Annotated in this window: 99 protein-coding genes, 2 pseudogenes, 1 riboswitch and 1 other annotated feature (1 of these 103 running past the window's edge); of the genes and pseudogenes, 12 read left to right on the top strand and 89 right to left on the bottom strand. The window is 55.5% G+C overall.

The window, feature by feature from the left end:
* Positions 1-216: 216 nt before the first annotated feature.
* The 30 genes from OS242_RS11050 to OS242_RS10910 all read right to left on the bottom strand — a co-directional run bounded on the left by OS242_RS11050 (position 217) and on the right by OS242_RS10910 (position 23,450).
* Positions 217-546, bottom strand: a complete 330-nt coding sequence (locus OS242_RS11050; protein ID WP_267151743.1) for a hypothetical protein — start codon at positions 544-546, stop codon at positions 217-219.
* A 228-nt stretch (positions 547-774) separates the two neighbouring features.
* A complete protein-coding gene (locus tag OS242_RS11045) occupies positions 775-1,131 on the bottom strand; it encodes a DUF7674 family protein (RefSeq protein WP_267151742.1) in 357 nt (118 codons plus the stop codon).
* A 397-nt stretch (positions 1,132-1,528) separates the two neighbouring features.
* Positions 1,529-1,906, bottom strand: coding sequence for a hypothetical protein (locus tag OS242_RS11040; RefSeq protein WP_267151741.1), 378 nt, complete (start codon positions 1,904-1,906; stop codon positions 1,529-1,531).
* Positions 1,907-2,019: 113 nt separating this feature from the next.
* The gene (locus tag OS242_RS21400) at positions 2,020-2,397 is read right to left on the bottom strand and encodes a YxiJ family protein (RefSeq protein ID WP_407702113.1); all 378 of its coding nucleotides are present in this window, start codon (positions 2,395-2,397) and stop codon (positions 2,020-2,022) included.
* A 168-nt stretch (positions 2,398-2,565) separates the two neighbouring features.
* Complete coding sequence (locus OS242_RS11035) at positions 2,566-2,823, bottom strand: hypothetical protein (RefSeq protein ID WP_267151740.1); 258 nt, start codon at positions 2,821-2,823, stop codon at positions 2,566-2,568.
* Between the two features lie 350 nt (positions 2,824-3,173).
* Positions 3,174-3,611 (bottom strand): hypothetical protein, encoded by a 438-nt coding sequence (locus OS242_RS11030; RefSeq protein ID WP_267151739.1) that lies wholly within the window; start codon positions 3,609-3,611, stop codon positions 3,174-3,176.
* Between the two features lie 15 nt (positions 3,612-3,626).
* On the bottom strand, positions 3,627-4,361 hold the full coding sequence (locus tag OS242_RS11025) for a hypothetical protein (protein ID WP_267151738.1): 735 nt from the start codon (positions 4,359-4,361) through the stop codon (positions 3,627-3,629).
* Between the two features lie 86 nt (positions 4,362-4,447).
* The gene (locus OS242_RS11020; RefSeq protein WP_267151737.1) at positions 4,448-4,711 is read right to left on the bottom strand and encodes an RHS repeat domain-containing protein; all 264 of its coding nucleotides are present in this window, start codon (positions 4,709-4,711) and stop codon (positions 4,448-4,450) included.
* A 414-nt stretch (positions 4,712-5,125) separates the two neighbouring features.
* Positions 5,126-5,509 carry a hypothetical protein gene (locus tag OS242_RS11015; protein ID WP_267151736.1) on the bottom strand — a complete coding sequence of 128 codons (384 nt, stop codon included), beginning with the start codon at positions 5,507-5,509 and terminating at the stop codon, positions 5,126-5,128.
* A 16-nt stretch (positions 5,510-5,525) separates the two neighbouring features.
* Positions 5,526-6,368, bottom strand: a complete 843-nt coding sequence (locus OS242_RS11010; protein WP_267151735.1) for an RHS repeat domain-containing protein — start codon at positions 6,366-6,368, stop codon at positions 5,526-5,528.
* 118 nt (positions 6,369-6,486) lie between these two features.
* A complete protein-coding gene (locus OS242_RS11005) occupies positions 6,487-6,750 on the bottom strand; it encodes a hypothetical protein (protein ID WP_267151734.1) in 264 nt (87 codons plus the stop codon).
* Positions 6,751-7,124: 374 nt separating this feature from the next.
* Positions 7,125-7,607 carry a hypothetical protein gene (locus tag OS242_RS11000; protein ID WP_267151733.1) on the bottom strand — a complete coding sequence of 161 codons (483 nt, stop codon included), beginning with the start codon at positions 7,605-7,607 and terminating at the stop codon, positions 7,125-7,127.
* A gap of 1,008 nt (positions 7,608-8,615) precedes the next feature.
* The gene (locus tag OS242_RS10995; RefSeq protein ID WP_267151732.1) at positions 8,616-9,401 is read right to left on the bottom strand and encodes a class I SAM-dependent methyltransferase; all 786 of its coding nucleotides are present in this window, start codon (positions 9,399-9,401) and stop codon (positions 8,616-8,618) included.
* Complete coding sequence (locus OS242_RS10990; protein ID WP_267151731.1) at positions 9,398-9,799, bottom strand: DUF3237 family protein; 402 nt, start codon at positions 9,797-9,799, stop codon at positions 9,398-9,400. The genes OS242_RS10995 and OS242_RS10990 overlap by 4 nt, the downstream gene beginning before the upstream one ends.
* A gap of 26 nt (positions 9,800-9,825) precedes the next feature.
* Complete coding sequence (locus OS242_RS10985) at positions 9,826-10,236, bottom strand: DUF3237 domain-containing protein (RefSeq protein WP_267151730.1); 411 nt, start codon at positions 10,234-10,236, stop codon at positions 9,826-9,828.
* Positions 10,237-10,758 carry a hypothetical protein gene (locus tag OS242_RS10980; protein WP_267151729.1) on the bottom strand — a complete coding sequence of 174 codons (522 nt, stop codon included), beginning with the start codon at positions 10,756-10,758 and terminating at the stop codon, positions 10,237-10,239.
* Positions 10,759-10,772: 14 nt separating this feature from the next.
* A complete protein-coding gene (locus OS242_RS10975; RefSeq protein ID WP_267151728.1) occupies positions 10,773-12,401 on the bottom strand; it encodes a phytoene desaturase family protein in 1,629 nt (542 codons plus the stop codon).
* Positions 12,402-12,416: 15 nt separating this feature from the next.
* Complete coding sequence (locus tag OS242_RS10970) at positions 12,417-13,238, bottom strand: SDR family NAD(P)-dependent oxidoreductase (protein WP_267151727.1); 822 nt, start codon at positions 13,236-13,238, stop codon at positions 12,417-12,419.
* Positions 13,239-13,252: 14 nt separating this feature from the next.
* Positions 13,253-14,482, bottom strand: coding sequence for an NAD(P)/FAD-dependent oxidoreductase (locus OS242_RS10965; protein WP_267151726.1), 1,230 nt, complete (start codon positions 14,480-14,482; stop codon positions 13,253-13,255).
* A gap of 15 nt (positions 14,483-14,497) precedes the next feature.
* Positions 14,498-14,947, bottom strand: a complete 450-nt coding sequence (fabZ, locus tag OS242_RS10960) for a 3-hydroxyacyl-ACP dehydratase FabZ (protein ID WP_267151725.1) — start codon at positions 14,945-14,947, stop codon at positions 14,498-14,500.
* 17 nt (positions 14,948-14,964) lie between these two features.
* Positions 14,965-16,203 (bottom strand): beta-ketoacyl-[acyl-carrier-protein] synthase family protein, encoded by a 1,239-nt coding sequence (locus tag OS242_RS10955; RefSeq protein WP_267151724.1) that lies wholly within the window; start codon positions 16,201-16,203, stop codon positions 14,965-14,967.
* A gap of 3 nt (positions 16,204-16,206) precedes the next feature.
* A complete protein-coding gene (locus OS242_RS10950) occupies positions 16,207-17,418 on the bottom strand; it encodes a beta-ketoacyl-[acyl-carrier-protein] synthase family protein (RefSeq protein WP_267151723.1) in 1,212 nt (403 codons plus the stop codon).
* A 54-nt stretch (positions 17,419-17,472) separates the two neighbouring features.
* The gene (locus OS242_RS10945; protein ID WP_267151722.1) at positions 17,473-17,721 is read right to left on the bottom strand and encodes an acyl carrier protein; all 249 of its coding nucleotides are present in this window, start codon (positions 17,719-17,721) and stop codon (positions 17,473-17,475) included.
* Positions 17,722-17,791: 70 nt separating this feature from the next.
* Positions 17,792-18,508 carry a 3-oxoacyl-ACP reductase FabG gene (gene fabG, locus OS242_RS10940; protein WP_267151721.1) on the bottom strand — a complete coding sequence of 239 codons (717 nt, stop codon included), beginning with the start codon at positions 18,506-18,508 and terminating at the stop codon, positions 17,792-17,794.
* Between the two features lie 242 nt (positions 18,509-18,750).
* Positions 18,751-18,993 (bottom strand): hypothetical protein, encoded by a 243-nt coding sequence (locus OS242_RS10935; protein ID WP_267151720.1) that lies wholly within the window; start codon positions 18,991-18,993, stop codon positions 18,751-18,753.
* The gene (locus tag OS242_RS10930; protein ID WP_267151719.1) at positions 18,990-19,499 is read right to left on the bottom strand and encodes a hypothetical protein; all 510 of its coding nucleotides are present in this window, start codon (positions 19,497-19,499) and stop codon (positions 18,990-18,992) included. Before OS242_RS10930 ends, OS242_RS10935 begins: the two co-directional genes overlap by 4 nt.
* Positions 19,500-19,599: 100 nt before the next feature.
* Positions 19,600-19,857, bottom strand: a complete 258-nt coding sequence (locus OS242_RS10925) for a hypothetical protein (protein WP_267151718.1) — start codon at positions 19,855-19,857, stop codon at positions 19,600-19,602.
* A gap of 154 nt (positions 19,858-20,011) precedes the next feature.
* On the bottom strand, positions 20,012-20,488 hold the full coding sequence (locus tag OS242_RS10920) for an alpha/beta-type small acid-soluble spore protein (protein WP_267151717.1): 477 nt from the start codon (positions 20,486-20,488) through the stop codon (positions 20,012-20,014).
* 42 nt (positions 20,489-20,530) lie between these two features.
* Entirely contained in the window at positions 20,531-22,855 is a 2,325-nt protein-coding gene (locus tag OS242_RS10915) for a DNA internalization-related competence protein ComEC/Rec2 (protein WP_267151716.1), read from the bottom strand.
* Positions 22,856-22,865: 10 nt separating this feature from the next.
* Positions 22,866-23,450, bottom strand: a complete 585-nt coding sequence (locus OS242_RS10910) for a helix-hairpin-helix domain-containing protein (protein ID WP_267151715.1) — start codon at positions 23,448-23,450, stop codon at positions 22,866-22,868.
* Between the two features lie 145 nt (positions 23,451-23,595).
* Between OS242_RS10910 and OS242_RS10905 the strand changes: the two genes are divergently transcribed.
* From OS242_RS10905 to OS242_RS10895, 3 genes are all read left to right on the top strand, one after another.
* Entirely contained in the window at positions 23,596-24,117 is a 522-nt protein-coding gene (locus OS242_RS10905; protein ID WP_267151714.1) for a YqeG family HAD IIIA-type phosphatase, read from the top strand.
* Between the two features lie 98 nt (positions 24,118-24,215).
* On the top strand, positions 24,216-24,665 hold the full coding sequence (mntR, locus tag OS242_RS10900; protein WP_267151713.1) for a transcriptional regulator MntR: 450 nt from the start codon (positions 24,216-24,218) through the stop codon (positions 24,663-24,665).
* Between the two features lie 92 nt (positions 24,666-24,757).
* Entirely contained in the window at positions 24,758-25,846 is a 1,089-nt protein-coding gene (locus tag OS242_RS10895) for a D-alanine--D-alanine ligase (RefSeq protein ID WP_267151712.1), read from the top strand.
* 52 nt (positions 25,847-25,898) lie between these two features.
* On the opposite strand, the gene OS242_RS10890 is transcribed toward OS242_RS10895, so the two are convergent.
* From OS242_RS10890 to OS242_RS10800, 18 genes are all read right to left on the bottom strand, one after another.
* Positions 25,899-26,363, bottom strand: coding sequence for a hypothetical protein (locus OS242_RS10890; RefSeq protein WP_267151711.1), 465 nt, complete (start codon positions 26,361-26,363; stop codon positions 25,899-25,901).
* Between the two features lie 123 nt (positions 26,364-26,486).
* Positions 26,487-27,545, bottom strand: coding sequence for a hypothetical protein (locus OS242_RS10885; RefSeq protein ID WP_267151710.1), 1,059 nt, complete (start codon positions 27,543-27,545; stop codon positions 26,487-26,489).
* Positions 27,546-27,641: 96 nt separating this feature from the next.
* Positions 27,642-30,104, bottom strand: a complete 2,463-nt coding sequence (leuS, locus tag OS242_RS10880; protein ID WP_267151709.1) for a leucine--tRNA ligase — start codon at positions 30,102-30,104, stop codon at positions 27,642-27,644.
* A gap of 54 nt (positions 30,105-30,158) precedes the next feature.
* Positions 30,159-30,431, bottom strand: a binding site (T-box leader).
* An 88-nt stretch (positions 30,432-30,519) separates the two neighbouring features.
* Positions 30,520-31,803: a glycosyl hydrolase family 18 protein gene (locus tag OS242_RS10875; protein WP_267151708.1), complete on the bottom strand. Its 1,284-nt coding sequence runs from the start codon at positions 31,801-31,803 to the stop codon at positions 30,520-30,522.
* A gap of 113 nt (positions 31,804-31,916) precedes the next feature.
* On the bottom strand, positions 31,917-32,684 hold the full coding sequence (locus OS242_RS10870; protein ID WP_267151707.1) for a class I SAM-dependent DNA methyltransferase: 768 nt from the start codon (positions 32,682-32,684) through the stop codon (positions 31,917-31,919).
* A gap of 22 nt (positions 32,685-32,706) precedes the next feature.
* Positions 32,707-33,054, bottom strand: coding sequence for a ribosome silencing factor (gene rsfS / locus OS242_RS10865; protein ID WP_267151706.1), 348 nt, complete (start codon positions 33,052-33,054; stop codon positions 32,707-32,709).
* Positions 33,055-33,128: 74 nt separating this feature from the next.
* Positions 33,129-33,704, bottom strand: coding sequence for a bis(5'-nucleosyl)-tetraphosphatase (symmetrical) YqeK (gene yqeK / locus OS242_RS10860; RefSeq protein WP_267151705.1), 576 nt, complete (start codon positions 33,702-33,704; stop codon positions 33,129-33,131).
* Positions 33,697-34,296: a nicotinate-nucleotide adenylyltransferase gene (gene nadD, locus OS242_RS10855; RefSeq protein ID WP_267151704.1), complete on the bottom strand. Its 600-nt coding sequence runs from the start codon at positions 34,294-34,296 to the stop codon at positions 33,697-33,699. The genes yqeK and nadD overlap by 8 nt, the downstream gene beginning before the upstream one ends.
* 4 nt (positions 34,297-34,300) lie before the next feature.
* The gene (yhbY, locus tag OS242_RS10850; protein ID WP_267151703.1) at positions 34,301-34,591 is read right to left on the bottom strand and encodes a ribosome assembly RNA-binding protein YhbY; all 291 of its coding nucleotides are present in this window, start codon (positions 34,589-34,591) and stop codon (positions 34,301-34,303) included.
* Positions 34,592-34,647: 56 nt separating this feature from the next.
* Positions 34,648-35,490 carry a shikimate dehydrogenase gene (locus OS242_RS10845; protein ID WP_267151702.1) on the bottom strand — a complete coding sequence of 281 codons (843 nt, stop codon included), beginning with the start codon at positions 35,488-35,490 and terminating at the stop codon, positions 34,648-34,650.
* Positions 35,491-35,570: 80 nt separating this feature from the next.
* The gene (locus OS242_RS10840; RefSeq protein WP_267151701.1) at positions 35,571-35,795 is read right to left on the bottom strand and encodes a hypothetical protein; all 225 of its coding nucleotides are present in this window, start codon (positions 35,793-35,795) and stop codon (positions 35,571-35,573) included.
* 117 nt (positions 35,796-35,912) lie between these two features.
* Entirely contained in the window at positions 35,913-37,031 is a 1,119-nt protein-coding gene (gene yqeH, locus OS242_RS10835; protein ID WP_267151700.1) for a ribosome biogenesis GTPase YqeH, read from the bottom strand.
* Between the two features lie 30 nt (positions 37,032-37,061).
* Positions 37,062-37,574, bottom strand: a complete 513-nt coding sequence (locus OS242_RS10830) for a YqeG family HAD IIIA-type phosphatase (RefSeq protein WP_267151699.1) — start codon at positions 37,572-37,574, stop codon at positions 37,062-37,064.
* A gap of 262 nt (positions 37,575-37,836) precedes the next feature.
* A complete protein-coding gene (locus OS242_RS10825) occupies positions 37,837-39,378 on the bottom strand; it encodes an HD-GYP domain-containing protein (RefSeq protein WP_267151698.1) in 1,542 nt (513 codons plus the stop codon).
* A gap of 155 nt (positions 39,379-39,533) precedes the next feature.
* Positions 39,534-39,728, bottom strand: coding sequence for a YbdD/YjiX family protein (locus tag OS242_RS10820; RefSeq protein WP_267151697.1), 195 nt, complete (start codon positions 39,726-39,728; stop codon positions 39,534-39,536).
* On the bottom strand, positions 39,725-41,806 hold the full coding sequence (locus OS242_RS10815) for a carbon starvation CstA family protein (protein ID WP_267151696.1): 2,082 nt from the start codon (positions 41,804-41,806) through the stop codon (positions 39,725-39,727). The genes OS242_RS10820 and OS242_RS10815 overlap by 4 nt, the downstream gene beginning before the upstream one ends.
* Positions 41,807-41,965: 159 nt before the next feature.
* Positions 41,966-42,646 carry a C40 family peptidase gene (locus OS242_RS21325; protein WP_323372934.1) on the bottom strand — a complete coding sequence of 227 codons (681 nt, stop codon included), beginning with the start codon at positions 42,644-42,646 and terminating at the stop codon, positions 41,966-41,968.
* Positions 42,647-42,648: 2 nt separating this feature from the next.
* Positions 42,649-42,786: riboswitch (cyclic di-AMP (ydaO/yuaA leader) on the bottom strand.
* Between the two features lie 154 nt (positions 42,787-42,940).
* Complete coding sequence (locus OS242_RS10800; protein ID WP_267151695.1) at positions 42,941-43,747, bottom strand: serine hydrolase; 807 nt, start codon at positions 43,745-43,747, stop codon at positions 42,941-42,943.
* 117 nt (positions 43,748-43,864) lie between these two features.
* On the opposite strand from OS242_RS10800, the gene OS242_RS10795 reads away from it, so the two are divergent.
* On the top strand, positions 43,865-44,026 hold the full coding sequence (locus tag OS242_RS10795) for a hypothetical protein (protein WP_267151694.1): 162 nt from the start codon (positions 43,865-43,867) through the stop codon (positions 44,024-44,026).
* A 33-nt stretch (positions 44,027-44,059) separates the two neighbouring features.
* On the opposite strand, the gene OS242_RS10790 is transcribed toward OS242_RS10795, so the two are convergent.
* The 5 genes from OS242_RS10790 to OS242_RS10770 all read right to left on the bottom strand — a co-directional run bounded on the left by OS242_RS10790 (position 44,060) and on the right by OS242_RS10770 (position 54,288).
* On the bottom strand, positions 44,060-46,903 hold the full coding sequence (locus OS242_RS10790) for an RCC1 domain-containing protein (protein ID WP_267151693.1): 2,844 nt from the start codon (positions 46,901-46,903) through the stop codon (positions 44,060-44,062).
* Positions 46,904-47,199: 296 nt separating this feature from the next.
* Positions 47,200-49,980 (bottom strand): RCC1 domain-containing protein, encoded by a 2,781-nt coding sequence (locus tag OS242_RS10785; protein WP_267151692.1) that lies wholly within the window; start codon positions 49,978-49,980, stop codon positions 47,200-47,202.
* Between the two features lie 175 nt (positions 49,981-50,155).
* Positions 50,156-50,533 carry a carboxymuconolactone decarboxylase family protein gene (locus OS242_RS10780; protein WP_267151691.1) on the bottom strand — a complete coding sequence of 126 codons (378 nt, stop codon included), beginning with the start codon at positions 50,531-50,533 and terminating at the stop codon, positions 50,156-50,158.
* 75 nt (positions 50,534-50,608) lie between these two features.
* The gene (locus OS242_RS10775; protein WP_267151690.1) at positions 50,609-53,476 is read right to left on the bottom strand and encodes an RCC1 domain-containing protein; all 2,868 of its coding nucleotides are present in this window, start codon (positions 53,474-53,476) and stop codon (positions 50,609-50,611) included.
* A 167-nt stretch (positions 53,477-53,643) separates the two neighbouring features.
* Positions 53,644-54,288 (bottom strand): YdbC family protein, encoded by a 645-nt coding sequence (locus OS242_RS10770; RefSeq protein ID WP_267151689.1) that lies wholly within the window; start codon positions 54,286-54,288, stop codon positions 53,644-53,646.
* A 187-nt stretch (positions 54,289-54,475) separates the two neighbouring features.
* On the opposite strand from OS242_RS10770, the gene OS242_RS10765 reads away from it, so the two are divergent.
* Positions 54,476-56,401, top strand: a complete 1,926-nt coding sequence (locus OS242_RS10765) for an LTA synthase family protein (protein WP_267151688.1) — start codon at positions 54,476-54,478, stop codon at positions 56,399-56,401.
* Positions 56,402-56,580: 179 nt separating this feature from the next.
* Here OS242_RS10765 and OS242_RS10760 read toward each other — a convergent pair whose 3' ends face one another.
* Entirely contained in the window at positions 56,581-57,657 is a 1,077-nt protein-coding gene (locus OS242_RS10760; RefSeq protein ID WP_267151687.1) for a DUF6687 family protein, read from the bottom strand.
* Positions 57,658-57,806: 149 nt separating this feature from the next.
* Here OS242_RS10760 and OS242_RS10755 point away from each other — a divergent pair, with 149 nt between their 5' ends.
* Positions 57,807-58,295 (top strand): NUDIX hydrolase, encoded by a 489-nt coding sequence (locus tag OS242_RS10755; RefSeq protein WP_267151686.1) that lies wholly within the window; start codon positions 57,807-57,809, stop codon positions 58,293-58,295.
* A 67-nt stretch (positions 58,296-58,362) separates the two neighbouring features.
* Positions 58,363-58,890: a DUF3231 family protein gene (locus OS242_RS10750; protein WP_267151685.1), complete on the top strand. Its 528-nt coding sequence runs from the start codon at positions 58,363-58,365 to the stop codon at positions 58,888-58,890.
* Positions 58,891-58,947: 57 nt separating this feature from the next.
* Here the strand turns inward: OS242_RS10750 and OS242_RS10745 are convergent, their stop codons facing one another.
* From OS242_RS10745 to OS242_RS10725, 5 genes and pseudogenes are all read right to left on the bottom strand, one after another.
* Positions 58,948-60,153: a threonine synthase gene (locus OS242_RS10745; RefSeq protein WP_267151684.1), complete on the bottom strand. Its 1,206-nt coding sequence runs from the start codon at positions 60,151-60,153 to the stop codon at positions 58,948-58,950.
* Between the two features lie 289 nt (positions 60,154-60,442).
* Entirely contained in the window at positions 60,443-61,102 is a 660-nt protein-coding gene (locus tag OS242_RS10740; protein WP_267151683.1) for a haloacid dehalogenase type II, read from the bottom strand.
* A 14-nt stretch (positions 61,103-61,116) separates the two neighbouring features.
* Entirely contained in the window at positions 61,117-61,557 is a 441-nt protein-coding gene (locus OS242_RS10735) for an NUDIX hydrolase (RefSeq protein WP_267151682.1), read from the bottom strand.
* A 105-nt stretch (positions 61,558-61,662) separates the two neighbouring features.
* The gene (locus tag OS242_RS10730) at positions 61,663-62,727 is read right to left on the bottom strand and encodes a phytoene desaturase family protein (RefSeq protein WP_267151681.1); all 1,065 of its coding nucleotides are present in this window, start codon (positions 62,725-62,727) and stop codon (positions 61,663-61,665) included.
* A gap of 121 nt (positions 62,728-62,848) precedes the next feature.
* Positions 62,849-63,235 (bottom strand): annotated as a pseudogene (locus OS242_RS10725) (FAD-dependent oxidoreductase); the annotation flags it as partial.
* 102 nt (positions 63,236-63,337) lie between these two features.
* Between OS242_RS10725 and OS242_RS10720 the strand changes: the two are divergent.
* The 3 genes from OS242_RS10720 to OS242_RS10710 are packed head-to-tail and all read left to right on the top strand — an operon-like array spanning position 63,338 to position 65,697.
* Positions 63,338-64,216 (top strand): phytoene/squalene synthase family protein, encoded by an 879-nt coding sequence (locus OS242_RS10720; protein ID WP_267151680.1) that lies wholly within the window; start codon positions 63,338-63,340, stop codon positions 64,214-64,216.
* Positions 64,217-64,220: 4 nt separating this feature from the next.
* Positions 64,221-64,994 carry a carotenoid biosynthesis protein gene (locus OS242_RS10715; RefSeq protein ID WP_267151679.1) on the top strand — a complete coding sequence of 258 codons (774 nt, stop codon included), beginning with the start codon at positions 64,221-64,223 and terminating at the stop codon, positions 64,992-64,994.
* Entirely contained in the window at positions 64,963-65,697 is a 735-nt protein-coding gene (locus tag OS242_RS10710; protein ID WP_267151678.1) for a lysophospholipid acyltransferase family protein, read from the top strand. Before OS242_RS10715 ends, OS242_RS10710 begins: the two co-directional genes overlap by 32 nt.
* Positions 65,698-65,766: 69 nt before the next feature.
* Here the strand turns inward: OS242_RS10710 and OS242_RS10705 are convergent.
* From OS242_RS10705 to OS242_RS10680, 6 genes and pseudogenes are all read right to left on the bottom strand, one after another.
* Positions 65,767-66,051 (bottom strand): annotated as a pseudogene (locus OS242_RS10705) (sigma-70 family RNA polymerase sigma factor); the annotation flags it as partial.
* 22 nt (positions 66,052-66,073) lie between these two features.
* Entirely contained in the window at positions 66,074-67,705 is a 1,632-nt protein-coding gene (locus tag OS242_RS10700; RefSeq protein ID WP_267151677.1) for a recombinase family protein, read from the bottom strand.
* Between the two features lie 158 nt (positions 67,706-67,863).
* The gene (locus OS242_RS10695; RefSeq protein ID WP_267151676.1) at positions 67,864-68,352 is read right to left on the bottom strand and encodes a hypothetical protein; all 489 of its coding nucleotides are present in this window, start codon (positions 68,350-68,352) and stop codon (positions 67,864-67,866) included.
* Entirely contained in the window at positions 68,349-68,909 is a 561-nt protein-coding gene (locus OS242_RS10690; RefSeq protein ID WP_267151675.1) for a hypothetical protein, read from the bottom strand. The genes OS242_RS10695 and OS242_RS10690 overlap by 4 nt, the downstream gene beginning before the upstream one ends.
* A gap of 50 nt (positions 68,910-68,959) precedes the next feature.
* Positions 68,960-69,604: a hypothetical protein gene (locus tag OS242_RS10685; protein ID WP_267151674.1), complete on the bottom strand. Its 645-nt coding sequence runs from the start codon at positions 69,602-69,604 to the stop codon at positions 68,960-68,962.
* A 24-nt stretch (positions 69,605-69,628) separates the two neighbouring features.
* Positions 69,629-69,955, bottom strand: a complete 327-nt coding sequence (locus tag OS242_RS10680) for a hypothetical protein (protein ID WP_267151673.1) — start codon at positions 69,953-69,955, stop codon at positions 69,629-69,631.
* Between the two features lie 169 nt (positions 69,956-70,124).
* On the opposite strand from OS242_RS10680, the gene OS242_RS10675 reads away from it, so the two are divergent.
* Positions 70,125-70,412 carry a YolD-like family protein gene (locus OS242_RS10675; protein ID WP_267151672.1) on the top strand — a complete coding sequence of 96 codons (288 nt, stop codon included), beginning with the start codon at positions 70,125-70,127 and terminating at the stop codon, positions 70,410-70,412.
* A 614-nt stretch (positions 70,413-71,026) separates the two neighbouring features.
* Here OS242_RS10675 and OS242_RS10670 read toward each other — a convergent pair.
* From OS242_RS10670 to OS242_RS10660, 3 genes are all read right to left on the bottom strand, one after another.
* Complete coding sequence (locus OS242_RS10670) at positions 71,027-73,096, bottom strand: hypothetical protein (protein WP_267151671.1); 2,070 nt, start codon at positions 73,094-73,096, stop codon at positions 71,027-71,029.
* A gap of 149 nt (positions 73,097-73,245) precedes the next feature.
* Positions 73,246-73,608, bottom strand: a complete 363-nt coding sequence (locus OS242_RS10665; protein WP_267151670.1) for a hypothetical protein — start codon at positions 73,606-73,608, stop codon at positions 73,246-73,248.
* A 254-nt stretch (positions 73,609-73,862) separates the two neighbouring features.
* Entirely contained in the window at positions 73,863-74,057 is a 195-nt protein-coding gene (locus tag OS242_RS10660) for a hypothetical protein (RefSeq protein ID WP_267151669.1), read from the bottom strand.
* Positions 74,058-74,229: 172 nt separating this feature from the next.
* Between OS242_RS10660 and OS242_RS10655 the strand changes: the two genes are divergently transcribed.
* Positions 74,230-74,457, top strand: a complete 228-nt coding sequence (locus OS242_RS10655; protein ID WP_267151668.1) for a helix-turn-helix domain-containing protein — start codon at positions 74,230-74,232, stop codon at positions 74,455-74,457.
* Positions 74,458-74,487: 30 nt separating this feature from the next.
* Here the strand turns inward: OS242_RS10655 and OS242_RS10650 are convergent, their stop codons facing one another.
* The 21 genes from OS242_RS10650 to OS242_RS10550 all read right to left on the bottom strand — a co-directional run.
* A complete protein-coding gene (locus OS242_RS10650) occupies positions 74,488-75,324 on the bottom strand; it encodes an SHOCT domain-containing protein (RefSeq protein WP_267151667.1) in 837 nt (278 codons plus the stop codon).
* 175 nt (positions 75,325-75,499) lie between these two features.
* Positions 75,500-76,381 carry an N-acetylmuramoyl-L-alanine amidase family protein gene (locus tag OS242_RS10645; RefSeq protein ID WP_267151666.1) on the bottom strand — a complete coding sequence of 294 codons (882 nt, stop codon included), beginning with the start codon at positions 76,379-76,381 and terminating at the stop codon, positions 75,500-75,502.
* Positions 76,381-76,575, bottom strand: a complete 195-nt coding sequence (locus tag OS242_RS10640; RefSeq protein ID WP_267151665.1) for a hypothetical protein — start codon at positions 76,573-76,575, stop codon at positions 76,381-76,383. The genes OS242_RS10645 and OS242_RS10640 overlap by 1 nt, the downstream gene beginning before the upstream one ends.
* Positions 76,576-76,630: 55 nt before the next feature.
* Complete coding sequence (locus OS242_RS10635) at positions 76,631-76,912, bottom strand: hypothetical protein (RefSeq protein WP_267151664.1); 282 nt, start codon at positions 76,910-76,912, stop codon at positions 76,631-76,633.
* Positions 76,913-76,940: 28 nt separating this feature from the next.
* Entirely contained in the window at positions 76,941-77,186 is a 246-nt protein-coding gene (locus OS242_RS10630; RefSeq protein WP_267151663.1) for a hypothetical protein, read from the bottom strand.
* A complete protein-coding gene (locus OS242_RS10625; protein ID WP_267151662.1) occupies positions 77,183-78,292 on the bottom strand; it encodes a hypothetical protein in 1,110 nt (369 codons plus the stop codon). The genes OS242_RS10630 and OS242_RS10625 overlap by 4 nt, the downstream gene beginning before the upstream one ends.
* Before the next feature lie 3 nt (positions 78,293-78,295).
* Positions 78,296-81,331, bottom strand: a complete 3,036-nt coding sequence (locus OS242_RS10620; RefSeq protein WP_267151661.1) for a fibronectin type III domain-containing protein — start codon at positions 81,329-81,331, stop codon at positions 78,296-78,298.
* Positions 81,332-81,343: 12 nt separating this feature from the next.
* Positions 81,344-81,649: a hypothetical protein gene (locus OS242_RS10615; protein WP_267151660.1), complete on the bottom strand. Its 306-nt coding sequence runs from the start codon at positions 81,647-81,649 to the stop codon at positions 81,344-81,346.
* Between the two features lie 49 nt (positions 81,650-81,698).
* The gene (locus OS242_RS10610; RefSeq protein ID WP_267151659.1) at positions 81,699-86,063 is read right to left on the bottom strand and encodes a phage tail tape measure protein; all 4,365 of its coding nucleotides are present in this window, start codon (positions 86,061-86,063) and stop codon (positions 81,699-81,701) included.
* A 15-nt stretch (positions 86,064-86,078) separates the two neighbouring features.
* On the bottom strand, positions 86,079-86,204 hold the full coding sequence (locus OS242_RS10605) for a hypothetical protein (protein ID WP_267151658.1): 126 nt from the start codon (positions 86,202-86,204) through the stop codon (positions 86,079-86,081).
* Between the two features lie 62 nt (positions 86,205-86,266).
* Positions 86,267-86,602, bottom strand: a complete 336-nt coding sequence (gpG, locus tag OS242_RS10600) for a phage tail assembly chaperone G (RefSeq protein WP_267151657.1) — start codon at positions 86,600-86,602, stop codon at positions 86,267-86,269.
* A 64-nt stretch (positions 86,603-86,666) separates the two neighbouring features.
* A complete protein-coding gene (locus OS242_RS10595) occupies positions 86,667-87,242 on the bottom strand; it encodes a major tail protein (RefSeq protein ID WP_267151656.1) in 576 nt (191 codons plus the stop codon).
* A gap of 1 nt (position 87,243) precedes the next feature.
* Positions 87,244-87,621, bottom strand: a complete 378-nt coding sequence (gene gp17 / locus OS242_RS10590) for a tail completion protein gp17 (RefSeq protein WP_267151655.1) — start codon at positions 87,619-87,621, stop codon at positions 87,244-87,246.
* Positions 87,618-88,013, bottom strand: a complete 396-nt coding sequence (locus OS242_RS10585) for an HK97-gp10 family putative phage morphogenesis protein (RefSeq protein WP_267151654.1) — start codon at positions 88,011-88,013, stop codon at positions 87,618-87,620. Before OS242_RS10585 ends, gp17 begins: the two co-directional genes overlap by 4 nt.
* The gene (locus tag OS242_RS10580; protein WP_267151653.1) at positions 88,003-88,659 is read right to left on the bottom strand and encodes a phage head closure protein; all 657 of its coding nucleotides are present in this window, start codon (positions 88,657-88,659) and stop codon (positions 88,003-88,005) included. Before OS242_RS10580 ends, OS242_RS10585 begins: the two co-directional genes overlap by 11 nt.
* A 12-nt stretch (positions 88,660-88,671) precedes the next feature.
* On the bottom strand, positions 88,672-88,941 hold the full coding sequence (locus OS242_RS10575; protein WP_267151652.1) for a hypothetical protein: 270 nt from the start codon (positions 88,939-88,941) through the stop codon (positions 88,672-88,674).
* Positions 88,938-89,207, bottom strand: coding sequence for a hypothetical protein (locus OS242_RS10570; protein WP_267151651.1), 270 nt, complete (start codon positions 89,205-89,207; stop codon positions 88,938-88,940). Before OS242_RS10570 ends, OS242_RS10575 begins: the two co-directional genes overlap by 4 nt.
* Before the next feature lie 42 nt (positions 89,208-89,249).
* The gene (locus tag OS242_RS10565) at positions 89,250-90,536 is read right to left on the bottom strand and encodes a phage major capsid protein (RefSeq protein ID WP_267151650.1); all 1,287 of its coding nucleotides are present in this window, start codon (positions 90,534-90,536) and stop codon (positions 89,250-89,252) included.
* Between the two features lie 11 nt (positions 90,537-90,547).
* Positions 90,548-91,198: an HK97 family phage prohead protease gene (locus OS242_RS10560; RefSeq protein WP_267151649.1), complete on the bottom strand. Its 651-nt coding sequence runs from the start codon at positions 91,196-91,198 to the stop codon at positions 90,548-90,550.
* A complete protein-coding gene (locus OS242_RS10555; RefSeq protein ID WP_267151648.1) occupies positions 91,191-92,444 on the bottom strand; it encodes a phage portal protein in 1,254 nt (417 codons plus the stop codon). Before OS242_RS10555 ends, OS242_RS10560 begins: the two co-directional genes overlap by 8 nt.
* Positions 92,445-92,453: 9 nt before the next feature.
* A protein-coding gene (locus OS242_RS10550) for a terminase large subunit (RefSeq protein WP_267151647.1) crosses the window boundary here: on the bottom strand, positions 92,454-92,897 show its end. Its footprint extends 1,281 nt past the window's final position; the window shows 444 of its 1,725 coding nt (coding positions 1,282-1,725); its start codon lies beyond the right edge, outside the window — the gene reads right to left on this strand; it ends in the stop codon at positions 92,454-92,456.

The raw sequence follows: 92,897 nt of genomic DNA, 5'->3' as shown, positions 1-92,897 counted from the left end.
GGGAGAGTTGACTTGATTCTCCCGTTTTTCCTTTTCTGAATTCGCTATGAACGCTCGGCCATATTATCCGTCAACCTTTGGACATTAGACGCAGTCAGTTTTCGGACAATATAGGGCGGTAATAACATTATGTGATCAATGACGTATTTGTAAGGGAGCGAGATAGTAAGAATGTTCATTCGATCTCCTTTCTGAGAGCCGATACCTATATAAACTCTATCTAAACAGTATCTGGCACAGAAACGCTTTTTGATCCTTCGTAGATGAGAGTAAATAATACCCAATGGAGTCAGAACCGTCCTCTCTCGTATAGATGGTTGAGGTATATTCCAGAAAACTCACGAGAGAGGAAAAGAGACTCTTTACTTCAGCAAATCCGAACTCCGCCAATTCGATCGTAATCTGGTAGAGTCCATCTCTGTATGTGACCGTAAAATCACACACATTCTCTTGTCTTTCGATGAAGTCTGTCGCTTCAGACCAAATACCAATTTCATATTCACAATCAAGTGTTTTGGCAAGTTGGAAGATCGTTTCTTTGTTCATAGGATGTTCCTCTCCGTTATTATTTTTTCATTGGGATATAGTACAGACAAGAGTTGCCCTTCCTGTTGCGAAAGTTCGCGATGTCTATCCATGCATGTTTGCAAGGTCAACAGGGTACCTGCCTCCTCTCGAGTGGAATGAAAAGAAAGACCTTGAGGGTGTACTATCCCCAAGGCCTTAGTGAACAGCGATTACTCGGTGCCTCGAAAATCTTTGATTTAGATAGTCTTAAAGATATCCGTATGCTCTTTCCATTTCTTCGCATAACTGCTTCGTCGTCTCGCTCATGAGCAGTTTGGCCTGGTCGATAATGTCTCTTTCTGTGATCAATGGTTCAAGAAGGGATACAACTAATACATTTTGAACATATTCATCGCCAACTGCCATTTCATTAAAGAAACGGAAGAGTTCTTTAGACTCTTCGATATTGTTTTTTAGGCTATCAACAGTATAGGGGGTAACAACGGAACCGAAAATGTAATGCGGCAATACCTCCTCCATCCATTCCAATTCTTCTTCGTAAAGGGGTTTTAGTTTCGGCAGGCATTTGAGGAGCTCAGGGATGAGATTTTCTTGTTCCATCATGAATCCGCCCTCCTTGAGAAATATCATACGGGAGCTATAAGGGCTAGCCCGCTTTGGCTTAACTCGTATCTCCATTCCGGATAACCTCGAGAATTTCCGCGATCGTCTATTCCATGGCCTACCTTCTACTAGGATTGAACAGCGACACCAAGAAGTGCTGGAGGTTATCTGGATTGATGAGTATACCGATTCTCGCTGCACCCCTTTAAGATTGAATGTGACGTATCAAACCTTCGAACCAGAGGTGTTCGTTTCCATATGTTTTTCGATCATCTTCACACATTGTCCGAAAGGCGACCAGATTTTCAGCCCATTCCGGGTAGTGCTTTTTGAATTCTCGAACAAAAACACGGCTCCCCCCGAGGATGGCATGATCTTCGTTTGAAATGAGCATTCCCTAAGTTCCGTTGAGAGAGTAAATGGCGTTATCTAACACGATGGTATGCTCCCGATATTCTTCATAGCTGGGAGGGCTGTCGAAGATCAGATGTTTTGAAACATAAAGATGCCGGTCCGTACTGGCAGGTATCAGGAAAGGGTCATTCGCTTCGACTTCGGAAATGGCGAATTTGAGATCATTTGTTGAAGCAATGGCGGCCATCAAAGCGTCGAACTGATCCTTTTCCAGATAAGTCCCGTAAGTCGGGTAGAGTAATACTTTCTCCTCTATATTTGATTGGAACATTTCTGAGAATGGATCAGTACTTTTGAATATTTTAGTATACGTTTCTTTCAGTGAATCAAGTTGATCTTGGGATCGTGACACGTCATGCATCAGGAATCCTCTTTTCAACGGATACTCTTCTCTTCTCGCCTCGACTCAGAAGAAGATGGAAAGAAAACCATAAAGAATGATATCTTCATGGTTTTTCTTTCTTGAAATACGCGTTATTCGCTGAATAGATAGTCTAGAAGTAGTTTCCTTAATCGTTCATGATTCTGATACTCAATGTGGAAGTTAGGATAGTTCTTCAAACTCGTTGCGATAATACTATACTGGGGAAATCGTTGAAAAAAGCCCTCACGCAATAAATCGATTTGCCTTTTCGGGATGTTTGCAGCCTCGTCTTTTATAACATAACCAGAAGTTATGATTATTAATGTGCAGTAATCGTTAAAATTAGAGTTTAATCCTTCGTCCTCAAGTGACGCGAATTCCCTATCGAAATCAGCTTTGATTTGATCCGTATCCTCATATGGGAAAGGGTGAACGAATTGGGAATGATACAGGTCTGATATCTTTACTAAAATCTCTTCTCGATTCACGAACCTTGCGCCTCCAATCTGACCCACCACCTAGCGAATATCTCCTCGAAAACGACCGAGTCATCGAGAGACACCCAAATGCTAAGAGGTGGGACAGTGATCACTTTACACAAATTGAACCAAGCCTGGCAAACAGTCTCAAGTCGACTGGGGAATCAAGACAATTGACTATTTCTTTTGGTTTAACTGTTCAGCAGGATTCCAATTTGCAGGCGGTTTCCTACCTTCTGAAAACCAAACACAACCATTTTTAATCCATTCATCTCTCCACTTATCATAAGATTCTTCATTCTTGCAAAAGCCATCATCATCATATCCGTAATGAAAACCACAACATGGACATATTTCGTCTGATGGCACACCTCTATGGTCATAAGGCACATCATACAGACCTTGATAATTACAAACTAGACAAATGTACTTCATGCAGTCCTCTTATCGTCGTTTTCCAGATTGTCTGTTCCAGTATGCATGTCCACTTTTCGGAGTATGTATGTCTTTGTAGGGATTCTTCCCATTCGGTGCCATCGGAGTGCGAGGTCATGTTGCCCCAAGCATCGTATTGATACCAAGCGACCACGTCACCGGCTGCATTCGTCAACTGGACGATGTCGTCGTGACCGTTGTACAGCGGGTAGTAGGTCACGCGGTTGCTGGTGCCTTCGTAGAAGAAGTGGGTCGTCTGATTATTGACCGTCTCCTGAACGCGTCAGAAGGCAAGGGAGGGAAGGAATATGAAAAAACCTCACCGGTGGTTGGTGAGGTTTTTTGAGGTACTATTTATCTATATCATCCACTAGTTGAGCCTCTAGGACAACATATGACTTGCTGACCGGATTCCCTCCATATTTTTCGAGAATTTTCTTAATCACATGAAACATAGCAAATTCTAGAGTTGACCCGCTTCCTTTATAATTGATTGCGCTGCTATCAGTAACAGTCACTTTGTAGCTCAACCCGCAATAACTGGTTTCGAACTTGCAATCATGATCCTCTACCCATGTGATCAGGTCAGGTAGACTAGGAATCCAAGTTCCTTCTTTATAAATTTTCTCGTCACATAAAATATTGCCAGAAGGTAAAATCCGGCCACCTACTACCCAGATTGAGTTCTGATACTCAAAAACATCCTGAGGATAAACCTCATCAGAGTATTCCGCTCTTTTGAATCCTAATTTAAATAACTGATCAGCCTCTGTCTTTGATAAAGACATTTTCTCACATCCGATCTATTTGATTTTAATAATTGTACCAGTAGAGCTTTTATGCTTGCCTTTGATGAAATTACCATATTTATCAGAGTCTGCGATCCAATGAAGCTCTTTTCCACCTTTCGCCGCTTTAAATACTTTAAAAGACGACTCACCATGCCCTGTTGTATCTCTCGCCCACCAGTATCCGGTTTTGGGATCACGATATGCTGATACAGGTTGTCCATGGAAATTATAATCCACTTTCTTATCTGCACCAGTCTTAATATCCCATTCTGTAGTTGTATTAGGCGTATTACAAGCATTGGCTCGCTTTGTCGGATCGGTAACAGTCGAAAGTTTGTTGCTGTCCCAGTTGTATTTCGTGATGAGTTTGTAGTTTTGCGGATCTTGCCAGTATTCGGTCAGGTTCTGTTGGTCATTGTATTGATACAACTCTTTCAAACCATCACCGTCGTAGCCGGCCGTCTGCATGCCTGAGGCATTGGCGGTGTACTGGTCTCCGGCAACAAATGCGCTGGCATCCGGGCTTTCTTCAAATTGGACGCTGTCGAACCAACTGGTGCCGGATGGGAGGGCTTGCGGTTGTCCGGCTGACAACGTGTGTTTGACAGGTATCCATCCGCCTGCTTCGCTGGCAGTGGGGCCGTACACAGGATCAGGGCCCAATTCACCGATGTACACGCCGTCTGCACGGTATACCAGTACAGAGACGACCGTCTTTTGTTGGCCAGATGTCTGAGTGGCTTTCATCAAAGCGCTGACCGTGTAGGTTTTCGTCGGGTCCACGGGGATCGGGTTGGATACATAGACTTTGTAATTGGATGTTCCAGGTGTTGTCAGGCTGATTTTTGCCGCTCTTTTGCGAAAGGAAGTCCCGGAATGCCGTCATTGAAAGTGAAATGGTCGGGTGCGGCGTCGCCGTCGGCATCGACTTCGAAGTTGCTGTTGATGACGGCGTTGATCAGGTTGATTGCGACAATGCGGTCCTCATCGCTGTAGGAGTAATAAGTTGCTTTTCCAGTCGGTGTGACGGCCGCGATCAGGTTGTGATTTTTGTCGTAGCGGTATTGCAAGGTCGCCCCTTCGTCGGGAGATCGCATGCGTCAGATTGCCGTCTGCGTCGTATTTGTACGTCCACACACGGCCGGCCACGTCTTGGGCGGAAGCGACCCGTCCGTTGGACAATTTAAACAAGATGTTGTTTCCCGCGTCGTCTTGGAGCAGGGTTTCGGTCGCGTAATCATAGACGTGTAACGCGTTGCCGTTCGCGTTTTCGATCTTTGTCTATCGGCCGTTGGAAAAGACATAGGACTGCTCCAAAGTGGTGACAACTGCGGTCGTACCGGAGACGGTCAGGTTCCAGTTGAGCCCTTCCAGCGGCTCAAGAGTATTACTAGACAAACATTTGTCGCCCAATATCTGCAAGAAGCGGTTGAGCAAATTTTTGGGTGGGAGGGGGAAAGAAAAAACCTTGAGGATTGACGCCCCCAAGGTCAAGAAAATATCGGTTATGATTATATTAATGAACCAAGCAGTCGCACAAGCCCCTCCAGTATTGTTTGGTCAGAAGTAAACTTGAACCGCATACTGTGTTCCTCATGACTTCCCCCGATTTGACCAGAGATAACTACATGTCCTAATTTAGCTGCTTCAAAAATGATATGAGCATCAGAATCATAATCATCCATTCTTGAATCTCCTGACAGCCTCACACTTATCTCTTTAATTGATCGAATAAAAACCCCAAGTTGTTCCTCTGAAATACAGAAATTCGACTTTCCCATGAATTCCCCAGACTTCACACCGATAGCCAAAGTTAGATACCCTTCAACTGTGTACAAATGTTCCATAGTCAGAAAGTGGTTCTCGGTGCTAAAAATTCTTTTCTTATCCTTCATCTTTCCAACATCCTTTTTACTTGTACTTAAAATCGTCAAACTGTCCTGTCGTTTTGTTATGCACAAAATGAATTTCAGTTCCGTTAACGTTTTTGCTCATTTTTACCCATCCGTCTTGTGCCAACCATCTTTTATCAGTCATTCTGACTTTTGTTAACTCTGTTGCTCCTTTAAGTGGATCCGACAGAACTTCTTTCATTGCCAATTGTTCATTGTAAGCCAATTCTCCATCAGGATTATACTCATCTTTGGCGAGGACCTTATCTCCGACCTTAATGTCTTCGATATTTTTCTCGCCTGCTACTGTCAGCACCTTCGTTCCCGCCGTGAAACAGTTGCAAGATCGTTCGGCCCGTTTGGCGTCTGCGCGGTCCATTCCGATTTGGATCGCATTCCCCGCAACCATGGCTGGTCCAAACTTCGATTCAGCCGCTATTGCAGCACCAAGTTCGGCAATCGGTCGCAATATAGCGTTTATGTTTTCTTCACACTGGCACATGGGGCGCAGACCTGACGGGTCGCTCAGGTGGATCGGATTGTCCAGAGCATAGCTGTATTCCGGAGTCTCGTAGACGGCGTCAGGGCTTAGGAATCGTCCAACCGATGGATCGTAATAGCGGGCATTCAGGTAATACAGACCGGTCGCATCGTCGTAGCGGTAGCCGGAATAACGATACGGATTCTTCGCCCAGTCGGTGTCATCGGAGTGCGAGGTCATGTTGCCCCAAGCATCGTATTGATACCAAGCGACCACGTCACCGGCTGCATTCGTCAATTGGACGATGTCGCCGTGACCGTTGTACAGCGGGTAGTAGGTCACGCCCTCGACGTTGATGCTGAGCAGACGGTTGTTGAGCACTTAGCCTACTGGTCGATGACACTCTTAAAAGAGTGAGGAGAAGAATGCGAAAAAAACTCACCGGGTGATCGATGAGGTTTGATTGAAATATGGCTCAAGAACTACCGATAAATACTGTCTAGATCGCAATCCAGCGAATATCGTCCTCATTATAATAGGAAATAGCAAAGGTCTTGGCTTCTTCAATAGAGTTGTGAACAGTATCACCTAGAACGTTAAAGGAATCATCGCAAGCGAACAGGTAGTATTGTTGTTTGTTATCGTAATTACAAATTACCAACCGCTTAATAATTACGATTTCTTGGTTATTATATTCTACATCCCCATAGTTTGAGAGCGCTGTGAATTCAATTACTTTTGCTCCATCAATTTCCCTAACCATGCTCCTACCTCCTTTTTGTTTTAAGAATATGAACCGATTCATCCGGCGACATAAAGTTCCCATTCGCATCCCATGATTCAAGATGGTAATGCTGATTCTTTAGATTCAGTCAGACGGTTCTATCTCATGCGTTATACTTCCATTGAGAGCCATGGTCGACTGAAATCAGCTGGCGTACTTTGTCTGTATTTCCAAAATATTAGAGACGCTGCCCATCCGGTGTTTAGACTGCTTCACCACTGTTGTGTGATTACTTGCGTGTAGCGGCTTCGTTTCATGTCGATTTCATGCTGATATGAATCGTACGGGTGGGGAGAAACGAAAGACCTTGAAGAATAAGTCCCTCAAGGCCTATTGCATGTCAGGAGTATCATTTATATTTCGATAATCACCAATCCATCCAAATAGGAGTCCAATTTTGATGTATCAAGCCACGGTGCTTCATTCTCTCTCACAACGTAGAAGCGTAATACGACCTCTTCATCGTCACATGAAAGTATTAGCATGAACTTCCTACGACCGATGTATTGCTTATGGAGAACAGCCGCCCAAACTTCAAGCATCTTTATTCCGACGCTTAAGAGTGCGTTAAAATTGCTGCACTCATCAAAGAAGTCATTTAAGTGAATGTGGTTATAATCGGCTTCAAATGCTGTTCGATCAGGTACAAACTGACTTGGTAAAAAATGAGTTGGTAATGCCTTATCTCTTTGTTGACTTAGGAGAACACAACCATCCCATTCAAAAAATTTCGGGAAGATGATACTCTCTACCCTTGTGAAATCGATAGCTAAATTTTTCATACTATCAATATCCATAGAATCAATATATTGTTTCATTATTGAATTAATTTTCATCTTTCACCTCATTTTTGGAGCATATGGACTTTCACCAAGATATTGTGTAAGTCCTACATTCAGTTTCTTCACGAAATTAGGGTCTTTAAGCATCTTATTCACTCTTTTCGGAGCGAGGTTGCCAGTGGGATCTACAAATGCCCCTTTTTGATAGTCAAACAAATACTTCTCGTTATTTGCATCTTGATAATGAATCTGTCCAGAAAGTTGGAAAAGATTCCTCCTCACTTTCCTGATTGGCCTCTGTATTTGGAGCAAAAAGAATGACATTGAGGACTGTTACCCCAAGGTCGATGTTAAGTCTATTCGAATTGCTTAAGGAAACTCGGTATCCAATCGATGGTAGAATTGTATTGGTTTTGATTTCTATGCCATTGCACCAAGAATCGTTCAAGACTTGAACTCCAATCAGGGCAATTTTCTTTGAATTCACGAATGAATATGTTGTTCCCACCTAGAATCGCATGCTCTTCGTGAGAAATCATGATGCCCCAATTTCCCTTTCTGGAATATATGGCGCTTTCCAAAGGCAGAGTTAAACTTTGATATTCGTCATAGCTAGTGTTTGTATCTACGATCCAATGCCCATGTTTATACATCCCATCATCGGATGGGTGTGTAAAGCAATCTCCCTCAATCTCTGATAAAACAAATTCAGTTTCGTTGATTGATTTTACAGAAGTCATAAGTGCTTGATATTGGTCTTCTGTTAAGTGGTAACCCTCCGTTAGAAATAGTAATATTTTTTCTAGATTGTTTCTGTAAATGCGTTTTCAAACGGGTCTTTACTCATGAAGGTCTTATTGAACGAAATTTCCAACTTGGGAAGTTCCGCAGTTTTAGCTTTTCTTATTTTCCTCACGCCACTTACCCCATTAATATCGATATTTTAATCATGGATGGCCCTCTCTGTATGAAGGATAGTGAGTTAAACGAACCACCCTATCTTATAAAATTCACAGGTCGGTGACAAAGCTCAAATATTGGAACAGACAAAAACCCTTTCATTTAAGAAAGGGCTTTGCGAACGTAAATATGTGTCCAATGTTTGGAGATCTCCGACGCCCACGCCGGACCTTCGCCCACACCGCGCAGTTCACGCAGCGGGAAGCCTTCGCGGACCCAGTCGAGGATCTCGCGGGAGCCGGACTCAAAGCCAGCGCTGCCGCCGGTAGCGACTTCTTTCTCGCTGTCGGAGATCGAAGCCAGCGCCGCATGGATCTCCTCCGGGGACAGGGCCGAAGCGAGCGCCTTTTGCATGATGTCGTTGGCGACCGGATTTTCGATGCCGTCGAGGAACGCCTGACGGTGCTCGACCGGCATCTGTCCGACGTCGGAGATGTACATCAGACCGCCCGGCTTGAGCACCCGGTACGCCTCCTGGATCGCCTTTGCCGGCTCCGGCACGAGGCGCAGCACGGCAAACGAGGTGATCATGTCAAACGAGTTGTCGGCAAACGGCAGCTCCATCGCATCGCCTTGCACGAAGGAGATGTCCTGCAGCCCCTGCTCCGCTGCAAATTCGGCCGACGCTTTGACCATCTCGTCGGAGATGTCAACGCCGGTGATCACCGCTTGCGGGCAAAATTGCTTCATGATAAAGGAAATCCAGCCAGGGCCGCTGCCGAGGTCCAGCACCGCGCCGCCGTTTTGAATCACGCCGGAGCGGAACAGAGCCACAGCCGCTTGCCAGTGGTAGGCTTTCCAGAATGCTTTGCGGGAAAAATCGGAGTAGTCGTCGACCACGCGCTTTTCCATCCAGTTCGGCATCGGCCGGGTCATGTTCAGCTTCATGCCTTTTTCACCCAAGCCGTGTACTCAAACGTCGCGCGGTTGATGCGCGCGCCCCAGACGAGGTCGGCTTCGTTCAGCCACGCCAGCCGCTCGGAAGCGGTGCGGGCCATGCCTTTACCCAGCGTATTGAGGAATCCTTCTTCCTCATGCGGCAGGGATTGACCGGTGCGCTCGAAGGAGATCAGCTCGCCTTCCGCCGTGGTCAGCAGCTCATGGATGTGGATGTTGTACACGTCACCCTCGGTGATCAGCGCGTAGTCGCAGCCGTCGAGCGTGCCGTTGATCTCGCCCGTCACATCACCGTTGAAGTGAAAGTTGCCGCGCTCTCCTTCCGGCACGCGACCGATGCGGTCCGCACGGGTAAAGCGACCCGTTACATGGAACAGCACGTTTTCCATGCTTTGTCCTCCTCTGCGTCCACTTCTTACGCTTCGTCCCCGCGATGGACTTGAGCTTTGAAGTGGATCGAATTTTGATCGAAGCGCGCCTGCCAGACCAGCGGGATCTCGTTCACCCACGCATACTTGGCGGACGCGGTCTGCGCCCGTCCTTCGCCTTGGATGATCGTGATGCCCTCCTCCTCGGAGGGGAGGGAGCGGCCGATCCGCTCCAGCGTGATCAGGTCGCCCTCCTCGGTGGTCAGCACTTCATGGATGTGGACGTTCACCACGCCGTCCACCGTCAAGGCGTAGTCGATGCCGCGCAGGGAGCCTTTCAGCTCCGGCCCGTCGATCTCCGCCATGTAGTGGAAGTTGGTGCGCTCCCCGCTCGGCACATGGCCGATCACTTCGCGCTTGACGAAGCGGCCATCGATTTGATAGAGCAGCTTGTCCATCTATTTCGCTTCCTCCTTGTTTGCGGCGCTCGGCAGGTTGACCTTCGCCCAGAAGGTGCACGCCTCTGCGCCGTCGCACATGCAGGAGTTTTTGCCCTGTTCAAATTTACGAATGCCAAGGCCTTTGAACCAGCCTTCGCGCAGTTCGAGGCAGGGGCAGTCGTATTTGTCGAGGGTGCCCGCTTTGTCGATCCATTGCAGGGCAAAGTTTTTCGTGGTGGTGACGTCAAACGTATCGTCGCCGGTGATCGAAGCCTCCAGCTCGACCCAGCCGTCTGCCCACATGTTTTTCGCAGCGGTCATGTACAGTTCGACCGCTTCTTCCAACGTGATCTCATCCGGGTCGATGCCGCGCTCGCGAACGAGCAACTGCATGGAGCGGCGAGCCATAAAGCGGGCCGCTTCCTTGTTGATCTCGTTCGCCGCATCAAATCCGAATCGCTTGGCGACGTTTTGGTACCATTGGCCGTCATGCAGCCACCACATCATATAGAGCTTTTCTTCTTCTTTGCTCGTCGGCACGGGGCCAGCACCTCCTAGTTGGAACCGACCATCTCAGCGGATGCTGCCGCTTTTTCCGGGTCGTAGCCGTGGATGACGCAGTCGGCCGCCATCTTGCCCGCGATGGTCGCGGTGAGCAGGCCGCCCGGATAGAGCGCCCAGTGGCCGCCGCAGTACAGGTTTTTGATCGGCGTGGTCACGCGCTGTTCGGTCAGTTTGACGAACGTGCGCTTCGGGTTCCACGTCCAAGCGCCGGTCGCACCCTCTTCGTTCATCGTGTAACGCTTGTGAGTGAGCGGCGTGGAAGAAAATTGGAACTTGATCTTGTCTTGCACGCCCGGCACGACTTTGGCAAAGTTTTCGATGATCTGCTGCTCGACCGCTTTTTTCGTGTCGCGGTAGTCGCCTGCGCGACGGCCGTCGGCAGTGATGTTCCAGCGGTTCATCCAGTCAAAGAACGAGAACGTCTGGAGTACGACCGAAGACTGGCCTTCCGGTGCCAGCGACGGGTCATGCAGGCACGGAGCGGAGATTTCGACCGGCAAGCCGCCGTGGAACGACAGGTCGAACGGTTCGGCGACCGGGTTGTCGGTCGGGAAGATCCAGGAGTGATGCGCGCCTTTGAGGTGCTCGTTGAGCTCTTCGACCGGCATGTCGAGGCCGAGGTAGACGGAGAAGAACGCTTCCGACAGCGTGGTTTTGCGCATCTGTTGGATCCACGGCTGGAGCAGTTCGTGGCCGCCGCACAGCTTTTCAAACGTCAGCTTCATGTCGGCGTTGGAGATGATGTTGGACGCGCGAACCACTTTGCCGTTTGCGAGGCGCACGCCGACTGCGGTGTCGCCGTCGATGAGGATCTCTTCGACGTCGGTCTTCATCGCGAGCGTGCCGCCGCGCTCGACGAACGCGTCTGCCAGCATGTCCATGAAGACTTGTTTGCCGCCTTCATTGTAGAAGTAGTCCTCGCGCCACATGTGCCAGAAGATCCCGGTGGAGAGGCAGGACTGGTTGCGATAACCGAAGTGCGTCAGGACGCGGGCGATGCGGGAGTCGCCGCCGAGGAACTCGCGGGCTTTGCGCCAGGAGTGGATCGAATCGTACTCCATCATCTCTTCGTAGTACGGTTTGGTCTTCCAATACGCGTGGTAGTCCGGCATCCACTCCATCGAGTTGCCCTTGATGATCGAGCCGAGGCCGTCGATGTTGACCATCTTGGAGACTTCGGTGACACGGCGGTAGTAGTCGAAGTACTTTTTGATGCCGTCTGCCGTCTCCGGGAACGCAGCGGAAAACTCGCGCTCCGCGTCGTCGAGGGTGTGGTAGGACAGGTCGAGGCCGTCCGGGGTCATGAAGCGGTGGTGGCACTGGTGGAACGTGACGCGGTCAGACAGGCCGAGTACTTCCAGCGCCGGTTCGATCGCGCCTTTGATCTCGTTGGACTGCGTGCCGTAGTCAAAATAGAAGCCGCGGTGCCAGCCGCCTTGCATATAGCCGCCGACGAGGTCGTGGCGTTCGATCAGCAGCGTCTTGACGCCTGCGTGTGCCAGGAAGTTGGCGCAGAACAGGCCGCCGATGCCGGCTCCGATTACGATTGCGTCATAGCTGGATGCCAGCGGTGCGGGGTTTTTCAGCGCTTGTTCGACGGCGCCGGTTACTTTCGACATATTGGAATGCCCTCCTTAAATCGTTTGGCCGAGATTCGATGCGCCCTTGTTGTAGGACGGCAACATATTTTCGATCTTCGTAAAGCCGAGCAGCGTCATGCCGCCGTCGATGACGAAGTTTTGTCCGGTGATGTAGTCGGACATCGGGGTGAGCAGATATTTGACCATCGACGCCACTTCCGGCGCGTTGCCGAGCCGTTGCAGCGGGATGTGCTCCGCCCAGACTTTGCGGATGTCCTCCGGGAATTTCATGCCGTCGGTGTTGATCATGCCGCCGGTGACCATGTTGACGGTGACGTTGAAGCGGGCCAGTTCGTAGGCCAGCGATTTGGTGAAGCCGATCAGACCGGCCTTCGACGCGCCGTACGCCACTTGATACGGACCTGCGATCAGCGAGCCCGAGACGGCGCCCATGACGATGATCCGGCCGTATTTGCGGCGCATCATGTGGTAGGCGACTGCGCGGGAGTAGTGGTAGACGCTGTTCAGGTTGATGTTCATCTGGTCATCCCAGTCTTCCTGATGCATCATCACAAACGAACGGTCGACTTTGTAGCCGGCGTTGTTGATCAGACCGTCGATTTTGCCAAAACGCTCGATGGCGAGATCGACGACGCGCTGCGCCCCTTCCGGCACGCGAGCGTCTTGTTCGACGCACGCGACGTTGGCAGCCAGCGGACCGAGTTCATCGAGCAGGGAATCGACTTTGTCTTGCTCTTGGTAATAGGTGAAAAAGACCTCTGCCCCTTCGGCAGCCAGCATTTTGACCAGTTCGCGGCCGATGCCGCGAGCCGCGCCGGTGACGAGGTAGGTGCGGCCTGTAAACGTCTCATTCATCGTGGTTCCCTCCGCTACGCTTGCCGCGCTGCGACAAGCTCAAATAGACGTCCGGACGAGCGTTCACCCGCCGGCAACATGTTGGCAAAGGAGCGCGCTGCCCAGTTTGCAGCTTCTTGGTTTTGAGAGAGCGCGTCGACAAAGCGGTTGTAGACGATCGGACGTTTGAGCATCCGGTTCATCTGGATCAGTTGATCGACGCTTTCCTTTTTCTCCGACATGAGTTGTTTCGCGTAGAACTCATGCTCCGCGTCCCAGTCTGCGCCGCCGCCGAGCAGCTTCGCGACCGTGTCGGCCGCCAGCTCCCCGGAGCGCAGGGCGTTGCCGATGCCTTCGCCGGTCAGCGGATCGAAAAATCCGGTCGTGTCGCCGACCATCAAAATGCCGTTCTTCGTGATCTGCTTCGAGTTGAACGCCAGCGGGCCAAACGTGACCACATCGGTCGAGCGGACGGCGTTCGCCAGCCACTCGCGGCAGTGCCAGTCCGGACGGCGCACATACTCGTCCACCCAAGCACCCGGATCGGCCTGGACTTTTTCATAGACTTTTTTGTCGATGATAAAGCCGAGGATCGACGTCGTCTCCGTCACCGGGAACACGCAGTAGTAGCCAGGGCCGGTCTGATCGTCGGTGCCGATGGTGAACAGCGGGTGCGGCAGGTCGACGTTGTCAAACTGGCAGACGACCGCATAGCGTTCATGGTCGGTGACCGGTTCGAAAAATCCGTTTTGGCGGGCGACGATGGAACCGCGTCCCGCTGCGTCGATCACCATGTCGGCATGGATGTCGGTCACGATGCCCTCGTGGTTGCCGCGCACGCCGACGGCGCGTCCGGAAGCGTCGTACAGAACTTCTTCGACCGCCCAGTCTTCCAGAAATTCCACATTCGGCAACGCTTTGATCCGGTCGGCCATCGCGCTGTCAAGGCGGTGGCGGGGGATCGTGTGGCCGAAGTTCACATACGGGTAATGGCTCTCCCCGTAGTAGCCTCTGAAGGAGTTGCCTTCATAGGACACACCCTGCATCCCTTCGACCGGAAGCATGCCGTCTTTGAGCAGCTCTTTCATCACGCCCATCTGGAGCAGATAGGTCATCGTGCGCGGGTTGACCGTCGAGGTGCAGATCTTATCGCGGGGAAACCGCGTCTTGTCGAGCACGACGACGCGCAGCCCTTTGATTGCGAGGAAAAAGGCGGATGCGGCTCCGGCCACACCGCCGCCAATCACGACAACATCCGTTTTCACAAAGACCCCTCCCCTTTATCGTTGAACCGCAAAGGTCAGGTCTGCCTTGGCGACCACGTTGCCGTCAACAGTCGCTGTGCATTCCATCACGCCGCCGGTGGAGACCACCTTGACCACTTCACAGGTGTAGCGGACTTGATCGCCCGGCACGACCGGCGCGAGAAATCTCGATTTGACCGAGGCGATCATGAAGGTCGCGCCTTCAAAATCAGCGTCCTGATCTTCCGCCCCTTTGAACAGCAGGATCGAGGTCTGGGCCATGCCTTCGATCAGCAGCACGCCCGGATAGATCGCTTTGTCCGGAAAATGCCCGGGGAACATCCACTCGTTCCCCGAGATGTTTTTCCGGGCGACGATCCGCTCGCCAGGTGTCAGTTCTTCGACTACGTCCACGAGGCAAAACGGGTACGCCTGAGGCAGCAGGCGGCGAACTTGATCAAAGCCGAGCTTGATAGTCGTCGTCATTGAGGAAACCCCTTTCGTTACGCGCCGGCACCGCGCAGCACGACCGCGCTGGCCGAGCCGAACAGGTCTTGGCCGGTCAGGAGGACATGGTTGCCTGCAAAGCTGCGCGATTCGGCGCGCAGGCCCGGCAGGTGCGGAGCTTCGGAATCTTCAGATTCATAGCCTGCGGTCGCCGGAACGGTGCCGCGCTGGAGCGCGCCGACAGCAGCCACAGCCTGGAACAGGCCGCTCGCGCCGTACGACTCGCCGAGCGTGCCTTTGATCGCACACACGTCGACGTTCGGACGTTGCTCGCCGAACAGTTCGGTGATCGCCATCGCTTCCGCACGGTCCTGTTCGTGATGCCCGTTCGCACCGGAGACGACGAGGTCGATCTCTTCGGCAGACAATTTCGCGATCTGCAGCGCGTTTTTCGCCGCACGAGCGAGTCCCTTCGCCCGTTTTTCCACCGAGGACGGTGCGGAGAAGGACGCTGCCCATGAGACCAGTTCAGCCAGCGGTTTCGCACCGCGGTTGACCGCATCTTCGTAGCGCTCCAGCACGAGCACAGCCGCGCCTTCGCCCGGCACCCAGCCGGTGCTCTTGCCGTCGAACGGACGACCCGCGTCTTCCGGGCGTTCGTGCGGCAGGACGTTGGAATTTTGGTACATCCACAGCACCCGCTCGTTCAGCTCTTCGACGCCGCCGACCAGCACATAGCGGGCACGGCCTTCGCGCAGCATCTTGGACGCATAGCCGAGCGCGTCAAACCCTGCGCACTGGCCGGACGCGATCGTCGTGTTCAGCGCACGGGCTTGCACGCGGATCGCGAGATGCGAGGCCGGTGCGTTCGCCAGCGTGTTCGGCGCTTCCATCGGCGAGACGTACTGCGGCCCTTCCGTGACAGCGGTGAAGTCGTAGTTGGTGATCGATTGGAGCCCGGCGAGGTTGGTGCCGATGACGACGCCGAGGTCGTCCGGATCGGGCATCTGCTCGTTCAGACCCGCTTCGGCGAGTGCCAGTTGCGACGCGCCGAGCAGGAACTGGGTGCTGGGGCGCAGGAATTGCAAGCCCCGTTTGCCGAGCAGTTCGACCGGGTTCCAGTTGCCCACCTTCACCCCGTACGGGGTCTGCGGGGAAGAGGTCGCTTCGCCTTCGAGCAGCGCGCGCGGCGTCTCGCCGTTTTCCAGCGCCGCCCAGACCGCGTCGGCACCGAGACCGAAGGCGGACACAGCGCCGATCCCTGTGATGACAATGGAGTCTGCTTGATAGGTCATCGCTTACACTCTCCCCATGATGATCGTGGAGATGTTGCCGCCAAATGCAAACGAGTTGCTCAGCGCCACTTCCACGGGATAGGACATCGCTTCATTCGGAACGATCTGATTGAGGCAGTCCGGGTCCGATTCTTTAAAGTTGACCGTCGGCGGGATCACGCCGTGCTTGATCGTCAGCGCACAGGTGACCGCTTCAATCGCGGAGGCGGCACCCATCGTGTGACCGAGCATCGATTTGATCGAGGAGGTCGGCAGTTCATCAGCACGAACGCCAAACACGTCGCGGACCGAGCGCGACTCCGAGGAGTCGTTGGCGCGGGTGCCGGTGCCGTGTGCTGAAACGTAGTTGACCGATTCGGCGCCGATCCCGGCTTCCACCAATGCGCGTTGCATCGCGCCTTTTGCACCGAGACCTTCCGGGTGCGGAGCGGTCGGGTGATGCGCATCGCAGGCGAGACCGTAGCCGAGCAGTTCGGCGTAGATGTGCGCGCCGCGAGCGACCGCTTTGTCGTAATCCTCAAGGATGACGCAGCCGGCGCCCTCCGCGACCATCATCCCTTTGCGGTTGACGTCGAACGGCTGGCAGACCTCCGGTGCGATGGCACCGAGGCGATGGAACACCGCGAAGCAACCGCGCGAGATCGCGTCTGCACCGCCGACGATGGCGACATCGACCAGCCCGTCGCGGATCAGGTCCGCGCCCCAAGAGATCGCGTAGTTGCCGGCCGCGCATGCGGTCGGGACTACGGAGATCGGACCTTCTGCGCCCATCTCTTCCGCCACCGCCGCCGAGATGTACACCTCCGCGTAGTGAGAGACGAGATCGGGGATCAACGGCGAACCGCCCTTGATCTGCGCATCGTTGTCATCCTCGACGACCGATTGGTTGCCCATCGTCGTGCCCATGCAGACCCCGATGCGCTCGCCTTCATACGAGTCGCCCGTCAGACCTGCGTCCTCGACAGCCATCCGGGCTGCGGCGACCGCCAGTTGAGTCGTGCGGCCCGCCACTTCCGGGTTGATCACTTTGAAATATTGATCCGGTACGAAACCGTCGACCTCGCCGCCGTTGTGCACGTCGAAGATCGAAGTGTCAAACGCTTTGATCTTCTTGGTGCCCACCGTGCCGGCGATCAGGTTGTTCCAAAACTCCTGATGACCGATCCCGATCGGCGACAACACGCCAAGACCGGTGATCGCAATGCGTCGTGACATCCTGGTTCCTCCTTTTATTCGTATATGAAGTATTTCCTATAGCTTCAGACGGAATTAGCCGTTGATCGGCTGCATAACGTTGGAGACGACACGGGTGACGTCCGTCAGGGTCTTGATCTCCGGCAGGAATTCTTCCGGGATGCGGATACGGTAGCTCTTCTCGATGCGAGCGACGATCTCCAGTGCCATCATCGAGTCGACGCCGAGGTCGCGGACAAAGTTTTCGTCGTCGCCGAACTCGTCGACTTCGATGATCTCTGCGATGATTTCTTTCAGTTGACCTTTCAGTTCCATTTCGTTCATGATTGATTCCTCCCAGAATAGTAAGTTAGATTAAGTAAAAACTATTTTGATTATTTCGATGATGAGACGACTACGAGCTGAGCCCGCCGTCGATCACCAGAACGCTGCCGGTGATGTACGCCGCATCCGGCGAGAGCAAGTAGCGGATCGCCGCCGCGACTTCCTGCGCTTGACCGAGACGTCCGACCGGAATGCTGGCCAGAATGCCTTCGCGCTTGTTCTCCGGGATCTGTTCCCAGATGTCGGTCTCAATAAAACCGGGGGCCACCGCGTTAACGGTGATGCCGTACGGTCCCACCTCTTTGGACAAGGAGCGGACGAAACCGATCTGTCCGGCTTTTGTCGCCGAGTAGTTCGATTGTCCGAGCACGCCGGTCAGTCCGCTGACCGAGGAGACGCAGACGATGCGGCCGCTGCGCTCACGGATCATGCCGTAGACGGCAGCCCGTGCGTAGTTGAACGTGCCTTTGAGGTTGGTGGCGATCACATCATCCCAGTCTCCCTCCGGCATCATCACCAGCGGGCGGTCTTTCGTGATGCCCGCGTTGATCACAACGCCATCCAAGCCGCCGAGCTCATCGTGAACCCGTTCGACCGCCGATTTCGCCGCTGCGAAATCTTCTGCGTTTGCCTGAATCGCCAGCACCTTGCCCGAGTAGCCCTCCGCCGCCTTACAGACATCGTGAGCCGCCTCTTCGTTGCTGCTGTAGGTAAACGCGACGTCAGCTCCTGCCTCTGCCAGAGCCAAAACGGTCGCACGGCCAATGCCGCGGGACCCGCCGGTCACTAAGTACCGCTTCCCATTCAGCAAACTTTGTCACCTCTCCACCGATCAAAATCTACGTTTTTCTTCAGATGATGCTATCTTTCGAGAAATTACTTCTACAACCTGATTTACAAAGTTGATAGAATCTGTCCCTCAGTAGCTATTATCACAACGAACCTAACTTTTTGTCAAGATAGTTATAAAATAATTAATTTTATATATAAGACAATCACATCAAAAAGATACAAAAAAACACCCCGCGCTCATGCGTCGGGGTGTTTTGCTGATTCTGCTTGAGTTTCCGGGGTTGCGGCGGACAAAATCTCCGTGATCCTGCGGTCTTCCTCGTCCACGGGATTGTGCTCCGCCGGGGTGATCACTTCCCATCTGGGGAACAGCGAACGCCGCACCATCTGGGCAGGAGTCAGGCGATTGTCTGGCTGCATGAGGAACAATTTTTGCACCAGCTCTTTGTCGAGCGGTTGTCGGCTTTCGTTCTCCATCATTCGACAGGCCACGTGACGAGATCGTCGTCCCGCACTCCGTCCTGACCTTGGGTGACATCATAGCCGCCCGCTTGCATCAGACGGACGATCTTTTCCGCCATGTCGTGCGTGGCGCTGTTGAAATTGTCGGTGGGATGTTCCATGGTTGCGGTGATCGTGCCTTTGATCACATAGGTCTCTTGACCGATTTCGCCCACTGGAGTCAGCAAAAATACGTCCGACACTTCGCCGATCGTCTTGATGTTGGCGACGATCTCCTTGTCGGTGCGCTTGTTCAAGTTCGGGATGTGGATCATGTATCCGATCGACACCTGATCGCCCGCCTCTTCCATAACGAGGTCGCACCAAGGGCTGTCATCGTCGATCAGGTCGAGCCGCGCGTGCACGTGCGTGCTGTGATCGCCGGTCACCGAGCCGAGCGGAAGTTCATACCGCGTGCGGACGACCGTGACCGGTGCCAGTTCATCAAGGATGTCAATCATGCTTTTGACCCAAGTTTCGTACATAACAATGCCCCTTCCCTTTTGCCGTGAGATCGGTACTTGTCCTAATATCTGACGTTACCGAACTTGCTATGCAGGCAAAAAGTAGGGGCTTTTGTCACATCTATTTGTTGTTGACAACCAGTTTGAGATGCTCTTTGCGCAGTTTGCGCTCGGTGGCGTCCGGGCGGGAGAGCAGATTGTCGGCGCGACCCCGCATCACTTCGCGGACGCTGTCCAACTGTTCGATCGCCGTGGTCATCGAGACAAAGGCACGAATGAAGTCGCTCGTCTGCAGCTTGAGAATCTCGTTCTGATGTTCAGATAATTGCTTGGACAGTTCTGACATTTGCAAAACGATTTGATGAACATTCGGTGTCATGGCAGTTGTTCCTCCTGCTGTCTCTCTTATAGTCAGGGTACGACACCCGGTCCTGCCTGAGCAACGATCAATCTTTGCCAAATGTTCAGAAATTTGTCAAAGAAGCGACGCACCGCGTGGGTGCGCCGCCTTGTTGCGTACCAAAGACGGAGTTCTACTGGAACGATGGTCCTTCAAGGAACGCCTGCGCATCCTGTTGCATCGCGGGATTCGGCATGGGCTGTTGCTGGTTCAACGCCTGCAACTGCTCATTAAATGCTTGCAAAGGCAACCCCGTCGCCTGCATTTGTTGTTGCGGCAGTTGCCCCGTTTGGTTGAACTGCCCCACGAAAGCATTCGCGGCCTGCATCGATTGCTGGGCCACGCGGATGTCTTCCTGAGTAGCTCCCGGCTCCGCTTCAACCGCTTGCAAGACTTGCGGCGATCCCTGCATCGCATGTTCGGCGAACTCGATCATCTTTCTCACCATCAAGCCGCCGACTTTCCCGTTCAGGCGGGATGGCAGAGCACCCAAATCCAGCTGGTCATAGTTCGGAATGCCCAGTTCGGAAGCAACTTCTGTTTTGAGGTGATCCAATGCAGCGCGTGCGCCGGGTACTTCGACTCGGTTGCGGTTGCGATTGTTCCCCATGAGAAGATTCCCCCTTTGACCGGAGTTTGGGCGGTACACCGCTTAGTCTGCCCACGCGAGACACTTCAACTCCTCGCCGTCCGTCTGACAGCGGATCGCCCCTTGCCTGTCTGTTCGCCACACGGTGCTCCCCGCCGCCGTCAGCCGCTCCACAACGGCAGGTGCCGGATGCCCGTAGCGATTGCGCGCCCCTGCCGACAGCACGGCGTGACGGGGCTTTACCATCCGCAAAAATTCCGGAGTCGTCGAGTGCGCGCTGCCGTGGTGAGCCACTTTCAGCACGTCCGTCCGCGGCAGAGAGCCAAGCCTGCGTTCCACCTCGCCTTCCAGATCGGCGGCAAAGAGAAAATGCCGCTGTCCGTAGATCATGGAAAAGACGATTGAGTTTGCATTGCTGTCTGAGCGAGTGTTTTGAAAAGGTTGTCCGGGAGGATTGTGATAGAGAACTTCGAGGCCCGGTTCGGGGGTGTGGCGGTCGCCTTTTTGGATGTTTGTGACAGCGATGCCGCGCCGTTTTGCATCCGCGATCAACTCGTGGTAAAAGGGCGCCTCTTCGGAGGTTTGTGCCGCGAACGAGGTGATGATGTGCCTGACATGAACGTGTTTCAACACCGCTCCCAGCCCTTTGATATGATCTTCGTCGGGGTGCGTGATCACCAGCACGTCGATCTCGTCGATGCCCTGCGAGGCGAGCGCCGGCACGACGACCTTTTCGCCGACATCATAGTCCGTTTTCAAAAAGCCCGGCACCCCGCCGCCGTCGACGAGCCAGACGTGCCGCTGCGGAGTTTGGATGAGGATCGCATCGCCCTGTCCCACATCGAGATACGTGACAGTCAATGGCGCAGGCCCATACGAACGCCACAACATCCCGGCCGCCAAAAGGAACGCCAGACCGAAAAGCGCCCCCTGCCGCCATCGGTGTTTCAACCGGCCGGATGCGTAGAGGATCCACATCGAGTAATACACGGCGAGCCACCACACCGGCGGTGCTTGCACATGCGTGACCCCGATGCCGCTCGCTCCGGCCCGCTGCAAAGGGTCCAGAAACAGCCCTTGCAGCCCCCACTTTGCAAGCAGAGCGGGCAGCGTCGCCGCAGCGGGGTGCACCAGCCCGAGCAACACCGTGACCAGCCCCAGCGGCACGAGCGCGGCCAGCAGCGGCATGAGATACAGATTGGCGAGGAGAGACAACGGTGTCCACACGGGAGTGACCGAGAGGACGAGCGGAACGGACATCAGTTCTGCGGTGAGAGTAAAAAGGACACTGCGGGGGATACGGGGGAACCGTTTTTCCAATCGAGAGGGGATCAGGAGTAATCCGAGGGTGATGATCATCGTGAGTTGAAAGCCGAGGTCTTGCCAGATCCGGGGATGGAGCAGCAGCGCGATCCACCCGGCGAGCGCCCATGCGGTGAGCGGATCGGCGGCGCGGGTCAGCATGCGGGCGACGAGCAAGAGGATCGCCATGACGGCTGCGCGTGTGACGGAGGGCTCCCAGCCGGTGATGCCGGCGTAGAGAAGGACCAGGAGGATCGTCAGGGTATAGCGGGGACGTGCGGGGACTTGCCATTTTTTCAGCACGAGCAGAAAGGGCACCGTGATCATCGCCACATTCGCGCCGGAGACGGCGAGGATGTGGACGACGCCGAGTACGCGGAACGTTTCGATCAGATCCTGGTCGATGTTCTCCGTGATCCCAAACAACAGACCGGCAAAGACTGCGGCGTGCTGCGGGGAGAACTGTTGATTCAACACGAGCAGCAAACGTTGCCGCAGCGGGAGAAAAAATCGTCCGGACAGACCTTTTTCGTCGTGACCGGTCACCGTCAGTTGCGCGGCGGTGAGGGACAGTGAGTAAAAGATCCCTTGTCTGCCATAAAAGCTCTTCGCGTCAAAAGCACCGGGATTTCGAGACGGTACGGGCTTTTCCAGCAGGGCGCGTTCGACCGACAGCAGGTCACCGGCGCGCACGGTACCGCCGCGCGTCTCACGCAGCCGCACAACGGCCTTCTCCTCCGTCTGACGCCACGCAGTCCCGATCCGGACAGCGGTGACCTCCAGCGTAAAAGAAGTTCCGCTCGCCTTCACCGTCGGCTCCTGTGCGACCCTCCCGCGCAACTCGACCTCCTGCCCGACCCATGCGTCGAGCGTCGGCCGCTGATGCGCCTGATACGCGGCCGAGTAAAAGAGCCCGGTCAGCAGGGAAACGGTGAGCAGCGCGCTGAGCTGTCTTTTGCGAAACAAGAAACAGAGCGGCACAGGCATCAAAACCCACACTGGACTCCAAGATTCCGGATACCGTTCTGCGAGGATGACACCGCTCAAAAAAGCAACAAAACTGAGCAACAACAACCGATGCGTCATGATTCCCGCCTCACTTGACAAACACCGAGCCGCGCACTTGATCGACGAGCTTTACGCCAAATCCGGGGACGTTCTTCAAATCGTCGACCGTCAGAAAGCGGCCGTTCGACTGGCGGTAGTCGACGATCGCTTGTGCTCGCGTCGAACCGATGCCGGGGAGTTTGTCCAGTTCATCGGCGGTGGCGGTGTTGAGGTTGATCTTGCCGGACTGTTCCCCCTGCGCCGCAGATTGTTCCTTTGCGGCGACACCCGTCTGCGGCACGACGATCTCGATGCTGTCGCTCAGCACCGCAGCCAGATTCAACTCGTTCACATCTGCGCTGTCCTTGGCCCCGCCTGCCGCTTCCACAGCGTCGATCACGCGCGAATCGGCCGGGATCTGATACACGCCCGGTCGGTTGACCTCTCCTTTCACGTGGACCTTGATCATCACCGCCGCTTCGGCCGCGTCCTTTTGCCCGGTCCCGTCCGCCCGGTCTGCCGTTACGGGCACCATCGCCTCTTGATTTGGTTTCCCGCCGTAGAGATACACACTCCCCGCCAGCAAGATCCCAACCAACAGCGTCAACATCAAAAACCGCTCTTTCTTTTGCACATTCAATTCCTCCTTTCGCATGGAAATTCGGTTGCTCTCTTCTCCTTTCGGGAAACGATTTCCTCCTTTCTCCTCGTATCCGCCTCCCACGACCGGCTCACCCTATCCCCAACGACTATACGAGGACAAGGAGGCGGTCCCCCTGTTGCTGGATAAATTTATCCCGAGCCTGCACCTGCACTCGATCTTCGACATCGACTTGACAGCCCTCCGCAACCGCGGCATCAAAGGCGTCATCACCAACCTCGACAACACGCTCGTCGTCCAAGACAGCCCCGATGCCCCGGAAAAACTCCGCTCGTGGCTGCAAGACGTGCGCGACCACGGCATGAAAGTGGTGATCGTCTCGAACAACCGCAAGACACGTGTCAGCGAATTTGCCCGCCCGCTCGGCATCCCGTTTGTCTATGAAGCCAGAAAGCCGTGGGGGCAGCCGTTCCATCGCGCCTTGCGCCTGCTTCACACCACCTCTCGCGACACGGTCGTCGTCGGCGACCAACTGCTCACCGACATCTACGGCGGCAACCGCTTCGGCTTCTACACGATCTGGGTCGACCCGATCTCCGACTACGAAGGCCTGCCCACCAAAATCAACCGCTTTTTCGAGCGCATCATTTACAAATCGCTCAAAAAACGCGGTTTCATGCAATGGGACGATCATCTCTGAATCTTTCTCTAACACCCATTAACAATATTTGCTTATTCCCTTTGTTTCGGGTAAAATAATACGTGCCTTGCAAACCTAGGGGAAAGAGAGGATTTCGGATGCTCACTTCCAGCATGGAGGACTACTTGGAGAAAATCTATGAGCTGATGCGAGAAAAGGGTTACGCACGCGTCTCCGACATCGCTTCCTCACTTTCCGTCCAGCCTTCTTCCGTCACGAAAATGATTCAAAAGCTCGACGAGAAAAAGCTCGTCACCTACGAAAAATACCGGGGCATCGTGCTCACCGCCAAAGGCGAGCACCTCGGCAAACTAATGAAGCAACGCCACAAGCGGCTGGAAGAATTTTTGCGCATGTTGCGCATCAAAGAAGAGACGATCCAAAACGACGTCGAAGGGATCGAGCACCACGTCTCCCCGGCGACGATGAACGCGCTCAACAACCTCGTGCTGTTTTTCCAACAAAACACCGATTGCTTGCAGGAGTTCAACACCTTTTGCGACGAACTCGAAGAGTTGAACCAAGACCTCGACTCCTCGAACCAATAAACGGCCCCCGATCTCGGGGCTTTTTTTGTTCCACTGGACACACGCCCAGACGTCGAGCATAATAAAATGGTTATCAAGAGAGGAGTGAGCGGATGAAGAAAATCAGAGTCGGTGTCGTCTTTGGCGGCCAGTCAGGCGAGCACGAAGTCTCCATCCAATCCGCACGGTCGGTGATCGAAAACCTCGACCCGGAGAAATTTGACATCCTGCCCATCGGGATCAGCAAGGAGGGTACCTGGCACGTCGGCCTTGGCGCCTACAACGCCCTCGGCGCTCCGATCCCGGCCAAACTGCTGCAGGCAGAATATACCGAAGAAGAAGCCAAAGCGCTGCTGCCGGAAGCGGTGTCGCAAGTCCTGCCTGTTCAGTCTGCGCAGGACATCGATGTGATCATTCCCGTCCTGCACGGCCCGCGCGGCGAAGACGGCACCGTGCAAGGGCTTTTCGAACTGATGAACCTCCCCTACGTCGGCGCGGGCGTCGTCGCCTCGGCCGTCGGGATGGATAAAGCGATGATGAAGGCGGTCTTTGCCCAAGCGGGTCTTAGACAATGCCGCTACGAGACGGTGTTGCGCTCCCGCTTTGAAAAAGACCCGGAGACGACGGCACAGTCGCTGGAGCACCTCGGTTACCCATGCTTCGTCAAACCGGCCAACATGGGCTCTTCCGTCGGTGTAACAAAGGCGAAAGACCGCGCCTCCCTGATCGAAGCGCTGCACATCGCCGCCCGCTATGACCGCAAGATCATCGTCGAGGAAGCGGTCGACGGCCGCGAGATCGAAGTGGCGGTGCTCGGCAACGAAGACCCGCTTGCCTCGGTGCCGGGCGAGATCGTCTCCGGCAACGACGAGTTTTACGATTATAACGCCAAATACGTCGACGGCAACTCCGTCATGGTCATCCCGGCTGAGATGTCCGCTGAACAAAGCGACGAAGTGCGCGAACTGGCTCTAAAGGCTTTCCAGGCCATCGACGGCTCCGGTCTGTCCCGCGTCGACTTTTTCCTCGACCGCAAAACGGGTGAGTTTCTCGTCAACGAGATCAACACCTTCCCCGGCTTCACGATCTACAGCATGTATCCAAAACTGTGGGAAGTGACCGGTCTGCCCTACGATCAACTGCTCGAAAAATTGGTCCATTTGGCGATCGAACGCCACCAAGACCAAAACCGCTCGCGGTAATTCAATATCGAAAAACGGCTGCCCGCTCCATCCCGGAACGGGCAGCCGTTTTTTAGGAAGACTTTTGCATGAGATGACGAAACCATCGCAAATTCCGGACCATGATCCAGAAGAGGAACGGGTAGATCAGGAGCGAGTACCACATGCTCCATCCTTTGTATTTCATGATCTTCAGGTAAAGGAACAGCCACTCATAGCCGAGCAGGAAGCCGATCCAGACCGCCGTGTAGACCAGGATGGCAAAGCGTCGACGCGGGAGAAAGTTCAGATACAACAAGGCAAGCGAGGGATTGACCAAGGAGATGTTAACTAGGTCCTGCCACTGTATCGCACCTTCCCCCCCATAGTCGTAAAGATCGAGACTGCCTCCGATGAACACATCGAACAGCAACGCAAATGCCATCGTGAAAAACCAGACGGCGTATTTTTCCGCAGGTGACAATCTCTTGACAATCAAAATCGCGAGGATCGTCCACAGGACGCCCGGCACGACCATCATCAGATTTACTAGATTCATCGTCCCCTCCTGCAAATAAGCGTTTGCGAATATCATGCCCGCGCTTACGACTGGGTATGCTCCATTTAGAAAAGACCCCCGCGCGACCGGAATGGACGCACGGGGGTCTTTTGCAGGGACGAATTACAGGCCCAGATAATGTTGGACGACTTTGCCTTCCGTCGTGTACAGCGTGCCGTCTGCGCCGAGGACGTGGTGGCCTTGGCGACCCTTGAGCTCGATGGAGAGGTACGGGTGCGGCAGTTTGTTTTCCCGGTAGAACGCTTTTTCCAGCGTCGGGATCTGGACGGTCTCGTAGCGGCCTTCACGTACAAGGCGCTCGACGAGGCCGATCACGTTGGCGTACAGCGGACCAGTGGTCGCTTCTGCCGCGGCTGCTGCTTCTGCGGAAGCCGCTTCCAGTGCTGCTTGTCCGCCTTTGGTGACGTATTCATTGAGGATCTGCTGGAGATCGACCAAATTGTCAGCCGCGCCGAGCAGCGAAGCCGGGTAGAAGGTGACGTGACCCTCTTCGACCAGCAAGCGCAGAGCCGGTTCGCCTGCGAGTTTCGCGCGTGCGTCAGCCAGCGCACCCGCCAGTTCCGTGTTGACAGCGGTTTCAGCAGCAACTTTTGCCGGAGCCTCTGCTTTAGCCGAAGCCTCTGCTTTAGCCGAAGCCTCTGCTTTAGCCGAAGCCTCTGCTTTAGCCGAAGCCTCTGCTTTAGCCGAAGCCTCTGCCTTTACCGAAGCCTCTGCTTTTGCAGGAGCCGGTGCTGCCGCGCCGCCGTTTCGCTCTTTCAAGATCGCGACGATCTGCTCAAAGACGTCCGCCTCGATCTCGTACAGGCCGCCTTTCGCCTGCGGGGTAAATTTCTGTCCTGCCAGTTCTTGCAGTTCATCGCGGGTGATCCCGGCCTGTTTGTCTTCGAGCACGAGGTCATAAGCGAACGGCACATGGTACAGAAATTCCCCGGTCTGATTCGGGAAGGTCAGCGCATCTTCTTGCACACTCGCCTCGGTCACGTGACCGAGCGCAAACACGCTGTTGCTTCCGCCGTTCGATTTCGTTTCGATCAACAGCACAGGACGAGTCGTCTGGCTGAGGTCCTGCGCCTTGTTCTCTTCCTTAAACGGAATGCGATCGAACAGGGCATCCCCCTTCAAACGCCAGACTTGTTTTATGAAATACTTGTTTTCACTCATCTCTGTAGTTCCCCCTGACTATTTTCCGTAAAGCTATCTATTCTCCGCACAGAAGAAAAATCCTGCAGAGGGCCACTCCGCAGGACTTTAGCAACATTACCCAACGACGAGGTTGACCAGCTTGCCCGGCACGACGATCACTTTTTTGATCGACTTGCCTTCCAGCAACGCTTGCACTTTTTCAGAAGTGAGAACGGTCTGCTCGATCTCTTCTTTTGTGGTGTCTTTCGGGAAGACGATGCGGTCTTTGACCTTCCCGTTCAGTTGCACCACGTATTCGATCTCGTCAGACACGAGCGCCGATTCGTCGTAGGTCGGCCAGACCACCTGATGCAGCGGGGTCTTGTGCCCCATCATCTCCCACAGTTCGGAGGTGATGTGAGGAGCGGCCGGAGACAGCAGGATGACCGCCGTCTTGATCGCGTCTGCTTTCGTGCCCGGATCTGCGTGTTCCGGGTACGCGTAGATCGCGTTGACCAGTTCCATCACCGCTGAGATCGCCGTGTTGAACTGGTAGCGGTCGCCGATGTCCTCGGTGACCTTTTTGATCGCCGCATGCATCGCGGTGCGAAGTTTTTTCGCCTCTGCGCCTTCCGCATTTGCCCCTTTGGAGGAGCGGATCTGGTGCAGGTTGTTATCGACAAGGCGCCAGACGCGGTTCAGGAAGCGGTTCGCCCCCTCGACGCCTTGATCGCTCCATTCGAGGTCGCGGTCCGGCGGTGCGGCGAACAGGATAAACACGCGTGCGGTGTCAGCGCCGTATTTGCCGATGATGTCTTCCGGCGAGACGACGTTGCCTTTGGACTTCGACATTTTCGCCCCGTTCATGACGATCATCCCCTGAGTGAGCAGGCTCTCGAACGGCTCATCAAAGTTGACCAGTTCTGCGTCGTGCAACACCTTCGTGAAGAAGCGGCTGTAAAGAAGGTGCAAGATCGCATGCTCGATCCCGCCGATGTATTTGTCGACCGGCAGCCATTTGTTGGCATCTTCAGTAGAGAACGGCTGGCTGTCGTCCTGCGCGCTCACATAGCGCAGGTAGTACCACGAGGAGTCGATAAACGTGTCCATCGTGTCGGTCTCGCGCTGTGCATGGCCGCCGCAAGACGGGCAGGTCGTGTTGACAAATTCTTCATTGGTCGCCAGCGGCGATTTGCCTTTGACGCCAAAGTCAACGTTCTCCGGCAGCAGCACCGGCAGTTGGTCTTTAGGTACCGGCACCGTGCCGCAGGAGTCGCAGTAGATCATCGGGATCGGTGCGCCCCAGTAGCGTTGGCGGGAGACCAGCCAGTCGCGCAGGCGGAAGGAAGTGGTCGCTTTGCCGATGCCTTGCGCTTCCAGATGCGCGGTGATCTTGGTCAGCGCGTCGCGGTTGTGCAGGCCGGTAAACTCAGCAGAGTTGATGATCGTGCCATCCTCGGTGAACGCGGCGGTCAGCGGGCCTTGGTGGCCGCCCTCCGGCTCGATGACGACCGGGATCGGCAGCTCATACTTGGAAGCAAACTCAAAGTCGCGCTCGTCATGCGCCGGCACGCCCATCACCGCGCCGGTGCCGTAGTCGGGCAGCACGTAGTTGGCGATCCAGATCGGCACTTGCGCCCCGGTCAGCGGATGCACCGCATAGGAGCCGGTGAAGATGCCGACTTTTTCCGCGTCGGTGGAGGTGCGCTCGATCTCGGACGCTTTGCGGACCTGATCGATGAACGCGCGGACATCCGCTTCCTTTTCATATCCGGCGATCAACTGTTGCACGAGCGCGTGCTCCGGTGCCAGTACCAGATAGGAAACGCCGTACAGCGTGTCCGGGCGGGTGGTGAAGACGGTCACCGTCTCGTCGCGTCCGGCGATCTTGTACGTGATGTCCGCGCCTGTGCTCTTGCCGATCCAGTTGCGCTGCATCGTCTTGACCTTTTCCGGCCAGCCCGGCAGTTTGTCAAGGTCGGTCAGCAGGCGCTCCGCATAGTCGGTGATCTTGAAGAACCACTGCGCGAGGTCCTTTTTCACCACTTCGGTGCCGCAACGCCAGCAACCGCCGTCTTCCACCTGTTCGTTGGCGAGGACGGTGGAGCAGTCCGGGCACCAGTTGACAGCCGCTTCCTTTTTATACGCGAGGCCGCGCTCGTAGAAAAGCTGGAACAGCCACTGCGTCCACTTGTAATAGTCGGGCGAGCAGGTCGCCAGCTCTTTGTCCCAGTCGATGGAGATGCCGAGCTCTTTGTCCTGGCCGCGCATGAAGTTGATGTTGTCCCAGGTCGAGACGTTCGGGTGTACGCCGTGCTTGATCGCGAAGTTCTCAGCCGGCATCCCAAACGCGTCCCAGCCCATCGGATGGAGCACGTTAAATCCTTGCGCCCGCTTGAAGCGAGCCACCACGTCGCCGATCGTGTACACGCGCACATGGCCCATGTGCAGGCGACCAGACGGGTACGGGAATTGTTCGAGGCAGTAGTAGTACGGCTTTTCCGGGTCGTTTTGCGTCTTGTGCGCGTGTGTCTCGTCCCAGATGCGTTGCCATTTTTTCTCAATCTCAGCAGGTGCGTAACGGTGTTCAGCAGCCATGGCGGGATTCCTCCTTGGAAAATAAATAAAACCTCCCACCCCCAGCGTCAATTCGCTAGGGACGAGAGGTTAGCGTATGCGTTCTCGTGGTACCACCCTACTTCAGCAAAACCGCATCATACATCCCGCGGTCTGCCCTTTCACACATCCGATAACGTGGACGAATCCGGCGGCAAGTAGTATGTCTCTTCCAGAAGGTCTGGTCCAAGACAGTTCCCGGCCGCAGCTCCAAGGTGAGTTCTCTATCCGGTGTCCTGCCGACTCGCACCGACCGTCGGCTCTCTGAAAGGCTCCGCAACAGATACTGATCCTCTTCGACGCATTGTGACGTTTCCTGTTGTCTGTAGTATACGCAGTCGAAATTCGTTTTGTCAACAAAAACAAACTCTGGAAAATGTTTTTTATCAGTGGACTTTCATCTTCGCACAGAGAACGACTCCGACAACATCTGCCAAATGGCGACAGGTGCGATGCCCTGCACGTGGCAGGAGATCCCGGCGAGTCCGTATTCGCGCACGAGATGCAGCTTGGCGGCGAGGCTGCGCACATCTTCATACCAGACTTCCCGCTTTTTGCCCGTTTCATCCCTGTACTGAAACATCGGAGACAACGCCCGGTCGTCCCAATGGATGAGACCGGGACGCTCGGTCACTTCTTCCGGCACAGGCGGCACTTGCAGCACGAGGCTCGGCGACAGATCCGGTTCATACGGCACTTCCCAGTCGTAGCCGTAAAAGGGCAGCCCGAGCAACAGCTTCCCCGCCGCGACACGCCCTTGCGCAAACGTCAGCGTGCGGCGGATCAGATGCAGCGGTGCAAGCGACGTCGGCGGGCTGTCCCAGCGCCCGTACGCTTCATCGGCGTTCCAGACGACCCGGTCGGCATACTGGCCGATCATCTCCAGATCGTACGCCCCGGTGCGCGGATGATCCTCGTCGCTCTCGGTCATCGGCGGTACGGAGACATAGAGCTCCCCCCGCCACTGCCGCAACCTCGTGTGCAGTTCTCGCACAAACCCGGTGAACAAAAATCGCAACTTCGGCGGCAGCGCGGTAAACTCCAGATGCACGCCCCGGTAGCCGTCGTGGCCGATCAGCGGGCGCAGTTCGGCAAAAAAAGCCCGCCGCGTCGGTCCGTGCGCCACCACCCGCTCCGCCGCTTGCGGGTCGCTGGGAGCGATCAGCAGCAACCGGCCGAGGTCCGCCCCTTTGATCGCTTCCCCGAGGCGTCCCCGCTCAAAAAAGGGCTCTCGCAGCTCGCCGTCCCCTTCGACCACAGCCGCGCAGAGGGAAACGCTCGACAGGCACGCTCCCGCCTCCTCCACCGTGTCGACCTCCTCCGGCTCGCCTTGCACCTCCAGCCGCATGTTCACCTCGATGGCGCCCCGCTTGTTCATCGGCACCGGCAGCGTCAGCACCCGGCCGACCGGCAGTCCGTCCACCGGGAGCGGCAGATTGGCATCGATCACCATCCGCTCCGGTACGCGATGACGGTTGGCCACCCCCCGCAGCGTTTCGCTCGCCCGCACGGTGTATGTGTGAAGCGCAGTCGGCACTTTCGTCGGCACGAGCAACGACAGCCCGGGCACGAGGTCCTCGTCGGTGATTCCGTTGATCCCGATCAACTCCTCGGCGCTGACACCCACACCACGGCCGATCTGCAGCAGATTTTCCCCTCGTTTCACAACATGCACATACATAACCTGACTCATCCCCTCCTGACCCGGGAGTATCTCCAGCCTATTCTCGACGGTGAGGATGGGTGAGTGCCCGGTTGAAAACGCAAAAAAGCGCCCTGTCTCGACAAGGCGCCCTATTTCGCAACAAAAAACAGTCGTTCGCTGGTTTCATTTGGCACGTCCCACGCAAAGTCCGCATATACTTCTACTGTTTGGAATCCGGCGGAGTGCAACCAGCCGATGACGAGGTCCGCTTCGTACGCGCGCTGCACGTGCACTTCCTGAAAGCGCCGGTACAACTCCTCCTCTTCCTCTTCAGCCCGAGCGAAAAACGTGATGTCGTACTCCACGCTCACCCGTTCCGGATCAAAGCGGCTTTGCCAGATATAGCTCACGTCTTCTCCGACTTCGTAAAAGACGTGATCGCCGAGTTGTTCCCGCAGCTTGTACGGACTGTGCAGATCGAACAGAAACACCCCGCCGTCGCGCAGGGCTTTTTTGACGCGCACAAACGACTGTTGTACGTCCGCTTCCTCCGTCAGATAATTGAAGGAATCACAAAAGGACAGAGCCAGATCACACGGCTCCGGCAGATGCAACTCCCGCAGATCCTGACAGAGAAAACGCAGCCGGTTGCTGGGCTCCCCTTTGCTTTGGGCGATCGCCAGCATGTCCTCTGACAGATCGACGCCGGTCACCTTGTAGCCGCGCTCCTGCAGCAACCACGAGATCGTGCCCGTCCCGCAGCCCAGGTCGGCGATATGGCGCGGATCCAGACCGTACCGCGCCACCGCCGTTTCAAAAAAGGCCATCCAGCGGTCATACGGAGCGTCTCCCATCAACAGGTCATAATAGGCGGCGAACTCCCCGTATGACGATTCTTCGTATTCTTCTTCGTACACAGAGAATGACCTCGCTTTACCGCTATACGAGACTCAGTTGCGGAGCGTCGCCCCACACCCGTTCCAGGTTGTAAAACTCGCGCTCCTCTTGGCGGAACACGTGGATCACCACGTCCCCATAGTCAAGCAGCACCCATCGCGCTTCGTCGTACCCTTCCATCGCCTTCAGATGATAATCCATCTTCGCCAATTTCTCGCGTACGCCTTTGGCGATCGCCTGCACTTGAGTGTTGGAATTCCCGCTGCAGATGATGAAATAATCGGCGATCACTGACAAATCGTGGATGTCCAGCACCACCACTTCGTTCGCCTTCTTATCTGCGACTGCATCAGCCGCACTCCGCGCCAATTCCAAAACTCGGTCGCTCATTCACATGCCTCCTAAGTGGTGAAGTGTCACACTATTTTGACTACACCTTGCTACATCCTATTCGCGTACTATGCTTAAAGTTTCCGCCTGTCCGCGATCTCTTTCCACAGATGATTGCGTGCGAGCACGGTCAGAGGGAAAATTGGCTTCTGACGATCCAGCAAAAAGCGAATCGTGTTGTCGAACGCGGACGCGAGGGCCAGATCGAGGTCCTGCTCCGCCAATTTGCGCAGGTCTTCCACAGCGGGGAACGTGCGTCCCGGCTCGATGTAGTCGGCGAGGCAGACCACTTTTTCCAAAGCGGACATGCCGACCCGACCGGACGTGTGATAACGCACCGCATTGGCGACATCCTCGTTGTCGATGCCGAACAACTCCGGCAGCATCGCCGCCGCAATGTGGCCGTGCAAAAGCTCCGCCACCGCGAAAAATTGTTCGTCGACACCGCGTTCTTTCGCCACTTCATACCAGCGGTCGACCGGCCATTCGCGAGCATAATCGTGCGCCCACGCCGCCTGCCGCGCCTGATCCGGGTCTACGCCAAAGCGTCTGGCCAATTCGTCGGCCGTCTGCACAACGCCTTCGACATGGCAAAACCTTGCCGGGGAGATCGCTTGGCGGACCAACTCTTGCATCGATTGTTCATTCATATAACTTGTTCTCCTTACAATACCCTATGACCTCGGCGGGAAGGAGATGCGCGACCGATCGATTCTTTACAAGCCGGTCGCGCAGCCAAGTGGAAGATATGTCGAGTCCGGGAATCTCCACCAGCCGGATGCGGGAACGAAGTCCCGCCAGTTGTGCGCCCGCAGCGGCCGCGCTCGCCTGCAGATCGGTGCCCGGACGCGTCAGGGCGAGGATCGTCGCCAGTTCGGCGATACGCTCGACATCCCGCCAGTTCGGCAGGATCTCGAGGTTGTCCGCCCCGATGATCAGAAACAGTTCATCATCCGGATGCTGTTCCCGTATGTATGCCAAGGTCAAGGCGGTGTACGACGGCCCGTCGCGGCGCAGTTCCCAGTCGGTGACCGCAAACTGCGGCGTGCCGGCAATCGCCAATTTGACCATCGCCAACCGGTGCTCGCCCGGTGTCGCCGCTTTGCCGACTTTGAGCGGATTGACCCCCGCGGGGACGAACAGCACCTGATCGAGCCCCGCCTCTTCCAGCGCCACCTGCGCGATCACAAGATGGCCGATGTGGATCGGGTCAAACGTGCCGCCAAACACCCCGAGACGCATCGGACTACGGCAGCTCGATCTGCTTGTGGTCTACAGACTCTTTGTAGAGCACGACCTGCTTGCCGATCAGTTGGACGAGTTCCGCACCCGAGCGCTCGGCAAGCTCTTTGGCTACGACGTCTTTGTCTTCTTCGCAGTTTTGCAGAATCGAGACTTTGATCAATTCTTTCGTCTCCAACGCCATGTTGATTTGCTCGATCATGTTGTCAGACACGCCGCCTTTTCCGACCTGAGTGACCGGGGTGACATGGTGAGCCATCGAACGCAGGTAACGCTTTTGTTTTCCGGTTAGCATAGTTTGTGTAACTCCTTCTTCTGTCAGCTGTTGCCAAGTGTAGAGTATACCACACTCTACAAATAGGATTCCACCGTTTGCCGCATCACATCCGTCGGTGCTTTCGATCCCGTCCACATCTCAAACGAGTGCGCCCCTTGGTGGATGAACATGCCAAGGCCGCCGTGCACGCTGCAACCGCGCGCAGCCGCTTCCTTCAAAAAGCGGGTGATGCGCGGGTTGTAGATCAAGTCGCTGACCAGTTGCCCCTCGCGCAGCCACTCGGTCGGCATCGGCACGGCGTCAACATGCGGGTGCATGCCGACCGGGGTGGCGTTGACAATCAGATCATATCCGGCTGTAAAGTCGGCTCCGCGCTCTTGCAGCTGAGCAAAGGAGATCCCGTCCGTCTGCGTCAGATGAGCCAGATGAGCGGCCAACTTTTCCGCTTCCCTCGCCACAAACGTCAGGTGCGAAGCGCCTTGCAACGCCATCTGCGCCGCCACCGCCCGGGCGGCACCCCCCGCTCCCAGCATCAGCACCCTTTTGCCGCTCACCGTCACACCGGTCTCTTCCTGCAGAGCGGAAATGTAGCCGATCCCGTCGGTGTTGTATCCGATCAGCCGGCCGTCCCGCAGCACGATGGTATTGACCGCGCCGATCAGCCGGGCCTCTTCCGACAGCTCGTCCAGATAGGGGATGACCTCGACCTTGTGCGGGATCGTCACGTTGACACCGAGCATCTGCAAGGCGCGGATCGACGCCACCGCCTCGCCGAGCCGCTCCGGTGCGACGTCGAACGCCAGGTAGCGGCAATCAAGACCTACGCTTTCAAACGCGGCGTTGTGCATCTGCGGCGATTTGGAATGCGCGACTGGGTGTCCAAACAGGCCTGTCAAGCGCGTTTGGCTGGAAATCATGTCCATTCCCCCTTTTCCTCTCAGTGTAACACGAAAAGACCTGCCGAGCTATCTCTCAGCAGGTCTAGAGGTCTAGGGAGCTATCGGCGAAACTCCATCTGGAGCACCAGGCCGTTCTCACCAAAGGAAAATGTCAGATCGTAGAGTTGATACTCGGAGAGTTCCGGCTGTTCCTCCCGGACATGATCGACTTCTTGGCGCAGGTGGTCCATCAACTGTTCAATGCGCAGATGCTCTCCTCGACCATAGCGGTTTACCAACAGGCGGGTGATCGTGCGGCGGCGTTCCTTCGTCATCGTTTCCAACAAGCGTCCCCTCCGTCCTCGTCGTTTCAAGGTGTGTATCTAAGGTGTATGGGGAGTTATGTTGAAATATGACACGGGAACCTGTCGATGCTAGATCATCAGACCGGGGTGGCAGGATCAGATCAGCGCGCGCCGCAGATGCACGTCGACGCCTTTGGGCGCGTGGATCTTTACCTGTGCGCCGTCCCGGCCGCGCAGGGTGATCCAACCGAGACCCGAGATGACGATGTCCTGCGGATGGCCCGACTTGAGCGTAAACGAATGGGTGTACAGTTTGCGCAGCAGGTCGGAGTCCTGCTCCAGCGGCGGGGTCAGCAGCGTGCCGAGATGCTTTTCATAGAGATTGTCCGCGTTTTCCAATTTGGTGCGGTGAACCTCCAGTTGGTTGGCCGCGTAGATGGTGAAGCCTTGCTTCGGACCTTCCAGATAATCAAAGCGGCACAGCCCGCCGAGGAACAGCGTCTGACGGTCGTTGAGCTGATACGTTTTCGGGTCTATGTACGTCTCCGGCGTGATGATGCGCAGCGATTTGGCCGACACGAGGTCGGTCAGGCGGTGCGTGGTCATGATCCCCGGCGTGTCGATGATCGAGCGGCCGGTCGGCAGGTCCATGCGGATCGTCGACAAGGTGGTGCCCGGATAGCGTGACGTGGTCAGTTCGCCGCCGTTCTCTTCGCCAAACAAGTTCATCAGGCCGTTGATCAGCGTCGATTTGCCGACGTTTGCCGTGCCGACGACATAGACGTCCTTGTCTTTCCCCTTGGCTTCGATGGCCGTTTTGACCTCTTCGATGCCGAGGCGCTTTTTGGCGGAGATCAGGATGATGCTCGACACCTCAACGCCCTGCTTGGCCACCTCATGGCGCAACCAGGTCTCGACTTTGTCCCAGTTGGTGCTGCGCGGCAGCAGATCGGCTTTGTTGGCGACCAGCACGATCGGGTTTTTGCCGACGTATTGCTTGATCTCCTTCACCCAGCTCCCGGCAAAGTCGAACAGGTCGACGACCTTGACGACCAGTGCCGGACGCTTGGCGATGTCGGAGAGGATCTTGCGGAAATTTTCATTGTCGAGCGTGACCGGTGCCACGTCGCTGTAATGTTTGATGCGGTAACAGCGCTGGCAGACGGGGTATTCGCGTTCGACGACCGAGTTGAGCGGTGCGTAGCCCGGCCGGTCCTTTTCTTCCGTCTGAATGCCGATGCCGCATCCGGTGCAGATCAAATCCAGTTCTGACATGTGTGTAGGTTCACTCCCGTATTCTCTCGACTAGTCCCAAGGGATCAATCCCCGGCGGCGCAAGATGCGCAGCGCGATGCGCTCCATCATCCGCAACACCTTGGTGCCGATAAATTCTTTTTCGCCCACCGGCACGACGAGGATCGTGTACATGCCCATCCGGTTGCCCCCGAGCACGTCGGTAAACAGTTGGTCGCCGATGACGACCGTCTCTTCCCGCGTGGTGCCCAGCACCTGCAACCCTTTGTGGAACGGGGCGTTGATCGGTTTGCGCGCCTTGGCGATCCACGGGATGTTCAGCGGTTTGGCAAATCGTTCGACCCGATGGTCCTGGTTGTTCGAGACGATGCAGACTTTGAGGCCGCGCGTGTCCCGCACATGGTCCAGCCATTCGATCAACCGGGGGGTGGCATCCGGCTCATCCCAACGCACGAGCGTGTTGTCGAGGTCGGTGATGATGCCTTTGATGCCGCGCGCCTGCAGCTGATCGAGATCGATGTTGTAAACCGACTCGACGAATAAGTCGGGGATCAGTCTTTTCATTCTGTATCGTCTCCTCTAGAATGTGAAAGATTCTCCATTTCATCCATCACCTGTAGAGGATATCACAGAAGGCAAATCACACGCCATAGAAAACGCGAAAAAACCTCTGCTCCCGGCTCGAGGGTAGGACAGAGGTTTTTTCGTGTGGTACTTCACTGTTGCAATCATTGTATTAGACAAACGTCTGCAAAAATCCTTTTCGACACGATTGGTAATTTATTGACGTTTTTCCACACGTGCGAAAAATCGACCGCAAACGCCGTCACATCACCCGTTCCAACTTGTCCAGATGGTCAAACTTTTTTTCCAGAGAGCCTTCCTGCGCCCGCACCCAGTTGACAAACGTCTCGACAAACGCCGGGTCCCACTGCGTGCCGCGTCCTTCTTCGAGAATCGACAGCGCCTTGTCCACCGGCATCCCTTTGCGGTACGGCCGGTCGGACGTCATCGCGTCAAACGCGTCGGCGACCGCGATGATCCGCCCAAACAGCGGGATCTCCTCGCCGGCCAGCCCGTCCGGGTAGCCGCGTCCGTCATAGCGCTCATGATGGGAACGCACACCCGGCAGCAGCGGAGCCATCGCTTCGTGCGGCTGGATCTGGCGCAAGATCGCCTCGCCCATCGCCGGGTGCATCTTGATCTGGTCAAATTCTTCGTCGGTCAACTTGCCCTCTTTGAGCAGCACCGAGTCGCGGATGCCGATCTTGCCGATGTCGTGCAGCAAAGCCGATTTGCGCAGCAGATCCAGTTCGGTGACGCCAAGACCGCCTTGCTTGCCGATCTGGACGGAGAAGTTCGCCACGCGGATCGAGTGACCCGCCGTGTACGGATCGCGGGCATCGAGCGCCGCCGCCAGCGTGGCAAAGTACGAATCCATCAACTGGCTGTTCAACGCGTCCCGGCGTGCCAAACCGTCGACCATCAAGTTAAAGCCGGTGACAAGGCGGGAGAACTCGTCCGAGTACAGATCGGTCGCCCGCACGTCAAACTGGCCTTTTTGCACGTCGGCCATCAGGTTTTCCAGTTGGTCGATCGGCTTGTGCACCGCTCGCGCCATCAGCCACGCGCTCAAGGCGGCGAAGGCAATGCCGAGCACAAGGATCGTCGCAGCCCAGCGCCAGTAGTCGCCGACGAGCACGTTGGCCTCCTGAAACTGGAGTTGCGCGGCAAACGAAAACAGAAACAGCGGGAACGTGCCGATCAAAAGCGCACTCAGCGTAAACTTGCGGTTGATCGAGACGATCACGTTGCCGTCGAGCTTGACGTCTTTGACGGCAAACTCGCGAGTGGCCAGTCCACGCAGTTCATTGAGCAGCGGCTGGATCGCTTCGGCGGTCAGGAAAAACTCGACGACCGCATGCATCCCGGCCATCAGCCCGGAGCCGATCAGAGCCAAATAGATGTAATGGAACGACAGATCCAAGATGCCCGCCTCGATCTGCCAGACGGTGATCGCCACAGCCGGCACCAAAAATCCCAGCAGGTGCGGGCCGAAGATCCGCTTGACCGCCATCAGCGGCATGCGATGGACATACAGATAGACTTTCATGAATTGTTCAGCCGAACGGGGCCTTTCCCCAAAAAAATCCCGAATCGGCCGCAACTGTCTGCGGAACGCCGCGATCTCCACGACCAGCAGCGACACAGTGGACAGCGCGAGCGTCAACGACAAGAGACCGGCATCCTCCCTTGCGATCTGCAAGATCGGCATGCCAAAAAATCCGGCCACACAGAATATCGCAACGAGCGATCCCAATACGTAGTTGCGAATGAGATGGCGCACAAATACTTTATAGGCTTCCATACTTGCCCCTACCCCTCCTATTCTGGGGGATTTTACCATCCGTGGTCTACATTTCAATCTACCTCTATTTTAGTCTAAATTACATCAAAAAGCGACCTGTTTGTAATCAAACAGGTCGCTTTTTGTCGCAAATCGGTTAACGACAGCTCATTCAATCAGCAGCAGCGCGTGGCGCCGCCCGATTCGTAGCGGTCTTTGAGACGTTGCAGATAAAATTCTTTTTCGTTCATCGGTTCTTGATCCGGGTGATTGGCCCGGTGGTGTTCCAAATATTTCTCATAATCCGGCATGCCGAACATCGTCTTGACGGTGGAGCGAGCTTTGCTCATCCAGACCAGCGTGTTGTTCATGCCGAGATCCCGGTGTCCGTGTAGTTTTTAGAAGCGACGTACGGCGACTCGGCCAGCGGCAGCGTGTTTTGGTTGCGCAGGATCTTGATCCAGACGCGGACGGCGTCGATCAAGGTCGCGATGACGATCAACATGAACAACGCACAGACAAAGGCGTCGAGACGGTCGTTGAAGATGATCTGCTCCATCTGCGCCGGCGTCTTGGCCGCGCCGAGCATCTTGCCTTGATCCAGCGCCGCTTCGAACTGATTGGCGTGAGCGAGGAAGCCAAGGCCCGGTTTGTCGGAGAAGATCTTCATCCAGCCTGCGCTCAGTGTCGTGATCAACAGCCACGACAGCGGGATCATCGTGACCCAGATGTGTCGAGCTTTGCCCATCTTCAGCAGATAGGTGGTCGCGACGATCAACGCGATCCCCGCCAGCATCTGGTTGGCGATGCCAAACATCGCCCACAGCGAGTTGATGCCGCCCAGCGGGTCGACGACCCCGGCGTAGAGGAAGTACCCCCAGCCTGCCGTGACCAGACCCGATGCGATCAGGTTGGGCAGGAACTTGTCAGTTTTCGCAAACGACGGAGCGAAGTTGCCGATGTAGTCTTGGAGCATGAAGCGGCCGATCCGGGTGCCTGCATCGACGGTGGTCAGGATGAACACCGCTTCGAACAGGATCGCGAAGTGATACCAGAAAGCCATCATCGTCGGACCGCCGAGGAAGTCCTTGAAGATCATCGCCATGCCGATCGCCAGCGCCGGAGCGCCGCCCGTGCGGGAGATGATCGTGCTCTCGCCGATGTCTTTGGCGAGTTGGGTCAGATCGTTCGCCGAGACGGTGAAGCCGAGTTTTTGCACGGCTGCGACAGCCGAGGCCGCGTCTGGGCCCATGACAGCTGCCGGCGAGTTGATGGCGAAGTACAGACCCGGCGTCAGGGCGCAGGCTGCGATCAGCGCCATGATCGCGACGCCCGACTCCATCAGCATCGAGCCGTAACCGATCAAGCGAGAGTTGCTTTCCCGTTGAATCATCTTCGGCGTCGTGCCCGACGAGACCAGCGAGTGGAACCCGGAGATCGCGCCGCACGCGATGGTGATGAAGAGGAACGGGAACAGCGGACCTGCAAACACCGGACCGGAACCGTCGATAAACTTGGTGACTTTCGGCATCTGCAATTCCGGCAGGGTGATCAGGATGCCGGCCGCCAGCAGCACGATGGTGCCGATCTTCAGGAACGAAGAGAGATAGTCGCGCGGTGCCAGCAGCAGCCAGACCGGCAGGATGGAAGCGATCAGGCCGTAGCCCATCATCAGCCACGCGAGCGTGGTCTTTTCATAGTCGAACCAATGCGCGATGGAAGACTCGGCCACATATTGGCCGGCGACCAGCGCTGCCATCATCAACACAAAGCCGATCAGAGACCCTTCCAGGACGCGGCCCGGACGGATGAAGCGCATGTACACACCCATGAAGATCGCAATCGGAATCGTCATCGCGATCGTGAAGGTCGCCCACGGGCTGTGGTACAGCGCATTGACGACGACCATTGCCAGCACGGCGATCAGGATGACCATGATCATGATGATGCCCAAACCGGCGAGGAAGCCGCCGACCGGCCCGATCTCTTCTTTGGCGATCTGACCGAGCGATTTGCCGTTGCGGCGCATCGAGCCGAACAGGATCACGAAGTCTTGTACCGCGCCGCCGAGCACGACGCCGACGAGGATCCAGAGCATCCCCGGCAGATAGCCCATCTGTGCGGCGAGGATCGGTCCGACCAGCGGACCTGCGCCTGCGATCGCCGCAAAGTGGTGGCCGAACAGAACCCATTTGTTCGTCGGCACAAAGTCCTTGCCGTCGTCGTTGACCTCAGACGGGGTCGCCCGCTTGTCGTCGAGCTCCATGACTTTTTTCGCAATAAATTTGGAGTAGAAGCGGTAACCGATCGCGTAGGTGCAGAACGCCGCCACGATGACCCATGCCGCGCTGATCGTTTCGTTGTTGTTCAGCGCCAACAGGGCAAACGCAGAGGCTCCCAGGACCGAGATTACCGTCCAGATCAGAATTGAGAGCAATCCTTTTTTCATCTCGTGCTCTCCCCCTTTTCGTATTCTCTTAATTGATGAAAGCATTTCACTACACAAATTATACGATAAGTCTGAACAATTATCCTTCTTGCAAAAGAAAAAAAGCCTCCCGTAATCCGGGAGACTTAAACATTTGATACAACAGATAAGTGGATGAGACTACAGGACAGTGCGAGCACCGAGGTAGCGCGGGCCCCAGTAGCCGTCAAACGTATCGATCTTGACGCCGTGCGACGTGGTCGCCGAGATGAACTGGTTCTGGCCGAGGTAGATGCCGACGTGCGTCGCCCCGCTGTCATACGTGTTGAAGAAGACGAGGTCGCCCGGTTGCGGGTCCGACGTGGCGCTGCCTTGGTTATAGATATCAGCTGCCGTACGGGACAGGCTGATGTTTTGCTGTGCGTAGATAAAACCGACAAAACCGGAGCAATCAAAGCCGTTTGCATCGCGGCCCGCCCAACGGTACGGCGTTCCGAGATACGTTTTAGCCGATTCGATCAGTTGCGAGCCGACAGCCGAGGCAGCCGGACGTTTCGCATTCGCTTCCGCTTTGATCATCGGGCCGGTGGTCAGACCCACTTTGCCGTTCGCTTCAAGGCCGTGCGCCTTTTGGAACGCTTTGACCGCGTCTGCCGTCACTTCACCGAAGTAGCCGGTGTTGGTCGGGTAGGTGAAGTACCCAAGCAGACGCAGGTCAGCCTGCAAAGCGGTCACATCCGCGTTTTGCGAACCGATGGTCAACACGCTGCTCTCCCCGTAGAAGGCATAAGCCGATTGGGTCGACAACAAAGAACCGAACAGAACGGCAGCCAGTGCCACCGCGCGAAAAGACTTTTTCAACAAAATCTTCCTCCCTATGCCTCCGAGGTTAGTTGACGGGTTCGGGCGAGAGCACCCTTCCGCACACAGCGGTTTCACCCCAAAAAATAGACGTTCATCCCCCGTACTGGCATCTCTGCCAGATTCGGCCAATATTCGCGATATGCAGAAGTCTAGCATATCAATTGTCAGAAATCAACGGATCATAGACTCAAATCTTCCAAATATTCGACTGGAATTTCAAAATTTCAGTGACTTTTGGAAGCGTCTGTAAAAAAAGCCCGACTTCACTGTGAAGTCGGGCCTGATTTCCGGTTATTTTGTCGCTTCATATAAGAGGCGACCCACTTCCGACATGACGCGTTTCGCTTCGGCGCGGTCACGAATCTCTTTGCTCAGCACCGAGACGGCAAACGTATGTCCCGGGAAATAGAGCAGTCCTACGTCGTGTTCCGTGCCGGTCACCCAGCCGGTTTTGTGCGCCATCTCAAAGGCGGGCATCGCGCCGACGGGAGCGTTGGTGTCGACCGGGAGTTTCGCCGGGATGCCGTCGTTAAACTTTTGCGCTTTCAAGATCTTGACCATCTCGTTACAGGCGTGCCACGAGACGATCTTGCCTTGCCCGATCATCGTCATCAGGCGGGTCATGTCGGCGGCGGTGATCAGGTTGTAGTGTTCGATCTGAGCCGGGATGATGCAGAGCTTGTTGTGGAACGACGTGCCCGGCAGATCCCACCCGGCCAACGCCGCTTGGATCGTCGTCCGGCCCAGTCGGTCGATCAGGAGGTTGGTGGCGGTGTTGTCGCTTTCGATGATCATCAGCGTGGTCAGATCATGGATCGACAGTTCCAGACCCGGCGACAGATGTTGCAGGTTGCCGGAGCCGACCACCATGTCTTCCGCTTCCACGCGGATGCGCTCCGAGAGGCGCAGACGGCCTTGAAACGCCTGTTCGTAGACGGCGGCCATGATCGGCACTTTGATGATCGACGCGGCATAAAACGTTTCGTCCGCCCGATAGTCAAACGAAGTATGGGACTCAAAATGATAGATCGACGCGGCGAACGTCCCGTCCGCATCGGCAAGCAGTTGATTCAGCGCAGGTTGCAACGTGTTCAACAAAGCGGTGCACATCCTCTCTAGGTCAAACTCTCTAACTCTCTAACTCTCTTGCTACATTCTACGACATCTGGACAAAGATTCCTTTCTTATTTAAAATAAGAAGTGGAGGTGTTAAGAATGAATGTAAGCAATGTCCAAACGTCCGTTAACCTCTGGGCGATGCAACAAGCGATGGCGATGCAACAAGTGCAAGCCCTCGCCCCCGTCACGCAAGGCATCGTCAACAACCTGGCTGCCCTGCAGTCGGGCGTCGGCGTGAACCTCGACGTGCGCATGTAAAGAAAAGGCCGCTGGCGATCCAGCGGCCTTTTTTTATCGATTCTTTTTCGTTTGCATTTGATCTGGATAGATCGGGTAGTAATCTTCTTCAAAGTATTCTTTCTCAAACGCGTCCGTTCCGTTGGTCGTCGTGTCGGCCTTCGTTGCTTCGACGACTTGCTTGCTGGCGACCAACTGGTTGTTCGCGTCAAACGCATCGACGCGATAGGTATACGGCGTAAACGCGGTCAGGCCGCTGTCGATGTGTCCCGAACAAATGCCTTCGCAGATCTTCAAGTCGTTGCGGAAGATCATCCGCTTCGCCACGCCGGTGGCCGACGTCGAGATCGACATGGTCGTCGAGGACGGAGAGGTGACGTACAGAGACAGTGCGTACGGCGAGCCGACCTGCACGGCCGTGGTCGAGTAGGTGCGGGTGCCGTCGCCTGCCTCGCCGTAGGAGTTGCTGCCGAATGCATAATACTTGCCATCCGCGGTGATCGCGCCGCTGTGTTCGCCGCCCGCGGCGATGCCGATGACGTTTTTCGGCGAGTTGATAGTTATGCCGAAATAGTCGTCTTTTCGGGTGCCGTCGCCGAGTTGACCTTTGAAGTTATACCCCCACGAGACAATCATGCCGTTTGATTGAAGTCCGAGAATGTGGCCTCGACCACTGTCAATGGACTTTGCCCCTCCTATGTGGGTTTCGACCGGGAGCGAGCTGTACGTTCCAAAATAATCCGGACTAATGCCGAGTTGACCGCTGGCGTTGTAGCCCCACGTCCAGACCGATCCGTCGCTGAGCATAGCGGCCGAGTGCAACGGGCCGGTCACGATGGCGACGGCGTCATGAATATACGGGACTTGCACCGGGGTTACAGACTCGTTGGTGGTGCCGTTGCCGAGCTGACCGTATTCGTTGCGTCCGACCGTCCAGACGGTGCCGTCGTTTTTTAGAAACACGGTGTGACCGTATCCGGTCTTCACGTCTTTGACGCCGGAAATCAGCGGCGATTTGACCGGAGCGAGGCGATTGGTCTTGTCCCCTGTCCCCAACTGCCCGTTGGTATTCAATCCCCACGTCCAAACGCTGCCGTCTGCCGTCACGGCTGCTCCGTGATAGCTCTCTGAGTCAAAGTTGGTGACGTTTGTCAGATTTTTCACCTGCACCGGCTTGAGTTGTTCGGTCGTGTTGCCGTACCCGAGCTCCCCGTAGCTGTTTGCCCCCCACGCCCACAGCGTGCCGTCTTCTTTAAGTGCCAGCGAGGAGCGATATCCAGCGGCCGCCTTGGTAACGCCGGTAAGCACCGTCTTTGGCGTAAGCAGGTTGGTTCGGGTGCCGTCACCGAGTTGCCCGTTGCTGTTCAGGCCATACGACTTCAGCGTGCCGTCTTCGAGCAACATCAACGAATGATAGTCGCCGTTTGACAGCATTTTACGGGAGGACGTTTTGGCCCGCAGATCTTTGCGTGCGAGCAGGTTGCCTTCCGCATCATAGACGTCGACGCTGTAATAGTAGATTGAGCCTTCCAGTCCGGTGTCGGCATAGCTCGTATTCGGACCCTCGTAAATCACTTCCGAATCGCGGCGAACCTTGTAATGGACAGCCGGATGAGACAGTATATTTTCATACTCGTGTAGATCGTACGTCAGATTGATCTGCGTTGTGCTGACCGTTTGTGCTGTCACCGTCAATTCCGGTAACGGGTTCCATTTCGTAGGGGCAGTTGCCGTGATGTACGACCACGGGTCTGTGGTCGGCGAGCAAAGTCCCAGTCCGACCTCCCCCATCGTGCCCTCTCCCCATACATAGACGGAACCATCGGCCGCCAAAGCCATCCCGACAGATCCAGAGGCTGCCACTTCCGTGATACCGCTCAGGGATTTGATCTGTAGCGGAACGGTGCTTCCCGGCAGCACGTCCAGATCCACACCTTGTCCAAGTCCGTACGATCCATTGCTGCCTAGCGCCCAAACGGACCCGTCTGTCTTCAACAGAAGAGTAAAAGATTCCCCGGTTGCAGCCGTTGCCACGTCAGTCAGAGGAAGTTGCACAGGTTCAGGAGCGATGTACGACGTGTCGCCGAGTTGTCCATAATCATTGTTGCCCCAGCCCCAAACGGTGCCGTCCTGCAGCACGGCCAAGGCGTGGCGGTGGCCAGTGTGAATCGATTTGACGTTGGTGAGTCCTTGCACCTGATGGGGATACATGTAAGATCCAGGGTACACCTCAACATCGGTCGTGCCCTGTTGACCAAAGTCGTTTGATCCGAATGCCCATACCGTCCCGTCCTTTTTCAGCACCAACGAAAAATCATCTCCAGCAGCAATCGATGCAGCATCGGTGATTGGTACTTGGAAGGGAAGGAGTCGCGGGCTATACGATTCGATATCGCCCAACTCTCTCGAATGATTGTCCCCCCATGCCCAGACCGTACCGTCCGCTTTCAAGGCGAGTCCGTGGTCCTTGCCCGCCGCCACATCCACCACATTGGTCAGACTGGGGATCGCCGCCCATTTGTCGGTATACCCACGGCTCAGCACCGCACCGTTGCCCGTCTGTGATGAAACGTTGTAGCCGATCGACCAGACCGTGCCATCTGTTTTTAGGACATAGCTAAATCCCCCTCCGCCTCCGCTTGCGATCTTCTTCACATCATTTTGTAAATTCAATTCCTGTGGAGTCTTGGCATATTGGTTAGCGCTATAATAGTCATAAAAGCCCGTGCTGAGCGAACCGCCGCTACCCCACGCTTTGTTGTCGATCGTCACAAAGGTCGCCCCGCCACCAGCGTAAATGTGCTTCTCTCCGGCCGCTTCCGCATTGGGCGCGAGAACTCCCCCCATCACCAACGCGGTCGCCAACAGTCCGGTGATGACTTTCTTGCTCGTTTTCATCGCTCTTCCTCCTCATATAAAAAACAAAAATTTCCATATGCCTTATCATACATGGATCTTAAACACTCATCAATATGTCTTTATCCCTAGTTTTACTGCAATAAATAAAAAGACCCCGCATCTGCGAGGTCTTTCGTTACGTATTTAATGCCCTTGTCGCCCGTACTCGACGACGATGTCGTTCACCAGCGTCACGCCAGTCCTGCATGTAGTCTTGCAGGTATGCGATTGCACTTGATCCATCGCGGGCTGCCACTATCCTGAAGCAAAAGAGGCCCGATTATTGACCTGGTGCCTTACTGCAATGGATAGAAATCTTCCTCAAAGTACTCTTGCTCAAATCCTTCCAGACCAGAGCTCGCAGTTGCAGCCTTCGTCGCTTCGACGACTTGCTTGCTGGCGACCAACTGGTTGTTCGCGTCAAACGCATCGACGCGGTAGGTGTACGGCGTGAACGCGGTCAGGCCGCTGTCGGTGTGTCCCGAGCAGATGCCTTCGCAGATCTTCAAGTCATTGCGGAAGATCATCCGCTTCGCCACGCCAGTCGCCGATGTCGAGATCGACATGGTCGTCGAGGACGGAGAGGTGACGTACAGCGACAGGGCGTACGGCGAGCCGACCTGCACGGCTGTGGTCGAGTACGTGCGAGTGCCGTCGCCTGCCTCGCCGTAGGAGTTGCTGCCGAACGCAAACGCCTTACCGTCCGCCTGGATCACGCCGCTGTGCTCGCCGCCTGCCGATACCTTGACGGCGGTTTGACCGGTCAGTTCCACCGGAGTGGCGGTGTCGGTGCGGCTACCGTTCCCCAATTGCCCTTTGAAATTGTACCCCCATGTCCAGACCGAGCCATCGCTTGCGGTCGAGATCATATGACCGCGGCCGGCATCCATCGAGAGGTGAAACTTCCACGCACTTGTCTTGACCGGAACGGAGCTGTTGAGGAGATTGCCATTTCCCAGTTGTCCGCTCACATTGTAGCCCCACGTATAAATGTCTCCGTCGCGAGTCAGCGCGGCCGAGTGAAGCGGTCCTGCCGAGATCGCAACGATATTGGCGAGATGTGCTACTTGCACCGGCACGGCGCTGTCGACAGCGGTTCGGTTGCCGAGTTGGCCGAAGTCATTGCGGCCAACCGACCAGACGGTGCCGTCGTTTTTCAAAAACAGCGTGTGTCCCGAACCGGTTTTCACGTCCTTGACGCCGGTGAGCGTTGTGACTTTGATCGGAGCCAGACGGTTGGTCTTGTCTCCCGTCGCCAATTGCCCGTTGCTGTTCGAGCCCCACGTCCAGACACTGCCATCCGCTGTGACAGCCGCGCCATGATGATCCTCCAGATCGAAAGCCGTGACGTTCAACACGTTTTTCACTTGCACGGGCTTGAGTTGCTCCGTCGTATTTCCATAGCCGAGTTGTCCGTAGTTGTTGGCTCCAAACGCCCACAGCGTGCCATCCGACTTGCTTGCAAGCGTCGAGCGATACCCGGCGGCCGTATTCGTAACGCCGCTCATGACCTGCACTGGGTACAGTCGATTGGTGCGAGTACCGTCGCCGAGTTGCCCGTTGCTGTTCAACCCGAAGGCGTGCAACGTGCCGTCCTCTTTCAGCCACATGCTGTGGTAGTCGCCGTCGCTGCGCTTCGCCAGTGAAACAGAGGGCACCCAAAGTCGTTTTTGCGCGACCCAGTTGTTGTTCGCATCGTACGCAGTGATCTCAAACACCGACTCGTTGCCCGGCAAGTTGCTGAAGTTACAGGTCGTCTCCGCCCCGTCACAAGTCGGTCCCCCGTCCCCGGAGCGCACCACGACGTACCGGGCGGCAGGTTGGAGGGTCGGGTCGACCGCGTCCTGCAAGCGATAGTTCAGCGTGATCTCGGACGGGCCGGTTTTTTCCCACTCCGCGCTCAACATCAGCGGATTTTTCATGCGCTTCGGGGTGGAATCATTCACTCCCTCGACATAACCGATACCCAATCCTCCGTAGATGTCGCCCCAACTGTAGATGCTGTTATCTGCCGTCTTCGCCAGCGCTGAGTTGTCGCCCGCCGCGATTTCCGTGATTTGAGACAACGACAGCACCTGCACCGGTGAAGGATTATAAAAGGTGTTTGTAGTCCCCATGCCTTGTCCTAGCACACCGTACTGGTCGCTTCCCCAGGCCCATACAGTTCCGTCCTGTTTGAGAGCCATCGAAAACTCATTGCCCGCGCTTACCTCTGTCACCCCTTGCAACGAAATCGGCTCCGGTTCGAGGATAAACGGCCCTTGTTCCGGATCATACTCCTTCACCGCACCGGTCCACGTATCCCCCCAGCCCCAGACGGTACCGTCTGCCAACACGGCCAACGCGTGTCTGTCGCCGGCATCGACGGCCGCGACGTTGGTTAGATTGTGGACTTGCACGGGGGTGCGGGAAGAGTCTGTTTGAGTACCCACACCCAGTTGTCCGCCGCTGTTCATCCCCCAACCCCAAACGGTCCCATCCGTTTTCAAAGCGAGCGAGTATCGATCTCCCGCACTGATCGACTTCACACCGGTCACCCCCTCCACGCGCGTCGGGATCGCTGTCGTAAGCGTGTCGACTGGCAGACCGACCTGTTCTACATCATTTTGTCCCCACGCCCATACCGTGCCGTCCGCTTTCAGGGCGAGCGCGTGATCCGAACCGGCCGCAATATCGACGACACCGGTCAGTCCGTAGACAGGCTTCCAGTCAGAATATGCGACATTTTTTAGCAACTCCGATCCGTTGTAGGCATCGTCTTTCCCTTGCTTGCCCATCGCCCAAACAGTTCCGTCAGTCTTCAACACCAGTGTCAACAGTCCACTCCGACTGATCTTGCGCACATCGTCTGACAGTTTTAACTCAGTCGGGACATACGCATAGCCAGTCGTAGAGTAGGAATACCCCAAAGCTCCTCCATCGCCGCTGCCAAACGCTTTGGTGCCCATTGTGACAAAGGTCAGTTGACCGCCTGCATAGATGTGCGTTTCTTCTGCGTATGCGGCAGACATCGACCAGGCCCCCCATGCCATCGTAGTCATCAAGGTGCCGATCATCACTTTTTGAATAGGTCTCAACGCACAAACCTCCTTTTAATTGGATGACATTTGTAAAATTCACAAATATCTCCACAAACGCTATCATACACGTGTTAAGTCTAGCTATCAATATGATATTATATCTATTTTAAGAACATAAAAAAGCCTCGTGCGCTCAACTTTACACACGAGACTTTTCCAGTTATTCACTTGATTAATACCCTTGTCGCCCGTACTCGACGACGATGTCATTCACCAGCGTCACGCCCTGCGCCAAGGCGGCCCCGCCGCCAAATGCGGCGCAGACGCCGACCGTCTCGAGGATCTCCTGTTCGGTCGCGCCTTTGTCCAACGCTTCTTTGCCGTGGTACATGATGCAATACTCATCCTGCAGGCAGATCGCGATGCTGAGCGCCATCAAGTGCTTTCCCTTTTCGCCGATCACCCCGCCTTGGAAGCAGGCGGCGGTGAACTCCAGATACTTGTTGCCAAGCTCCGGCATCTTTTGCACGAACTGACCGATGCCTTCTTTATAAGCGAGGATCGAGTCTTGCACGTAGTCTTGCGGGTATTGCGATTGTAAATGATCCATCACGAGGTGCCCCTTTCCCAAGCCATTTCTTCACTAGCCTGAGCGAAAGGGGCACCGATTATTTATCCGGTTGCCTTACTGCAACGGGTAGAAATCTTCTTGGAAGTACTCTTGTTCAAATCCTTCCAGACCGTTAGACGCTTGCGTCGCTTCTACCTGCGTTTTGCTGGCGAGCAATTTGCCGACGGCGTCATACGCTTCCACGGTGTAGGTATACGGCGTAAAGGCGGTCAAGCCGCTATCCACAAAATTCGCGCAAGTGCCTTGACAGATCACGACTCCGTTACGCTTCACAACCCGCTTGGCAACGGGGGTCAGCGTCGAAGTGGAGATCGTCAGGGAGGATGTCGTACTGTCCGACACATAGAGTGAAAGTCCGAGCAAGTCGCCTGTTATGACCGGAGTGGTCGAATAGGTGCGGGTACCGTCGCCCAATTCGCCATAAGAATTGCTTCCGAACATATAGACACTCCCGTCTTCTTGGATGACGGCACTCCGCTCGCCGCCTGCCGAGATGTCGGCAACGGTCAGACCGGGCACTTTTGCGGGGTACGCACTGTCGGTTCGGGTGCCGTTGCCGAGTTGCCCTTTGAAATTGTAGCCCCATGTCCAGACGGAGCCGTCGCTGGCTGTCGAGATCATATGACCGCGCCCGCTGTCCATTGCAACGTTGAACGCCCCGGTCTTGGCTTTGACCGGCACGGAACTGTGCTCGAACGTTCCATCCCCGAGTTGACCGCTCGCATTGTACCCCCACGTGTAGATCGAACCGTCACGAGTCAACGCCGCCGAGTGCAAAGGCCCTGCGGAGATCGCGACGACGTTGGAGAGATAGGGGACTTCGACCGGTGTAGTGCTGTCGGTTGTCGTGCGGTTGCCGAGTTGACCGTAGTCATTGCGACCGACTGCGTAGACTTTGCCGTCACCGGCTACGAACAGAGTGTGACCGAATCCGGTGGAAGTTAATGTCGAACCGAAGAGCACACTATCCCAACCGATAAACGGTTCAGGGACTGATCGGTTGGCCTTATCACCGTTACCAAGTTGACCATATGTGTTTAAACCCCAACTGTAAAGCACAACCTCTTCCTCACCTAACTGACCTTCTAACACACCTGCCATCGCGTGATGACTTCCCATATCGATCAAAGGAGCGCCTCCTACCCGACTCACCTGAACAGGTAGGGTCTGATCAATTGTATTCCCTATGCCAAGTTCCCCATTGCTGTTTCCGCCAAACGCCCAGATCGTGCCGTCTGACTTGCTTACGAGTGTCGAGCGACTGCCTGCAGTCACATTGGTAACTCCGAATAGGGTCGATACTGGCGACAACCGCATATCGAAAGTGCCGTCCCCTAACTGGCCGTTGCTGTTCAAACCATAGCCGTACAGCGTGCCGTTCGCTTGTCGCCACATGCTGTGATAATCGCCGACCGCTACCATGGAACGAGATGCCCCATTGGTGATCCTGATCTGCCGCGACCCGATTAATGTTCCGTCCTGCAGGTCATATGCGCTGACTTCAAACACCCCTACTCTCGCGTTCGACGGGATGCTGACTGTGCAAGTAGTTTCTGAACCGTTGCAAACGCTCTCCTCCACACCGGCTCGCTTTACCACAAAACGTGCGGGCGGGTTGAGCGCAGGATTTTGGTAGTCATATAGGCTGTATTGCACCATGTACTCGGAACTGTTTTGGGACGCGGATTTATACCCGACCCTTAACTTCAAAGGTTCCTTCATGCGCACCGGCGCTGTCACATACGGATCACTGACAGGTCCGATCCCAAGCTGCCCCATGTTTTCTCCCCAGCCATAGACGCTGTTGTCGGCCCGTTTCGCCAGTGCAAACCGATCGCCAGCCGCGATCTCTGTGACTTGTGAAAGTTGCGGGATCTGCAGAGGTGTCGGATTATGCAGATTGTTCGCTGTCGGACCGCCCTGGCCCAGTTCGCCGTACAGATTGCTGCCAAACGCCCACACCGTGCCGTCCTGCTTGAGCGCCAGTGAGAAAGTTTCGCCTGCACTTACCGCCGTTACCTGATCCAACTGGTTTTTTTGCGGTTGCGTCCGGTACGGCTCATAAGCCGCGTTCCTGTCATTCACCTGGCCGGACATCGTATAGCCCCAACCCCAGACAGTGCCGTCTTGTAGAACAGCTAGTGCGTGATGACTCCCAGCATCGATAGACGCGACGTTGAACAAACCGTAGACTTGCTGCGGCGTGTATGTCGATTCGAACGTTGTACCGACCCCAAGTTCACCCCTTTGATTGCTACCAAAACTCCAGACTGTGCCGTCCGTTTTCAATGCCAGAGAATACCCGTCACCGGCGCTCACCGACTTGACATTGGTCAGACCAGGAACCTGCACGGGAATCGCAGTCGTGACGGTGTCGACCGGAACGCCAAGCTGTCCTGTCAAGTTGTATCCCCATGCATAGACAGTGCCGTCCGCTTTCACAGCGAGGGAGTGATCTGTGCCTGTGGCGATCTCGACGATGTTCGTAAGACCATACACAGGCGTCCAATCGGTGTGGATCACCTCGTTGTCTCCGAACGCTCCGCGATAGACCTCATCTCTTCCTTGCCGTCCAATCGCCCAGACGTTTCCGTCATCATCCAACACTACAGTCTGCCCCGCGCCAGCGCTGATCTTTCGTACAGCCGGATTTACCACTCGATCAGACAGATTCAGTTCGGTCGGCACCACCATCAAGCCCTCCGGTGGATTAGGATAGCCCATCGCACCCGGCACCCCGCTGCCAAACGCACGATTGTCGGTTACGACAAACGAATTTCCAGCACCCGCGAAGATGTGCTTGTCCCCTGCTGCGTGCACCGTCTGCCCGGTCATTCCGTACGGTGACGACATCGACCAGCCACTGCCCCACGCCATTGTAGCGATCAAACTGCCGACGAGAACTTTCGTTACACGTCTCACCGATTGCCACCTCCTTTTCTTTTCGAAACTGGGAAATATTCAACCTATACCGAACTCACTTTATCAGAACAAAAAACTTATCACAATGTTACTTCATTCACTTTTTAGTCACAAAACAAAAAAAAACATCGCGCGACTTATCCATACTAGGTTATTTCTTCTAAAATTCACCCCACCCTCCACGACGGCTCCAACAAAATCAACGTCGAGCGCATCTCCTCCACGTCGCGCTCGATCTGCGCCTGTTTGCGCAGGGCGCTCTCCCGTTTGGCGACATAGTCGTCGTGAGCGGCTGCGTGGGTCCAGAACGAGGTGACGAGGTGGCGTTGCGACTCCCCCTCCGTCAGCCGTTCGCGGCTGACCAGCCCGCCGAGTTGCCCTGACGTGGCCAGCATGGCTGGATTCCAGATCTCGCGCTGCACGGCATAAAAACTCGGCTCCCTGCCTGCCCCGATCCGGCAGTCGGCGACGCGGAGCACGCGCCCGCTCGACAGCGCCTCCTGTATCGTCCGTTCGCTGCCGGGGATCTCGATCACGCTCTCAAACAGCGAGACCGCAATCGACGAGTACGTGCGTCCCTGCTCGCTCCGCTCCACGATGCGGTCGTGCTCCTCCGCCATGAAACGGCGGTACTCGTCCGCATCCCGCCACAAGGCGAGGATGCAGGCTTGGTGCGGGTCGCGCAGGTTCCAGCCGCCGACCTGCCCGCCAAATCCAGCCACCGACGCCAGCGCTGACCATTCGCTTTGCGCCTTGGCAAATGCGGTGCGCTCCTCCTCCGGCACCGCGCAGGTTATCCATTTCACGATCATCTTCGAGCCCTCCCAACTGTCAATCCGCCGTTTACACTTGTAAATAAACATTCGACATCATCAGATGAATTCCCTTTCGCCATTTACATCGAAACAGGAACATCCTGCCAGTTGTCACAAGCTCTGCATGACCTGAAAAATACCGCTCACCCTAACAGAAACTGCCTCAGAAAGGAGCCGCATCGCCATGAACCCCTTGCCCCTGTTCTCGCCGGCGCGCGCCTTGAAGTGGATCAAGGCGCACCGCGAGATCGTCTGCCTCAACCTTTTGCTGCTGATCAAAGTCACCTGCCTCTCGCTCGGATTTGGCAGCGGGTACGCCTCGCCGTTCATGCTCGTCGCCACGCTGGCTTCCCTGTTTCTGCTCTCCTCCTGTCTCCTGCTGTTGCCAAGACAGAGGCGGATGCTCGGTCTGGTCTGCTTTGACCTGCTCTTGACCACGGCGTTGCTGGCCGATTCGCTGTTTTTTAACTACTTCGAACATGTCATCCCGCTGGTCGTCGTCCGCCAGGCCGGACAGATCGGCGGCGTGGCGGACAGCGTCCTCGCCCTGTTTACGAAAAAAGAGTTCCTGCTCTACGCCGATTTTCTCCTGCTGGTCCCGCTGGCCCTGCGACGCAGACGCCGTCACCGGTCGGAACCGGTCGCCGACTCTCACCTCCCGTGGACCGCTCGGTTCCGACAAGCGACCGCGGTGTTCGTCGGCAGTGCCTGCGTCCTCGCCGCTCAGTACGGCGCGGTGGCAGAGACGGGCGGCTCCTCCGCCTTTCGCGATCTGTACGGCAACGACACCGTCCTGCGCCGGCTCGGGCTGATCAATTATCACGTCGCCGACCTCTACCACATGCTGGAGAGCAAGCCCGCGATCCTGACGTCCAACGACGTCGCCGTGCTGAAAACGTATATGAAAGTCAAACGCAACAGCAATGCCCCCTACCTGCACGGCGCGGCCCAAGGACAAAATCTGATCCTGATCCAACTCGAAGCGTTCCAAAGCTACCTCCTAAACACCAAGATCGGCGACCAAGAGATCACGCCCCATCTCAATCAACTGGTCAAAGAAAGCCTCTACTTTGACGACTATCACCCGCAGGTCGGCGACGGCAACACGTCCGACGCAGAATTCATGACGTTAAATTCGCTGTTCCCGCAGGCGGCCGGGATCACCTACAACGACAAACATCAAAACGCCCTCCGGTCGCTCCCGAAACTGTTGCGCGACAAGGGCTATCAAACGGCGGCGTTTCACAACTATATCCCGACCTATTTCCAGCGCAACCAGATGTACCCGAACGAAGGATTTGACCGGTTTTACAACGCCTCCACGTTTCGGGTCGACGAGTCGATCGGCATGGGACTCTCCGACGGCTCGATGTACCGCCAGTCCCTGCCCTTGCTCCGGGAAATGAAGCAACCGTTCTTTTCCTTCTTTGTTTCCTTGACCGGCCACTGGCCCTACACCCTCCCGGACGACAAAAAGGAACTGACGATCCCGGAGTCGTCCTCCAGCAAGATTCTGCGCAAATACGTCCATGTCCAGCACTATGCCGACCGCGCCCTCGGAGAATTTCTGACCGGTCTCAAACGGGACGGGCTGCTGGATCGCTCGTTGCTCGTCATCTACGGCGACCACCACGCAAAAGGGCCGGATGAAGCGGAGATGGCCCGCTTGAAAGGGATCACCAAGCCCTTCGATGACCAACTGCGCCTGGAGATGCGCAAAGTTCCGCTGTTGATCCATTTTCCCAAAGGCGAACACGCAGGCGTCTCGCACATTACCGCCGGACAGATGGACCTCCTGCCCACCGTCGCCAACCTGCTCGGGATCGAACGGGAGCGGATGTTTTATTTCGGCCAAGACCTGCTGAACGCAAAAACCGGCCACGCCGCGTTTCGCAACCACACCGAGCCGGGAACGTTCTTCACCGAGGACCTCTTTTACCACGCCGGCAAAGACGGCCTCTTTGCCCACGGCACCTGCCGACAACGCCGTACCGGAGCCGAACTGCCGCTCGACCGGTGCGCGCCGGTCTATAAAAAAGCCAAGTGGGACTGGCAGATGAGCGACCTGATCCTGGAGCAAAACTCACTTCCCCGATTGCTCGGAAAATAAAACGGAGCCGTGATGAGACGGCTCCTTTCTATGTTGACCAAAGCCCGTAGCCAAACGAACCTCTGCGCCGCCGATGCACTCCCTTTTGAGAGCCGTCTCCCTTATCTTCAACGAGATCGACAAACGCTCCACCCGCTCATCCATACTCAAACACCTCTGATCGACTGTTTCCCTCTTCTTTACCGAGAAAGGAAGACATCGGCCAAGCGTTCTGCCACCGCTTCCGGTTGCAATCGACTGACGGTCGACGCCTCTCCGCCGATCACCGACAGAATCACCGGGTAGTTCCGCCCTTTGATCGACGCAAACGGCGACAGTTGCGCGGCGAGCGTCCACTCCCCATTGCCCGTTTCCCATGCTTGCAAGTCCGCGACCGCCTGCTCCAATTCGAGGAATCCGTAATAATGCCCGTTCGTGCTCCCGCTGAACGCAAAGCCGGGTGCCCGCCATGCCTGCAGGGTGTCGGCCCACATGTAACCGGGGACGTGCAGGTCATACTGCCAGCCGTCTGCCGTCTCGACAGCGACCAAGTGCATCTTTTCCAGATCGTCGCGATGACGCGCTTGCGGATGCAGCCACATGTCGTCTGCCAGCGGTGCATTGAAAGTCGGTATGTGCAACGCTTTGCCGAGGTCGGCCTCCGCGAGATGACGCGGGATGCGGTACATCACAAAGCGGTCGTGATACACGGTACGCTCGATCTCACCCGCTACCACCCGTTCGACGGAGCGTGCCAGCGCATCCAGACCTTCCTTGACAGCCGGCTCTGCCTCGATCCCCCGTTCGATCAGGTCAATCACGAGCTTGAAACTCTGCTCATAGATCTCGCGAGCATCTGTCTGATCCGCACGGAGCCGATTGTAAAACAGGGTCAACCCTTGAAACAAAATCTGTGCCGGACGCTCCCCCCACGCCCAGAAATCGCCCATCTCCGCCGCTTGCACGAGGATGTCGCGATGCTGGAGCGCATACTCCGCATGGACGAGCGAGAACACGGAGAGGATGCCGTCGACATCAAAGTGATTGTTGATCGCGAGGTCCCATTCCCCGGCCGGACGATGCGCGACAAAATTCAAACAGATCTCCGTCGACGTATTCGCCTGATAGCGCTCCGGCGTGCGGTTCGGCACCCAATGGCTCAGTTCCAGATCGATCTCCTCACGAAACGTCTTGTCGGCCGAACCGTCCGCAAAAATGGTGCGGCGACTCACCGGCCGCTCCTGCTGACTGCCAAGTACGAAAAATTGCGAAATCATCACAGACACTCCCTTTGCCGAATCGTTTGATGACTTCATTATATTTCCAACGGAAAGAACTTTCAATACATATTTGTATAAAAAGTTCTGTAACCAATTCCGTTCTCATCCGTCCTCTTCCTAGAACCTACCAAAAAGGAGACTCCCTCATGATCGTCTACGAAAACGACAAATACCAAGTCCACATCACCGACACCGGCTCGCTGTACCTGCACCAGCCGCAGCCGGAATACACCGCCATCCTTGCCTTGCACGAGGGGCAGGTGGTCATCGCCCACCAAACGCGGGAAGCGGTCGGCGGGCTCACCTACGAAATCCCCGGCGGCGGGCTGCACCCCGGCGAAGATCCGGCAGACGGCGCACGGCGCGAACTGCGCGAAGAGACCGGCCTGGTCTGCGGCGACCTGATCCCGCTCGGCAGTTGCTACAATTACGCCTGCATGATGAACCGCCGCACCCACTTTTTCTTCACCGACCAGATCCTCTCCGTCGAGAGCCAAGACCTCGACGAGGACGAAGACGTCCGCGTCCTCCGCTTCCCCGTCGCGGAACTTTTCACCCGCATCGCCGACGGTCGCATCGCCGAACCGGAACTGTCACACGGCTTGCTGCTCGCCCGATTAAAAGGATTGATCTAAATGAATAAACCGCTCCTGTTCTCGGGCACTCTCTAAACGAAACAATCATTTTCAAGGGGTGGCTTGCATGAACCTGTTTGAAGTCATGAGAGACAGCTTTGCCCCCTACCTCGACGGCGAAAAACCGCCGCTTCACATCGGGGAGGCGTTCAACATCTGGACTTTTCTCGCCGCCTCGCAAGAGACGGTTCGCACCGAAATGGTCTTTTACAACGTCGCCAGCGACCCTGAACTGCGAGCCAAACTCAAAGAACTGCGCGATGACGTGCATCTGTCCGCGATCCAAGATTTGCAGAAACTGCTTCTGGATGCAGGCGTCCCCCTGCCGAAAGAGACAGAGATGATTCCCGATCTCGGCCCTTGCGAAGCTTCATTCGGTACCAAACCCACCGATGCCCAGATCGCCAACCTCGTCGTCTTCAATCTCAATCAAGGCATCACCTATGCCGCTGAATATCTGACCAACACCATCCGCGCCGATGTCGGCTATGTCTTCATGAAGATCATGACCAAAAAAGTGATGTTTGGCGCCACGTTCAAACCGCTGATGGTCAAAAACGGCTGGATCAAAGTCCCGCCGGAGTATAAAAAATAAAAACACCTCTCCATCTCTGGGAGAGGTGTTTTTCACATGTTTTACCTGCAAAACTCTCTACTCCAAATCATCTTCCGGCTGCAACAGCGGCGGATCGACCTGCACCGTATCCGGGTATTTCAAGCCGGTGCCGGTGTTGAGCAACACGACCTTCTCGTCGGCGCCGATCCAGCCCTGTTCCCGCAGCTGGCGGGCGGCCACATAGTTGGCCGCGCCTTCCGGGCAGATAAACGCGCCTTCGAGCGTCGCGAGGTCCCGCTGCGCAACGAGGATCTCGTCGTCATTCACCGCAATCGCGCATCCGTTCGTCTTATAGATCGCCTCCAGCACGAGGAAGTCGCCCAACGCCTTCGGAACGGTGATCCCAAACGCCACGGTCGATGCGTTCTCCCAAAACTCGGAAGCCGCCTTTTTCTCCTCCCACGCCTTGACAATCGGCGCACATCCGGTTGCTTGCACCGCCACCAGACGCGGCATCTTCTCGCCGATCCAGCCGATCTCCTGCAGTTCGCGCAGTGCTTTGTAGATGCCGATCAGACCCACGCCGCCGCCGGTCGGATACAGGATCACGTCCGGCACATCCCAGCCAAATTGCTCCGCCAGTTCCAGCCCCATCGTCTTTTTCCCTTCGATGCGGTACGGCTCTTTGAGCGTCGAAGCGTCATACCAGCCGTGTTTGGCCACCGCGCGTCCGACGATCTTGCCCGCGTCGGAGATCAGTCCGTCGACAAGGTACAACTCCGCTCCGGCGATCGCCACTTCGTTGCGGGTGATCATCGGCGCGTCCTTTGGCATCACGATGTACGACTTGATCCCGGCTCTGGCCGCATAAGTCGCCCACGCGCCGCCTGCGTTGCCGTTGGTCGGCATCGCCAGCACCTCCACGCCCAGTTCCTTCGCCCGCGACACGCCGACAGCCGCACCCCGCGCTTTAAAGGTGCCGGTCGGGATCACGCCTTCGTCCTTGAGGTAGAGGTTCGACAGGCCGATCTTCTTCCCCGCCAGCGGCAGCGGCAACAGCGGTGTCATGCCCTCGCCCAGCGTGACGATGTTCTTTTCATCGCGGATCGGCAACAGCTCCCGGTACCGCCACAGCGAAGGTTCGCGATTCACGAGGTCTTCTTTTTTAAAATCGGCTTTGATCGCTTCATAATCATAACGGACCAGCAACGGCGCTGCACATTCGCACAGGTGATGCTGCGCGTCCGGTTCAAATGTAAGATGACATTTCGGACATTCCAAATGGCTCAAATAATTCTGCACGACACAATTCCCCCTTCTCCAATCAATTTTATCACGTCAATCCGGTACTTGCGATAGGTGCTTGCCCGTAACCGAATTGACCCGCCCTGCATGTACTGAGAGTAGCACTTCAAAGGGAGGGAATTTCTAATGGCTGGTACTTTCGGTTACTACACCCAATGGGCTGTCGTGTTTCTGATCATCTTCGTTCTGTTCATCCTGCTGGTCCCGTACCACGGGTAAGCAGAGAGGAAAAAAATCGGCCGAGGCTCTGTGCCCCGGCCGATTTTTTTCTTGTGCATCCACCCGATCAATCGAGCAGATCGATCAGTTCGGCAATGGTGCTCACCGTATAGTCCGGCTCGACGTCCAGACGCTCCAGCGCCGCCCCCGTCCGGTTGACCCACGCGGTGAGATAGCCGTACGACTTCGCCCCGGCGACGTCCCACGAGTTGCAGGAGACAAAGAGAATCTCCTCTTTCGGCAAGCGCAAATGCTTGTCCGGCAGACCGTATACGTCCGGGTGCGGCTTGTATTTTTGTTCGTTGTCCACACTCAGTATGCCGGAGAAAAACAGCGACAGCCCGGAGTGGCCCAACACTTTATGCAACATCCGGTCGGTGCCGTTGGAGAGGATCAACATTTTGCGCGGGGCAAATTCGTACAAGGCCTCCTCGACCTCCGGATGCGGGCGCAATTTCAGATAGATCCCGGCCAGTTCCTCCAGCGTCCCGCCGTCGTGCTCCAGCCCCAAATGTTCCAAGGAATAGCGCAGCGCATCGCGCGTCACCTGCTCAAAATCCGCATAGCGGTTCATCAACGTGCGAAGCCACGTATATTCCAACTGCTTGTCCCGCCAGATCCGGTGGATGTCCGTGCCTTTGCCCGGATAGAGCGCATCGCAAGCCTCCGTGATCGTGTCCAGATCAAACAGCGTGCCGTACGCGTCAAAGACGATCGCTTTGATCATCTGTATGTCCTCCTCTACTCTGCCTGAAAGCCCATGATGTCAAACCAGATCCCGGCTTTAAAATTGCCCAAAGCCTGCCTGATATACGGAATCGTGTTGATCGGCAGTCGCTCCCGGTCATGCCAACTCAGTTCGTCGCATTTGTCCGGTTCGCAGTTGACGATCTCCCCGGACCAGCGGTCGGCCGCGACGAAAAAGTCCACCCGCTCGTCGCGTGCCTTGCGGTGCATGACGCCCACCACGCGCACATCCTCGCGTCGCAGGTCGATGCCGGCCTCTTCCTTGGCCTCGCGCACGGCAGCGGCAATCACATCTTCTCCGCCGTCGAGGTGACCGACCACCACGCTGTAGTTGCCGTCCTCAAACCCGGTATTGTACCGTCGCAAGAGCAACACCTGCGAGCCGCGTATCAAAAACAGGTGGACCGCGACCGCCATCTTAAACCGTTCCGTCATGCTCTCACCCCAGTCCCCATTGGAAAATCGTTACTCGTATCATACAGAAAAAAGACGGACTTCGAAAGCATCCGGAAGTCCGTCTTTGCTGATTTTTTTATCAGATTAGCGTGAAATGGCAGACGGCCGCAGTCGGTGCTCCGGCGGACGCGGGGTCATCGTCTGCTCCGTGCGCAAGTTTTGGAACGCATCCGGGTAGTCTTCGCTCATGATGTCCTCCAAGATCCGCGCAGCCGTCATCACGATCGGCACGCCGCCGCCCGGATGAGTAGAAGCTCCGACGAAGTACAGGCCCTCCGCTCCGTCCGATTTGAGCGACGGACGCCAGTAGGCCGACTGGAGTAAGGTCGGAGCCACGCCAAACGCCGCCCCGTCCTGCAAAGCAAAGGCGGCTTGCCACGTTTCCGGCGTATACACCGCTTCAAACTCGATGGCGTCGCGCAGGCCGGGATAGCCGTTCGCTTCCAGTTTGTCGTAGATGCGCTGTTTGAACGCTTCCTTCTCCGTCGCCCAATCGATGTCGGCGGTGAGGTTGGGCACCGGGACGAGCACGTACAGGGCCGTCTTGCCGGGCGGTGCGACACGGTCGTCGATCAGATGCGGCAGGTGGACGTACAGCGACGGGTCGGACGGCAACACTTTGCGGTGAAAGATCTCATCGACATTGCCTGCAAAATCGCCGGAGAAATACACGTTGTGCACATCTCCGTCGCGATAGTCGCGGTTCAGACCGAGGTAGAGCATGAACGTGGAGCAGGACTGCTCCATCCGGTCGAGCTTTTGCTCCGTGTATGTGCCGCGGACGTGATCCGGGAGCAGGTTCTTCACCGCTTGCGGGAAATCGGCGTTGACGATCACCGCATCTCCTGCGATCTCCGTGCCGTCAGCGAGCCGCACGCCGACCGCTCGTATGCCGTCGGTGAGCACTTCACTGACTTCCGCGTTCAGGCGCAGATCGCCGCCCATCTCTTCCAGCAGGCGCACGAGCGCTTCGGCGACGGCGTGGTACCCGCCTTTGCAGTACCAGACACCGCTGTAGGAGAGCTCCATATAGCCGATCACGTTGTAGATCGCCGGAGCTTTGAACGGGCCGATGCCGATGTAGAGGCTTTGGAAGGTCAAGGCGATGCGCAGCCGCTCGTCTTTGACGTATTTTTTTAATGTCGTCATACATGCTGCCGAGCGTGTCGAGCTGATAGAGCTTGTAGATCTTCGACGGCTGCCGGAGCAGTTCAAACGGCGAGCGCATCGGCTGTTCGATAAAATCGTAGCGGGCGATCCGGTAGCGTTTGTTCATGTCTTTGAGGTAGCGCAGATAGCCCGCCACGTCCAGCGGTGCGACGCGCTCCAGCTCTTGGAGCATCCGCTGGAGATTCGGCGTCGAGTCGATGCGGCTGCCGTCCGCATAGTGCAGGCGGTAGTTCGGCTCCAGCGGCTGGATCTCGACGTAATCCTCCAGTTTGCGGCCGAGGTCGGCAAACAATTGGTGAAACACGTCGGGCATCAACAGGATCGTCGGCCCGATGTCAAACCGATAACCCCCGTGCTCGATCCGCCCAAGACGCCCGCCCGGTCGTGCGTTCTTTTCCAAGACAGTGACCTGCCACCCTTGACGCAGCAGGCGCAACGCTGTCGTCAACCCGCCGACACCCGCCCCTACGACAACCGCTCGTTTCATCCTCATCCATCCTTTTTTCATGTATTTGAACATTTGACCCTATACAATCGTTTTACATATATCTTAGAATAAATGTATAACATTTGTAAAGGGAGTGGGTGCATGAAACTGGCTCAAGCGTATTCGATTTGCGAACGGGTGACACAGCGATACTCGTCCAGTTTTTATCAGGCTTTTTCCTATTTGCCCCGTGAGAGCCGGGATGCGATTTGGGCGGTGTACGCGTTTTGCCGCGAGATCGACAACGTGGTCGATGAGGAAAGCGTCGATTTGGACGCGCGGCGACTGGCGGCTGCACGCTTCACCGCACACCTGGAAGCGGCGCAAAACGTTCGGTGGCCGCGACACAGCGCGATGTGGATCGCGTTGGAGGATGTGTTTGCCCGCTATGAGATGGAGTGGCCGCCGTTTTTTGCGATGATCGAAGGGCAGTGTGAGGATCTGGCGTTCCGGCAGCCGGAGACGATGGCCGATCTGGAACGGTACTGCTATCTGGTCGCCGGCACGGTCGGGGAGATGATCCTGCCGATCCTCGCACCGGGAGGAGGGGATGCGTTGCGCGCCGAGGCGGTGAAGCTCGGCATCGCGATGCAGATCACCAACATCCTGCGCGACGTCGCAGAAGATCTGGGTCGCGGGCGGGTCTATCTCCCGCAGGTGGAGTTGGAGCGATTTGGCGTGACGCTTGAGATGCTGAGGCGAGGAGTCCCCACAGCCGAATGGAAGCGCATGGCAGCGTGGCTCGGGTCGAAGGCCGAGCAGTTGTACGAGGAAGGCATGCGCAGTTTCTCGCTGTATCCGGCGACGTCCCGCCTGCCGTTGCTCGCGTCAGGCGAAGTGTACCGGGCGATCCTGCGCGAGATCGGCCGGCGGGAATACGACGTGTTTGCCGAGCGCGTCTACGTGAGCGATGTGAAAAAGCGGGAGTTGCTCAAACCGCTGCTGTTGAAATTTTTGGGCAGCCATGCAAAGGCGGTCTAACGGGGTGGTCATACGCTGGCTGTTCCGCCTCTATCTGTTCTGGTTTGCCGTCGGGACGGTGCTGCTCACCGTCGACTGGATGCCGGAGTGGCTGCGCTGGTCCAATCCGGTCTTTCTCTATCTGGCGGGTGCTGTCGGTGCCTCCCTTTTCGTACGTGCTTACGGGCGACTGCGAGGGATCGTGGTCACGGTGACTATCGCCCTCGGCGCGATGGTGCTGGAGGGAGTCGGCGTTCATACCGGGCGGCTCTTCGGGGCGTACCGCTACACCGACTGGCTGGGACCGCAGGTGTTCGGCGTGCCGGTCGCCATCGGGACGGCATGGGTGATGGTGGTGGCGACGTCCCATTTTGCGCTGCGCCATGCTGTGCGGGGCTGGCCGTTGCCTGTCGCGGGGGCGACGCTTGCCGTCGCGCTCGATCTGCTTCTCGACCCGGTCGCGGCTGCGAAAGGATATTGGATCTGGGAGCAAACGGGCCGCTACTACGGCATCCCGTGGACCAACTTCAGCGGCTGGTTCGTGACGGCGTGGCTGCTCCACACGGCGGTCGTGCTGCTGGTGCATAGAAGCGATGCCGTCCCGTCACACGCACCGTCACGAGATGTGGAGTCTGACGCGTTTCTGCTGCTGTTCACAGTGCTCGCCCTGTTCAGCTGTCTGTCCTTGCAGATCGGCTACCAACTGCCCGTCCTGTATGGCCTGATCCCGTGGAGTCTCGCCTTTTGGCTGAAAGGGAGGAAGCCTGTTGATTCCGGCAGAGAAAAAGCGATGGTTTGAAACGATGTTCGCTGCCTACAACCGCTGGCTGATCGGCCGTTCGTTCGCCGGTCTGCACGTACGCGGCTTGGAGCGGTGGACGGGCGCGTCCGGTCCGGTTGTTTTGATCGCCAACCACTCCAACTGGTGGGACGGTCTGCTCCTCTTTCAGGTCAATCAACTCTTGTTGCGGCGCGACTTCTACGTGATGATGGAGGAAAAAGGCTTGCGTGCCTACCCGTTTTTCCGCAAGCTCGGCGCCTATTCCATCCGGCGCGACTCCACCGCCGACATCCGCGCTTCACTGCGCTACACGGCCGACCGGCTGCAGAGCCCGAACGCGCTGGTCTGCCTGTTTCCGCAAGGGCGCATCCGCCATCAGGAGGTGCGCCCGCTCGACTTTGCACCGGGCGTGGCTCTGGCGTTGCGAGACGCTCCCCCTGACGCGAAGATCTGTTTGGCGACGCTGAACTACTCCTTTCTGGAAGATCAGCGCCCGGAGGCGTTTCTGGCGCTCAGCGAGCCGATGTCGGTCCGTGACCTGCTGGCAGCCGATCCTGACTCAGCGAAGAATCTGACGGCGCGGCTGGAACGGCACTTGACCGTACAGCTAGACTCGCAGCGGGCAGCGCTCCTCTGCGGCGACGCGACCGGCTACCGCAACGTGCTGCGCGGCAAACTGTCGACAGGAGACTGGTACCGCCGCGTCTTTCAGCGAGCTTGAAGAGCTTGAAACACGAAAAAACGCCCTGCCTCCTCTTCGGAGCACAGGGCGTTTTTCTGTTTTCCCGGTTCAATCCTCCCGCTTGGGCCGAAACTCATGGAGCAGTTTCGTCAGCGCTCGCTTTTCGATCCGCGACACATAGGAGCGGGAGATCCCGAGCTCTTCCGCGATCTCACGCTGCGTCTTCTCCTCGCCGTCCGGCAGGCCGAAGCGGCCGCGGATCACCTCTTGCTCCCGTTCGTCGAGGAACTGCAACCGGTTGTAGATCTTCAACTTCTCCAACTTGAGCTGCACCTCGTCGAGCACCTCGTCCGTTTCGGTGCCGAGCACGTCGATCAGCGTAATTTCATTACCTCCGATATTATATCTGTGCAAATCAACCCATGCGAGGATACACACTAAGTTCGAATTGGTCATCAACCCAATCAGGAGCCTTAAAGTACTCTACCCTTTCAACAACCTGCTTGAGCAAGTTGTTTCTTTCTTTCACGTCCTCGGTTGCTTCGTACACATCAAGCACATGCCTGACCATCGGGATGACATTTGTTCGCGCATCTTCAATCGACTCGTGCTTTTCGATCTCCTCGATCAGGACGCTACGTTGTACCTCCAGCTTCTCGATGACCTCCATTAGAAGTTTATTGCGTTCCAAGAAGGTGTCGGCATCGTATATCCCGCGTTCAAGTAGCGTATGAAGATTTGACTTCTGTTCCCTCGTGGCTGCGATCTCTCTTTCAACCTCATCAATCAGGTTTGTCGGGATTTTATTTTTTCGTTCTCGTTTCATCTGTTTTTCAAGCAGGTCGTATTGCACCTTGTATTCATTGTACCACGCTCGTAACGCATCTAATAATTTCTGCTCTACATAGGTGAACTGGCTGCTTCGGTTGCATCCCTTCGTAGGGCAGATTAGGTGCGGAGCCTGACGCTCATATGGCCGCCGCTGCATCTTTGTGCCACAGATTTTACAAATGATCAATCCCTTAAGCGGGTTCTGTGGTTTTCGATTCTGGGTGTATTCCCTGTTGCTCCTCTCGGCAATCAGTTGCTGCGCTTTCTCAAACTGCTCAATCGTGACCAAAGGTTCATGCGTCCCCTTTTGTTCAACCCATTCTTCTCTCGCTCGATCGACACTCTTTATTTTCTTATACCTGCCATTCTCTTGTCGGCGCCGGACTGTTTTTGTCTTTCTCCACTGTACCCGGCCGATGTACACCTCGTTCTTCAAGATCGCATTGATCGTTGACGCTTTCCAAACTTTCTTTGGGTCGACCGGCTTTCCATACCTGACCCGAATTTCATTAGAGGGAGAAGGTAGGCCCATCGACTCCAAACGTTGCGCGATAGTCGGCCCGCCCATGCCTTCATTAACATACCAGTCGAAGATCATGCGAACCACGTCAGCTCGTTCGCCAGGAATCAGTTTCAATCCGACGTTTCTGTCCCGAGTGTATCCATATGGTTCATAGGTCCCTATGAATTTCCCCTCTTTGACCGAGTCGACACGACCGTCCTGCATACGTTTAGTTATGCGCTTCAATTCTCGACGAGCAAAGAACGCTTTAAACTCAACCTGCTCCTCATCGTTGTCATCGAGGAGGTCATATACTTTTTCCGGGGTAATGATCAAAGTCTCAGAGTCCCGGAATGCCCTTTGGATAATCCCTTGGTCTGCTGAATCACCGCGTCCGAGCCGGTCGATGTGCACAGTCAAAACCCCATCAATGTCACCAGACTCGACACGTTCAAGCAGCCTGATCATCTCAGGCCGCTCATCGACCAACTCGCCGGATACAACTTCTTCGTATATCCCGACGATGTTGTAATTACACTCACGGGCGAGATCCAACAACCTTTTTCTATGCCTCGACAAGACATCTAACCGCTCTCCCTCGCGACGTGCCTTCTCCTCTGCTTCCTGATCCTCACGGGATTTCCGAAGATACATAATGACAGACTCTAAGTCTGTCGGAAAGCCGCGATATGCTTCCCGGTATCGGTTAGCCATAGAACCCATCACCTTTCCACAGATAATACATACATAATGATTTCTACGTGATTATGTCTGTCCCTTTTCCGGAATAACAAAAGACCTCCATTTGGAGGTCCTTTTCCTTTGAGTTCAGCAAACCCAATAGTGTTTGCGGCAGAAAGTAGCAATGAAGTTTAGTAAAGGTTTAATCTACTCCTGTCTCCTCTAAGAACGCGCAGTTGTTCTTCCAACCTTCCAATTTGAGAATTTATTTCGTCAAGTGCAATATCAATTTGCATTTCGATACCGTGCTTTATCTCTTCTTCAGCCCATCCGACTTCGAATGGATCACTTACCAATCTCGCATCCCCTTCCTGCTGATTTGAAAGTGTTGTAACAACAATATATAGACCATCCTCAGTAACAAATAGTTCACTTTGATCTATTTCATGCCCATCATCGTAGTTTTTATGGGCTAAACTATCTGTAAGAAGACGCTTAACGTTACCTTCGCAGTTTACGACGATTTCATAATGAAATGAGAATACTGGCTTACATACTTGTACAGCGACTTCCAACAACTCTTTCGTGTTGATTCGTTCCTTGGATAGAAACTCCTTAACGAAATGTGTTACCTCTTCAACCTGTGCTTCCATTCTCTCCAGTGTTTTGGCCGAAATCATTGATCTTCACCTCGCTGTTCCCCTTCCAACAGTTCATCGAGTCGGCCCTTTGCGTAGTTCACTTGGTTCCTCTGTGTATCGAGTTGCCACTGTAGATATTTGCATTTCTTCTCCATGATCGGTATCACTGTTTGCAAGATCTTGTGCATGCTCCAGACCCCAAAGGGCTCAACATTTCTTTGGGTGATTTCCCTCTTCATCCAGTCCTCACCCTGCTTGAGTTCTGTCTCGATAAAAGTACCATCCTTAAGTAGCCATAATTCATTGATTGTTTCATCGCCGCTTTGAGACAGTAGTGTCCCAACCACTTCAAAGTAACTTCGTTCGCGAATTCTCATATCTTCCGGTAGCAACATCCCGTTCATAGAGTACGTCAGGTATGATCGCTCCAATATCTTGTCAAACTCAAGTCCGCTTCTCAAATTGTTGATAACCTTGTGGTAAGCGGACATTTCGGTAGCTCGTTTCAATAGCCCGTCGCGGTCCTCATTTATGTCATTGAATTCTCTGGTGATCTGCTCTATTATGCTGATTGCCTTCGATAGATTTGGAAACACGATGATACCACCTTCCGACTTGAATGTTGCTTTCTCACAGGGGTCTTTTCTTATGCCGCGATCAGATCGTAGCCGGCCGGGACTTGTTCTGCGCGGATCGGTTCAAAGCCCACCGGCACCTCGGACATAATCGGCTGCGGCGGAAACTGCGAATGCCCCGGCGGCACTTCCTGCGCGCTGATCGGTTCGTAGCCGGTCGGAAGTTGCTCGGCATGCGGTGCAGTCGAGAGCGCCATATCGCAGGAAACGTACGGGATAGGAGGCGCATTCTTTTGGACCAGCGGTCCGGACCCTAAGTCAATCATGCCCGGTGGCAGGTCACTCGCCCTCTCAGGCTCCGGCGGGAACTGAGCCTTCGACGTCTGCGGTTCCCGCCCGGCAAATAGTGCGGGGTCTGGCGGCTTGATGTCCGAACGCGGTTCAACATCAGAGCCGAGCATTAAAGCGACCGGTACAGGGAGTGTCGGTAGTTGCTCAGCAATCGGCCGCAGAGCAGTCGGAACGAAGATCTTCATCAGCGGCCCCTGCGGTTCTTGGCGGCGGCTCGGGTCGGTCGGTACGAATCTCGCCAGCGGCGGGGCAATCGACATCTTCGCCGGATCGATCGGCACGGTGGCGTTGCGCGAGCGGAACTGGATGATCGGATCGGGGCCATATTGACCGAGTTGAATCGGGATCGTGTTATCTCGGGTCATCGTCATCTCTCCTTTGTGTAGCGTTTAAAACTCAAAAATAAAATCGGTGATCTCGCCTGTGGATCGCTGTGCCCTGATGGAGACTCGTTCCTCGTGATCCGACGACTTCAACAGACGTTGGATCTCGGCAAAGTCAAATCTCATATGAGCCGACGAATCAGTAAGAAGGGAAACATCCACCAATTCTTCTCCTTCGAATTTGGGGTCGACCACGATTTCGGTCAGATCAAAGCTCACATCGCCAATTGCTGTCGAAACCGTAACATCGACGGTTTTTCCGGACAGGCCAGTCAGGAAATTATAAAACTCGGACTTGGTCATGACAGTTGAAACTTCGATCTCATTTCTCATCGTCATCTCTCCTCTCGTGCACACAGTATAGCACCTGCTGACAGGCTTGAGGAGTGCGAGAAAGTGCATACCCTTGATGGAGACGTGCCGGATCGCGTACTCTATGGAGAAAAGCCAACAGGAGATGATACGGATGCAAAGAGGAAACAAGCTGTGGGAGTCACACCGGATGATCATACCAGAACACCGCAGGGCAATTATGGAACACGAAGATAGGCAAGCGTTGATCGAACGGCCGGCACTCGATGAGGATGCGCTGGAGGAGCTGAACCGTTCTCTGGCCGAGGCGATGGAGCGCGGGCGACTCGTGACGTTGCTGGTGTTCAAGCCGACCGGGCTAGAGGAAGTTGACATGTTGCCGCAGCGGGTCGCGGACGGGAAACTGCGCGGGCTGGATCGGGATGGGGATCGGGTCAGCGTGGCGATTGTGGATGTGGTTGGGGTATCCGGAGGATGACAAAGACCCGTCAGCGGTGTGCTGGCGGGTCAGTTATTTGATGCGGCCGGTGCGCGTGTATTTTAATTTCATTTTTGATCGAGGCCGAGAAGAGGTTTTATCCTCTCCATCGGTGTGCCTCACTTTAAGCACAGACTCGCCAGATTTACGATCAACTGAGAGATCGCGATGATTATCAGCCAAGCCCCTCGATCAAATTTGATTTTTTTCACTGCGCACCCTCCCCTCTGAATACGGATAGGTGGTGCGATCATATTATACGTCGCCCAGAGCTTTATGATGCAAAGCGTCACTCCTTGGGACGTTTATCAAATAGGAAGTCCTTGAACGTCGTGTGCGCAGGTTGCCCGTCTCCGTCCACTCCAGGTACTGCGCCCAGAAACAAAAGCGCAGCTCGACCCACTGCCCCCCTTGCTGGCCGTCGTGTGGATCTACTTCGCGATCTGGAGGAAGGCAGGCTGAGAACATAAAAAAAGCCCCGGTGTCATACTATCCGGGGCTCGGGCCGCTTGGTGGGCCATATCTTGCAAATTGCCGTGCGTGTTTGGCGCGTGAAGCGCAATCAATTGAGAACATCATAGCATGACGTATTCCGATTGACAAGCCTATTGCGATCACCACAGGCATGGAGGAGGCGACATCTTCGCCATGAACGGCGTGACCGTCTCCCCGCCCGCTCTCATTACATTAATCGCATGGTGACGCGGCGTCTTAAGCGCCTCGTTCAACTCAAACGGTGCGATTTCTTCTGCCAAGTCACGAAGGATCGTCTTGCTCGTCGTGTAGACATGGTAGTGAGGACCAGCGGCTTTGATCGTTTCCGTGAGGCTACGTGGCACTTGATCCCATAGGTGGAACATCCAGATGAGCCCAAGCCTCCACTTACGACTCTCGACGGCCATGCGTTTCCATCGTGGAGCGCAACTCGCGAACTGGTGCGGCTCATCGCAGATAACGAAGCACGGCTGCTGGTCTTCCTCTGGACGCGCATACATAGCCAGTTCGATCTTCGACATGAGGAAGTCAACAAGTATATCCGTAGCCTCAGCACCTAGGCCGTCTAGCCCGCCTTTCGGGACGTGGATCGCGACGTAGTATCCGCCAGTCAGGTAGGGTGTAAAGTCAATACCGTCGTTACATTCGAGGCATTCGCGCAGATAGTCGTCGCCTATGAGCATGTCGAGGCGGTTCAGGACGGGTTCCGTGACCTTGCCGCGCATACCTTCGCTCAGCTTGTCGAACACACGCCAATCCTGTGCGATGTCCGGACGAGTCGTCTCTAGGCGATCAATCGCTGCCTTCCGGTAGTCCGAATCGGTGAAGAGGCGAATGCCGTCGCCAAGCGAGCCGCCGAGCGTGCCGATTGTCTTGCCTGCGAGCCGGATATACCGCGAAGTCTCGACGCCCGAGTCCGCCCCTTGCAGGTTGAAGAAATTGAGCATTTCGCCAGCCAATCGGTTAGCTGAACGCTTCCCGCGCAATGCTTCGCGCCAATCGAGTTTGATCGCCCGCTCGCCGAACTTGAGTCGGAGAATCTTGCGAGGGTCCACGCCTAGTTTTCGCGCTCCTGCCTCGATCTCATCACCGAGTTCGTCTTTGGCGACGTCAATTGAGATAACCGAGAAGCCGTTGGCGAGCGCGTGAGCACCGAAGTTGCCGCCGAACCCCTTCGTCTTTCCCGTACCCATTCCACCGATCACGGCGCGCGGGAGGCAAAGCTCGTCGTGATCATCGACAGGGACGCAAATAGGCTCGGTCTTGCCTCGGAAAGTTCGCGTTCCGATTGGAATGCCTTCGCTTAGGATGCCGTCCACGAGGTCGCTTTCTCGGTGCTTGACACTGTTAAGCGAAAATTCTTCTTGTAGCCCACTGGTCGGGAGTTGCAGAAGCCGCGCTGCTTCCGGAATAGACAGATAGTCGCTGTTCAATTTTAGACGCGCAGGCTCTCTCGACGTCACGTGTCGCCACCACTTGGAGATATCCTTCACCGTCTTTGCTTCGAACGCGTTGTCGCCGTCCAACGAGCGGAATGCGGTTGTCAACGCACGAAGAATGACGTCCCTCCGTCCAGAATCTTCTGCTTTAGCGACTAAACGTAACGTAACGTCGAAAGCTCCGTGCTTCGTCTTCTGCTGCGTGTGGTGAGAGATCGGCCGCTCCGAACGCAGTCGAGACGGAGGATCAACCGGTTCAGGATCGACTTCCTTTCCGGTGATGAGTTCGGCGACAAGGGCTGACGCATGAAGCGCGAATCTCGCCCCGAACCGTGCCGCTCCGTTTGCTATGGCTTTACCGTCAAGCGCAACTCTCTGCGGATACTGACCGTTTCGAAGCCGCTCATACGCCTCCTGAGCGCCGAGATGCCAATCTGCGTCGGCTGGCACGAAGACGATCTGCACCAGCGCTCTCTCGTCATCCCGTAGTAGGCGCAACGTTTCGAAGATAGACGGCATGGGCGCGACTGAACGACGGTCAACGTTGAGCGAGAACATGAAGTGTTCGCGCAGTTCGAGGTTAGCGCCGGTCACCGCCTTGACATCCCAATCGACGAGATAATCTGCTTCGGGTTCGCAAACGGTCACTCGAGGCCACGCAGTATTGATCGCCTGCTCGACTGCGGTACGGTTGTTCTTCGGCATATGCAAGCGAATCTCAGCCGCTCCCTGGCGGATATGCCACTCCATGACAACATGGCTCTGCGGGCTGATGTGCGTTCGCCACCCGTCCCGTTCTATTCGTTCCAGAAGCGTTTTGTGTAACGCATGGAGCGACGTTGCGAATGTCTCGACGTTTGTGTTGGAGACGCGGCGGTCAGGCGTGAGGGTTAGCGCAATCATTTCATGCTCCGGCCGACGTCCGCGACGATTCCCATGATGCTCGGCACCATCTGCATACCGACGTAACCGATCGCACTCCACTTTATCATCGTGATCCCGCGATGGCGCTGGCCGACCATTATCAGCAACATTCCGCCAGCCATCGAAAGAAAACAGACCGGATAGCTTATCGACTGCACTACGTTGATGAGCGGATCGAAAGCATGAACGATCTTGTCGCCGACTGCCGCTTGAGCTGACGTAGCCTGCGTGAGAGTCAGCGCCGCCAGCACCGTCGCGAGTACGGCCGGCGGCGCTTCCATCTTTGGGCGCACCTCGCCGCGCATGAACGATTTCCAATCGAGAGTTTGGGTTTTCATATCGTATCCTCCTAGAATGAGAGTTGCATTCGACGGGCATACTTGACGATAAAAGGAGATGATGTCATGCCTTTGCTCGTGATCGCAGGAAACATCCTGTTTTGGGGCGGCGTTACAGTTACTGCGACAAAAGTTCTCGTCGACATTTTCGCCTGACAGGCATTTTTCCCGAGACTAACGCATAGGGTGATACCACCCATCACCCACATAGCCAGCCCCTGCCCATCGTCGGCGGGGGCTTTTTTTGTTTCCGCTTACTGTGCCGTGCCGCGTTGTGCTGTACTGTGCTGTGCGGCGGCAATCTTCCTGCGCTGCGCGTTCGCGAATCCAGCCTTTACAGTTCCTGCAAAATTGGGCAGGCTTTTGACGTATTCGTAGGCCAAGCGGTCTTCCTCTTTGTTCAAGTTGAACTCCACCGGCTTGCGGACGATCTGGCGGCTCTCTGCCATCGTGCACCCCTTCCGCACGGTGCTGCGTCGTGCTGTAGCGCACTGTGCTGTGTGATGGTAGAAGGATATGGGGCACTGGTTGTCCAAAATTACGGATTGTCAAAAAATTATATTTCTCCGTAAAGTTGGACAGGATGGTTGATGTCGATCAACCAGAAGGAGTGCTGCAATCATGTTAGGACTTGGAAAGCCGAGATCGATACTTGGGAAGTGGATAGATAAGCACGGGGTGTCACAAACGGATCTTTGCGAGGAGTCTGGTGTGAACAAGGAGACAATAAGCGATTTGTGCAAAGACAGTGAGCGCAAGCCGCAGAAGAAAACGGCAGGGAGGATCGTGGCTGCGCTGAATCGATTGGTGCCAGGGACAAATGTCTGTGCAAGGGATTTTTGGCAATGAAAACCCCGGCGTAGAGCCGGGGTTACTGGTTTATTCAAGAAGTTTTTTCTTCTGCTGTTCAAATTCTTCTTGCGTGATAATCCCGTCCTTCTTCAACTCGGACAACTTTCTTAACTCATCTGCTATTGAAGACGATGGTGACCGCTCCTCCGTGGGTGCAGTCTCATCAACAACAGGTATGGTTGCCATCGCCTCTTGATCTGCACGCTTGATGAATACTGCGATTAGGGCATTCCAGTGCTCGGCCTGAGCCCTAGCGTCTTTGTATTTTTGAGAAGCCTTAGTTTCAGGTGTGATCTCATCAAGGAAACAGACAGTGTAGATAGGATATTGAACATCATTAACCGTGATTTTCAATTCGATTTTCTTTACACGGTTTGAGGATGTGGATTCAGCCGACAGCCCACCGACGATCGCGCCAGCTCCACCCAGAAGAAGACCCCCGACGGCCATCCCGGCTATTTGTTCGACTCGTGACGTCTGCGTGATTGTAACCCCATCCTCGACAAGTTCAGCGCGCATCAAATCTTTGTAGTCGATGATATTGTACATCGGAATGGTGCTGAGTTTAGTGATGATGCAAATCTTCTTTGCTTGCATATCAACGCCGATGGCTGCGTGGTGGTCCGCAGAATAATATTTTTGACTCGCTTTGAAATTTTGTCTCGCGAAAATATCCTCCGCTCTTGACGATGATTGTTCCTGTTTGTTTTCCTCGCGCTTTTGACGAATCAACTTATCGCCGTATAGTGCACCTACAATCGCGACAAACCCCACCGGGTAAGCCCAAAACGAATCTGTGATACCGGCGAAAAAAGAAAGTAACAGGAACAAAACAATCACAGCAAAAATCAGTACAAAACACATAATTCCGTCCTCCCACTAGTTTCAAGTCCACTCTTACTTACTACTTATATTCGAAGATTCCTTCCAAGAAATAAAAAAAGCACCGACCGAAGTCAAGGCTTTACACTCCCTCACTGAACGAAGTGTTTTCTGGGGGTAACGCAAAAAGCCCCCGGTATGCACCGAGGGCTTTCGTCTATTTCGGGATGCCGGTCGCTTCACGCAGCGCGTCGGCCATGTGGCTGTAGACGGCTCGGATGTCTTCGCGCTTGGTCAGGTGCCACAACTTACTGAGGATGTCACAGACGTGCCCTGCATCCTCCTGTGCCGGTTTGCCGAGGTCTTGCGTGATCGGCAGGCCAGCGGCGCGACGGGCGGCGTTGGCGGCGAAGTTGAAGGCGACCAGAGCTTCCGCATCACCGACACCCGCCATCGTACCAAGCAGCTTGATCGCGTCGTTCACCGCAACGACGGGCAGGGTCGGCTCCTGCTGCCGGTACGGCTTGCCGAAAAACTCACAGAAGGCGCGGGCGATCAGCGGCGCGAACTCGTCGATGTGATCGAGGATCTTCTGCAGGTCGTCGCTGTCGATGTAGCCGATCTCGATCAGCATGGCCCGCGCTTCGGTACGGTCGACGACGTACAGGCCGCCACCACGAACCGATGAGCTGGATTTGATCGGTGTCCCGTGGATGCCCATGACGGTCGCAACGTTCTCGACGACGCTTTGTGCCAACGGGCGGATGTCACCACCGTCTTTGTGGACGTAGATCTCCGCACCGCGTCCGCCGCCTGCATTGAGATGGATCGAGAAGAACACGATTGCACCGGCTGCGTCTGAGATCCGCGCACGTTCGCGCAGATCGGCGGATACGTCAGAGCCAAGGTGCTTGTCGGTCTCGCGGGTCATGACGACGACGAACCCGGCACGCGTGAGCAGGTCGCGCAGTTGAAGGCTGATGTGGAGCGTGATGTCTTTTTCACGAGATCCATTGGAGCATGCGCCCGGGTCTCGGCCGCCGTGGCCGGGGTCGATGACGATGACGGGTTGCGCTGTAGTTGCGAACGGAATAGACATTACTTTGCACCGCCGCCTTTCAGGTTGGCAACGGCATCTACGCCAGATTGACCGAGGATATACGCGCCAGCCAGTCCGCCGATCCATTTGACGGTTTCCTCACTCATGCCAAGTTGGAACGCGTCGTTCGCAACGATAAGCAGGCCGGTGACAAACACCGCCCACATCTTACGAGATTTGAGTTTTTCTTTCATAAGGTTTCCCCTCCCAAAGATAAAGGCCCTGTGCGTGTGCACAGAGCCATTGTAATTACCTCGTCGCCACAGCAAAGATCGCCACCCCGACGCTGATCAAAGAGATCACCGTCGACAAGTGTTTGTGCGGCGCGGCCTCCAAATCCTTCACACGCGATTCCAGCCGCCCCGTCCTCTCCCCTCCCCGCTCAAACCGCGACTCGATCTCCTGGCGCGGCATATAGTTGTTGGACAAATCTCGCTTCATTTCGGTCACCGTGTTGTATGTCATGTTGACCATCGTCCTCATTTCCGCGACTTCTTCTAGCAGTTTGATGTTCCCCTCCTGCATTGCCATTACTTGCTCACCCCTCCCATATGCATGATTAAACAATTTTTCCGAGCACCACACCGCCGGTGCCGACCTTGGCGAACAGGACGCGATCACCTGCCGCCGGGGTGTAACTCGCGAGGCACGGGTACGTCCGCGAGCTTGCCGTGGTCTCGCCGTCGAACAGAACAGTAGGTCGACCGGATGTGTAGGTGTCGGGTATGGTGCCGTTTTGGAAAGCGAAAACTTTCGTGAGCGCGGTGCGCACGGCCTTCGCCACCATCTCGCGAAAAACGTTCACACAGACACCACCCTTCGAATGCTGTGTCGCATCTTCGCTCCCGGTGACAGATCAAATCCCCATGCCGTCTCACTGTATTTGTGATCGATGCCGAGTGCTGAAAACCGCAGCGTGTACACGTCGGCGTCGGAGTGGAACGGCATGATCGCCGTCTCGAGGTTGACGATCTCGAAGATCTGCGAGACCTCCTCCCCCATCCGCGCCGCCATAGCGTCGAGTATCGCCTGATTCGGCGCATCAACCGCTTCCTTTTTCACAATCCATCGCTTCCGGTTTGGGTAACTGGTTGGGCTGTTCGGATTCGTGTTTTCCCAGACCGATCTGATCGGGTTTCGATCTGGCTCGGACACAAAGAGAATGATTCGATTCGGCACGTTGAAGTAGTCCAACGACTGATCGACTTCCGGAAAGATCACCGACCATTCATCATCGGCATAGACGTGTTCGCTGGCCCGCTGGTCTGGTGCGATATAAGGGACCGCTACCGCGTACTCGCCATCAAAAAAGAGCGACCTGTAATTGATCGCTCCTAATATCTCATGTGCTATTTTCAGCGCATCATCATCGGGCGGCCAGTCACGATCTTCCGGCGCGGTCGTCGGGGAATCCGTGATGTTGTGCCAACGTCGAGGAATTCCAGCGGCTACGAGCAGATCGGCCAGCTTGGCCGTGTACTTCTCTCCCTTTTTGATGATGAAACGGTCATCGAACTTGAAGTCGGCCAGAACCTTGGACAGGTCGTAAGCTTCAATATTTCTGAGCACTCCGCCGTCCAATTGAGTTTTCCGGTTCGGGGTGATCAAGAGGAACACCCCCAGCGGCCAGGATACCCAGCGACCATTCGGCATTTCCAGCATCGCCCACGGTTTGATTCGGTCACTTGCAAAATCGATACCGCCGTTATCCCGGATGTCAAACTTCGCTGTTCGCTTCATCGCAGCCAAGGTGTCATGCTCGACCGAACCACCTAGGACTTCGTCGAGATCACGTTTTTTCGTGTTCTCCGAATCAAGTAGCTCGTACCTAAATTTCAAAAATCGCCGCTCGGATGTGAGAGCCCGCAACACCTCCTCCCGGGTAAACCCATCGCGTTCCAATGACAACAAGGTCTACACCTCCTCTTTGTAATCGGTCTTACTGATCGCAAACGAGACCACACCGCCGTAGAAGGTATCCCTTGTCGGCACCGACGGGACCACGCCAAACACCTTTCGGCCGCGTTGATCGCGGTAGCACAGGGTCCGCTTTGCCCTCAGCAGGCTCTGGAGAGACTCTGACTGCTCTTCCCCGATAACCTTTAACGTGACCGTGACTCTGCTCGTCTCGGCCTCTCCGAACTCAGCGACGGGGTCCTTCCGGCCTGCAAACTGGTGCATAGTCACATTCGGCGTCCAGTCATCTCCTCGCCCTTCGTTGTACAAGAAGCAGCGAACCGTGCTGCCCGGATCTTCGACGAGGTGGAGCCAGATGCCCGAGAGATCGATGCGCCCGCCAACCGGCTCGCTGTCACGAACTGTTCCGTTCTCGCCGATCGCACGGACGACGTACTCGTAATCCTTGCCAGCGGCGACGTGGAAGTCATCGTAACGTCCATCAGATTCGACCGTTCCGATACGGATCAGCGGTCCGCCGCCTTCCCGTCTGTATATCTCGTTTTGCGAAATAAGCGGCTCTGTGCCCTGTGGAGCCGGGTTCAAGATCGTCAGTGACATGTACCCCTCCAGCTTTTGCAACGTCGAAACGGGCTGAGCAGGAGGCGTATAGCTTACGGAGATCGATGCCGTGGTGAAGTCCGACCAAACTCCATCGGCGTTTTTTACGCGCAGTTTTAGCGTGTAGGAGCGGCCATTCTCCAGCACCGTGCCTATTGCCCGGATACGAGCATCTGCGTCAGGCACCTCACCTGTCGTCCACACCATCACGCCGAACGGGTCGCTAACCATCAACTCGTATTTCTTTTGATCCGGGCTGGACCAAGTAATAAGCGGCCTCGCCACCCCGACGGTGCTCCCTCCAGCCGGTGATGTGATAACCGGGATTCCTGGCTTGTTACCAGCGAAGAACACTTGCTGATCAGACCACGGGCTCCCTGCGCCTGACTGGTCGTATGTCCGGACTTGCCACTCGATCAATCCATAAGGGAAGTACCCAGCTACTGCATCGAATCGCTGGGTTGGAGTCGCAGTGGTGATGTCGTTCCACGTGGCCGCCCCCACGAGCCGCCACCGCAAATCGAATTTCGACTGCGTATCGGAAGGCGTGTCGTTGAATTTCCATGACAGCGTGATTTCTGCGTTACGATCTAGTCCCTCCCCTCCAGAGGGCATCAACAACGTCGGCGCGAGCGGCACGGCGTTAAAAGATCTTTTGCTGTAATACGTCGTGGTCGAACCATATGGCTTCTGGATAATATCGAGGGCCACGACGTTTTCACCGCCCAACGGGTAGCCGTATGACCACGAATTACTCGCGCCACCGGTTCCTGGCTCATTGGTGATCTTCTCCCACGTCGTATCCGCTGTTGGGTTTTTGCCTGACAGGTAGATGTTCATGTCGCTGTGATAGAGCACGATGTGATAATCAGTGCCGGTCGGGAAGAACAGTCCGATGTTTTTTGAGCCTGTTTGGTTCGAGTTCGTCTTTGTAGTCGGGATCGTGTATTGAGTGTAGGTGCCCGGAGACGTGAGCGGGATTTTCTTGATATACGACGTCACGGACGTAGACGGCAGGTAGACGAAGTACATATCCCCATTCTTGTCGGCAGCAATATCCCACGCCGCTATGTTGCCATACGGAGCCCAATTGGTTGCGTTTGCTTTGGAAACGGCCGTCGGATTCGTGAGGCTATCTGGTGTACAGAGGTTGTAAAGCTTTCCATCGCTTCCGGATGTATCACTTTCACCAGCCACCCACATTTTGCCTAAATGCGGCAACATGATCAATCTTGCTCTACTCATCGCGGGCGCACCCGATATCACCCTAAGATTCGCCCAATCCCCTTGTGGAACCCACCACCAAACATAGGTAGAAGACAACGCATCGGTGTTGCCAGTAGCACGATGAACCCACAAGTTGCCGTTTCCATCGTGCGCCATGCCAACAGTGAGTTGGGATGTGTTTAGGTTTCGGGAGGCCAACCATTTTTTTGCCACTGTATCGAATCGACATACAACCATACCGCCGATTCGAGCCACAAAGTGGATGATTTTATTTACCGGTTCGAAAATCGCCTGCGAGTACTGCCAATAAAACGCCCCGGCCGTGATCCCGAGCGTCGCGAGATCACTCGGGATTCCGTAATCCTGCCAAGTCGCCCCGTCGTCTTCGGACAGATACATCGACGGGAAGAGGTTAGTACCCGACCATGCCTTTCCATCGAGGATCAATGCGCATACCGCAGTTGCTCCGACACGAAACACAGCGTTCACGTTTTGGGACATTTGTTGAGAGTCGGTGGTGGTTACGATAGTCGGGTCGATCACTATCGGCGGGGTACGCGCCGGATCGTTGAGCCACTGGTAGTCGACGCACGTCGCGATCTCAACCCGCCCCGGGCCAAGAGGGGTGACGATATATTTGCCGCCTGTTTGCGTGCGCTCCTGATCCCAACAAATGATAGGAGGTAGTCTGACCGCCTGCGCATCCGCGCCGTGAAAAGACAGATCGCCATCTGTTACCACCTGCCCCTCTACCGGCACCCCGTCTGCGAACATAGTCACTGTCGGGTCAAACTCCATGATCCCGGTGAAGCACAGGAACGGACGCTCCAGAAATGGCAGCGGCTCGCGCTGATCGTCGCGAAGGTTGATGAAATGCTTGAGTTGGCCCGCCTCGACACGCCAGCGCTCCTCCACTCCCGGGAACGATCTGTCATACCAAACATGGAAGTCACGCCGAACGAACAGGTCAGTCGTGTGATCCGCGTCATAGAGCGCGTCCTCAAAGCCGGTCAACATGCAGATGTACTTAATCTCCTGCGGGATGTACCGCCAGCAAGAGCCGCCGGTATAGAACTCAGCGGCGTTCGCACCGCTGGCCGTTTTAGTGAAGGCGACACGGATCTCACCGTTGTCGCTGACGTAGCCGCCTGCCTCCTCTTGGAGAGGGACGGCTTTTTTGTGTTCATATGTTGCGACGACGGCCACGCCGACCACCTCCTAGTTTTGGGTAAAGCGCAGATCCATCGATTTGTCAGAGGCGCGGGTAATCGTCAGCACCGACCCATCTTTCAACTGAAACTCCAACGGGAACGTCGGACGGTACGTCACCCCGCCTTGATACCAGCGCTCCTGCCCGCCGATGTTGTATACAGCGATGGATGGCTTCAACGTGTCGCTCACAGAGAAGCACTTGATCTGATCGACCGGGACGGTGTCGGCGTTCACATCATACTCGCCGCCGGTGCCACCGTACATTTTTGTGTTATCCATCAGTTGCGCTTGCCATTTGTTGTAGTCCAGCATTTTGATTTCCCCTTTCAAGTATGAAAGGGCCGCCGATTTAGCGGCGACCCTAATAGTTTTTGCGTGCCGTTTGGCGATGCTGGTTGTCGAGGATGGGAGCGAGCGGTGTTCTTTGAATCGCCTGTGTCATGAGTCCTTGTAGGTCATCGACACCATACACAGTTCCATTCACATGGATTTCAATGGTCGTTCCGCCCAGCCCCCCGACCGAGCCGTCAAGTGGAACAACAGACGAACCGCGCGGCAGGTTCAGTAGTTCCGGCCCCTGCTCGCCGACAAGCGTCAGACCAGCGCGTGTGATCGTGCCGCCAGTGGCGAGGCCAGGGACATTGATCGCCGCGCCAACCGCGCCTCCGATCATACCGACACTCGCATCGACTGACAGAGCTGATTTAATTTTCGATCTGATGTCAGCGAGAGTTTGTTCCAACATAGGCATAGATTCATTGATCGATGTGGTGATCTTCGAGATGAAGTCCCCACCGAACTTCTGCGCGTCTTGCTTCATCTTGTCGAAGTTAGCGACGGTGTCGGCGCGGATCTTCTCGTTCTTCGATTTCCACTCCGCGCGAATCTCGTCGAGCTTGGCTGCCGTCACCTTTTTCAGTTCATCGATTTTTTTGCGCGTCTCTTCCTTCATCCCGGACAACTCGGCAGTAGCCTGCTGAGATGCCAGTTTGTTTTTCTCTTTCCACAAACGGACGTACTCTTGCAAATCGGCATCGCTGAGACCGTTGAGGGCCGCGATCTCCGCCGCCGACTTCGGTCCCATCTGCGTCAGTTCTCCAAGTAAGTCGGCATCAATCTTCCGATTCTTCAGGCCATCGAGGTTCTTCTGCCAATCGACGAACGTGTCAACTTGACCACGCAGGTTGTCCAGAAGTTGCGAGCCATCGACGTTCTTGTTCTGGACTTTATCGAACAGTCCGACAAAGTTTACCAACGAAGAGCGTCGCGCCTCGAACGCCTTGTCATACTCCTCGTTCAGCTTCCGAATGCCCTCGGCCTCCGAGTCGCGTGCAGCCTGACACTTCTTCTCGTAGTCGTCCTGCGCCTTGCCCATTTCATCAAGGTAGCGCTTTGTCTCCTCGGCAACTTGCTTTTGGGCTTTGCTCATCTGCTCTTGCTGATCGATGATGGAGCGGTTCGTTTGGTCGACCTGCTTTTTCAAGTCAGCCCGGATTTTTTGCTCCTTCAGGATCTCGATGTACAGTTTCTTGCTCTCCTCGGCATTTTCACCGAGCAGGTAGACGGTGTCGTTGTACGCTTTGTTGAGAGTTGCCAGCCGGTCATCAGACGCGCCGATTGCGAGGTTCAAGCTCTCGACTTCCAGTTTCAGACGCTCGACCTCTGCAACACCTGTTGCCGACATGGCGATCTCGTACTCCAGATCGGTGATGCTCATGTCGAGGTTGATCGCAGACAGTGCTCGTTGTGCGCTGTCGCCAATCGCCTGTGTGACCTGCTTCTTGAGGTCGAGTTGCGCCTGCTGCTCTTTTAGGATCTCAAGGTAGAGCTTTTCGCTTTCATCTGCGTACATGCCAAGGATTGCGGCCGAATCGTTGTATCCTTTGTTCAAGACAGCGAGCCGGTCGTCGGATGCGTTCAACGACAATTCCAGCAATTCAAGTTGCGTATTCAGGCGCTCGACCTCATCGATCCCGTTGACCGCCATCGCGATCTGGTATTCGGTGTTCGTGATGTCCATGTCAAGGTTGATGGATGACAGCGCCTTTTGTACGCCTTCCCCGATGGCTTCCACGACTTTGTAGGCACGGGACTCCTTGTCCTCCATCCCGACGACAAAGCCCTCCATCGTCCACTGGCCGACCTCCTGCATGACGCGGGAAGGCGAGTGAATGTCCAATACCTCTTTGGCCCACCCTACGACGTCGCCGAAGAACCCGGCGATCTTCCCGCGCACCCATCCGGCCATGTCCATCACACCATTGACAAAGCCGGTCAGGAAGTCCTTACCAGCTTGAACCGCGCTCGTTTTCATGTCCTCCCAAGCTGATTGAATACGCTGCCTGAGATCGGACATGGACGCGGCGATCCGTGCCGGTGCCGTTGCGAAGAAGTTGTAGACAGACTGCCAGCCGCTGGCGGCCGCCGTCTTGACCGACTCCCATAAGCCGTTCCACGCGCTCTTGATCGTCGTGACAGCACTGTTCCAAATTCCTTTTAGACCCGCCATAGCTTCAACAAAGAACTGATCCAGTTGGGCCAGTGCTGCTTGCGTGCGTTTCCAGACCTCAGCGAACGCAGCCGTCCAGATGCCTTTGATATTCTCCCAGAGGTCGCCGACGATGCCGCGTAGCTTTTCACCGGCTGAAGCGAACACCGTGCCGACCTCGTCCCAACGCCCTGTGACGAGGTTGTACACGACGAGGAGGGCGGTGGCGAAGATCACCTTTACCGACTCCCACAAGGCGCTGAACACGGCCGTCACGGTCTCCACATAGGCGTTGGCAACCGTCCAGATGGACGACCACCACCCTGTAAAGAACGCCGTGATTACGTTGAACACAGGCTGGATAGAGTCCCATGCAGCAGCGAGCGCATCTTTCACGCCCTGCCACGCGCTCACAACCGATAGCTTGATGCCGTCCCACAGGTTTGAGAAATACGTCTTGACCCCATCCCATGTAGCTGAGAGGGAAGTCGTCAAGGTCGTCCACGTCTTGGTCAGGAAGGCGGTTATCTCATCCCAGTTTTTATAGACGGCGATGGCGGCTGCGCTTAGCAGGGCAATAGCACCAATGGCGATTCCGACTGGTGCGGTGATGGCGGCGAACGCGCCGCCGAGGGCGGCCCATACAGGGGCGAGCGCGGCGAAACCGGCGGTTATCATGGGTATGAATCCAATCAACAGCAGGATCGGGCCTGAGATAAGCGCGAGCGCAGTACCTACCGCCGCCGAAACGGCGATGGCAGTCTGCATCCCCGGCGACAGTTTATTAAACGAGTCGACCATACCCGTGAGCATTTGCGTGATCAACCTGATCGCAGGTGTCAGCGCGTCGCCGATCACGATAGCCGCCGATTCCATCGCGCCGGTGAATTGATCCACTGTGCCTTTGAGATTGTTTTGCATGACGTCGGCTGTAGCCTTCGCTGAGCCTGTGCTATTCTCCATAGCCTGCGTGTACTGGTCGAACTGCTCTTTGCCCTTGCCGACCATAACCATCAACCCGGAAACAGCCTCTGTTCCGAATACTGTTGATAGAGCGGCGGCTTGGTTTGCTTCACTCATGCCCGACAACCCGCTGTTGAGTTGACCGATGATGTCGCCCATCGGGCGCATCTTCCCGTTGGCATCAAGGATAGACACGCCGAGTTCCTTCAGCTTGTCGCTCGCTTCTTTCGGCGGATCGACAAGGCGCAGGAAGGCGGCACGCAACGTGGTACCTGCCTGCTCGCCTTTGATCCCGGCATTGCCCATCTCAATGGCGGCTGCGGCCACCTCTTCAAGCGAGATACCCAAGGACTTCGCCACTGGGGCGGCGTACTTGAGGGTGTATGCCATGTCCTCCACACCGATGGATGAGGAGTTTGCGCTGGCGGCCAGCACGTCGGCGACGTGCCCGGCCTGTGAAGCCTCTAAGCCAAACGAGTTGAGGGCCGTGCTCATCGTCTCCGCGACGAGAGACATTTCCTCTCCGGATGCTGCGGCGGCAGACAGAACGCCCGGCATCGCATCGATGATCTGATTCGCCGACATACCAGCGGCAGCGAGCATCTGCATACCCGCTGCGGACTGGGATGCCGAGAAGGAAGTGCTACCGCCGAGTTCGATTGCCTTTGCCTTCAGCTTCTCAAACTCATCAGTCGATGCGCTTGCAAGCGCCTGAACCTTGGACATTTGCGCCCCGAAGTCCATACTGCTGTTGACCGCCGCGCCCAATCCGGCGGCACCGGCCGCACCGATCCCGGTCAAAGCTAGGCCGATCTGCTGGGAGGCATCGAACACAGTCATTTGCGACTGTCCGAAGGCGGAATTAAAATCAGCCCTGAGTTTTCCCAGGGCTGACGATTGCTGCTGTATTTCATTCGTGGTTTGTTGAAGCGCGTTCTGCATGCCGGACAGAGACGCGCGGGCTTGGTTCAGCTTGATAGCCAGCTCTTGCGTGGCCCGCGCGTCCGCGCCCTTGGCTTCTATCATTCGCTCATACGCCGTTTGCAGAACCGTGACTTTGTCCTTCTGGAGTCCGATCTGCTTGCCGAGCATTTCCGACTGGAGCTTGAGCTTATCGGTCTCGCTTGCGAATGAACCGAGCGCAGCCTGAGAAACTTTGAATTCCGATTGAAGCAGGCGCTGCTGTCGGTTGATGATAGAGACACCGTTCTGGAACCCGCTCCCGTCGATCCCGATGGTTACAAGGAGTGAGCCCAGTTCTTCTTCCGAAGCCATACCTTGCTCACCTCCTTACATGCCCCGGATCTGATCGATGGGCACTACGTCGTCCTCTTTTTCTACAAAGTAGGACGCCAATTCCAAGTACCAAACAATATCCATCTCGTCGATCTCGTTCGGCGATCTCCCTTGTTTCATCAGGCCGAGATAAAACTCTTTTACAAAGACAGAGAGGTCAACCTCATCCTCCTCTCCGTCCTCTATGCGTTTGGGGTGGCACCTCCCGACGCCGCGCTGTTGACTTTAGTCACGATGTGCTGAATGCACTTTTGTGCGGCGGTGACTACATCCTCGACCGAAATGCCATCGTAAAACTCGTCTCGCGTGAATTGCTTACCGAACACGAGAACGACATAGTCGGCCGTGAAGTCGAGATCCTCCACATCAAACTGCTTCGATTCTTGCCGTTGCTTGAGGGTCTTCTCAACCTTTACGGTTTCGCGGAAGACACGACCAGAGATAAACGTGGGGGCGACGTAGGTTTTTTCCTGCCCCTCGACACCCGGATAAAATTTCAACTCAAGAGCTTTGTGCATGGTGAACACTCCTTTTTTGGGATAAATAAAAGAGAGAGGGATTCCCCTCTCTCAAGCGGTATTATTAGACTGCCGGAGCGTCGGCCGGTTGCTCGTAGACAGCATCAAACCAGGTCGCCGCAGCGGTGAATCCAACTTCGTCTTCGTCGCCACGCGCACGCCAGTTGCCGTCGAAGATCCGCAGGACGAACGTGCCTTTGATCGTGTCGCCTTGGAATTCGGTCTTGTCTTCTTTTTGTTTGAACTCCTCTTTGAAGAGGCTGAACTTGCCTTTGTAGAGCCAGTAGAAACGGCGTTTCTTGTTTGCCTTCTCCGATTCAAATCCGAACGCAACCCACGGGGCTTGGTTTTTGTCGCCGTCAATCAGTACGCCGTTTTCAATGGTTCCGCCAATGAGAAACGCCTGATCCGAAAGCGACAGGCCGAGCGTTTCGAACTCGACTTCGATCTCGGTCACCTCTTCGGACACGTACTTTACAACGCCATCCCCGTAAGCCTTGTCAGAGCTGACCTTCGGGTCGATGCTCGCCTTAACGGCGTCGAGGATCTTGCGAGTCGGGCCGTAAGTCGCGCCAGTGATATCGTCTTTCGTCAACAGTGCAACAGTAAGATTTTTAAGATTGGTGCGCGGTGCTGCCATCTTAATTTTCCTCCCTCAGATAAACTGATTTGATATACCTCAAGGCTTTATGAAAGACCCCGTCCTCGTCAGCGAGGTCGGGGCTGGTTGCAAAACGCCGGAAGCCCGCAACGATCATGGCCGCGTCCACTTGCTCGACTATCCCGGTGAAATTCCCTTTCGTCCACACATCGATTTGGAACCGGATCTCAGCCGCCACCGGCTCACCCTCGGCATACAAATCGTTCAGGTTAGTCATCTCGAAGAACGTGATCCGGGGGAACTCGTCAGCCTTCGGCGCTTTCAGCCAATACACGCGTCGCCCGCCAAGCAGTTCGACCAGATCGGAATGCCCCTCCAGCGCCGCAAGCACGTCCGGCCTTTGGTTGGCTATGCTCATCGTCTGAACTCCTTTTCCCCTTCCGCCTTCATGGCGTTGAACACGTCTTTCTTAGACCGCGCCGCTGCGGGCCCTACGAACGGTCGTGCTGCCATCTTCAAAGTTCCCCACTCCAGAAACTTTCCATAGAAAAATCGGGAGTTGTCACCACGAGACGGACCCACCCGAATACGCTTGATCCCGTCTCGCGTTGAGATATTTGTGATCATGATGTTGTCGGCCATGTGGTCTTTCGCATATGAGCTTCGTGGTGCATCCTCACTTATGGCTGCTTGGAGCACCTTTGCACCGGCGCGTAGCATCCTGTTCTCAGCCCGCGCCTTCCGATCCCCAAGCTGATCGACTTTTCTTAGTACATCTGCCAATCCATCAAGCGACATCTCAGCTCCCACTCATACCCACCACCTCTGTGCACATCAAGTGCAGTTCGTTGTGACGTTCCCCTGGATCGATCACAGATTTGATATTGAAGATGCGCCCGTCGTAGACAAGACGCATTTCAGATGTGATCCCACTCTGGAAGCGAATGCGGACCCGAACGGTGACCTCTGCGTTGACAGCAGCGGCTGAATCGTATTCACGCCCCTGCAGGGGCTCGACAGCTCCTCGGATTGTGAGATGGTCGCGCCAAGTTTCGACTGCCAAACCGTCTGCGTCCCGAGAGAGGTCGGACACTTGAATCTTGATGAGGTGCGGCCAATCCTGCACCGCCCTGCCCACCTTCAACTTCAACCACATGTTACGCATGTCAAGATTCTCAACGTTGAGGATATCGTAGGCCTTGCTCTCGTCGTCATTGAGCATCACCCGGTCCATCTCAGCGATATCCGGCCGGAACCACATGGTCACCTCTGCTGTATCCGTGATGGTGAACGCATCGGTTTGAGTGCCGCCTTTGCCCTTCCAACTACAAAAATCAAGCGCCGGTTCAGCATCCTGATAGGACGTGATCGACGCTCCGTTTTCATCATGGGATATGACTCGTTTTTGGACACGAATAGGAGTGGCGAACTGCTGAACACCTGCTGGCTTGAACATCTCCTCAACCTCCTAGCTACGCATCGCCAATTGCCCGACCATCGTATTGAAGGCGGGTGAGAACTTGATCTCCCCGCCTGTCAAACTCCAGATGTCCGTGACTCCTAGCACAATCGCGCCAACTGCCAGATGGTCATTAAGCAGATCCGCCGACACGCCAGCACCCATCATGAAGGATTTTACCGCAGCAAGTTTCTGCATCAATGTACCGTCAAAGGCGGTGCTTGCGACCGGGATGTTCAAGCCCTTCTTGCACTCGATCAGAAGATCGGCGTCGGTCACTGGTCATCACCGCTCGGTTCGGAATCATTGACTTGTTGTTGCGGGTCATCCGCCGGTGCCTGAGTTGCTTGCGGGTAAACCAATTCTGCATCCACCGCAAAGGGGACGAGCACGATCTTTACACCGCTTTGCTCTTGTTCAAAACGGCATTTTTCTGCCAACTGCTCGTGTTCCGCATTGGACAGAGGACCCTTTGCTTTCCAAAGCAGGATCGCTTCCCCGTTGTTCACCAACTCAGCCGTCGGTTCGTTTTTCTTTCTCGCCACTATTAACTCCACCTTTCTTAGAGGGGCGCTCCGGCCCCATTATTAGGTTGTTGCGCCTTTCTTGACGATGACTACGCCGTTCGGGTCGATCAGTTTGCCGTCTGCGATGAGGATGGCTTTATCAACCCATTCATTGGTGTCATGGTCGAAGTAGCGGAACATGGTCATTTGCATGTTGGAGTTGAAGCCATAGTTACGCAGGTCGCAGTAAACGGCCACCACATCGCCCGCGACGGCATCATCGAACGGCGGGATGACGTCGTCCTCGACTTGGATGACCTCTTTACCACCGAAGCGCTCTTGCGGTCCATCCACGATTCCGTAATTCACTCGGCCAATCGGCTGTCCGTTCGCATCTACCATGCCGTCAATGTACCCTTCGAAGGTGCCGGATGCCATCAGGAAGGCTGCGCCGGCTTTGTATTTCAGCGGCATCTTGGCAAACACCTTCTTCTTCCAATCATCCCACGAACCGATTTCAGTCGGAGTCATGGTGATGATTTGCGCTGCCGGAACTCTGGGGTCAGAAGTGATGCCTTGCGGTTTGCCTACACCGTCGCCATTCAGTACAGCGAGGTCGATGGCTTTCACCATCGCTTCAACAATCAAGTCAGTGATGACGCTCTCGAATCCAGCCAGAGTTACGGTGTCAGCAAGCAGAGAGGTAGCCACTTTGCATTCCAGGCCGTAGTAGCTGAACGTGATGTTCGTATTTGCCTGCACTTTTTTCTTATCGGACGGCGTCGATTCACCGATCCAGGTAGCCGACGGTTTCAACGACAGGATCGGGATGGTTACGCCACCCTTGATGTTGAGTTTGCGGACGCGGCTGAACACTTGGCCGTAGACAGTGACCTTCTTGATGACCTCATTGAGGATCGTCGTCGGGATGACCGCTGATACGTCAGCGGTGGTGGTCATTGCATCAGCGCGCAACTCAGGCGTTACTTGGCCGGTCTTCGCAAACAACATGAAAGCATTGCGGTATTCTACAGTGCCGTACACATCCTCCATGCCCTGCTGTGCACGCTGTTGTTGGCCGCCACCAGCTCCGTTACCCATCCCATAGGTGCCGAGGATGGTGCCCGGCGTCGGCAAGCCCAACCCGCGCTGCTCTTGCGGCGACACGTTCGGGGGATCGACGTTCGGCGCTTCGTCCTGAATTGCATCGATCATCCCGCGCAACTCCGCGATCTCGGGGTTCAATGATTCAAGCTCAGCGTTGATACTACGCAGCTCTTCGACCGTCGTAGCGGCCGAGGATTTCTGGCCGAGCTCAGTTTTACGCGCTTCCTTCTTGATGAGCATTTCTTGCAGTTTCTTTTTCATCTGTCCTCACCTTAACCTTTCATCAAAATCTGATTTTTGAGTTTCAAGAGTTCCAATTCTGACTCGCTTTTCGAGTTATCCAACTGAGACCGGGCATTATCCAATGCCTGTCGCGCGTTATCCAACGCGGCTTGGTCACGAGCATTTATGTCAGTTCCCGAGTAGGCCGGGAAATTGACGGCGCTGACTTCAATGACTTTCCTGATCTTTTGGATACGCCGGGTCGGCATATCAGTGTCGAGGTCTTCCCACTTTTCATCGGACACGTAAAAAATAAAAGACATCCCATCGATGTCTTCTCTCTTTACCGCGCTATAGAGGGATTTCGCCTCGCTGTTGCTCTCCACGTCGAGGTTCGCCCGGATATAAAGGCCGCGCTCATCGGTCCGCAACTGCATAGTCGAGTTACCATTGTTGCGACGACTACGCGCCAACGGAATCTTGCGCAGGTCATGGTTCACACTAAAAAGTACGTCATCGAAGTCGCAGCCATCAAAGGCCCCACGCTCGATGATCTCGTTGAACCAACCACCAATGTTCGTCTTCTGGTCATAAACGGCCGGGTGCCCTTCGATGTAGTTTCCATCTTCAACGGCCCGTAGGTCTACCAGACCAAAACTGCGTTTTACCGGCGCCTCTTTCGCCGGGAGCGGTTTACTCATTGCTTGATTCCCCTTTCTCACCGGCCTTTGCCCGCCCCATTTGATAGGCATTGGCCAGATTCACATCGATATAGTTGAGTGACATCGTCCGCTTGTCTCCGCCCTCAATCGGCGGATACCCGAGCAGTGCAAGTTTTTGATTATCAGTGAGCAATCCTTGCTCGCCGGCTGTCTTGAGCAGATCAAGCATCGCCTTGGTGGACAGGTAGCGCATATCCTTTTGATAAAAGACAATTTCGTTTCCCATGTCGAGCTCTCGGGGAGTAAAAATCGTCTTCGAAAATGCTTGACCTAAGCTGATGACAATCGGCTCAAGCGTTTTTTCATAGAACGCCTGGTACTGCTCATCGGTATAATCTCCAGACCGGATCGCCTTTGACACTCCGAACCAGTTCTCCACCTTGCTCTCCAAAAACTCCAATGTGACTTTGTCGATGATTTTCGGGTCAGAATTAATCGGGATGTATTCGTTTTTCAAGTCCAGAGGCAGTAAGGCTGAATCTCCTGACGCAAGCCGTGCCTCGATCCGATCTCGCTCTGCCTTCGTCGATTCGTCATCAAGCATCGTGTTAAGTTTGATAACGCCTCGGATAGATAGACTTGTCTTAATCCCCTTTTCAAGCCCCTGCATAACAACGTCGTTGATCTGCAACACCTTCAAAAGTGCTGCGTTGTCTGGTTGACCGTTTAGCCCGCCGCCCATGATATCGTTGACTGAAAACTTTTTCCGCAGGTGAATGACATCTGTATAGGGCAATGTGAAGCTTTCACCGTTTGCAAAGTACAGTTTCACAAACAGAATACTATTTTCGTCTTGCAAAAAGTCGACTTGACGGGGGTTGAGGGGATAAAGCCCGGTGCAGATTCGAGTCTCTTTTCCATACCCGTCTCTTCGGATCTCAAACATCGGGTAGATAAAGGCGTTGTAATTCAAGAAAAGCAACCAGATCGTTTTCTCTAGAAAGTCCCTCGTCGTCATGATTGGGTTCGGCGAAAACTTGAACAGACGGTTGAGGCTGCTGCTGGGAGTCGTTTGCATGCCTTCGCCGTCAGTCCTGATGTGCTTCGGTTGAAGTTTGCTACATTCACTCGCGATAACATCAATGCAATTTTGCACGATATCCGAAGCATAGATGTTGTCCCCGAACTGGCTGAACACAGGAGTGTAGCCGTTCATCATCTTTGCATAGGAATAGGCTGTTTTCGCCTTGTTGATCAACCCTTTAAAAGAACTCCAGATCGCCACGTTTCAATATCACCCCGCTCTCTTCACCAGCTCCAGAAACTCGGTTCGGTTGTCGATATAGACCCGGTAGCAAAAGATCATCGTCACCGCGCCGTCGATCTTCTTGTCTTCTTTCCCTTGGACCTTCACCGGCATGATCTCCATTTTGTCGTTGATCTTCAGCGCGGTGTTCTCCAAACAAAGCCGGTCAATCGGGTGGTTGTTGTAATTGATCAACTTACTCTTCAGGTCAGCCTCAACGAGTTTCATGGGCTCGCTGATACTTCCAAACTTTTGGTCTATTCGTTGCATCTCGAAGCCACAGTCTTCCATTTCCTTGACCCAGTAGACAGCAGACCATTTGTCATACCCGACTTTGTAAAACTTGATCCCGTGTTGCTTGAACAATTTGACAAACCACGCGGTTACGTGTCGGAAGTCGTTCTCGTTTCCATCGGACACGGTCATAAGTCC

The sequence above is a fragment of the Tumebacillus lacus genome, assembly GCF_026410385.1.
Classification (GTDB): domain Bacteria; phylum Bacillota; class Bacilli; order Tumebacillales; family Tumebacillaceae; genus Tumebacillus; species Tumebacillus lacus.
This window is presented reverse-complemented; position numbering and strand designations above follow the sequence as displayed.

Excerpts from the sequence above, each read along its gene's own strand:
- OS242_RS10765 (WP_267151688.1), top strand. The coding sequence starts at position 54,476 with ATGAACCCCTTGCCCCTGTTCTCGCCGGCGCGCGCCTTGAAGTGGATC.
- fabZ (WP_267151725.1), bottom strand. The coding sequence starts at position 14,947 with ATGACGACGACTATCAAGCTCGGCTTTGATCAAGTTCGCCGCCTGCTG.
- OS242_RS10935 (WP_267151720.1), bottom strand. The coding sequence starts at position 18,993 with ATGATGGAGAACGAAAGCCGACAACCGCTCGACAAAGAGCTGGTGCAA.
- OS242_RS11050 (WP_267151743.1), bottom strand. The coding sequence starts at position 546 with ATGAACAAAGAAACGATCTTCCAACTTGCCAAAACACTTGATTGTGAA.
- OS242_RS11020 (WP_267151737.1), bottom strand. The coding sequence starts at position 4,711 with ATGCGATCTCCCGACGAAGGGGCGACCTTGCAATACCGCTACGACAAA.
- OS242_RS10680 (WP_267151673.1), bottom strand. The coding sequence starts at position 69,955 with ATGAGAAATGAGATCGAAGTTTCAACTGTCATGACCAAGTCCGAGTTT.
- OS242_RS10790 (WP_267151693.1), bottom strand. The coding sequence starts at position 46,903 with ATGAAAACGAGCAAGAAAGTCATCACCGGACTGTTGGCGACCGCGTTG.
- OS242_RS10660 (WP_267151669.1), bottom strand. The coding sequence starts at position 74,057 with ATGGCAGAGAGCCGCCAGATCGTCCGCAAGCCGGTGGAGTTCAACTTG.
- rsfS (WP_267151706.1), bottom strand. The coding sequence starts at position 33,054 with ATGAGCGACCGAGTTTTGGAATTGGCGCGGAGTGCGGCTGATGCAGTC.
- OS242_RS11045 (WP_267151742.1), bottom strand. The coding sequence starts at position 1,131 with ATGATGGAACAAGAAAATCTCATCCCTGAGCTCCTCAAATGCCTGCCG.
- OS242_RS10685 (WP_267151674.1), bottom strand. The coding sequence starts at position 69,604 with ATGACCCGAGATAACACGATCCCGATTCAACTCGGTCAATATGGCCCC.
- OS242_RS10780 (WP_267151691.1), bottom strand. The coding sequence starts at position 50,533 with ATGGATCATTTACAATCGCAATACCCGCAAGACTACGTGCAAGACTCG.
- OS242_RS10925 (WP_267151718.1), bottom strand. The coding sequence starts at position 19,857 with ATGACACCGAATGTTCATCAAATCGTTTTGCAAATGTCAGAACTGTCC.
- mntR (WP_267151713.1), top strand. The coding sequence starts at position 24,216 with ATGCTCACTTCCAGCATGGAGGACTACTTGGAGAAAATCTATGAGCTG.
- OS242_RS11005 (WP_267151734.1), bottom strand. The coding sequence starts at position 6,750 with ATGGTTAGGGAAATTGATGGAGCAAAAGTAATTGAATTCACAGCGCTC.
- OS242_RS10595 (WP_267151656.1), bottom strand. The coding sequence starts at position 87,242 with ATGGCAGCACCGCGCACCAATCTTAAAAATCTTACTGTTGCACTGTTG.
- OS242_RS10915 (WP_267151716.1), bottom strand. The coding sequence starts at position 22,855 with ATGACGCATCGGTTGTTGTTGCTCAGTTTTGTTGCTTTTTTGAGCGGT.
- OS242_RS10820 (WP_267151697.1), bottom strand. The coding sequence starts at position 39,728 with ATGAACAACACGCTGGTCTGGATGAGCAAAGCTCGCTCCACCGTCAAG.
- OS242_RS10695 (WP_267151676.1), bottom strand. The coding sequence starts at position 68,352 with ATGATTTCGGCCAAAACACTGGAGAGAATGGAAGCACAGGTTGAAGAG.
- OS242_RS10640 (WP_267151665.1), bottom strand. The coding sequence starts at position 76,575 with ATGAAAGAAAAACTCAAATCTCGTAAGATGTGGGCGGTGTTTGTCACC.
- OS242_RS10675 (WP_267151672.1), top strand. The coding sequence starts at position 70,125 with ATGATCATACCAGAACACCGCAGGGCAATTATGGAACACGAAGATAGG.
- yqeH (WP_267151700.1), bottom strand. The coding sequence starts at position 37,031 with ATGTCAGAACTGGATTTGATCTGCACCGGATGCGGCATCGGCATTCAG.
- OS242_RS10845 (WP_267151702.1), bottom strand. The coding sequence starts at position 35,490 with ATGATTTCCAGCCAAACGCGCTTGACAGGCCTGTTTGGACACCCAGTC.
- OS242_RS10665 (WP_267151670.1), bottom strand. The coding sequence starts at position 73,608 with ATGAAAACCCAAACTCTCGATTGGAAATCGTTCATGCGCGGCGAGGTG.
- OS242_RS10755 (WP_267151686.1), top strand. The coding sequence starts at position 57,807 with ATGATCGTCTACGAAAACGACAAATACCAAGTCCACATCACCGACACC.
- OS242_RS11035 (WP_267151740.1), bottom strand. The coding sequence starts at position 2,823 with ATGAAGTACATTTGTCTAGTTTGTAATTATCAAGGTCTGTATGATGTG.
- OS242_RS10975 (WP_267151728.1), bottom strand. The coding sequence starts at position 12,401 with ATGTCGAAAGTAACCGGCGCCGTCGAACAAGCGCTGAAAAACCCCGCA.
- yhbY (WP_267151703.1), bottom strand. The coding sequence starts at position 34,591 with ATGCTAACCGGAAAACAAAAGCGTTACCTGCGTTCGATGGCTCACCAT.
- leuS (WP_267151709.1), bottom strand. The coding sequence starts at position 30,104 with ATGGCTGCTGAACACCGTTACGCACCTGCTGAGATTGAGAAAAAATGG.
- OS242_RS10950 (WP_267151723.1), bottom strand. The coding sequence starts at position 17,418 with ATGTCACGACGCATTGCGATCACCGGTCTTGGCGTGTTGTCGCCGATC.
- yqeK (WP_267151705.1), bottom strand. The coding sequence starts at position 33,704 with ATGAATGAACAATCGATGCAAGAGTTGGTCCGCCAAGCGATCTCCCCG.
- OS242_RS10635 (WP_267151664.1), bottom strand. The coding sequence starts at position 76,912 with ATGGCAATGCAGGAGGGGAACATCAAACTGCTAGAAGAAGTCGCGGAA.
- OS242_RS10955 (WP_267151724.1), bottom strand. The coding sequence starts at position 16,203 with ATGACCTATCAAGCAGACTCCATTGTCATCACAGGGATCGGCGCTGTG.
- OS242_RS10730 (WP_267151681.1), bottom strand. The coding sequence starts at position 62,727 with ATGACGACATTAAAAAAATACGTCAAAGACGAGCGGCTGCGCATCGCC.
- OS242_RS11025 (WP_267151738.1), bottom strand. The coding sequence starts at position 4,361 with ATGAAAGCCACTCAGACATCTGGCCAACAAAAGACGGTCGTCTCTGTA.
- OS242_RS10885 (WP_267151710.1), bottom strand. The coding sequence starts at position 27,545 with ATGAGTGAAAACAAGTATTTCATAAAACAAGTCTGGCGTTTGAAGGGG.
- gpG (WP_267151657.1), bottom strand. The coding sequence starts at position 86,602 with ATGCACAAAGCTCTTGAGTTGAAATTTTATCCGGGTGTCGAGGGGCAG.
- OS242_RS10615 (WP_267151660.1), bottom strand. The coding sequence starts at position 81,649 with ATGCTGGACTACAACAAATGGCAAGCGCAACTGATGGATAACACAAAA.
- OS242_RS10605 (WP_267151658.1), bottom strand. The coding sequence starts at position 86,204 with ATGAAACAAGGGAGATCGCCGAACGAGATCGACGAGATGGATATTGTT.
- OS242_RS10740 (WP_267151683.1), bottom strand. The coding sequence starts at position 61,102 with ATGATCAAAGCGATCGTCTTTGACGCGTACGGCACGCTGTTTGATCTG.
- OS242_RS10825 (WP_267151698.1), bottom strand. The coding sequence starts at position 39,378 with ATGGAAGCCTATAAAGTATTTGTGCGCCATCTCATTCGCAACTACGTA.
- OS242_RS10560 (WP_267151649.1), bottom strand. The coding sequence starts at position 91,198 with ATGAGTAAACCGCTCCCGGCGAAAGAGGCGCCGGTAAAACGCAGTTTT.
- OS242_RS10875 (WP_267151708.1), bottom strand. The coding sequence starts at position 31,803 with ATGTATGTGCATGTTGTGAAACGAGGGGAAAATCTGCTGCAGATCGGC.
- OS242_RS10895 (WP_267151712.1), top strand. The coding sequence starts at position 24,758 with ATGAAGAAAATCAGAGTCGGTGTCGTCTTTGGCGGCCAGTCAGGCGAG.
- OS242_RS10990 (WP_267151731.1), bottom strand. The coding sequence starts at position 9,799 with ATGGAAAACGTGCTGTTCCATGTAACGGGTCGCTTTACCCGTGCGGAC.
- OS242_RS10565 (WP_267151650.1), bottom strand. The coding sequence starts at position 90,536 with ATGAAAAAGAAACTGCAAGAAATGCTCATCAAGAAGGAAGCGCGTAAA.
- OS242_RS10815 (WP_267151696.1), bottom strand. The coding sequence starts at position 41,806 with ATGAAAAAAGGATTGCTCTCAATTCTGATCTGGACGGTAATCTCGGTC.
- gp17 (WP_267151655.1), bottom strand. The coding sequence starts at position 87,621 with ATGAGCATAGCCAACCAAAGGCCGGACGTGCTTGCGGCGCTGGAGGGG.
- OS242_RS10995 (WP_267151732.1), bottom strand. The coding sequence starts at position 9,401 with ATGAAGCTGAACATGACCCGGCCGATGCCGAACTGGATGGAAAAGCGC.
- OS242_RS10830 (WP_267151699.1), bottom strand. The coding sequence starts at position 37,574 with ATGAAAAGACTGATCCCCGACTTATTCGTCGAGTCGGTTTACAACATC.
- OS242_RS10655 (WP_267151668.1), top strand. The coding sequence starts at position 74,230 with ATGTTAGGACTTGGAAAGCCGAGATCGATACTTGGGAAGTGGATAGAT.
- OS242_RS10920 (WP_267151717.1), bottom strand. The coding sequence starts at position 20,488 with ATGGGGAACAATCGCAACCGCAACCGAGTCGAAGTACCCGGCGCACGC.
- OS242_RS10770 (WP_267151689.1), bottom strand. The coding sequence starts at position 54,288 with ATGATCGTGAAATGGATAACCTGCGCGGTGCCGGAGGAGGAGCGCACC.
- OS242_RS11030 (WP_267151739.1), bottom strand. The coding sequence starts at position 3,611 with ATGTCTTTATCAAAGACAGAGGCTGATCAGTTATTTAAATTAGGATTC.
- OS242_RS10700 (WP_267151677.1), bottom strand. The coding sequence starts at position 67,705 with ATGGCTAACCGATACCGGGAAGCATATCGCGGCTTTCCGACAGACTTA.
- OS242_RS11015 (WP_267151736.1), bottom strand. The coding sequence starts at position 5,509 with ATGAAGGATAAGAAAAGAATTTTTAGCACCGAGAACCACTTTCTGACT.
- OS242_RS10645 (WP_267151666.1), bottom strand. The coding sequence starts at position 76,381 with ATGTCTATTCCGTTCGCAACTACAGCGCAACCCGTCATCGTCATCGAC.
- OS242_RS11040 (WP_267151741.1), bottom strand. The coding sequence starts at position 1,906 with ATGCATGACGTGTCACGATCCCAAGATCAACTTGATTCACTGAAAGAA.
- OS242_RS10735 (WP_267151682.1), bottom strand. The coding sequence starts at position 61,557 with ATGACGGAACGGTTTAAGATGGCGGTCGCGGTCCACCTGTTTTTGATA.
- OS242_RS10580 (WP_267151653.1), bottom strand. The coding sequence starts at position 88,659 with ATGTTCAAGCCAGCAGGTGTTCAGCAGTTCGCCACTCCTATTCGTGTC.
- OS242_RS10970 (WP_267151727.1), bottom strand. The coding sequence starts at position 13,238 with ATGAATGAGACGTTTACAGGCCGCACCTACCTCGTCACCGGCGCGGCT.
- OS242_RS10945 (WP_267151722.1), bottom strand. The coding sequence starts at position 17,721 with ATGAACGAAATGGAACTGAAAGGTCAACTGAAAGAAATCATCGCAGAG.
- OS242_RS10650 (WP_267151667.1), bottom strand. The coding sequence starts at position 75,324 with ATGTGTTTTGTACTGATTTTTGCTGTGATTGTTTTGTTCCTGTTACTT.
- OS242_RS10750 (WP_267151685.1), top strand. The coding sequence starts at position 58,363 with ATGAACCTGTTTGAAGTCATGAGAGACAGCTTTGCCCCCTACCTCGAC.
- OS242_RS10760 (WP_267151687.1), bottom strand. The coding sequence starts at position 57,657 with ATGATTTCGCAATTTTTCGTACTTGGCAGTCAGCAGGAGCGGCCGGTG.
- OS242_RS10670 (WP_267151671.1), bottom strand. The coding sequence starts at position 73,096 with ATGGAGTGGCATATCCGCCAGGGAGCGGCTGAGATTCGCTTGCATATG.
- OS242_RS10985 (WP_267151730.1), bottom strand. The coding sequence starts at position 10,236 with ATGGACAAGCTGCTCTATCAAATCGATGGCCGCTTCGTCAAGCGCGAA.
- OS242_RS10610 (WP_267151659.1), bottom strand. The coding sequence starts at position 86,063 with ATGGCTTCGGAAGAAGAACTGGGCTCACTCCTTGTAACCATCGGGATC.
- nadD (WP_267151704.1), bottom strand. The coding sequence starts at position 34,296 with ATGCGTCTCGGGGTGTTTGGCGGCACGTTTGACCCGATCCACATCGGC.
- OS242_RS11000 (WP_267151733.1), bottom strand. The coding sequence starts at position 7,607 with ATGAAAATTAATTCAATAATGAAACAATATATTGATTCTATGGATATT.
- OS242_RS10930 (WP_267151719.1), bottom strand. The coding sequence starts at position 19,499 with ATGTACGAAACTTGGGTCAAAAGCATGATTGACATCCTTGATGAACTG.
- OS242_RS10890 (WP_267151711.1), bottom strand. The coding sequence starts at position 26,363 with ATGAATCTAGTAAATCTGATGATGGTCGTGCCGGGCGTCCTGTGGACG.
- OS242_RS10795 (WP_267151694.1), top strand. The coding sequence starts at position 43,865 with ATGAATGTAAGCAATGTCCAAACGTCCGTTAACCTCTGGGCGATGCAA.
- OS242_RS10720 (WP_267151680.1), top strand. The coding sequence starts at position 63,338 with ATGAAACTGGCTCAAGCGTATTCGATTTGCGAACGGGTGACACAGCGA.